This window comes from Bacillus cereus group sp. MYBK95-2, assembly GCF_051915225.1.
Taxonomy (GTDB): domain Bacteria; phylum Bacillota; class Bacilli; order Bacillales; family Bacillaceae_G; genus Bacillus_A; species Bacillus_A cereus.
The window spans coordinates 461,372-561,008 of the sequence record NZ_JBQAEH010000004.1 but is presented as its reverse complement, the minus strand read 5'-3'; the positions used below and the strand labels follow the sequence as shown (position 1 = coordinate 561,008).

Here is a 99,637-nt window from a genome sequence, read left to right as displayed (position 1 = left end):
AACTGTTATCGCATATAACAACACTGTTATTAAAATATGCTGATCCTCTAATAAAACTTTATCTGGTTCTCCACCTTTATCTTCCATGTGAACTAAATATAAATAACGAAAGATCCCGTAAATTACAAATGGGATTGTCCACATTAAATAGATACTTTTCCCTGCATTAAAAGTAAAGATAGCATAAGTTACAATAGTTGCCGATGTAACAATTGTACTTAATTGGTCTAACAAAGCAGGGGAATAACTTTCTAATACTTTTCTATGAGAACCTTTATTATTCTGTAACAATACTAATTCATGTCTTCTTTTATTAATAGCCAAGAATAGTGACAGTAATAATGTACATAATAAAAACCACGGTGTAAATGGCACTTGAATAACTAATCCACCGGCCAATGCTCGTAAAACAAATCCAGATGCAATAATTAAAATATCAATGATTACAACGTGCTTTAAACGAATTGAATACGCTACATTTAAAATAAAATAGGTTGCTAATACTAAGCACAATAACGGATTTAGTATATATGAAACTACTAAAGACGCTACTAAAATAACACAACCTGCCGTAATAGCAAAGTACGGATTTAATGCCCCCGATGCCATCGGTCGATATCGCTTAACAGGGTGCTGTCGATCTGCCTCGATATCCATAAAATCATTTAAAATATAGACACAGCCAGATATTGCACAAAATAGCGCAAAACAAATTGCAGCTTGTGCCACCATAATTAAAGATACTTGTTTTATTGAAAAGACTAACGCTGCAAATACAAGCAAGTTTTTAGTCCATTGTTTCGGGCGTAACTGTTTAAAAAACAATACAACTATATTTTGTTGAGATAAAGTTCCTTCCCTCATAATAATAAGAGTGCTTCTATTTTGTCACTCTCTTCTTTCCCTCCCTATTCAATTGTAATTTCCTTCTAATACAGGAAAAATTATAACACATAAATTAAACATTGAAAATCAGTTATTAAATACCAATAATAAAGGGCTCTCCTCTATATTAATGTTTCTAAAAAAATACAGAAGGAAGCCCTATCAACTATATATTCTATTTCAAATATTGACCCCGAAACACCTGCATCGTTTCGTCTTGATTTAACATCGTTAATTCTTCTTCTGAAAACTTACCGTTTCCAACTTTCACTACATACACATTTACTTTTTTCTTACCCCATTGGCTATAAACATCTTTCACCGTATCATAGTACAAATCAAGACGGTTTCCTTTTATTGCACCGCCCTTATCTGCTACTACACCATACCCATAACCTGGTACGAATAAAATTGTTCCAATTGGGAATACGCGTAAGTCCGCAGCGATTGTGGAATATAAATCCCTTTTCGCCTTAACACCTGAATATGTAATACCATACTCCGGATGTCCCGGCCTCTTACCAGTTGACTCAATTCCCGACGTATAACCTGTTGCCGTCATTTCAATTGAACGATATTTAGACCAGTCGTTTGCCTGCTCTAAAGCATTTATCACTTCTTTACTCGGAGCAACATTTCTCTTAACTTCTGCTGCATGTACTTCTTTTGCACTCGTTCCCTCATACTTCTTTACAATCTCTAATAAAGAAACTCCTGTGAAAGCATTCCATGTTACGCATAATGCAATTGCAAGTAAACAAGTCATCATAATGCGAATACAATATCGTTTTAACATTTTTATATTCCACACTCCTTCATCGTTAATCATTCCCTATACCATGAAGGAATATGCAAAAAAATAATCTCCAACTTAATTGGAGATTAAAACATTTGATATCCGCTTTTCCGAAGTTTCTTGATTACGACTCCTGCTAAAGCAGCCCCTACTAATCCAGTAGATAGAATAAATACGTCTGCTTGTCCTAAGTGCGATACACTTGTCCCAAATGAAGAAAATGTTTCTTTCGGTTTTGAAAAATAATCCCACATACTCGCTTTATTAATAATAAGCATACAAACAATCGGATACACAATAACCATCACCCAAGTAGCTCGCAAAATCATGTTGAGTAAAAATCCAATTCCAAAGAACAAAATAAAAAATAACATCATTGAAATAAGTAGTACCGGTATACTCACTCTTTCTCCCTCTCCTTCGCATGCGCCGTAAATACGTGATAGGCTGTATAACCAAATTGCTCTCCTGGATTTAATGTTTTATCCATTTCAAGATGTAATTCTGATTTTCTTTCTAACAAATACTTAATAAGCACAGACGTATTTGGATCGTCCGCAATCGTATCTGGATGTAGAAACGCCACTTCAGACAATTCTTTCTCCTGTATAATAATATTTTCTCCTTCAGGCTCCAAAAGGAAAATAATCATATTATCACTAATCTCATTACGAATAACACCCGATCGAACACCAATGATCCCCTTCACATGAGCGACAATGCCTGTCTCTTCTAATACTTCGCGTTTCACAGCTTCATCAACCGTCTCACCTTCATTTACAAAACCAGCCGGTAAAGACCATTTCCCTTTTAATCCACTGTATTTTTTCTTAACGAATAGCCACCTGCCATCTTTTGTAGCTACTAGGCCACTAACAGCTAGCCATACCTTCCCTCGTTTCTCCATGATGTAATAACCTCCTCTTTCAGAACGGACAGAATATTCTTTCTTTTTATATTATACTATATTTTTAATATGAAAAAAGCAGAAACAGCTCTTAGCCGTTTCTGCTTTTTCTACTATATATTAAAAGAACTTTAATTTACCTTTTTTAAGAACTAATAAAGGTCCACCTAATAAGAATAGGTAACGGTTATCGATTACTTTCTTCATGAAGGAAGCTTTCCAACCTGTTAACTTTTTACCCATAACAACGCCCATTGCATCGTCATGACCTAAAGAACATACAGATCCTTTATTATCAAATGCGAATTTTTTCATTTCACCTTTACCGCGAACTAATACAGTTAAGTTGTGTGCAATATTGTAACCTTGTTGAATTGCGATTTGTGCTGTTGGTGGGTATGGACGGTTAATTTCTTCATTAATGATTAACGCTGCGTCACCAACCATGAATACATCTTCGTATCCTGGAGCATGCATGTACTCATCAACTTTTACACGTCCGCGCATTGCTTCAAATCCAGACTCTTCCACAATACCGTTACCACGAACACCTGCAGCCCAAACTACTGTTTCAGACTTAATTAATTCAGTGTCATCGCCATTCGCAACGATAATACCTTCTTCAGTTGCTTCTTTAATTGCTGTACCGATGCGGAATTCTACACCTTTTTTCTCAAGTTGTTTTACAGCGTATTCTACTAACGCTGGATCGAAACCTGGAAGTGCTGTTGGAGCAGCTTCTACACAGATGATACGTGCTTTTTCACGTGGTACATTGTACTCTTTGCAAAGTTCAGGAACACGGTTTGCAAGCTCACCTACGTACTCGATACCAGTAAATCCAGCACCACCAACAACGATTGTTACTAACTCATCGCGTTGTTCAGTTGCATATTTAGAGAAACTAGCTTCCATATGCTCACGAATTTCACGAGTTGCATTAATGTTAGCGATTGAGAATGCATGCTCTTTTAATCCTGTAATTCCGAATGTTTCTGATTCGAAACCAAGACCAATTACTAAGTAGTCATACTCTAACTCGCCGTCTTTTAAGATAATGCGTTTTTCAGCAGCTTTAATTTCTACTACTGTGTCTTGTACAAAGTTCACTTTATTTGTATCAATAACGTCTTGAATATCTAGACAGATTTTTTCATCTTGTAATGTACCAGCTGCGCTCTCGTGTAACCAAGTCGCTTGGTAGTGATAGCTGTTGTTGTTTACTAGCGTAATTTCAGCTTCATTTACAGATAATGCTTTTTGCAGACGAACAGTCGTAATCATCCCGCCATAACCTGCACCTAAAACTACGATTTTTGGAGTCTTCACCAAATCACAACCCTTTTCTTTATATAATAGTAATGAGAAATAATACCAAGTACTAAAAACTCTATTTGTCAAGAATGTGGAATTTATCACATTCTATATCATAACAAAACGCAGTCAAAAAATCGTACGAATTTTGTCATAGAAATTTAACATAATACTTCCCTATATTAGTCGGTTTTATTCCAGAATTCAAGCGTCTGGAGAATTATCAATATTTTAAAATAACATAGCGTTTTCAAGGGTTTTTTAGACTTTTTTTCATGTATTTTCCTTTCTGTATATTTTATACAATAAAAAAGAACCTATGCGAAAACTTACACACAATTCAGTCGTTTTCAGAAGTATTATGAACTCAAATATGCTATCATTTATTTGAAAGTGTCATCATTTGCAGGATTTTCGTGTACATATGAACAATATATGAAATCAATATCAAAATTCCATCTATAGGGGGAATGAAAGTGGCAGAAAATCAAAAAGTTTACGACATAACAATTATTGGTGGTGGTCCAACAGGGCTGTTCACAGCATTTTATGGCGGTATGAGACAAGCAAGTGTAAAAATCATTGAAAGCTTACCTCAACTTGGAGGACAATTATCCGCACTCTACCCTGAAAAATACATTTATGATGTAGCTGGATTCCCAAAAGTGCGCGCACAAGAATTAGTTGATAACTTAAAAGAGCAAATGAAGAAATTTGACCCAACCGTTTGTTTAGAAGAAGCTGTCGATACGCTTGAGAAACAAGCTGACGGTATATTTAAACTTGTTACGAATAAACAAACTCACTATTCTAAATCAGTTATTATTACTGCTGGCAATGGTGCTTTCCAACCACGCCGCTTAGAATTAGAAGGTACAGCAAAGTATGAAAAGAAAAACTTACATTATTTCGTTGATGATATGAATAAATTTGCCGGTAAGCGCGTCGTAGTATTTGGCGGCGGCGATTCAGCTGTTGATTGGACAATGATGTTAGAACCGATCGCTGAAAAAGTTACAATCGTTCATCGCCGCGATAAATTCCGTGCGCATGAACATAGCGTCGAAAACTTAATGAATTCTCGTGCAGAAGTAAGTACACCGTATGTTCCAGTTGAACTCATTGGTGATGACAAAATTGAACAAGTCGTTCTTCAGCACGTAAAAACTGAAGAAAAAGTTATCATCGATGTTGATGACGTAATTATAAACTATGGCTTCGTTTCTTCTCTTGGCCCAATTAAAAACTGGGGCTTAGATATACAAAAAAACAGCATCCTTGTAAATTCAAAAATGGAAACAAATATTCCTGGCATTTACGCTGCTGGTGACATTTGTACATATGAAGGAAAAGTAAAACTCATTGCTTGCGGCTTCGGTGAAGCACCAACAGCAGTAAACAATGCAAAAGCTTACTTCGATCCAAATGCAAAACTTCAACCAATGCATAGCTCAAGCATGTTTTAATATGTAAAAATAAAAGCTCCTTCCATACGTGGAAGGAGCTTTTATTTTATATACCACGAAAGCACACTGAATTCGATAAACTATCGAACTCAGTGTGCTTTTCGTCTAAAAAAATTATTGTTTTCTTCTTCTACCTAATACGAATAATACTCCGCCAACTAAGAATGAAATTCCAGCACCAACTGACATCATCCATGGAGACGCTGCCCCTGTTTTCGGTAATTCTCTTTCTGTTTTTACTTGCGGCTCTTTAATTAATTTTTCCAATCTTACTTCCGGTTTCACTTCTGGCTCCTTCGGTTCTTTCGGATCTTCCGGTTTCACTTCTGGCTCCTTCGGCTCTTTCGGATCTTCTGGTTTCACTTCTGGCTCCTTCGGTTCTTTCGGATCCTCCGGTTTCACTTCTGGCTCCTTCGGCTCTTTCGGATCTTCTGGTTTCACTTCTGGCTCCTTCGGTTCTTTCGGATCCTCCGGTTTCACTTCTGGTTCCTTCGGCTCTTTCGGATCTTCTGGTTTCACTTCTGGCTCCTTCGGCTCTTTCGGATCTTCTGGTTTCACTTCTGGCTCCTTCGGTTCTTTCGGATCTTCCGGTTTCACTTCTGGTTCCTTCGGTTCTTTCGGATCCTCCGGTTTCACTTCTGGCTCCTTCGGTTCTTTCGGATCTTCCGGTTTCACTTCTGGCTCCTTCGGCTCTTTCGGATCTTTCGGATCTTCTGGTATCTTAAAATCTCCTTTTGTTTTCGGTAAAATTGTAACTGTAGGCTCAAGTGGCGGATTTATTTTATCGTCCACTACTGCTTTATTTGTTATCCCTTTACTCGGCGCTTCTTTTACCTTCGCTTTAAAAATAATACTACGTTCTTTCGTATCTGTAATTTCTAGATACTTGGCGATTACTTTTCCAAACTCCATTTTTAACTCTATTGGATTTGGCTCAGCCCCTTCAAATCTAATACTACCTTGCACGTATTCTAAACCGGCTGGAATTTCATCTTCTATTGTAACTACATCTAGTTTTCCGTTTTCCACCGTATTTTTGAAGCTAATTCGGTATTCTACTTCTTCTCCTAGCTTTGGCTCTTTATTACTTACTGTCTTCGCTGCTGTTAACTTACCATCTTTATATTCTGGCTTTATTTTCGCTGTCGGTTCTATAACTGGATGTTTCGGATCATCCACTTCAATAATCGCTTTATTTGTTATTTCTCCTCCAACTTTTGCTGTTTCTTTTACCTTTACTTTAAAGATGACACTTCTTTCTTTCGTATCCGTAATTTCTGGATACTTCACTGTTACTTTTCCATTCTCTACTTTAAGTTCTGTAGGCACAGGCTTATCACCTACGGCCTCCAGACTATCTTTCACATACTCTAAACCAGACGGAATTTCATCTTCAATCTTTACATCAACTAACTTCCCGCCATCTACTGTGCCGTTAAAAGTAATTCGATATTCAATTTCTTCCCCTAGCTTTGGTTCATGATTACTTACTTCTTTCCTTGCCTCTAGTTTCCCATCTTTATATTGCGGTGTGATTGGTATAAGTGACTCAACTGGCGGCGTCGTCGGATTATTATCATCAACAATCGCCTTGTTTACAATCTCTTTTCCTACTTGTACCGTCTCTTGTACTCTCACTTTAAAGATGATACTTCTTTTTTTCGTATCCGTAATTTCTGGATACTTTGCTGTTACTTTTCCATTCTCTACTTTAAGTTCCACCGGATATGGTTCCGGCCCATCAGACTTTATACTATCTTGTACGTATTCTAAACCGGCTGGAATTTCATCTTCTACCTTTACCTCAGTTAGTTTTCCGTTCTCTACCGTATTTTCAAAGCTAATTCGATATTCTACTTCTTCTCCTAACTTTGGTTCATGATTACTTACTGTTTTTTCTGCTTGTAATGCACCATCTTTATATTGAGGCTGAATAGAGATATTCGGTTGCTCTGGTGGATTTATTGTATCTTCCACAATCGCCTTGTTCACAATCTCTTCGCCTACTTTAGCTTTTTCTTTCACTTTCACTTTAAAGACGATACTTCTTTCTTTCATATCCGTAATTTCTGGATATTCCGCAAGGACGATTCCGTTTTTCACTTTCACATACAACGGTTTCGGATTCTCTCCCTCGGCTCTTTCACTACCTTCTACAAACTCTAAGCCAGTTGGTAATTCATCCTTAATCTTCACCTTCGCTACTTTTCCATGCTCTACTACGTTACGGAAAGTAATTCGATACTCTACTTCTTCTCCTAATTTTGGAGCTGGATTATTTACTGTTTTCTCAGCTTTTAGTTTTCCGTCCTTATACTCCGGCGTAATAATCGCTTCTGGTTTTTGCGGCGGATTCTTCGGATTGTCATCATCCACAATTGCCGTATTCACGATTTTCTTACCGACTTTTGCTACTTCCGTTACTTTCACTTTAAAGATAATACTACGCTCAGCTGTATCAGTAATATTTTCATACTTCGCTGTAATTTTCCCAGCTTCTTCTTTTAACTCTACTGGCGCTGGCTCATTACCTTCTGATTTTAAACTATCCTTCACATACTCTAAACCAGTTGGTAATTGATCCTCAATTTTCACTTCTGCTAGTTTTCCGTTTTCTACCGTATTTTTAAAACTAATTCGGTACTCTACTTCTTCTCCTAGCTTTGGATCTTTTTTATTTACCTTTTTATCAGCTTTAACTTTACCGTCTTTATGCTGCGGGGTAATTTCTACTTCTGGTCGCTCTGGTGGATTTGTTGTATCATCAACAATTGCTTTATTTACAATTGCTTTGTCCACTTCAACAGAATCTTTCACCTTCACTTTAAAGATAATGCTTCTTTCTTTCATGTCAGTGATATTTTCATACTTCGCACTAACCTTACCAGCTTCTTCTTTCAACTCTACTGGTGCTGGCTTATCACCTTCTGCTTTTAGACTATCTTTCACATACTCTAAACCAGACGGAATTTCATCCTCAATTTTCACCTCTGCCAGTTTTCCATCTTTCACCGTATTATTAAATGAAATTCGGTATTCGATTTCTTCCCCTAGCTTCGGTTTATGATTATTCACCTTTTTATGAGTAGCAATTTTACCGTCTTTATATTGCGGTGTAATTTTTGCTGTCGGATCAATTACTGGATGGTTCGGATCATCAACATGGATAATCGCTTTATTTGTGATGTCTTTACCTATTGCAACTGAATCTTTCACCTTCACTTTAAAGACGATACTTCTTTCTTTCGTATCCATAATCTCTGAATACTTTGCCATTACCTTACCATTTTCTACTTTCAACTCCACTGGTTTTGGCTCTTCACCTTCAGCCTTTTCGCTTCCTTCTACAAACTCTAATCCAGCTGGAATTTCATCTTCTATTTTTACCTCTGCTAGTTTTCCATCTTTCACCGTATTATTAAAAATAATTCGATATTCGATTTCCTCACCTAACTTCGGTTCATGATTACTTACTTCTTTTCTTGCCTCAATTTTCCCATCTTTATATTGTGGTGTAATCGGTACATAAGGCTCTTCTGGCAGATTCTTTGTATCATCTATAATTGCCTCATTTACGATTTCTTCTCCCACTTTTACGCTTTCTTTTACCTTCGCTTTAAAGACAATACTTCTTTCCTCTGTATCTGTAATTTCTGGATACTTTGCCATTACCTTATTATTTTTCACCTGTAGCTCTACTGGTTTCGGTTTAGAACCTTCTGCTGTGATGCTGCCTTCTACATACTCTAAACCATTTGGTAATGTATCCTTTATATTTACCTCTACTAGTTTTCCGTTTTCTACCGTGTTTTTAAAACTAATTCGGTATTCTACTTCTTCTCCTAGTTTCGGTTTATGATTATTTGCTACTTTCTGCGCAGCAATTTTACCATCTTTATATTGCGGAGTAATTTCCACACGAGGCTCTTCTGGCTCATTTTTTGTATCTACTACGATTGCTTTATTAACAATCTCCTTGCCTATTTCTGCCTCTTCTTTTACTTTCACTTTAAAAATAATACTTCTTTCTTTTGTATCCGCAATTTCTAGATACTTTGCCATTACCTTGCCGTTTTCAAATTTCAATTCTACCGGACTTGGTTTAGAACCTTCTGCTTGTAAACTGTTCTCCACGTACTCTAATCCAGCTGGAATTTCATCTTCTACTGTAACCTCTACTAGTTTTCCGTTTTCTACCGTGTTTTTAAAACTAATTCGGTATTCTACTTCTTCTCCTAATTTCGGTTTTTTATTGTTTACAAATTTCTCTGCTTTAAGCTTACCGTCTTTATATTCTGGCGTAATTGTTACTTCTGAAGTTGTTGGATCTTTTGTATCATCAACAACTACTTTATTGACAATGCCTTCACCAACCTTAAATTCTTCTTTTACTTTCGCTTTAAAGACGATACTTCTTTCTTCTGTATCCATAATTTCTGGATATTTTGCGATTACTTTTCCATCTTTCACTTTCAGTTCTACCGGATCTGGCTTAGAACCTTCTGCTCGTAAACTATCTTTCACATACTCTAATCCATTTGGTAAATCATCTTTTATTGTCACCTCTGCTAGCTTTCCGTTTTCTACCGTATTTTTAAAGCTAATTCGGTATTCCACTTCTTCTCCTAACTTCGGTGTTTCATTATTTACCGTTTTCTTCGCTTCCACTTTTCCGTCTTTATGCTGTGGAGTAATTTCTGCCGTCGGTGTTTCTGGCTCATTTTTCGTATCATCAATAATTGCTTTATTGACGATTTTTTTACCGACTTTCACTTCATCTTTTACTTTCACTTTAAAAGTGATACTTCTTTCTTCTGTATCCGTAATCTCTGGATACTTCGCCATTACCTTACCATTTTCAAATTTCAATTCTACTGGATCCGGCTTAGAACCTTCTGCTTTCACACTGTTTTCTACGTACTCTAAACCTTCTGGTAAAGTATCTTCTATTTTCACCTCTGCTAGTTTTCCGTCTTCTACCGTGTTTTTAAAACTAATTCGGTATTCTACTTCTTCTCCTAACTTCGGCGTTTCATTATTTACCGTCTTCTTCGCTTTCACTTTTCCGTCTTTATGTTGCGGAATAATTTCTGCTGTCGGTGTTTCTGGCGGATGTTTTGTATCGCTCACAATCGCTTCATTAACAATTGAATCGCTCACTTTACCTTTTACTTTCACTTTAAAGGTAATACTTCTCTCTTTTGTATCTGTAATCTCAGGATACTTTGCCATTACCTTACCGTTTTCAAATTTCAATTCCATTGGATCTGGCTTAGAACCTTCTACTTTTACACTATCTTTCACATACTCTAATCCATTTGGTAAACCATCTTCTATCTTTACCTCTGTTAGCTTTCCATGTTCTACCGTATTTTTAAAGCTGATTCGGTATTCCACTTCTTCTCCTAACTTCGGCGTTTCATTATTTACCATCTTTTTCGCTTCAAGTTTTCCATCTTTATACTGAGGAATAATTTCCGCAGTCGGATTAACTGGCTTATTTTGCGAATCATCAATAGTTGCTTTATTAATGATTTTTTTACCGACTGTTACTCCTTCTTTTACTTTCACTTTAAAAACGATACTTCTTTCTTCTGTATCCATAATTTCTGGATATTTTGCCATTACCTTACCGTTTTCAAATTTCAGCTCTACTGAATCTGTTCCGACACCTTCTGCTTTCAAACTATTTTCTACATACTCTAAACCTTCTGGTAAAGTATCCTCTATTATCACGTCTGTTAGCTTTCCGTACTTAACCGTGTTTTTCATACTAATTCGGTATTCTACTTCTTCTCCTAACTTCGGTGTTTCATTATTTACGCTTTTCTTCGCTTTAATTTTTCCATCTTTGTGTAATGGTGTGATTTTTGCTTCTGGTTCTTTCGGATGTTTCATATCATCCACAATTGCCTTATTGATGATTTCCTTACCTACTTCCGCTTCTTCCTTCACCTTTACCTTAAAGACAATACTTCTTTCTTTCATATCCGTAATATTTTCGTATTCAGCAATGACTTTTCCATCTTTCACACTTAACTTTAATGGAGCTGGTTTATCACCTTCAGCCTTTTCACTGCCTTTTACATACTCTAAACCGTTAGGAATTGTATCCTCTATTATTACCTTTTCTAGTTTTCCGTTTTCTACCGTGTTCTTAAAGCTAATTCGGTATTCTACTTCTTCTCCTAGTTTTGGTGATGGATTATCTACTGTCTTCTTCGAATCAATTATTCCATCCTTATGTTGCGGAGTAATTCTTTCCTCCGGCTCAATCGGTGGATTTTTCGTATCATCAACAATTGCTTTATTGACAATCTCTTTATCTACTTTTGCTTCTTCCTTCACCTTTACTTTAAAGACGATACTTCTTTCTTTCATATCCATAATATCGATATACTTAGCTTTGACTATCCCATTTTCAACAGCTAATTCTACTGGTCCAGGTGCTTCTCCTTCGGCCTTGATGCTATTTTCTACATATTCAAGACCTTTTGGAATTGTATCTTCCACTCGCACCTCTTCAAGTTTTCCGTTCTCAACCGTATTATGAAAACTAATGCGGTACTCGATTTCTTCGCCTAACTTTGGCTTCTTATTATTAACTACCTTTGTAGCAGCAATTTCACCTTTTTTACTTTGCGGTGTAATAACAACCTTTGATTCAACAGGCTCATTTTTCGGATCTTTTGCAATTGCTTTATTTACGATTGCCTCCCCTACTTTTGCCGAATCTTTTACTTTCACTTTAAAAACAATACTTCTTTTTTCTGTATCCGTAATTTCTGGATACTTTGCCATTACTTTGCCGTCTTCCACTTTTAGTTCTACTGGCTCTGGTTTTATACCTTCAGCTTTCAAACTATCTTTCACGTATTCAACACCTTTAGGTAGTGTATCTTCTACTAGCACCTTTTCTAGTTTTCCGTTTTCTACCGTATTATAAAATGTAATTCGGTATTCCACTTCTTCTCCTAGTTTTGGTGTTTGATTCGTTACGCTTTTTTCAACATCCACTTTACCGTATTTATAATCCGGCGTAATCTTTTCTTCTGGATGCTCAGTTTGTCCATTCGGCTCACTCACAACCGCTTTATTAACAATTGTTTCTCCGGCTTTTGCCTCTTCTTTTACTTTCACTTTAAAGGCAATGCTTCGCTCTTTTGTATCCATAATCTCTGGATATTTGGCGATTACCTTACCATTTTCTACTTTTAACTCTACTGGATTTGGTTCAGCACCTTCAGCTCGCTCACTGCCTTGAACAAATTCTAAGTTAGCTGGAATTTCATCTTCTATTGTAACTGCATCTAGTTTTCCGTTTTCCACCGTATTTTGGAAGCTAATTTGATATTCAACTTCTTCTCCTAGCTTCGGCTTTTTATTTGTTGCTTTTTTCTTTGCAGCAATTTTACCGGCCTTATGCTGTGGTGTAATCTTCTCTTCTAGATTCTTTGGTGGATTTGTTTTATCACTAACGGTTGCTTTATTAACAATTTCTTCACCAATTTTTGCAGTTTCTTTTACTTTTGTTTTAAAGACGATACTTCTTTCTTCCATATCCATAATTTCTGGATACTTTGCAATTACTTTTCCATTTTCAAACTTCAGCTCTACTGGCTCTGGTTTTGCACCTTCTGCTTTCAAACTATCTTTCACGTATTCAAGATTGCTTGGTAATTCATCTTCAATGGTCAATACATCTAGACGTCCATCTTTTGTCTTATTTTTAAATGTAATACGATACTCTACCTCGTCACCTAGCTTCGGTGTTTTATTAGATGCTATTTTTTTAGCTTCTATTTCTCCAGGGATCTCTTTTGGAGTCGTAACCGTAATATCTGCATCATCTGCAGTTTCATAATTTACCTCGCTACTATCTTGTCCCTTTACAACAACGATATTTTTTACTGTTGTATCTGATTGTACAGAAGCTTTCACTTTTACTTTGAATGTAATAACAGCACTTTCACCAGGCTTTAAAACACCGCCGTCTTTAGCATTTGCACCTTCACCAATACGGAAATCAATTTGATTATTTACAAACTCCGCTTCATCATCGCTTGCATTATCTGTTTTATTTCCTTTATTACTTCCAGACACATATTGAATAGATCCCGGAACATACTCTAAACGATCATCTAATTTATCAAAACCTTTTACATTAGATACAGGGGCTTGGTTATTTTTCGTATCATTTTTCACTTCAATTTGATACGTAAACTCTTCACCAGCTTTAACGTCCTTAATTTCTTTCCCAGCACTATCTAACGCCTTTTTATCAACTTGTAAGTTTGGCGCATTATGTTCTGTAACAAATGTAGCGTTATTTAATACGTAAATATCACCAGTAGCACCATTTGCTTTAAATTGCATTTTACCTTCTTTTAAATCATTTTTCACTTTAGCAGGTCCTTCAAGATGATACGTATGAATATCAGTACTAAATGAATTTGTCCAATCCGGATTATATCCTGGATATTTTTTCGTAACAAACTCGTTAGTACCATCCACTTGCACTTCTGTCATAGATGAATCATTAACATCATTTTTTTTACCGTTAATGTTTTCTAAATCTTTATAACCGAATCCAAAATCATACTGCCCAAAATCATAGGCATATATATCATTTTCAGCAGGATCTCCTTGTGACGAGAAATAACTAAATTTCGCCTTAAAAGCCCCTTCTTTTGGCGTGTTTATTTTATTAATACCAATAGTTGTCCAGGCTGCACTTTTTTGAGCAACTAACCCTTCCCAAATCTTCATATCTTTTACGGTTTCTTTATGGTTTTCATACACTAATATAAGATTCCAGTTGCCCCAGTAGTAACCACTGCCTTTTTCAAATTTAATTTGTGGCACATTCGCAACTGTCACCGTTTGAGAAATACCTTGCTTTGCAATTACATTTGTTACGTCAGCATATGCAACATAACCGGCACCAGCACCCGAGTAATTTGAAATATACGGTAAATAATCCGCTTTTCGTATACTATCAGCACTTACTTCAGCGTATCCTTTATTCCCCATTTTCATTTTAACGGGCTCTCTTACATCTGCATCGCTAACTCTATACTCTTTAGATGGATAAGTTGGCGTTCCCATAGCTGCTGTCCAAAATAAATACGCCTTTTTCACTTTACTTCCAGCAGGAATGTTAGGAAAAGCTCCTGTTGACGAATTAAAAGTACTATCATCGTTATCAACGTCCACAGTCATTTTATTCGTCTTATACCCCAGACTTTGTCTGCCATAATGATCGGTCGTCAAACCAAGTGTTACATTACCAGTCTGTACTAAATTACCAGCAGTAATTGTAGAATACAGTGGATCTCCAAATCCTTGCTTATCCCCTGTTTGCATTTGAACCTTCGAAGCATTCTCTGATGCAGCTTGTACTTTTGCATCGCTCTGATTTTCCGCTTCTTTTTCTAGTTTCTCAGCTTCGGTTACTGGTTGTTTTGGTGGTTCTGTTTTTGATGTAGGGTTATTTTTATCTTCTACAGATACTTTTAGCTTTTCATCAACTTTTTTAATTGTATTATTAGCTGATGGGCCAACTTCTTTCTTACTACTGTCAGCCTCCTCATCGGCATTAGCTGCTACCTTTTCTTCAGAAGGGATTCCCTCAACATCTACAGACATGTTCCCTATTTGTAGTTGATCCTTTTGCACACTAATTTTTTGCTTATACTCATTATTAAAATGTTGTGCACGACGAGCTTTTATTAACACAGTCATTTTTTCATGTGATTTTAAATCTTTAATTTTAAGATTAGAAGAAAGAACCTTTCCTCCCTTATCTTTTTCCTCTACATAGAAATCCGCTACCTTATTTTCAGGTAACTTCTCTCCGTTTACTTTCACAGATTGCGAAGGGAACGTAATTTCATTTTCATTATTTTGTTTAAGCACCAATTCTTGAATTGGTGTAGCTCCCGTATTTTCAATCGTATATTGAAATACGTGCTCCCTCTCTGCTACTTCTCCCTTATATATTTCAGCATTTACTTGCTCTGCCTTAATTTTCACATCATTTCCTTGTAGCTCATCCCAGCTTTTTTTATTTATCTCTGTAGCAAAAGCACTGGGTGAAGGCAATATGATGGATAGGAGAAGTGTGATCATCGTTACGACATTAAAACACTTCAATACTTGCTTCATATTTTCTACCTTTCTCCTTTCTATATACTTGCTATCCGTCTACTTAATTTCGTAGCCGTATACATAGCAATATATATCCACTCGCAACAATCCGACCTACGAAAATGTATCGTTGAAATCCCAATGTCAACAATATAAATCTCATAGAATATTACTATTTTAATTTATCAAAAATAGCATATATATATCGGACACTTATACAAACCTTCACCATTTTTTAACATAGTAAAAAATGCCCTATTGTATAGGTTTATATAACAGTTTAAGGATACATAAAAAGCTTAACATATCTCTTAATCTATTCATACATACAATAGAAATTTTACCATTTTTAGTCATTTCAGTTTGTTATTTATGATTAAAATTTTCAAAAAACAATAACCGTTACATGTAAAAATATGTTATATTATCAAGGAACATACGTTCTTATTTTAAAGGAGGAATTTGTAATGATAAACGAACCCATTATCGTAAAAAAAGAAGCTTTCCAAGCAATCGGCGTTTCGATTACGACGACTAACGAAATAGAGGCATCTACTGAAGGAAAAATTCCCGAGCTCTGGAACCGATACTTTCAAGAACAAATGATGCATCACATCCCAAATCAAAAAACGAAAGAAACATTCGCATTCTACTCCAACTATGAATCAGATGAAACTGGTACATATACATTTACAATCGGTACGACCGTTTCTTCATTAGAAGACGTTCCTGAAAATATGACAACTTTAACAATACCTGCTGCTACATATGCGGTATTTACAACGAGAAAGGGACCAGTTGCTGAAGTCGTTTGCGAAGCTTGGGAATATATTTGGCAATGGTCGAAAGAAAATAAACGTGCCTTCACAACAGACTTCGAGCTTTACGACGAAAGAGCATTAGATCCAAATCATGCACAATTGGATATTTATATTGCGTTAGCCTAAAAAAAGATGCCCATTCGGCATCTTTTTTTGTCGTTAAATAGCTACTGGGCAAATTCATTATTATTGTCTACAATGAGAAAGTGCAGTATAGAAATATTAGAAACTGTATAAAGTGAAACTATAATCAGTGGGGGCATCTCCCATTAAGTATTAGCCCTCACCAATCGGGCGTTTACTGGTTTTTTAGTTTAAATTTGTCACATAGAAAGGAAGCAATATGGAGGAACTACAACAAAATAAAACTGCTTTAGAAGGAAGCGGAAAACCGTTATTAAAAAATACGAATTTCCTTTTTCTTTGGGCAGCTACTCTTTTTTCAAGCTTTGCTTTAGCCTTTTTTACTTTTTCACAAACGTGGTACATAGCAAAAACATTAAACCTTGAAGCTTCACTCGGTGTTGTTTTCGTAGCTCTTAGTGTTCCAAGGCTTATTTTTATGATTATCGGCGGCGCTGTAGCTGATAAATTCCCGAAAAAAAACATTATGTTTTACTCCAATATTATTCGAGCGATTCTTGTCGCAACCATTCTCACATGGTTTATCGTTGGTGATGTAACACTATATACATTTGCTTTATTCGCTTTATTCTTTGGACTTGCTGATGCTTTTTTCTGGTCAGCAGATGGATCTATCTTACCTGAATTGGTAGAAAAAAGCCGGTTAACACAAGCGAATTCACTTACACAAATGACGAACCAAGCATCGGTCATCTTAGGCCCTGTACTTGGCGGAATTCTGATCAAATTTACAAACTACGAGACAATATTTTCTATTACAATTTTATTACTGATTGTCGCAGCCATACTCGTTCAAAAAATACAATTTACGATGCCAGAACTAAAAGATACAGATAAAGGTATGTTCACTTCCATTAAAGACGGAATCTTATATGTAAAGGAATCGCCATTCCTTTCAACTTTCCTTCTTTGTAGCGCCTTTTTAAATTTATTTTTAATTGGTCCGATGCAAGTCGGTTTCCCGCTTTTCGTTAAAAATGTTCTGCACGGTGACTCGCTCCATTTCAGTTACTTAGAAGCATCTGTAGGCGGCGGAATGGCAATAGGCGCTGTCATTGTCGGTTTAAAAAATATTAATCGTAGACGCGGACTATTTTGCATTATCATGATGCTACTGTCTGGTGTATTCTTCTTATCCATCAACTTTAGCACCGTACTTTGGCAAGCATTATTAGCCGGCATGTTTTACGGTATTACAATCGCAATGGCTATCGTTCCGCTTATGGCGATGATTCAATCGACAGTAAAAGAGGAAATGATGGGACGCGTAATGAGCTTACTTATGCTATCATCAATGGGCTTTATCCCGCTCTCTTATGCATTCACATCAATCGCACTTGCAATGGGAATTCCAATCGTAACCGTTATGAAAAGCGGTGCAATTGCTGTTATCGTCTTCGTACTATTTGTAGCGATTCGTGTTCCAGTTGTAAGAAAGTTCGACTAGCTACTTGGAGTCATGTATTATACGCATGGCTCCTTTTTAAATGGATCAAATAACGCTATCCCCTTACTTCTTCTCACAGCTGCTCCCCATTCTAATCCAACCTCTAAAAATAAATCTCGCACTGTACTATATAAAAGTGCCTTCACATTTTTACGGATTTCCCCATATTTATAAGCTCTCACAACACTCTTCACTCGCCAAATGAAATTTCCATACACTTCTTCATCAGCTAATATCTGCTCTAGTAAAACACCTTGCTCTAGTAACCCGCTCTTTTTATACGCAAGCTCGACCTTACTCCAAAATATATTAATTTTCTTCGGATTACTCGTCATCGGTACCAGTGCGTATATAAAAGGCTTCGGTATATCATGACGGCAATACGTCTCATCAAGCTCGTACGTTATTTTTCTTTTCTCTTTTATTTGTGGAATGTTTTTAGAAAGAGTTGTTTCCCTTTCGCTTTTTTGCTCCTTTCCGCTACAGCCAGCTGTATAATCCTCACTTTCACATGCGGACATTTTCATACGGTCATCCATGCGGTCAATTGCAGATATAAGAAAAATATATAAGTTCGCACTATACCCACCGCGCTTATGTCTTTCTTTTGTTGCAACACGCTTTATAATTCCTAGTTCCTCTAACTTTGCAATTGAACGGCGTACTGTACGAATACTCTTTCCAACATTCTTCGCAATCGTCTCCATTAACGGACAGGCGACTCCTACTGTTTTTTGTTTCTCATTCACCGCATACTTTCCTAAAAAATGAATAATGGTAGCATCCGTTTTATTCAATTGAAATCGATAGCACTTCAAAACTTGTTTTTGATATGTATTAAACTCTTCTTTACTTCGAAATTCACTGTATGGTTTCATTAAATTATATAAGCTTCCCATTTATATCACCTCATTTATAAGTAAGAGGCAGGAAGAGAATTTGGCGTGGAATTTAATATTTTTTTAATGGAGATGAAAATATGATCGTAATTAGCGCTTGTTTAGGTGGTATAGCTTGTCGATATGACGGAAATGACAATCTCGTTTCAAAAATAGAGGAGCTACTACAAAAAGAAGATACAGTCCTCATTTGTCCTGAAGTATTAGGAGGACTGCCAACACCTCGTCCTTCTGCTGAAATTATTGGCGGGAATGGCGACGACGTTTTGGACGGAAAAGCGAAAGTGATGACAAAAGATGGTGAAGATGTCACAGAAGCTTTCGTAAATGGTGCTTATAAAGCATTAGAACAAATTAAAAATTTACACCCAGAATATATTATTTTAAAGGAACGTAGTCCATCTTGTGGCAGTTCTACGATTTACACTGGTGAATTTAATGGCAATAAGCAAACTGGTTACGGGGTAACTACTGCTTTATTTAAAAGACACGGATTTAAAGTCATTTCAGAAGAAGAATTTGAAAGCAAAAAAAGGAATTGACCCTGTTCGTCAATTCCTTTTCTATCTGTCTTATTTCACGCCTAATTTTTCTTTCACTTTCGCTGGAAGCTCGTCTTTCTTTACTTCTTCCCAAGCTGATACACCTTTTTTATCTGAGTGATATACGCGTAGGAATGCTTCTTTACGAAGATTTTTTTGAGCTGTAAATTCTAATTCTTTCTCTTTACCGTCTTTATCAAAGCCAGTCAACTTATATTCATAATCTTTAAATTTTTGACCATTATCAGCTTTACTATGAACTTCTTTTCCATCTACTGTAATTTGAACGTAGTACTCATCTTTACCCATACGGTTTAAATCACAACCAACTAACAAGCTTGCGAATACAACTAAAATACTAAATAGTGCAATGTATCTTTTCATTTCCTTCACCTCATATGTTTTTTCTTATATTCTTATCTTAAAGCCCAGAGCTTAAAGAAGAAATTCAAAAACATGACATGAACATTACACTTTTGTAAGATAATAATTATTTCTTCACTTTAGAAATTGTCATTCCATCACCAATTGGAACGAGTACAGATTGTAAATGCGGGTGGTTTGCTATCATTTCATTAAACTTCTTCATAACTTCTGTATAACGTTTTTGTTTCACACTCTCATCAGCTACACTACCGCCAATAACGTCTTTCACGCCAATTTCGCCACTTATCACGTAATTTCCTTATACCGTTTATTACGCCTTCTATTATGCATTCCATTATAATATTTATTACAAGGTATCTTATACATCTAAAAATAGAACCTATAACATACTTCAATACAAATTCAAAAACATCTTCCAGCATATATCCCCCTCTTTCTATCCTTCCATTATAACTAGAAAAAGAGAACTTAAAGCTCAAATAAATGATAAAGAAATTAGAAGTCAATAGATGAAAAAGGATTTCTAAATGATGAATTGAATATATATTTATTGTTCTCTAACTTTTGAACGAAAGTTTTTTACATATGTTTCATTCTGTCCTAATTTAAAGTTTTCGAGAGGAGAAATGATATGAACCCTATTTTATTAGATGTTCCGTTACAAATAGAAACAGACAGACTCATTCTTCGAGCACCACTTCAAGCTGGTGAAGGGGATATAGTACAACAAGCTATTAAAGATTCCATTAATGAATTAAAGCAATGGTTGTCTTTATTTCAGTCCATTCCTACTGTTGAAGAAACGGAAATTCTTCTGAGAAATGCACATATAGATTTTTTGAAAAGAGAAAGCTTTCGCTATCTTATCTATCATAAAGAGACGAATGATTTTGTTGGAACAGCTAGCCTTCATCGAATTGATTGGAAGGTTTCTAAATGTGAAATTGGATACTGGATTAACACGCAATTTAGTGGCAGTGGATATATGACAGAAACAGTAAGTGCGTTAACAAACCTTGGATTTCAGTTATTCAAATTTAGAAGGATTGAAATACGATGTGAATGTAATAACACGAAAAGTCGTGCACTCCCTGAAAAACTAGGCTTTGAACTTGAAGGGATATTACGTAATGAAGATTTTTCAGCTGACGGCAAACAACTAACTGATACTTGCATCTATGCAAAAATAAAGTGAAATATTGATTAGCCTTGGTAATCGGGCTTTTACGGCAAAAGAAAAGACCTCCTTAACGATTTTATTCCATCGCTAAAAAGGTCTTTTTCTATTTCGGCTAAAACCTTAGCACTCTTCTGGCGTACCAGCATTCGTCGCTGTACGGAAAGATGATCCACATCCGCATGATGCGATTGCGTTTGGATTGTCGATTGTGAATCCGCCACCAAGCATAGATTGTTTATAATCAATTTTTACTCCTTTAACAATTGGAGCACTTTCTGTATCGATAACAAATTCAACACCGAAAAACTCAAGAACTGTGTCGTCTTCTTTTGGTTCTACTTCAAATCCTAAGCCGTAAGAAAGGCCAGTACATCCGCCGCCATGTACAGCAAGGCGCACGTACTTCTCTCCATCTTCAGCATCTTTTAACATATCTTTAATTTGAAAAGCTGCTTGTTCTGTTACTTCAATCATGAAATACACCATCCTTTCTGTTCTCATTCTATTATACATCTTTACGCTTCTATCTTGTACTCATACACTCCGCGGCAAATTACTTCCGCAGGTCCTTTCATTAACACGTTTCCTTCTTCTGTCCACGCAATCATTAAATCGCCACCAGCTAAATGAACGGTAATTTCTTTACCACGTTCCATCTTCCCATTCAAAATAGCAGCTACAACGGCAGCGCATGCCCCTGTTCCGCAAGCTTGCGTTACACCTGAACCACGTTCCCAAACGCGGAAATTCATTTCTTCATCGTTTAAAATCTCGATAAATTCAACATTCACTCGCTCTGGGAACATTTCATGTGTCTCAAGAACTGGACCAAGTGTTGTAAGAGGTGCCTTCTCTACATCCTCAACAAAAATAACCGCGTGCGGGTTCCCCATTGAAACAGCCGTAAATGCATAACGATGATTATTATATAAGAAGTTTTCACGAATAAATGGTGTTTCACCTTCACCGAGCATCGGTATTTCTGCACGTGTTAGACGCGGTGCTCCCATATCGATTTTCGCTAATGTCACGAAACCATCTTCTACTGTTACTTCAGCCGTTACAATGCCAGCTAACGTTTCAATTGTGAAAACTGTTTCCTCTACTAGTTTATGCTCATACGCATATTTCGCTACGCAGCGCAAACCATTACCACAGCTCTTTCCTTCTGATCCATCATTATTAAACATACGCATTTTCACCGGAGCTATATCAGACGGACAAATTAAAATCATTCCGTCTGCTCCAATACCAGTATTAATATTTGAAACCTTTTCCGCCACAAGAGCTAAATCTTCTTCAGGAATTTGCTCTTCAAACATATTTACATATATATAACTATTGCCAAGACCATGCATTTTTGTAAAAGAAAATTGGCTCATTTGTATTCACTCCAAAAATAATTTGTTATTTTAAGTATAGAATGCATGCTTTTAGAACACAATATGAATGTCCCCCGTTTCTCATATTTGACAACGCTTGGCGATGAGCCACTCTTACACACATTGTGTAAGAAAAAAGCCCTTCTAAAAAGGGCCTTTTTTTATTTATCTATAGTATTAAACTACCCTCCAAAATAACGTTTTATCTAAAATAAAATGAAAAAGGCGTTGCTCATTCGCAACACCTTAAAACATTGGATTTTCATCCAAATACTCATATACATTATTAACAAGCTCTTCTACTGTTGCACCTTGTACAACTTCACCATTTACAAGTGCAAACGGTCCTTCAAAACAAATACCACAATACCCTAGACAACCATACTCCATTACATCTAAATTCGGATCTTTTTCTAATTTTTCTAGAGCTGCTTGTGAACCACTTGCAAGGTTACCTACACAAAATTCAATTAATGGTTTAATCAAAATTCTCCCCCCTGTACTACAAAACAAATTACCTTCTGACTTCATCTATAAGAAGAAAACTAAGCTGTCTCTTGTTGTTTTCGTTATACATCCTAAACTATTTAGTTACTTCACTATTTCACTTCAAAGTAGATGATTTTATTTTATATAACATGCTACTTGCAATGAAATAGTAACTAAAAAGGCAAAACAGTTTACTTTACTTTTCTTCTTATTGTACAACAGAGTATTCATTCATGCATTGTTATTTGTTCACAAATTCGATATAATTTGATTGAGTAAAGTCAAAATATTTTATTAATATAAAATTTTATGATTAGGGGATATTTCAACAGAAAAGGGGTAATCCATCATGAAACACCTCGTAATACTAGGTGGCGGCTACGGTGGAATGAGAATTCTACAAAGGCTACTTCCAAGCAACCAACTTCCAGATGATGTACAAGTGACATTAATCGACAAAGTACCATATCATTGCTTCAAAACTGAATATTATGCATTAGTTGCGGGTACTATTTCAGAAACGCATATTCGTATACCGTTTCCTGAGCACCCACGCCTCAATATTCAATACGGCACAATAACAAATATTGACCTCGAAGAAAAAGCGGTTCATCTCGATGGCGGCGAAGCAATCCAATATGATGATTTAATTATCGGACTTGGCTGTGAAGATAAATATCATAACGTTCCTGGGGCGAAGGAATATACACATAGTCTACAATCAATTGAACAAACACGTAAAACATATGAACAATTAAATAGTCTAGAACCAAATGCAACAGTAGCTGTCGTTGGTGCTGGCTTAAGTGGTGTGGAAGTTGCAAGTGAACTTCGCGAAAGCCGTTCTGATTTAAAAATCTATTTATTTGATCGAAAAGATAGAATTTTATTCCCGTATCCAGAGAAATTAAGTAGATACGTAGAAGAATGGTTCGTAAAACATAAAGTTAATATTATAAGAAACTCTAACATTACAAAAGTGGAACCAAATATTGTGTATAACCACGATGAACCACTTGAATGTGATGCAATCGTCTGGACAGCTGGTATTCAAGCAAATGAAGTTGTTCGAAACCTTCCAGTTGAACAAGATGGTAGCGGACGGGTTGTCTTAACGAAATATCACAATATTCCAAACAACGAGCACGTTTACGTTGTAGGAGATTGCGCAGCACTTCCACATGCACCATCTGCCCAACTTGCTGAAGGTCAAGGAGAACAAATTGTCCAAATATTATTAAAACGTTGGAATAATGAACCACTCCCTGATGAACTACCTGTTATTAAATTAAAAGGTGTTCTAGGATCTCTTGGTAAGAAGCATGGATTCGGTTTACTCGCAAATCAACCGTTAATGGGACGTGTACCAAGATTATTAAAATCCGGCCTTCTTTGGATGTACAAATATCATAAAGGTTAATACTTTACAGGCTGTCTACTATGTAGGCAGCTTCTTTGCATCAGTTTTTAAAAATTATCAGACACATCTTTCTCAATATGTATAATGATTTATTTTTCATTTTTATATTAAAAACTATTGATAAACAGTGTATGCTATTTGTAAGTTGTTTTATTATTTCCTTGAAGACCGAATTCATTCGGTCTTATTTTTTATGTTATAAATACTTTTGTAGGAGGCATTACATTCCACTTATGAACTTATCGAAACTAAACAATCGAATAGAAGCGAAAAAGAAAGAGTTAATCTATCTCGTTGAACGATACGGATTCACTCATGATAAAGTGATTTCTTTCAGCCAAGAATTAGATCGTTTACTTAACTTATTAATAAAACTCAAGACGAAGAAAAAACGTTGTTCGTTATAACCATTTCCCCCTCTTTTTTGATACGATATAACTAGAATCAGAAAGGAGCGATTTATGTTTATATTAAAAGAGGTTATATATAAAGATATACTACACATTCCTTATTTACAGATTCAAAAAGAAAAGATCACTTGCATTATCGGTGAAAGCGGAAGCGGAAAAAGCACATTGCTTCGCATGTTAAACGATTTACAATCTCCAACATCCGGCACAATTGAATATAACGGAAAGTTAATTTCTGATTATCCGCCTATTCAATTACGTCGTGACGTAGTTATGCTTGGGCAAACTCCACCTCTTTTTGATGGAACCGTTAAAGAAAATCTATTAATGGGACTTCGTCTTTCTGAAAAACCATTTCCAAATGATGATGCCCTGCGGAGCGCACTACAAACCGTTAGCTTAGACAAGCAATTAGAAGATAGCGCCTCCTCATTATCCGGCGGTGAAAAACAAAGACTTGCCTTTGCACGTATCGTACTTATGGATCCGCCTGTCTATTTATTAGATGAACCAACTTCAGCATTAGACAGTGATACAGAACGCCGCGTTATGAAACAATTTACTGAACTAGCACGAAAAAAGAAAAAAACAATTATCTTCATCACACACTCACAACAACTTCCAGAAGAAATTGCAGACGACATTATTGAGATTAGTAAAGCAAACGGTGCAACTAGAAAGGAAGTGCTCTCTGTTGAAGGGCGTTATTGAACTCCAAATTTGGCAACTTGCAGCTGCCTATATTTTTATTCTTATTTTAATTGGACTTGTAAAATTAAAAGGAATACCTCGCGAAAAACAAATCGCGCTCGCAACATTCCGTATGACCATTCAGCTCGTACTTGTTGCATATGTCCTTACATACGTATTTGAAAACAGTAATCCATTTTATACAATTGCTCTCATTACTTCTATTACTACCTTTGCAATTTTTAATATTTATAAACGAGTTAACATCCCGATGTCTAAAGAATTAAAACGAGTAGCCGCCCTTTCCATGGTCGCCGGATCAATTGGGCCACTTCTACTATTTATCTTCGTTATTATCGGTCATGACCCTTGGTATGCTCCGCAATATATCGTCCCTATTACAGGAATGTTAGTTGGGAATGCCATGACTGGTGTTTCTCTCGGCGCAAATACGTTCTTAAACAATATGAAGTCGCAAAGAGGTCAAATTGAAGGTGCACTTATGCTCGGAGCAACACCGAAAGAAGCTGCTGCTCCGCTCATTCGAGACGCTTTTGATTCTGCTATTTTACCAACAATTAATTCTATGGTCGGAATGGGGATTATAAGCTTACCAGGCATGATGACTGGTCAAATATTATCCGGTGTATCACCATTCACAGCCATTCAATATCAAATCGCTATCATACTCGGTATTTCAGGAAGTACTGCCTTTGCTGTCATTATCTTTTTACAGCTTGGATATAAAACGTTCTTTAATAAGCGATGTCAGTTGAAAGAAATTGACTATGGTGCACGGTGAATCGTGCGTAGTTCACGATGAATGAAATTATATTAACGATTTTTTCAATATATCTATCATAACTTGCAATATATCAACGATTTTTCAAATATATCTATCATAACTCAGAATATATCAACGATTTTGTACGAAATATCGATTTACCGACAAAAAGTGACATAATAAAAAGAGGAGGCTATTCGCCTCCTCTTTTTATTGTCTTACGCCTTCTTAACGAACTGTGATTTTAACTTCATAGCTCCGAAACCGTCGATTTTGCAATCGATATCATGATCGCCATCAACTAGACGGATACTCTTTACTTTCGTACCGATCTTCACAACTGAAGAAGTTCCTTTTACTTTTAAATCTTTAATAACAGTAACTGCATCGCCGTCTTGAAGAACGTTTCCGTTCGCATCTTTTACAACTTTCGCACCATCATTATTTTCAGCTTCTGCTTCTTGGCCCCACTCATGAGCACATTCTGGACATACGAAAAGAACGCCATCCTCATACGTATATTCTGAATTACATTTTGGACAATTTGGTAAAGTAGCCATAAATTCATTTCCTCCGTTCATTATTTATACGTAAAAATCAAAATTGATGTTTACATCTCGATAAATAAAATTTGTATAGCATTTCTTTATAGTGCCATAGTCTCACGTTATTGACAAGCCTACCTCAAATTCTCATTTTTTATTGTATTTTACAAAATTTCAATTCGTATGCCGTTTTTCTATTTGCTCTTCTACTAATTTTAAAAATCTTCGTTGTGCATTTTTATTTTTTACGAGCAATCGAACTCTTAACTTACTTTGTAAATATGAGCGAACTTTGTAGTTCGTAATAAATAACTTTCAATACTTCTCGTCTTCATATATCATTCGAAACCATTCATACTGCTGCAAGTAAAGTATGTTAGCATCAATCTTTTTCGTGTGTAAACCCGTACTTAAACTAATAGATCCTATTAGAGCTTCTATTAATGCTGAAATCATTTCTCTCCCCCTAATAAATAAAAGAAGAACCTTCACAAGATTCTTCTTTTCAAAATGAACGAGTTCCCTCTAGAAACCCCAATTATTTTCTTCAATATAAATTTGATATTCTTCTACTTCTTCTTCACTTAACTTCTTATTATTTTCATATACCTCTTGCCACTCGAAATAATCTTCATCGAAATAAACAGCAAATTTAATTTTCACGTTTTTCTTCTCTGTATAATCATAACCAGTAAACTCTACTACATCATAATCTTTTTCTTTCTTCACAAACTTCCAGGTTGGATTATCAGTCATAATCTCTAAAGTAACCCCTTCACCAGTTGAACGAACAACGTTTTTAATATTCGGCTCAGTTGGTAAAAGAGAAAGTCCGAGCATAGCTCCGCCAAACACAATCCCGACTATAACTTGTAAACCAATCATACCAGCTACACTAGCGCCACCCTTAGATTGTAAGAAATACGCCTTCTCATGATCAGACGCATCTTCCCCCTTACGAAAAACACGAACAGCATGCTTATAATATAAACGGTTTCCTTGCCATCCAGTAAATATCATCATTCCTAATTGAAGAGCTAAACTAAATGTTACATAAATCCCATCTGGAATATCTATAAAAGGGGGTATAACTATACTAGGTATAGCCAATAACGCAAATATAATAAATAACTTATACATTTTACGATAAGCTAACCAAAAAGTTGGGAAGAAAAAGGCTACCCAATTCCATGTATTTCCTTGCGCAGGATTTTCTACTTTACCCCACTTAAAATCATAATAAGCTGTATTTTTTTGAACAACTTTATGTAATTCTTGCTGAGAAATTGTTTCTTGTAAAACAGTGTCCTTCACGTACATCATCCTTTTCTTATTTCTATATACATTTATTGTATATGGACAAAATGAAGGAATCTAACAAAAAGTACACATATTTCATAAAATTGAACGGAAATCGAATATATTCCGACAATTATCCGTTTCTTATTTCATTTTACTTTTAAATATATTAAAATAATCATGTATCATATATTTAATACACTAAGTTAATTATTTTATATATTCACTAAAAAGGATGCATCAAAATCATTTTTATACATCTTTTTTAGTGAATATATACTACTACTTTAAAACAAACATCTCGACTTAAGAAAACTCACAAATTAGCCTTCTACTATTTCAAACATATTTCCACTTACACAACTAATGAATAGTCCATTATTACCTTCCTCAATTGATACAATAAAATCTATTACAACAACATTTTTAGGAAGTTTAATTATATTTTTTACTTCGCCACATTCAGCATCAAGTATTATCAATTCTAAATTTGAAGTTGCAATGTAAATTTCTCCATCTTTATATAACAGAACCTCTGTAATATCATGTAGAGTAGTATTGTTCCAAAGCACTTTACCTGTTTGAATATTAATACCACAAATTCTGCCTTCTCCTAAGGACAATACCATCATCTCTCCGATAAGAAATGGAGGCAATTCAATTTCAAAAGACATATTTACTTCATATAACTTTTGACCGCTCTTATGATCATAACATTGTATTTGTCTACTTACCCCTTCATATCCATACTCAGTTCTTGTTAATAGTATTTTTGCTTCCTTTGATTCAATGCAAGAGTACCATACCTCATCAAAAGCTTTTTCAAAAATTAAGTTACAGCCTTCTTTTCCATATTCCCACTTTTGTAATACCTCCATTGCTACACATATAAAATGTTCATTAGTTAAAGTAACTGGTTCATTTGGATTACAATCTTCCATCATTTGTTTCCATCGTGTAGAAGCATCTAATAATTGAATGGCAATTGCAACATTACTATATGCATCAACTTCCCCATCTTCATCAAAAGGATTCCCTGCTAATACATAGTAATCTGTGCCAAGATGGCACTGCAATTTTTCTCCTCCGACTCGAACATTCTTTTCCCATACTTTTACTCCACTTTCAAGCTCTAATAAAACATTGTAGCCTTCTTGTGTAATAACTAGTAAACGTGGTAACTCTTCTCCCGTAGTTTTTACATCTTGTATAATATGCCCTTCTATTTCTAAATCCCATAGAAGCTCCCCACAACTTGATGAAATAGCGTACAATTTCGCCATACTTTCTCCAAATCTATTTGCATGCCAAATAATTACGACACCATTCACAGTAATGCAATTACAATCTTCTACTATTGGAATACGGCACTGCCAAATCTCTTCTTTCGTTTCACTATCGAGTTTACGAATTCTGTGGTTATTTTCCTCTACATAAAAGATACTCTTCTTATCATGAGATAGTACTGGAGTAAATATCGGTTCAACCTCTCTCCCTTTTAAATACTTCCATTTTAATTCATACTTGTCACTTGTAGAATGATAAGTTCGATACATAATTTCGTCATTTCCATTTACAAGTTTAGGAACAAATGGATCAATTTCTAACATTCTATGGTAAGCATCTTTGATTCGAAAAGAATCAAATCCACTCATGTAAATCTGCCCTATCTCCTTTTTAAGAAACGAAAAAAGTACTCGTAAAAATTGCTCGCTATCAACACTAGCTAATTTCTTGCCTCTCTGATTAATAATGAGAAATTCCCCATCTTTCTTCTTAAATTCCATCTTTTTTTCATATTCATTTAAGAAAATTGTAGCGTCATCATATTTAAAAACCTCGATACAAGCATCAAACAGCTGACAAATCGGTCCTATTATGTCTGTTTTTTCTTGAAACACAATTCTCTCATCTATACTAAGTACTATTTCTCCAGCATTTTCTGTCGGCAGTTTATTTAGTTCGATTTGAAACTTTTTCATTATTTTCTCCCTCTTAATCACGTTGGAATACTATGTTTCTTTCCCCCACATTCCCCTTCACTTTCTCAATAATATCTTCTATACGTTCCGCTATACATTCCAGCTCCCATTCTCCCTCACCGTGCATAGCTGTATAAACTGGACAATTCTCATCATTACTATCTACAAAAATCGGGTCTCCAAGATATGAATCTATCCCTATTACAATCCATCCTTCTTTCCAATCTCCTTCTTCATTCCCGACTAAGCTTTGTCCTTCTTCATCAAAACTATAACCAAGTTGCCCTTCTTCTATTTCTTCACTATTAAACAATTCTATCGTCATAGGTTCAGATTCATACTCTAGCTCAATTTCATTATCCTCAGCACGATCTACATGTGCTAAAAGTTGTTTAATTTTATTATGGTTAATCATGATATCTTCTCCATTCTATCTTTTAAAAATCTAATTTTATTCATAATGAGCTGCCGCAAGTAACATTTGAGCAATAAACTTCCATGAAATATTTTCTGGAAACTTCTCTCCTTGATTTATATAAACCGATTCACAAGAACCTAACCAACTATTTAATGCCTCTAAATAAGTCTCTACCTCTACATTCTCCCATTCATCTTTATTCACTTTAAAATCCTTTTGGAGGTATACAAGAAATTTTAATAAATCTTCTTTAGAATTTACGTGATCGAGGTATTCATACACATCCATACTCCGTCCCTCCCTCTATTGCGTGTTATCTAAACTAACTATAATATATGACATAAGATTCTTAAAACTATTATTTGAGGTGACCGAATATGAAGAGTACAATTTGGGCAGACGATGACTATTTAAAACTAGCACCCATTAACGATGAACTAATCAAAAAAGCAGAAGAAGTACTGAACGTAAAGCTTCCAGAATCATATATAACTCTTCTAAAAGAACAAAATGGGGGAACTCTTCGTCTCGATGTTCACCCTACTTCAAAGCCAAATTCTTGGGCAGACGATCACGTTAATGTATCTGGTTTATATGGTATTTCTTTTAATGAAAATGAATCTAGTATTTTAGAGAGCCGCTATTTAATTCGAGAATGGGAAATGCCTGAGAATATCGTACTTTTATCTGGTGATGGACATACATGGATTGCATTAGACTATCGAAATGTAGCTGAAAATCCTCCAGTTATATTTATCGATAATGAGTTTGAGGAAATTATTGAATTAGCACCTAACTTTGAAAGTTTCTTACAAAACTTAACTACTTATGAATATGACGAAGAATAAGCCTGGCTCTAAAAAGGAGCAAGATTTTATTACAAATTTACACGCCACTTTAAAACCACTCGGCTTTAAGAAAAAAAGACATACATTTTTCAAAGCTGAAAACGGATTTTATAAGCTCATTAACATACAAAAAAGCCAGTTTGGAGATGATTTTTATATAAATATAGGAGTTCACCCTATCGGTCTCCCGCAGCTTATTACGAACCAATTACAAATAAAAGAAAACATTTCAATATTCGCTTGCATTCTACAAACAAGAATAGAGCCTATACATATCAAACAGAACCAGCTATTGCACAATGTTTCACATGAAACTATCAACATTCCGAATTACCTTTCTACTATTTTCGACTGGTTTCAAACGTGGGCATCTTATGAAAATTTAGTGGAAATAAATATACATTCCATTACTCCGGTACTAGCTGTCGTTCCAATATTAGAAGAAAAAGCGTTTCTACTTCTTACCTGTTTTTCTTTCTACAAATTAAAACAGTACGAACAAGCTAATCGCTACTTACAGCAATATTTACATTGCACCGTGCATCTGAATACCGAGGAAAAAGAGCCCATATTCTTTCACGAAGTTGATATGTATATGAAAAAACTAGTAGAAAGTACAATGTAATTTCACATTGTACTTTCTACTAGTGCTTTATATTCCTCTTGTAACTTTTTAAATCGGAAACATGTTATCCCCCTACAACTCCCAAGTAATATTCATTTCTTCAAATGAATCCTTACTAACTTCCAATCCTTCGCTATCTTCCGTTCCAATCATTGCTACTTCTTCTTTAGACAACTTAATTTCCTCATTTGGACTTTGGATTTTTTTCTTATACACGAGTTGTAAAAGCTCTATTTGTTCCTCTGTCAGTTCATACTCTTCTTCCAGTCTTTCCATTGCTGATTCTGTATCAAGTAATGGAATTTCTAATAAGAATCCGCCGTGCTCTTCCATCTCTTCAAATGAATCAATTGAATACGCACCGCTATCCTCAATCCAAAATGCAGTTGTAATAAAAGGAACTGTTTCACCTTCTACTTCTTCTAATACATATTGAAGTGCTTCTTCTTTCGCAATATCTATTACTTCCGAAGGTGCCCCTTCAAAATAATTTTTCGCATCAATCCACTCATCAATTCTCTCACTATTCACATCTTGAAGACATACAATCGTGTAATTCGGATGAAACGTAATTGTCCCTTGTCCGCCTTGGCTATCTTGCATACTATAGTTAAATCCATCCCATGAACTTTCATGTGAGAAATCTGGACAATGCGCTACATTAATTGCATGGGCAATCGACTTTAAAACGCATCCTTTCCATAATTGTTCTCTATCTATATGTAATTTATATTTACTCATCATCTTCCCCCATGCGCATATTTTTTTCTATTATCTTTCCTCTACACAATACTTGTAAATACTTTTCTATCTACTACAAAATAAAAAAGACAATACACCCCACTGTATTGTCCATTTTCTTCCCTACCATTTCTCTCTACACGTCTCAATTAAATGCAGTAAGTACCTCTTCGTCATATCTGCCCTTCTCCACCTTGAGAGCATTCTCTTTTCTTTTGGATTGTGCCGTATTCTCGCTACTTCTTTTAATAAGAGCTCCCATTCTTCCGTTGAACGTTCTGACAAGTATTGCAATCCTCTATCTTTTGAAACGATTGTTTTATAATCTAGTGTATATAAAATGCGTCCCATCGTAACGACAGCTGATTCTACCCACTCTTCTATAAAAAATAAATATGGCTTCTTCGCCTTTTCACTCCAGTACTGTTCTACGTTGTATTTCATCGTATTTACTACATCATTCCATTGTATTTGCAGCGGAAGATCTTCTGCTTCTTTTCCTGTAACTGTAATGCCTTGATTTTTCAACGTCCACCATGTGACCGCATTAATGTCCCAATGACCAACATTAGCTTTACCATCTGCACAATACACGTACTCGTTCATTTCATCATTGTATTTCCCTAAGTCAGCAAGCGGAATATACATACCGTCCATTCTTTTACCTAGCGTATTGTCACTAAGTTTCTTATGTAGTTCCACAAGCTGCTGTTTTTCAGCTTCATTCACGGAATCATTTATCACTGTAACAAAATCAACATCGCTCGTTTCCTTATGAAATGCACCTAGTGCGATGGATCCGTAAATATATACCCCGACTATTTTTTCATCCAAAAAAATTTCTTTTAATTCTACTGTGTACCGCTCCATTAACTGTTGTACTTCCGTTGGTAACGCATGCTTCACTCCATTTTTCATATCTATCCCTCCAATAAAAAAGCCTTTGCAAATTTGCAAAGACTTCTTGTTTTATAAATATTTCTCGATTTCTTCATAAACATCCTTCAAACGAGGATTTCCTTCTCCAACAATTTCTCCATTTACAAGAACGACCGGATAAAATAAATCTTCTTCCACTACGCGCTCAGCGAATGCTTTTTTATCCGCATCTTCTTGTTCTTCTTGGAAATCAATATACTCGAAATTAAATTTATTTTCTTGTCCTTCATATTTACGACCAATTGCCGCTTGTAACCATTCAAACGTTTCTGTTGAAGATGGCATTCCGACGCAGCTCGCACAAATTACTTTCGTCCCATACACTTGCACATTAACCATTTCTTCTCCCCCACTTCTTGTCCCAACAGTATATTCAGATGTCTTATTACATAAGCACATCATTTTACAAACTTATTCCATACCCCTATACTGAAAAAACACGATACAATATTTCGACAATAAAACAAGAAGAGAAAAAATAGATTTTCCCCTCTATCTTGATTATAATAAAACTGATGAAAGGAGTCGATAAAAATGGAAAACCCACATATGCAAGAACAAGTATTAGAAGTATTAGATAAATTACGTCCATTCTTACTTCGCGATGGCGGAGACGTTGAATTAGTAGACATTGAAGAAGGTATCGTAAAACTACGCCTTATGGGTGCATGCGGAAGCTGCCCAAGTTCTACAATCACACTAAAAGCTGGTATCGAGCGCGCGTTACTTGAAGAAGTACCAGGCGTTATCGAAGTAGAACAAGTATTTTAATTAAAAGCGGAAGCGGCTCGTTCAGAACAGGAGGTCATTGGAGCTCCTGACGAAGAGGCGCTTTTTGCCTCACAGGAAGGCGCGAAATGGCCGACTGTTCTAGCCGCTGGAGCTAGATATTAATCTAAAAGCAGAAGCGGCTCGTTCAAAGTCACTTGCTAAAAGGAGACCAAATTTGGTCTCCTTTTTTTATTCAAATCACATTTATCCGTTAACATCATAAAACAAAATTGGAAATCCCTCTCAAAAAATGCGATAATTAATACTATATAGTGAATCGTTCACACATATACAGTAAAAAAACATAGGGGGACGACAGATGCCAAAAATGGGGAACACTTTTGTAACAATTCAAGAACTAGAAAAGAAAAAAGAGTATTTATTAGGCCTTTCATCCGTTATACCAACATGGAATACAAGCTATCAATTTTTATTTAAAGAAATCCAGCAAGAATTATTGGGTAAAGTAAATGAAAAGCTCGAAAGGCATCAATTCGTTTTAAATATATGTACAGATCAACAGGTAGGGGCATAATGTATTACATAAAATTGTGGTATATAAAAAAGAGACCTCACTCGGTCTCTTTTTTATATTTTTAAGATAACCAATCTAATTTTCTAATCCCAAGCTTATCTACTGGTAAACGAAGTGAGCCATAAAAGTGCTTCATAAATTGCTCTGAGCGGTTTACATCGTGTAAAATGGCTTCTAAGCGATCTCTATATATGCTTTTTTGTTCTTCGTTTCCAGTTTGATAATATCGTTCGACCGTTTCAAAATAGTGAAGCGGGAACAGGAGCCTTGCAAATAATAAACGCCAACCAAATGAGGACAGCGAGTAATTCCGTTCATAATCTGTAACAAATTGAACGATTGTTTGATCCCAGTCTTTCTTTTTTTCAATCATCATATAGCGAATCCATTCTGCTATATCTCGAGTTGGGTGATCATACACCCAATCAAAAGGAAGTTTGAGACGCTTCGTTTGATGCCATAATAAAGGTGTGAATCGTTCTTGGCAAATTGTCGCTGCATCCGTTAGTTGCGGCGTATCATCCATTTCTGTATCAACAACATATTGAATGGCATTTTCTGCAACTCCTAAGTAATACGGGAAGGATTCAATAAACAATTGATCGAATACGTCTGTAGGGTGGTTCATCACTTGTGATTGCCAAAACTTTTCTAACTGATCGAGTCTCTTTTCCCATAACGCTTTCCATTCACCAATGCGGCTTAATTGCTCGATTTCTTCTGGAAAGAATGCACCTCGTTTATGGAATATAGAAAGTTCACTTCCTAATGACGTAGCATGTCGTTCTAACGCTCGCATACCTTTTAATAAGCAGTAATTTTGTTCTTCTATCTCACTTACATAGTAGCCGTGTATAGTTGGAACGAAAGTCGCTACAGTTATATCCCCTTGCTGGTTCATATAGTCACTGAGCTTTTTCATCTCTACAAGTACTTCTTCCTCCATTTCTCCAATTGGAACAAGTACATAAATTTTGTTGCGAATCCAAAAGCTTTTATAGGGGCCAAGGGGGATTAATTCTTTAACATGCATGTGATAATGCTCATAAATATGCTGAATCATCGCAGTCGCCACCTATGGTTTTTCTTTATATATATGAGCTTGTGCTCGCCTTTCATTCCTATGCACATGATAAAGCAACGAAACGTATACAAATACTAAAAAGAAAAAAAGGTGATAAACATGAAAGAATCAAATCAACTACAAGAAAGAGCATTACAACTATTACAAGAACGTGGTGTAACAATTGACGATATTGCTGAACTTGTTCATTTTCTTCAAAAAAAATATCATCCAAATTTAGAGATGTCAGAATGCCGTTACAATGTAGAACGTGTACTATCAAAACGTGAAGTACAAAACGCACTGATTACTGGTATCGAGCTTGATGTCCTTGCTGAAAAGGGAATGCTAAGTGAACCGTTACAAGATATTGTAAAACGTGATGAAGGCTTATACGGAATTGATGAAGTTATCGCACTTTCTATCGTAAACGTGTACGGCTCTATCGGTTTCACGAACTTTGGATATATTGATAAATTAAAACCTGGTATTTTAGAATACTTAAATGATAAATCAACTGGAAAGGTGCATACATTCCTTGATGATATCGTTGGCGGAATCGCTGCCGCAGCTTCAAGCCGTTTAGCGCACCGAGCTGAGCACTCAGAATAATAATGTTTTCTAGGCCGTCAGTTTCATACTGACGGCCTTTCGTATTCCATAAGCATAAATTCTCTTCCGCGACTCAAAAAAATAGTCCCTTGTTTAAATCCGATATTTTTATATAACGTAATCGCTCTTGTATTAAATGTTGCTACGCTTAATCGAAACATTTTTGCATTAAACTCTTTCGTGGCAAACGCTATTCCAGCTTGGAAGAATTCTTTCCCTATTCCCTTCCCAGTTAACGCCGGCTTCATGCCAAGTCCGATATCAATCACATCTTCTCCACCATATAAATTAGCATCTCTTCCACCTGGCACTTGTGCATTTGCTCCAAAACAAAAATAGCCGATGAACTCTCCTTGATCGTCACAACAGCCATAATACGTTCCATCTAATAGCTCTTCTATTACTTCTTTCTCGCCTGAAAAACTATATAAACTATAAGGTTCCTCGTACGTCCACGTATTTATCTCCATCGCTTCTTCTTTTGTTAACACATGTATATCCAACCTTCTCACTCCTTATCAAATTTCTATATATTTACTCATTCATTTTTCACATTAAATTTCCCTCTAATTGCAATATGCAGAATTACATACGCACAGCTATTAAACAGATGGTACAATTTATTTGAATCGCTGTTGCTACACTTCTTGATTAGAGAAAAGGCGTTAACACGGAAATTAGCGTCTTATCAACCTCAAGCAATTGGCACATTTTGTCATCTTAAAAGACACTCGAACGAGTGTCTTTTTTTCTATATCCAACAAGGACTTACTCATTTCAAAGTATAAATACATAAAATAATGTAAATCATGACACGCATGAATCACTTTCTAAAAGTTATAAAGTAGATTCAAAATAAAAAAGCACTCTTAACTAGAGTGCTTTTTACTTTCAAACAAGGAGGCTACATATATGGATAGTACTCTCGTATTTAACTTTGGCATTGGTATTGTTATCATTTTATTCGTCTTCTTTGTACTTTGTATGAGCGGGGTATAAAAAGGCGATTTTCGAGCGTCTTTTTATACATACATATGTATTACTTGACTTCTATAAAAGTAGTAACCATAATAGTTACAGAAATACAAATAGCTATTCACATATCCACAAATAGGAGGAAGAAAAATGAAACATGTAATCGTTTATGCACACCCGAATACAGAAAGCTTCAACCATGCGATTTTAGAAACGGTAAAAAGTGAATTAGAAGGAAAAGGTCACGAAGTACGCGTTCGCGATCTATACGAATTAAACTCTAATCCAGTATTAGGCGCTTCCGATTTCATCTCATTTTCTCAAGGAAATACACCAGAAGATATTAAAGAAGAACAAGAATATATCTCTTGGGCTGACAGCATTACATTCATTTATCCAGTGTGGTGGGCGGGACTTCCTGCTATTTTAAAAGGATACGTTGACCGTGTATTTAGCCATGGATTTGCTTATGCTTACGGTGAAAACGGCATTGAAAAGTTATTAAGCGGTAAAAAAGGATTGTTATTATCTACAATGGGCAATACGAAAGAGGCATACACAGCAGGCGGCATGTTTGATGCAATGAAGAAAACAGCGGATGTTGGTATTTTTGAATTCACAGGTATTGAAACACTTGAGCATACATTCTATACAAGTGTCCCTTCTGTGGATAATGATGTGCGTAAACAATATCTTGAAGAAGTAAAAGACGTTGTGAATCGTGCATTCTAATAAAAAAACTCCGGCTTTAACAACCGGAGTTTTTTTATTTCATCATTAATTTCGGAATATATCTTTGAAGAATGCTTTCTAATTCATTCATATCTTCCTGTCTAATAAGTAAATTCACATTGTCATTCATTTTTTCTCGCCCGCGATATAAAAATATATTTTCTTTTGGATTTTCCCATGTTGATGTTTTATAGCCTTTCAATTCTTCATATGAATAAAAGTTTAATCCATCTATTACACCTTTTTCATATATTTGTACACTTTTAATAAGATGTATAGCTATTAAAGTCATAAAACAACTTGCTACAGCATGAATACCTAGCTGAATAAAAAACTGTTCAACTGTATCAATATCGCCACTTACGTACTGAGCATATATATACATACATTGTCCAATGAAATATGCTGGTCCAAGTAATGCAATCCAACGTCTTTTCACCCGAGGATACATTGCAATAAGTTTTCCTGCGCTTTTTTTCATTTCATTTATTTTATATATTTTCCATAGAACAAAGAACAAAACGCATAATGTAAAAACAAGCATAATACATGACATCCAGTACATTCTTATTCCTCCCTTATATCAATACATTTAAATTTTACATTCCGTATACCTATAGTACATATGCAATTATGCATAAAAAATGCAGGTAACCTCTTCCGGCTACCTGCATTTCATTACATCTTCTCAATCCACTCCGTCAAGTTATGCACAACTTGCGTCGGTTGAACTTCGTATTCTGTTAACTTCTCCACAGTTGTGACTCCAGTGTGGACAAGAAGCGTATGCATACCAGCATTTATTCCTGCTAAAATGTCTGTATCGTAGTTATCCCCAACCATTAATGCTTCATTCTTTTCTATGCCAAGCACTTTCAAAGCTTGTTCCATAATGATTGATTCTGGTTTTCCTATAAAGATTGGATCCACACCTGTTGATACTGCTACAACTGATGTTAAGGAACCATTACCTGGTAATAATCCTCGCTCAGTTGGGATGGCAATATCCCCATTTGTAGAAATAAACGTTGCGCCATTACGCACAGCAAGACACGCTTTTGCTAATTTTTCATATGTGATGTCACGATCTAAACCCACAACAACGAAATCAGGATTTTCATCCACAAGTTCAAATCCTTTTTCCACAAGTGCATCGTGTAAGCCTTCTTCACCAATCATATATACAGTTGCGTCTTGTTTACGTTCATAAATGAAGTTCGCAGTCGCCATACTCGTTGTGAATACTTGCTCTGCTTTCGCTGGAATATCGAAACGAACAAGCTTTTCTGCTACCTGTTCCGGTTTGCGAGTTGAGTTATTCGTAACGAATAAATATGGAATGCCGCGCTCTCCTAATGCTTTTACGAAGTCGCTTGCTTCTTCAATTTGTTCTTCTCCGCGATACATCGTACCGTCTAAGTCAATTAAGTAACCTTTATACATCGATTATGTCTCTCCTTCTATGCTAACGTTCTCACCTTATCATACCACTCTTATATTACCCGCTTTTCCAAAAGAAAAAAACGCTTTACCTTAAAGCGCCCCATAACGTTCATTTTTTCTCTTTTATTTGGTAAGAACAACTACAATCGCCCTCGCACATATTTGCTAGCGTTTTCACTTCTGCGTTCGTAAATAAACGCTTATACATTTCTTTTTCATCTTCACACACTTGCGGGAATCTCTCGGCAATTTCCTTTAACGGACAGTTTTGTTTTTCAATTACGAAAGATTTCTCTCCATCTCTCTTTATTTGAACCATATAACCATTTTTCTCTTGCATAGCTGCTATCTCTTGCACTTTATATGCTAAATTCTTTTGATTACTCACTCTCTTTTGTAACTGTTCTTCCATTCGCTTCGTTCTCTCTTTTAAAACATAACGAAGTATTTTTTCATCGCCCATTCGAGCTAAATCTTCTAGCATATCAATCGCAAATTGCTTATACTCTTTCGGGAATGTATCTTCTCCCTTTTCGCTTAATCCATACAAATAAGTTGGTCTTCCGACATGTTGCCTTACCATCTTAGAATAAATGAGTCCGTCTTTCTCAAGATTACTTAAATGTCTTCGAATCGCCATTTCTGTAATCTCTAAAACGTCAGCTAGTTCCGCTACCGTGTGCTCTCCCTTTACTTTCAACAATTGTACAATCTCGTCTTTCGTAGTACGTGCTTCCCCCATACTTCACCCTTCTCCCTTTTCTTTCTCACATACAATATAAGATCCCCAAAAGGCATTCTCTGGGGATCTTATAAGCATAATTATTCTGGTACAAATGCAGATACAGGTCCTAATTCCTTTTCTAAATAACTGCGAATATTTGCTGGGTATTTCTCTACCACTGCAATATGTTTTTGAATCGTCTTATATAATTCATCATGATTCATTTGAATATAATCTTGCGTAAGCATTTTTCGAAGAAGGATAATTTCTTTCATCCCTTGTCCATCTTCTTCACTTATCACTCGCTCGTCCATTAAAATATCAATAATATCTTCATAGCTTCCTGGATCACGCATAATAAATCCATCAATCATCGCATTTCCTACATCTAATACACAATCAATAATAAGATGGGCTATGCGCTCTAATGCGTAAAATTCAAACTCGGTTTCATATATCTTTTTCTCTTGAAATGTACTTGTTGCTCGTTCTAAACATACTAGCATTTGTTCTATTTTCTTTCTGTCTACAAAATACATGAATGTCACCTACCTGGAAATTAAAGCATTTACATTTTAATTGTAACGCTTTCTTCTGAAAAAATCGACAATTTTTCGAATTCACCTTTTCTCCGTTATTTGTTATAGTTATATTTGTATGATTTTTGAAATTGGAGGAATGGAATCTTGGAACGTGAACTCGCACTAGAAATTGTCCGTGTAACAGAAGCAGCAGCCTTAGCATCCGCACAGTGGATGGGCCGCGGAAAGAAAAATGAAGCAGATGATGCAGCAACTACAGCAATGCGTGATATGTTCGATTCAGTAAACATGGCAGGTACAGTTGTAATTGGTGAAGGAGAACTTGATGAAGCACCGATGTTGTATATTGGTGAAGAACTAGGAACAGGTAACGGTCCAGAAGTAGACATCGCCGTTGATCCATTAGAAGGTACAAACATCGTTGCAAAAGGTCTTGCAAATGCAATGGCAGTTATTGCAATCGCAGACAAAGGGAACCTTCTTCATGCTCCTGATATGTACATGGAAAAAATCGCGGTTGGTCCAAAAGCAGCTGGTAAAATTAGCTTAGATGATCCAATTGAAAAAACAATTGAAATTGTAGCAGAAGCTAACAATAAAAAGATTCGCGATCTAACAGTTATCGTTCAAGAACGTGAACGTCATCAAGATATTATTGACCGTGTTCGTGCAAAAGGTGCACGCGTAAAATTATTTGGTGACGGTGATGTTGGTGCGTCAATCGCAACAGCACTACCTGGAACGGGTATCGACTTATTCGTAGGTATTGGCGGAGCTCCAGAAGGTGTTATTTCTGCAGCAGCATTAAAGTGCCTTGAAGGTGAAATGCAAGCTCGCTTAGTTCCAATGAACGAAGAAGAAGAAGCTCGTTGTCGTGAAATGGGATTAGAAGATCCTCGTCAACTTCTTATGTTAGATGACTTAGTATCTGGGGATGATGCAATCTTCTCAGCAACTGGTGTATCTGCTGGTGAGTTATTAGACGGTGTTAAATTCCTTGGCGGAGATTTAGCTGAAACATACTCTATCGTAATGCGTTACAAAACAAGAACAGTACGATTCATTAAAACGCATCACCATTTAGATCATAAACCACACTTAAACTTAGATATTTAATAAAGGAGCCATGTGTATGGAAGAACGTTTCTTTCTGTACGACGATACTGTCGCTACAAAAACTCGTTTCGTTAGCTTTATGGGAGAAAATGAGCGTCACGATTTAGCGCTATTATACTCCGATCGTCATTACGGTAAAACAATTGTCCTTGATATGCAACGCAATAAATTTGCAATCATCGGTGCTGACGATTTAAACGAACCAGGCTACTTAGAGCATGCATTTTCTATGACTGAAGAAATTGCAGAAGAACTACGCTCATTTTTATTTGAACTTATATAATTTATCGTATGCACCAGCTATTTTAGCTGGTGTTTTTTCATCATGAGTATTTAGAATTTTCAATCTTTTGTGTTATAATTAAGAATAAATCTATTTGGATAGAAAGGACGTTATCTACGTATGCCAACAACTACTTTGTAATGGACCAGCAATTGGATAGCATTACTCTCAAAAAAGCACCGTGCTTTTTCAAGGGAGTAGTCTGCCCATTCCCATTACAAAGGAGCGTATTGCATCTGTAGTATGATGTTTACGGAGGTTCCTCTTTGGGGACCTCCTTTTATTCTTGTCTTTTTCTCATGCCTTCATACTACAAGACATCCAAATAGCTGTATTACGTTCCTTTACCACTACTATAAGAGGTGAAGGAAAATGCAGAAAGTACAACTTTCTTGGAGTTTATATGAAAACGAGCAAAACACAATCGAAAAATATTGTAAAAATTGCAGACGTACTACCCTATTTACCGACACAAATATTCGTAGGCATAACGCCAACGGAAAAAACATATACCGCTTTGCCATTTATAAATGTCCGAAAGACCATACGTGGAATCAAAAACTTCGTATTTATAAAGCATTTACTGATCACGTTGAAACAGTCGATATGACGCAGCAGGATCAGCCAGAAACAACTACTACCATTTCCATTACGCAACATCAAGAAAGCGGCATAACCGAAATCACGATCGTATTAGATATTGTTTTCGGTTCCCACCGCATCGATAAAGCCTTATCCACATATATTTCCGACTGGAGCCGTACACGCATTGTGGATAAAATTAAAAATGGGGATATTCAATTAAACGGACAACAAATGAAGCCAAATACAATACTTTCTGAAGGCGATCATATCTCGATTTGTTTGTAAGCAAAAATATGCAAAAAATCCTCTTACAATTGTAAGAGGATTTTTTTATTTCTTCACTTTTCGTAATACAAAATGTGCGCAACCGAAGTTACAGTACTCGTATAAATACTCCGTTAACGTACTAATTTTCGTATCATATGTCGCACGTTGGTTACTATCATCAAAGAATCCGCGCAATCTAAGTTGCTCATATCCCCAGTCCCCAACGATGTAATCATATTTATTTAAAATTTCTGCATAGCGCTCTTTAAATGCTTCTTCACTAAAACCGTCACGAAAGTTTTTAATTACTTCGTACTGAACATTATTAATGCTCACCGTAGCATGAATCTCTTGCTTTTGCTCCATCATTAACTTCCTCTCTAAGCATTCTTCTTTTTATCGTATCACAAAGCATAACAACCAACAATTTCAAATAAAAAAAATTGCAAATTAGTACATGCTATGGAGAAGGAGGTGATACATCGTGAAAAAACAAATTTTACTTTCCCTTCTCACTCTTTCCTTATTTGCAGGCTGCCAATCAGCGAACAAAGCTGAAATGGAACGTGAAGAAGGAAGCCGTGTTCTTGTTTCCAATAAAAACGACATGTATCATACGGAAAATACAAATACAAGACTCACAAGAGTCGGTTATTCTTCTAAACAAAAGCATGAAGTATCTAACAAACAAGTAGGGGCCATTAATCGCGAGAAGGTCGCTGAAATGATTACAAGCATGACAGTCAAACTTCCTGACGTTACAAACGCTGCTACACTCGTTACTGATGATGAAGTGTTCGTTGTATACCGTGCAAACACAACGGATCCAAAACTCGTAGCGGATCAAGTATATAGAGCTGCTTTGTCCATCGTTCCTCGCTATTATAAAGCATATGTATCAACAGACCAAAAGTTGATTTCTCAAATTCAAGGGCTTCAATCTGGCGCATTAAATGATACAGAATATACACAAAGCCTCGATATGTTAAAACGAGAAATGAGTAAAAATCCTCATTTGAACAATACGGGAGATCAGACTTTGAATGATATGATTAAAAAGTAAAACAGGTGGAGAAAATCTCCACCTGTTTTACTTTTTATTTTTTATTACGATCCGCATAAACCTCCATCGCATCACACATAAACTGCGCTAATCCCTCACCAAACTTATCGATATTTTTCGTAAAGCGCTCATCAGCGACGTACATTTGACCGAGTCCTTTAAAAGCATCTAACGAATATTCACCGAAGTTTTGCAAGTAATCGTACCATACTTTAATAGCTGCCTGCGCTTCTTTAGAATCTGGTGCATCGTGTCTAAGCGTTGCTAAATTTCTATAAATAGCATTAAACTCCTCTTGGTTCTCTTTTGACATACCTTTTGCATATTCGTTCGCTTTATCTACAGCTGCGTCTCCCCATTTTTCACGTGCTTCTTCTTCATATGGGTTATGGCTGAAATCGAATCCTTCAAATTTCTCTTTATTCGTCATTTCAATCTCTCCTTTTGTATGCTGAATTGTTTTATCAATCGTCGCAATCACCTTATCTAATCTGGCACGCTTTTCAAGAAGCATCTTCTTATGAAGCTGTAGTGCCTCTTCGCGATCAAATGATGGACTCATGATAATCTCTTTAATTTTCTTCAAAGGGAAGCCAAGCTCTTTAAAAAACAAAATTTGCTGCAATGTCTCTAAATTTTCATTGGAATACAGACGATATCCAGACTCTGTCGTCTCGTCTGGGGTTAACAACCCAATTTCATCGTAATGATGCAGTGTGCGCACACTAATTCCAACTAAATCAGCTACTTCTTTTACTCTCATTGTCATTTGTATCTCCCCCTTAGTACATACGATAAAGTATGACGCAACGTTAGAGTCAATAAGTAAATTCATTTTCTTTCTAAAAGTTTCATCTCTCCCCTATTTCATGCATAATAGATATGTACATATATTAGAAAGCGGTGAAAGTATGGTTTCAAATACTGTAATTGCCAGCATCATTTTTCAACTCATTGTCTCGATTCTGGTCCCAATTATCGTACTCGTTTATTTCCGTAAAAAATATAATATGAATTGGAAAGTGGTCGGCGTTGGTGTTCTTATCTTTATCGGATTCACCCAAATTCTTGAAACACCATTCCACCTATTTATGCGCGGTAATCCAACAATCGCTCCATTTTTAGAAAATCCGTTTGTCTTCGCAATTTATGGCGGATTGACTGCTGGTATTTTTGAAGAATTAGGACGCTTCGTTGCCTTCTTCTTCTTACTAAAAAAATATCTAGAATATAAAGATGGCTTCGCTTATGGAATTGGTCACGGCGGAATTGAATCTATTTTAATTGGCGGTTTTTCTGCATTACAAGCATTAATCTTTGCTAATTCTATTAACGATGGTAGCTTCGCTCGACTGATTGAACAAAAACCCGAGCTTAGCATTTTACAGGACATGTTAATTCAGCAACCTGCCTACTTATACTTCCTTGGTAGCTTAGAAAGAATTATGGCACTCGTGCTTCAAATCGCCTTTACAATGCTTGTTTTATACGCAGTCAAACAGAAGAAATATATCTTCCTAGTATACGCTATACTATTCCACGCATTTGTAGACTTTTTCGCGGCACTTTACCAAACAAAAACAATCAACATCTTCGTTGCCGAAGGAATTACACTTCTGTGTACAATTGGCGCTGTCGTTCTTATTCGCAAAATGAAAGAGAAATTAATGAGTGTACCGGAGTAAAAAATAAACCACCAAAATTGGTGGTTTATTTTTTATATGGATGATAACTTTTGCCCTCTTGCAGCTCCCTCTTTGTTTCTGCATCTATAACGATATATTTATGAAACTCTCCTACTTCATTTTGAATAAAAGAAGCGAAAAAGTATACTTGGCGATCAGAGTGAACAAAAAAATCTTGAAGTACCACTCTACCTCGACAACCGACAGCTGTTTTTTGTAGGAAAGAAAATTCTTCATCAGGCACTTCTTTAAATAAGATTTTTTTCCGAACACTATATGCTGCATTTTTGTATTCTTTATAGATCTTCTTATCTAACTGTTTATAAAAAACATCCTCACTCACAAATGACTTATTTCGATTGCTTGGATAATTTAGTTTTTGATTCGACTCTGCATAAGTTGTGGACAAGTGTATAAAAAAACAAAGACTAAATACAATACATATCATTTTATTCATGATTGCACCTCAAATGTTCATTATCCACATTACTTTTCCACATATTTAAATCAATATACTGTTTCCAATAAAAAGGAATTATTTCTACATTTGTCGAAGTATATAGCGTCAACTTGAAAGATGGGGATGAATTATGAAGAAAATTATTGTAATACGACATTGTTCAGCAATTGGGCAAAAACGTGATGATGAATTAACGACCGATGGAAAAGACCAAGCAAACACCCTTGCTACATTCCTCTTAGAAAATCATCTACAAATCGATCATATTATTTCAAGCCCATTTGTCCGAGCTATCGATTCCATTCGGCCCTATGCGCTCCAAGCTAACTTATCTATCCAAGAAGATGAACGATTAACTGAACGCATATTGAGCAACATTCCAATGGATGATTGGATGCAAAAACTAGAATCTACTTTTACAAATATAGATATTGCCTTTTCAGGCGGAGAGTCAACAAAACAAGCAACAGACCGGGCCCTATCGCTTATTCAAGACGTTTTACAATTAAACCATACGACAACACTACTTGTTACACATGGCAATTTACTTACGCTCATTTTAAAGCATTTTGATCATACGATTGGCTTTAATGAATGGAGAACTTTAACGAATCCTGATATTTACGAAATTACAATCGACGAACAATGTATCATAAAACGCTTATGGGAAGCATCGTCCAAGTAATATCCCTTTCCAAAACATTCAGTTGACGCCACGAGAAGAGACTGTTCTAACAATAGAAAGGGGTATCATTTCATATGTACGAAGACGTACTTGCTTTACTACATAAAACAAATGTTTCTTATGAAAAATTCGAACACGAACCAGTACTCGATTATGAGACCGATCGGATCGTACGCGAGAGACTTGGCTTACAAGGCACTCCAAGTAAAAGCTTATTTTTAAAATCAAAGTCTGGAGATTATTACGTATTTTTTACGTTAGAGGGCACAAGGCTCAACCGGGGCGAGATGAAAAAACTATCAGGAGAACGCTTATCTCTCTGTTCTCCTGATGAACTGCGAGACAAAACTGGTTGTACGCCGGGATGTGTGGCTCCTTTCGGGTATTCACACGATGTAACAATTATTGTGGATAACGCTATTTATACGTACGATAAAATTTTAATTACACCTGGTGTTCCTGAATTTACAATTGAATTATCCACAGAAGAATTAAAAAAGATTTTATTAACATGTCCAAATACCGTTTTAGAGTACAAACAAAAAGAGAGCTAATCATTAGCTCTCTTTTTTTCATTATTTAGCTTCTGCTGTTTTTTCTTTTGCAGAACGTACTTGCTCGTCCGCATGGTAAGAAGAACGCACAAGTGGGCCAGCTTCACAGTGGCTAAATCCTTTGCTAAGTGCAATTTCTTTAAGCTCTGCAAATTCTGCTGGTGGGTAATATTTAAGAACTGGTAAATGCTTCTTAGATGGTTGTAGGTATTGCCCAAGAGTTAAAATATCCACATTGTTTGCACGTAAGTCATCCATTGCTTCAATTAAATCTTCTCTCGTTTCACCTAAGCCCACCATAATGCTCGATTTAGTTGGAATATCAGGCTGCATTTCTTTCGCTCGACGTAAAAACTCTAATGAACGTTCATATTTTGCTCTAGCGCGAACTCGGTCAGATAATCGACGTACTGTTTCAATGTTATGGTTTAAAATATCTGGTTTTGCATCCATTAACATTTTTAAGTTTTCTTCTACTCCACCCATATCAGATGGTAATACTTCGATAGACGTGAATGGGTTTTTACGACGTACTGCGCGTACTGTTTCAGCAAAAACAGCTGCTCCCCCGTCCTTTAAATCATCACGTGCAACCGCTGTTATAACAACGTGCTTTAAGCCCATTTGTACTACTGAATCTGCTACGCGTTCTGGTTCTTGTAAATCAAGCTCAGTTGGTAAGCCTGTTTTAACCGCACAAAAACGACAAGCACGTGTACAAACCGCACCTAAAATCATAAATGTTGCTGTTTTTCTTACAGCCCAGCATTCATGAATATTCGGACATTTTGCCTCTTCACAAACGGTATGAAGATTCTTAGAACGCATCATTTTCTTTAAGCCTGTATAGTTTTCATTCGTATTTAACTTAATTTTCAACCATTCGGGCTTGCGCTTATATTCTGTTTGTTTTGTCATGGTTATCAACTCCGCACAATATGAAATAGTTTACCGTGTTCGCTTCTTTCAATGTAACATATCTATTCTAACGTATGAAAGCGATTTGCTCAAATGAAGATTCTAAGATTTTTTCCAATCGTTCCCTATAATGAAATACTCCGTATATCCCACACTAAAAAGAGTGATGTTGTGAAAGGAGTCTATTTCATGCTTCGAAAAATTTCTCTTTTGCTTTCTATTTGTTTTCTTCTCCACCAAAACATCGCTTACGGTGAAGATAATCAGCAAAGCATATACGAAAAGCGCATGGCACTATATAAAGAAACCGAGCAGTCTTCAGGCATTCCATGGTATTACTTAGCTGCAATGGATCAATATGAAAGAAATATACGGAGCGTAAGAAAAGATATTCCGAAAAAACCAGATGCCATCATTTCCCTTTATTTCAAACCAGAAATATGGGCTGGACCTATTAATAGTAACGATACTCTCCCCCATACAATTTCTCTATTTGGCGGAATAGGTTTAGATGGTGACAAAGATGGATTTGCAAATGCAAATAGCGACCGTGATCTTCTGCATACCGCAGCGACTATTTTAAGGAAACAAGGAACGTCAGAAGACCGTATTAAGATTATGCTCTGGGAATATTATAGACGTGCAAAAACAGTTGATTTAATTAGCGAATATGCCCAAATTTATAAACATTATGGCCGTATTAATTTAGAGGGAAATGCTTTTCCTCTTCCGATCCGTAGTGACCATAGCTACCGTAGTACTTTCGGCGCTGGAAGAAGTTTTGGCGGCAGAAGGATTCATGAAGGAACAGATATTTTCGCCGGATATGGCGTGCCAGTAAGATCGACTTGCTATGGCATTATTGAAACGAAAGGTTGGAACCGCCTTGGTGGATGGCGCATTGGTATTCGCGACCTTCATAACAATTACCATTATTACGCTCATTTAGGCGGGTTCTCAAAAGAAATACAGCTTGGACAAATTGTTGAGCCAGGGAAAGTAATCGGATTTGTTGGTAGCACTGGTTATGGACCTCCTGGTACAGCCGGAAAATTTCCGCCCCACTTACATTTTGGCATGTATAAAGACAATGGCTATACAGAATGGGCCTTCGATCCATACATGCATTTAAGCCTTTGGGAACGCAAAGAACGAGCAAATACAAAACGATAACCGTAGCTGCATTGCTACGGTTATTTTTTATCCATTAAAAGCCTGGCTGATCCGGGTTTCACTTTATTTACAACTAACTATCTGTTTTCTTTTTATCAGGTACAGCAACACTTCCACTTCCATAATACGTAGGCACTTCCCCTTGAACGATACGCGTCGCAATCGGAACATTTTGTTTCACCGTTATCTCTTTCGTATGAAATGGAATAATTACTTGCAATGTTACTTCCATTTCCATAACAATTTGAATTGCTGTAGTATTAATCCCATGCGGCTCAATTTTTTGTTTAATATCTGTATTCACATGCCCAATTGGCGTGAAATGAATCGGAATATCTGGTCCTATATTACCAAGAAGCGCATTATCAGTTACACGCCCAAAAGGAACTGCCATAGTCGCCCCGTTTTTTTCAGAAATACCTAGCTCCTTCAACTTCCCTTGTTCTACTTGCTGCAAATATTTTTCTATGTACGTGGTCGTTGACGTTACGATTTCATTTACTTGCTTTGTATTTAAATTAATTGTAGATACTTTTCCGTTTTTATCATTCTGTACTTTCATTAATGAATCTACATCGAATCCTTCATTAATTCGATCCTTTACTGCCTTCGTCATAATTGCCGTCGCCATTTTATGCGTCTCTACTTCCCCATATTTAATTAAGGTCGGCTGAATATTATTATTCACAATCCACAACCCTTGCGTAAGTAATATAATAAAAAGAATAAACGACATAAGCAGTATATACCGAAAGGCAATAGGTCCCCTTCGAAACCGCGAGTTTTTCGAGCGAAATATACTCATAAAAAAACCTCCTTCTTATATCATTTCTATGCAAGAAGGAGGGACGATATATGCTTATCTCATTTTTAATAATGCTTCTTTTCCAATCGTTCCTGCTGGAATGCCTAATGCTTCAGCTCCAGTCGTTACCGATTCTAGCGGCGCTTCAAGAAGTTGTTCAATCGTTCTTACACCAACCGCACGGCCAGCAATAATTCCTCGATCACCTAACTTCTCATTTAAAAGACCTACATCTAATGCACCACACATAATATATCCTTTATCGCTCATTACAGCTAGCAAATTTGTCTTTGGAAGTTTCACGCTAACCGCAATAAACGTATAATTATCAATTATAATTGGCTCCACATTAACCATAGTTCACACTCCTCTCTTTCTTATCTGTATGACAAGAGAAAAATGAGTGTTACAAGTTAACTAGCCTATAGTTTAACGGAAGATTTATAAGTTATTAACATATCTGTTAACACATCTCTAAGTAGTTCTGGCATATAATATTGTTTGTCAGAAAGTGTGGATAGCTCTGGGTATAAGTAGCCAAATGTAAACATATCAATTGTTCCTACTGTATATATACGATCTAATTCCAGCGATTCCCCGTTAATTAATACATCTTCGAGTAAAATTTTATTCCCAGGAATCGTATCTGGAATTACTTCTACACCCGCGTAAATCATTTTCCCCATCACTTTCCCACGAAATCCGAATCCTTTCACCTCAAGATTCTCCATATTCGGCTTACGTGCTTTCAAAATAACTTCTCTTAATATCTTTCCTGGAACTTTCAAAGCACACGGATTAATTGGATGTGGACAAATTCTGTGAATATCTCCGCGCGTTACGACACCCTCTTCTAACCCTTCAAGAAGTACACCAGCATTCACCATGCCAATTTCTGCACCGCACCATGTTTTCAGCGCACTTGCTAACATATGAGAAAACGGCGTCTCATGAAACCAATCAACCTGTAATGACTCTTTTAAATGAACGACAGGCTCTGCCATTATATGCTTACTTTCTTCCTGCAGTATTTCAATTGTGGATAACGGCTCGCTATAAGCACCTAACCGTTCCGTCTTAATCGCTCTACCGTCCTTTTTCAACAGCTTCTTCGTCTCTTTATCCACAGTAAGCTGCACGTGCCCAACGTAACGTCCCCACTTTTCACAGCAACAAAGTAAAGTATTATTCATTAGAACACCACGCTCAAATAAATGATGCGTATGTGCCCCTAAAATAACATCTATATCATAATGCTCTGCCATATACTCATCCATACTTTTTCCAAGGTGAGAAAGGACAACTGTTATATGAGCCTCATCTCTCACTTCTTCTAAAATAGACTCTAAATGGATAAGCGGATCTTCAATATGCCAATCGAGCATTTGATAAAACTCTGGATACGCAACAGTTAACCCGATAAAAGCAATCGTAATCCCATCTGTCGTTGTATGTAATTTATAAGGCTTTGCCCATGATGGACGTACACCTTCTTTTTCAAATAAATTTGCGACAAGTACTTCAAATCCAGCATCATCATAGAGCCGATTTAAATGCTTTTTCGCTAACGTAATTCCTTCATTATTTCCGATCGTTACATAATCATATAACGCCTCATTTAAAAGCTTCGTATTCCCAAGCCCATTTGTCGCTTCCGAAATACTATGAAAACGATCCACATGATCGCCGATATCAATCGTCAAAACCGTCTCTCCCGCTTCCTGTCTTCGCTTTTTCTCCCCTAGAACAAACCGAGAAATTTGCGGCCAATTTTCAAAATGACTATGTATATCGTTTGTATGATAAAGGTGGATGATTGTTTCTTTATTTGTATTCAGAGAAAAAACCTCCTCTCAGTTCCTTACTGCCATTTACGCTATGCGCACACAATAATCCTGTAAATACTTTTCGTCTTTTCTTGCTATTTTACATTGTACTCGCATTGTGAGAAAAAGCAAAAGATTGTCCTTTTTATATGAGAAACTTTTGCTAATGCAGGAAATAATTCCAGATAGTGGAGGGAGGGGTGGATTTGTCAAAAAGTTTAATAGAGAATTCAGTGGGTGGTTGTTCAAGTGGATTTGTCAGTATCTTTGTCTTAAACCTAGTCGTTCTCTGTTCTTATAAAATATTTGGGGTATGTGAGGATTTTCTTTTGTCTTATCTTGTCGACAGATCGATATTCCTTGTCAAAACGTTGATATATTGAAATAATCGTTGATATATTCCCGTTTATGATCGATATATTTGAAAAATCGTTGATATATTTAGCTGAACACCCACCCGGGTATCCTCTCCCAAGCCAAGACAAATCCGCAAAACAAAAAAGCGCCCTGCACAGCAGGACGCTTTCTTCATACATATATTATCCAGTTCCAGCGGCTAGAATGTTCGGTGGCTTCACTTCTTCCTATGAGGCAAAAAGCGCCTCTACGTCAGAAGCTCCATCCCCCTCACATTCTGAACGAGCCGCTTCCACTTTAAATATGTCCAGCTTCGCCTCCTAGACCCTCATGTCTAAGAACCTTCCGCACGAGAAGATAAAAAGCATCTTCTGTGCGAAAGAACCTTAGCCAACGGGTCTGAACAGTCGGCTCCGCATTTCTATTTAACCAATAGAACCTTCCATCTCAAACTTGATTAGGCGGTTCATTTCAACTGCGTATTCCATTGGAAGTTCTCGAGTGAATGGCTCGATGAAGCCCATTACGATCATTTCTGTAGCTTCTTGCTCAGAAATACCGCGGCTCATTAGATAGAATAATTGTTCTTCTGATACTTTCGATACTTTCGCTTCGTGCTCAAGTGAAACGTAATCGTTTTTGATTTCGTTGTAAGGAATTGTATCAGATGTAGATTGGTTATCCATGATTAACGTGTCACACTCGATGTTAGAGCGAGAGTTTTTCGCTTTTGGTCCGAAGTGTACGATACCACGGTAAGTTACTTTACCACCATGCTTCGCAATCGATTTAGAAACGATTGTTGAAGACGTGTTTGGTGCTAAGTGAATCATTTTCGCACCAGCATCTTGGTGTTGGCCTTTACCAGCAATCGCGATAGATAATGTTAAACCACGTGCGCCTTCGCCTTTTAAGATAACTGCTGGGTATTTCATCGTTAATTTAGATCCGATGTTACCGTCAATCCATTCCATCGTTGCGTTTTCTTCACAAACCGCACGTTTTGTAACTAGGTTGTATACGTTGTTCGCCCAGTTTTGGATTGTTGTATAACGGCAATATGCATCTTTCTTAATGATGATTTCTACTACCGCACTGTGAAGTGAGTTAGTCGTGTAAACAGGTGCTGTACAACCTTCTACGTAGTGTACGTGTGCGCCTTCGTCTACGATGATAAGCGTACGCTCGAATTGTCCCATATTTTCAGAGTTAATACGGAAATACGCTTGAAGTGGTGTATCAACTTTAACACCTTTTGGAACGTAGATGAATGATCCACCAGACCAAACTGCAGAGTTTAATGCAGAGAATTTGTTGTCTGTTGGTGGGATTACTTTTCCGAAATGCTCACGGAAAATATCTTCGTTCTCTTTTAATGCGCTATCTGTATCTTTGAAGACGATTCCTAGAGCTTCTAGGTCTTCTTTCATGTTGTGGTATACAACTTCAGATTCGTACTGTGCAGATACACCAGCTAAATATTTTTGCTCAGCTTCTGGAATACCTAATTTATCAAATGTTGCTTTAATTTCATCAGGTACTTCATCCCAAGACTTCTCAGATTTCTCAGATGGTTTTACGTAGTACGTAATTTCATCGAAATCTAAGTCGTTTAAATCGCCGCCCCATTGTGGCATTGGCATTTCGTAGAACTTATCCAGTGATTTTAAACGGAAGTCTAACATCCACTGTGGTTCTTCTTTCATACGTGAAATTTCTTCAACGATCTCTTTTGTTAAACCGCGTCCAGCACGGAAAATCGAAACGTCTTTGTCTTTGAAACCATATTTATAATCGCCGATATCTGGCAGTTGCTTCGCCATGTTGGTGTGTCCCTCCTTAGATAACCTCGTTTTTAGGAACCTTTAACATTACTTATCTTCGTTTAAGCCCTTTTCTAACGCTTTCCACGCTAATGTTGCACATTTAATACGTGCAGGGAACTTGCATACGCCTTGTAATGCTTCAATATCTCCTAAATCGATGCTGTCATCGTACTCTTTTCCTAGCATCATGTCAGAGAAAATTTTCGAAAGCTGAAGTGCTTCTTCAATTTTCTTACCTTTTACTGCTTGTGTCATCATTGAAGCTGAAGACATTGAGATTGAACATCCTTCACCTTCAAACTTCGCCTCTTGCACAATACCTTCTTCTACTTTCATCGTAAGTTGAATACGATCGCCGCAAGTTGGATTGTTCAAGTTAACGGTAACACTATCTTCTAACACGCCATGGTTACGAGGATTTTTGTAATGATCCATAATAACTTGACGATATAACGTATCTAAATTATTAAATGACATTTGTGAAATACTCCTTTGTCTTGATTAGCGATTCAACAAATGTATCAATTTCTTCTTTTGTATTATATAAATAGAAGCTCGCACGTGCTGTTGAAGAAGCTTTTAGCCACTTCATAAGCGGTTGTGCACAGTGATGTCCTGCACGAACTGCAATGCCTTCTACATCTAATACAGTCGCTACATCGTGAGGATGTACGTCTTCAATATTAAATGTAACAAGACCAGCGCGATGCTTTGGACCATAAATTGTAACGCCATCTACTTCTGATAGTCTTTCTAAAGCGTATTGCGCTAATTCATGCTCATGCTTTTCAATATTATCAAGACCGATTTCTTCTAGGAAATCAATTGCTGCACCAAGTCCGATTGCATTACCGATAATCGGTGTACCTGCTTCAAACTTCCACGGAAGCTCTTTCCACGTAGATTCTTGTAAATCTACGAAATCAATCATTTCACCGCCAAATTCAATTGGCTCCATATTGTTCAGCAATTCTTTTTTACCATATAATACGCCGATACCTGTAGGTCCGCACATCTTATGAGCAGATAATGCGTAGAAATCACAGTTTAAATCTTGTACATCCACTTTCATGTGAGGTGTACTTTGTGCACCATCAACGACCATAATTGCGCCATTTTCGTGTGCGATTGCTCCGATTTCTTTTACAGGGTTAATCGTTCCAAGTACGTTTGATACTTGCATAATAGAAACGATTTTTGTATTCGGTGTAACTGTTTGACGAACATCTTCTAAAGAAATTGTACCGTCTGGTTGAAGCGGAAGATATTTTAAAGTTGCACCAGTTTTCTTCGCAACTTGTTGCCACGGAATGATATTACTATGGTGCTCCATGTAAGAAATAACGATTTCATCGCTCTCTTTTACATTTTCAAGACCATAGCTAGCTGCTACTGTATTTAATGCAGTTGTCGTTCCGCGTGTGAAAATAATCTCTTCCATTGATTTCGCGTTAATAAACTTGCGAACTTTCTCACGTGCACCTTCATACGCGTCGGTAGCTTTCGTACCGAGCGTATGAACACCGCGATGCACGTTAGAATTATATTCTTTATAGTAACGTTCTAACGTTTCAATGACTTGAATTGGTTTTTGAGAAGTTGCTGCACTATCGAAATAAACAAGTTGTTTGCCGTTCACTTTTTGATCAAGAATTGGAAACTGTTTGCGTATTTCATGAATATTCATTAGCGAACTTTCCTTTCAATTACCTCAACAAGCTGTGCCTTTACTCCTTCAATTGGAAGCTCATTAACTACAGGTGCTAAGAATCCATGGATGACTAAACGTTCTGCTTCGCGTTTTGGAATACCACGGCTCATCAAGTAGTATAGTTGGACTGGATCTACGCGACCTACTGAAGCTGCGTGACCTGCCATTACATCATCTTCGTCGATTAAAAGAATTGGGTTTGCATCACCGCGTGCTTTTTCATCTAACATAAGAACGCGAGAAGATTGTTGTGCATTTGATTTAGATGCACCGTGTTCAATCTTACCAATTCCGTTAAAGATAGATGTTGCACTATCTTTTTGTACACCGTGTTTTAAAATCCAACCTTCAGAGTGTTTACCGAAGTGAACAACTTTAGTTGTAAAGTTTTGTGTTTGGTTACCACGGCCAATTGTTACTGTTTTCGTATCAGCATATGAACCGTCGCCCATTAAGTTGGTAACATTCTCTGAAATTGTGTTTCCGTCATTCATAAGGCCTAGAGCCCAATCAATACGGCCGTCGCGTCCTACAACGCCGCGGCGGTTAACGTAAGTTGTTACGTCTTTTGCTAATAGATCAACCGCACCGAATTTCACTTGTGCGCCTTGTTCCACGATTACTTCTGCTACGATATTTGCAATACCTTTAGCATTTTCATTTGCAACGTAGTTTTCTACATAAGTTGCAGTACTGTTCGCATCAGCTACGAATAATACGTGGTTATATACGTTAGCTTCTTCGCCGTCTACTAAGAATACAGCTTGAAGTGGAGTTTCAAGAACAACGTTTTTCGGAACATATACGAATGCACCGCCGTTGATTAATGCAGCATGAAGTGCAGTTAGACGATGCTCGTCTACTTTCACGCCGTCTTTCATTAAGTACTTTTGTACTAGTTCAGCGTGCTCAGTTGCTGCTGTTACGATGTCTGTAAAAATAACACCTTTTTCTTTTGCTTCGTCTGCTAAAGAAACGAATGCAGTTGTACCAGTACGTTGCACTAATACGCTGTTATTTTCATCGATTAAGTTTTTCACTGCCTCTGGAAGTTCAGTTAAAGAACTTACAGGCTCTTGCTTAGCAGCGTCGCCTTTTCCGATAAAGTCCCATTTGTCAATTTTCGTTTTATCAGGCGTTGGCATTGGAAGTTCAGTTGCTTGTGCAAGAGCTTGTAAGCGGAACTCAGTCAACCAAGCTGCTTCGTTTACTTCGCTTGCGCGTTGACGGATTGTTTCTTGATCGAAAGGTAATGTACCGATTGTCATGTTTATGCTCCTCTCTTACGCTTCTTGCTCTGTTGTTTCGTCTTCAATACCTAATTCTTTTTTAATCCAGTCGTAACCTTCAGCTTCTAGACGTTGTGCAAGCTCAGGGCCACCAGATTTAACGATACGACCGTTCATCATAACGTGAACGAAGTCTGGAGTGATGTAGTTTAATAAACGTTGGTAATGCGTAATCATTAGGCAACCGAACTCTTCGCCGCGCATTTCGTTAATACCTTTAGATACAACTTTTAATGCATCGATATCAAGACCTGAGTCGATTTCATCTAAGATTGCGATTTTTGGCTCAATCATCATTAATTGAAGAATTTCGTTACGTTTTTTCTCTCCACCAGAGAAACCTTCGTTTAAGTAACGTTGTGCCATTTCTGGATCCATTTCTAGGAATTCCATGTTTTTATCTAATGTACGGATAAATTTCATAAGAGAAATTTCATCGCCTTCTTCACGACGTGCGTTAATTGCAGAACGTAAGAAGTCAGCGTTTGTTACTCCGCTAATTTCACTTGGATATTGCATTGCTAGGAATAGACCCGCTTGTGCGCGCTCGTCTACTTCCATTTCTAATACATCTTCACCGTCGATGATGATGCTACCTTCTGTTACTTCATACTTTGGGTGACCCATAATTGCAGAAGATAAAGTTGATTTACCTGTTCCGTTAGGTCCCATAATTGCGTGGATTTCTCCACCTTTTACTTCAAGGTTTACACCCTTTAAAATTTCTTTGCCATCAATTGATACGTGTAAGTCTTTAACCGTTAATGTAGAACCAGCCATCTCAATACCTCCATTAATCCTATATATACATTTTAAAAATTCCTAAAACGTTCATATTCTCATTTTATTCTCATTCTAATTTTATATCAAATAAAATGATATCGCAAACGACGAAAAAAAGTAACCGTTTTTTCACAAATGTATATAAGTATTTCCTTCACATCTTTCTATGATACACCTTTCTTCTTATTTATATAAAGAAAAAAGGACTGGTAATTTTCCAGCCCTTTCCTTATATTTATTCACTTACCGGAAGTACAGCACCTTTATATTCTTTATTAATAAAATCTTGAATTTCTTTTGAATGTAGCACTTCTACTAGCTCTTTAATTTCTTTTTTCTTCTCATCACCTTTACGAACTGCAATGATGTTTGCATACGGAGAGTCTGATCCTTCAATCGCAATTGCATCCTTTGTTGGATTTAATTTTGCATCAATTGCATAGTTTGAATTAATAAATAAAGCATCTCCCTCATTATTTTCATACAATTTCGGTGAAAGTCCAGGTTCAACATCTGTTTTAAATTTTAAGTTTTTCGGGTTTTCTACAACATCTTTTACTGTTGCTTTAACAACATCTACTCCGTCTTTTAATTTAATAACGCCTCCTTTTTGTAACAGTGCTAGCATGCGGCCACGCTCCGCTACGTTATTACTCATAATCACTGTCCCGCCATCTGGTAAGTCTTTTAAGCTTTTATATTTCTTAGAATAAATACCCATTGGCTCTAAATGGATTTTTCCTGCGTTTACAATTTTATATCCCTTTTCTTGAATTTCTTTATCTAAGTAAGGAATATGCTGGAAGTAGTTCGCATCAATTTCTTTATCCGCTAAAGCCTTATTCGGCAACACATAATCTTGGAATTTTTTAATTTCTAATTTAATACCCTTTTTCTCTAAAATCGGCTGTGCCTTTTCTAAAATAACAGCGTGTGGCACGTTAGAAGCTCCCACAACAAGCTTATTCTCCTCTTTTCCTCCGCAAGCAGCTAATGTAAATACAGACAACGCTGTAACAATTGACAGTAGAACCTTTTTCATATGCTTTCCCCTTCTCCCCAATAGTTATGTAGTTATAAAAAGAGCCGGCATACACCAGCCCTTTTCAGCAATTATTCTTTTACAGGAACAACCGCCCCTTTATATTCTTTATTAATGAAGTCTTCAATTTCTTTAGAATGCAATACTTCTACAAGAGCTTTAATCTCTTTCTTATCTTTATCGCCTTTACGAACAGCTACTATGTTTGCGTATGGTGAATCATTTCCTTCAATTGCAATTGCATCTTTTTCCGGATTTAACTTTGCATCAATTGCATAGTTAGAGTTAATTAAAACAGCGTCGCCTTCTTTATTGTTATACACTTGTGGCAATAAACCAGGCTCGATATCCGTTTTGAATTTTAGATTTTTCGGATTATCTGCAATATCTTTTGGAGTTGCTTTAACTGGATCTATTCCGTCTTTAATTTTTAAAATACCTTCTTTTTGTAAAATTGCTAAACCACGTCCATGGTCAGCAACTGAATTACTCATAATAATTGTCGCTCCGTCCGGAAGCTCTTTTAAGCTCTTATACTTTTGAGAGTACACACCAATTGGTTCTAAATGAATTTTTCCTGCTACTTCAAAGTCATATTTTTTATCTTTAATTTCTTTTTCTAAATACGGAATGTGCTGGAAGTAGTTTGCATCTAAATCCTTATCCGCTAACGATTTATTTGGTAATACGTAGTCTTGGAATTTTTTAATTTCTAACTCAATTCCTTTTTTCTCAAGTAACGGTTTTGCCTTTTCTAAAATAACAGCGTGCGGTACGTTAGAAGCACCCACAACAAGTTTCTTTTCATCTTTATCTTTCCCGCCACAAGCAGCTAATCCAAAAATTGAAGTTGAAATAAGTGTCGTAAGTAACAATTTTTTCATTTGAAGCATCCTCCCGTTTTTCATTATCGTTTATCTATTCGAGTCGTTAAACTATCACCAATCCACTGAATTAAAAATACAACTAGTAATACACAAATTGTCGCAACGATTGTTACATCGTTATTCCCTCTTTGGAATCCTTCTAAGTAAGCAAGTGTTCCAAGGCCACCAGCACCAACAACTCCTGCCATTGCTGTATAGCCTACTAAAGCAATTGTCGTAACCGTAATACCAGATACTAATGCTGGTAACGATTCTGGAATTAACACTTTCAAAATAATTGTGCTTGTTTTTGCTCCCATTGCTTTTGAAGCTTCAATTACACCTTTATCAATTTCGCGAAGTGCGATTTCAACCATTCTCGCGTAGAATGGTGCTGCTCCAATAATTAAAGCCGGCAAAGCTGCACTTGCTCCAAGAATTGTTCCAAGAAGAATCTTTGTGAATGGGATTAATAAAATAATTAAAATGATGAATGGTATAGAACGGAATATATTTACGAATGCTCCAATCACCGTATTAATTGATTTGTTTTCCCATAAATTATCTTTTGCTGTCATGAAGAGTAACAATCCTAAAATGAGTCCTAAAACAAATGTCGCAAGAGCTGCGATTGCCGTCATATATAACGTTTCACCAGTTGCTTCTAACATTTGATTCCAATCAACATTTGCAAGTAACTTATCCATGTGCAATCACCTCCAGCTCTACTTGATCTTGATGAATTCCTTCTATTGCTTGCTGAATCGCTGTTTCTTCACCATTTAAATGAACAACTAAACTACCGTAAGAACCGTTATTCGTTTGTGCGATATTTCCTTGCAAAATGCTAACTTCTATATCACTACGTTGCATCAATCGTTGAAGCACTGGTCTTTCTACAGCCTCACCGATAAACTGCAAACGAATTACTTTTCCATCTGGATATTTTTCAATTAAATTTTCAATCGTTTCATTTGTATCTTCAGAATCTGTTAACTGCTGTACAAATCGTTTCGTAATATCTTGCTTCGGATTACGGAATACATCAAGTACTGGACCTGTTTCTACAATCTTTCCTTTCTCCATTACCGCAACACGATTACAAATCTTTCGAATTACGTGCATCTCATGTGTAATGAGTACAATTGTTAAACCAAGGCGCTTATTAATGTCTAATAGTAAATCCAAAATTTGATCTGTCGTTTCCGGATCAAGAGCTGACGTTGCTTCGTCACATAAAAGCACTTGTGGATTATTAGCTAATGCTCTTGCAATCCCGACGCGTTGCTTTTGTCCCCCGCTCAGCTGAGATGGGTACGCGTCTCCTCTTCCTTCTAATCCAACAAGATGAATTAATTCATCAACACGTTTTCTTCTCTTCGCTTTATCAACACCTGCAATTTCAAGTGGAAACTCTATATTTTCACGTACAGTTCGTGACCAAAGTAAGTTGAAGTGCTGAAAAATCATTCCGATTTCTTGCCTTGCCTTACGAAGTTCGCTTCCTGTAATTGCTGAAATGACACGATTTGCAATTGTAATTTGGCCAGAAGTTGGTTTCTCCAACTGATTGAACAATCTAATTAAAGAACTTTTTCCAGCGCCACTATATCCGATAACACCAAATATTTCACCTTTATCTATTTTTAAATTGGCATTATCTACAGCAGTGACATCACCGCTTTTTGCTTTATATATTTTCTTTACATTCTCTAATAGAATCATGGTGTATCACCCCTTTTTTAAATAAAAAGCGCAAGCGGCTCGTTTAGAACAAGAGGGCGTTTGAATCCCTGACGTAGAGGCGCTTTTTGCCTCATAGGAAGGGATGAAACGACCGACTGTTCTAGCCGCTGGAGCTAGATTTCATAAAGATTTTAGGTCGACTCCGCAATTTTTTATTTTTAATGCGTGTAGTCCACTGTTATCATTACTTTTATTATTTGAATGTCCTCCACATTCAAACAATAAAAAAACCTTTCTGCTTTAGAGAAGCAGAAAGGTTTTTATGCGTATATAACAACATTATCCCTCTCTCTCATCTCTCAAAGCATTTGCTTTGCAGGAATTGGCACCATTTCAACATAAGTTGACGGTTGCCGGGCTTCACAGGGCACAGTCCCTCCACCTCTCTTGATAAGAGAAATCAGATTCAATTTTCGTCTGATTTAAAATTTATGAAATTGTCTATATTTTATGACTTGAATTGTATCAATATACACTCACCATGTCAACAGAAATTTTCGCAAAAAATGAAACTTCAGAATTTTAAGCACCTACTGACATCGGTTTACATATATGAAACATCGATTCCACTAATAACATCGTTCGGTACGTTCCCGAATATTGTACACGTCCATCATTCATTAGCATTTGCAATCGTACATTTCCATTCACCAATTGTTCTATATCCTTTTCATCTAAGCAAATGATTTGTTCCGTTCCTCTTTCCTCATGTACCAACTCTATATAATCTCTTGAAATTTGTAACGAACAACTTTCATCTCCAAAGCGAAAATTAACAGTTTTTTCTTCTTGTCTTAAAAGCGGTTCTAAATGATATTGACCATTAGCGTAATTTACAAATGATTGAAGCAAAGAATATAATCTCACCCTAAATCACATCCTTCATATCACTTTCTATTACATACCATTCCCTCTCACTAAAGAGCAATCCTGTTATTTTCGCTCGACAAATACTGTATCCATCCTGCATCTCGACATATTTCCCAAGAAATATGTCGAGGCGGCAAAATTTTTGCCGCCTACTTTAATTCCGTATATAAATATTCAACCGAATGAAATGCGTATATCTTCTTCATCAGTGTCCCATTTTCAAAAACAAGTAAACAAGGTACACTTTCAATCCCATACTCTTTTGCTAAATGCGGAGCATAATTTAAATCTAACATCCCAATTTTCAAATCTTCAATTGTCATCTCAACCACTGTTAACATCTTTTTTGCTAATTGGCATGTTCCACACATTGGAGTATATACATATAATACTGTTTTTTCTTCGTTCTCTATTAGGGCTGTAGCTTCGGCTCCTGTCCAATCAATCACTTCTATCATTCCTTACCGTAAATATTCTGTATAAACGTCAATGTCGGCTCCCCATAATACATTTGCTAAGTGTGTAGATGGCGCAGTTGCCACTTCTCGGTACGAGCGATCAATATAGATATGCTCGGCTTGCGGGAATTCTTTTCGAAATTGTTTCCTTAACTTTTCTCCAGCATCATCAGCATCCACTAGCACATACACTTCCTTATCAAAAAATTGATCAACGAGCTCATCCATTTTCGACAAACCAATTGTACCATTTGTACAAACAATTTCCACCGGTTCACGAATAATAGATTCAATCTTTCTTCTATCTGATGTACCTTCTACAATAATGACTTTTTCTACATAAATCATATGTCATCACCCGATCACCATATACTATACAACCTTGAACTTAGTATATAGTATATTCGTTATTTTCATGTTGTTTCCTGTTTATTTTTGCAAAAGAAAAGCGCAAGCGGCTCGTTTAGATTGTGAGGGGGGATGGAGCTTCTGACGTAAAGGCGCTTTTGGCCTTGTAGGAAGAAGCGAAGCCACCGAACAATCTAGCCGCTAGAGCTGGATCATAAAGAAAAGCGGAACCGACTGTTTAGCCCTGTTGGCTAAGGTTCTTTCGCACAGAAGACGCTTTTTGTCTTCTCGTGCGGAAGGTTCTTAGACATGAAGGGCTAGGAGGTGGAGCTGGACAATGAAAAGCGCAAGCGGCTCTTTCAGATTTTGAAGACTTATGAAACCTTACCACAAAACAGTTTTTCTCATAATAGCTTATTTATTTACATATAACTTGAATTTCATTATTTCACAAAAAATAAAAAAGGACAGCACAAAGGCTGTCCTTTAGTCGACTATAATTAGTCTTGGTTTGTCATTTCTTCATATTTTTCTGCAGTTAATAACTTCTCAACTTGGCTTGCATCAGAAAGTTCAACTTTAACCATCCATGCACCCTCGTATGGAGATTCGTTAACAAGTTCTGGTTGGTCACTTAATTCTTCGTTTACTGCTACAACTTTACCGCTTACAGGTGCGTATAACTCAGAAACTGTTTTAACAGATTCTACGCTTCCGAATGGCTCGTTAGCTTCGATTGTTGCACCTACTTCAGGAAGTTCAACGAATACGATATCGCCTAGCTCACCTTGTGCAAAGTGAGTGATACCGATAACAACTTCATTACCTTCAGTTTTTACCCATTCGTGTTCTTCAGAGTAACGTAAATTATTTGGAATGCTCATGACTGTACCTCCAGTGAATGTATTAATTATGTAAAAATACCTTATTGGTACTTTTTCCACACACTTTCAAACTGCTCTTCGTTAAAACCAAGTGTTACATTCGTTCCATCTGTTACAATTGGACGTTTAATCAACATGCCATCAGATGCTAAAAGCTCATACATTTCGTCTTCGCTTGCATCTTTCAACTTATCTTTTAGACCAAGTTCACGGTAACGCATTCCACTTGTATTAAAGAATTTTTTTAATGGTAATTCACTTTTTTCATGTAAATTACGTAAATCTTCTTTTGATGGTGGATTTTCAACAATATGAATCATCTCATATGCTACATCGTTTGCCTCAAACCATTTCTTTGCCTTTTGACATGTGCCACACTTTGGATATGAATAAAATGTTACTGTCATAAATTCACCTACTTTTTTACTAACCTTTACCTTTATCATATAGAAAACGTTTTATTATTTCAAACCATTATTCGCTAAACTTTTACTTATTTCGTGATAATTTTTAATAATCCTGCGAATTTTTCTTATTTTTCCGCCATTTGTTAAGAAAAAAATAAATATATAAATTTTTTAGATTCTGCACCAAACATATATCTTAAACAAGCGTTTGATTAATTCTCCATTTTCTTTCTTAACCTTTGAACTACAGGAGTTTCTTTCTACCGAACATACAGCTTAAACAAACGTTTGATTAATTCTCTATTTTTCTTTGTTAACCCTTGAGTTACATCGGTTTCTTCCTACCGAACATACAGCTTAAACAAACGTTTGATTAAAAAAATAAGAAGCCTCTTTTGCAGGCTCCTTCATTATCTATTTAAATAATCTGCAATTGTTTGAAATACGACGATATACATATTATGAATACTTTCTTCTGTATTTCCACCATTCGATAAACCAACTGCCCATTGTTGTCCTTCACCACTTCCGATATTCGCAAACCCTTGCGTATACATAGCATTTACATCTTTTCGGGCACTGTTATACTCTATCCCTTTTGTAATAAAAATCGAATATGATTTATCTTGTAAACCGATAAAAAACACTGGTTTCTTTAGTGATGAAAATACATTTTTATATTGCTCTGTTGAGGCTTCTTGAAAGTGATCTTTCATTATTAGAAAACCATCTACTTCCTTAGATTTCTTTTCCAGTTCCTCTAACTTCATTTCCTCAAACTTTATATTCCTAAACGTATCTTTCGGTTTTTCTCCAACAACTCCAATTACGAGTGCTCTTCCGTTATATTCTAATTTCTCTCCTTCTTTATCCTTTGCACACCCAGCACCGACTAGGCATATCAATATAAAAAATAAGAAATACGATAAACGCTTCATTTAGCACCCTCCCCTTCTTTTTAGTCAAGTGACAAAAACGTAAGGTTAATTCAAGAAAATGTAAGTAAAATCGATAGCCCAATTCACGTTTCTATATTATAATCAATTGAATTTACTTACATTACTAAACATAGGAGATCAACATGAAGAAATTTAAACTTTCATCTTTTCTTCCGTTAAGTTATATACTTCTACTCGTGCTCGTAAGTCCCCTTTACGACGTATTAAATAAATCGACTGTTCACGCAGTAGACGTTACAACTGTAGTAGATGATTGGATTCCATTTGTAAAAGCATTTATTATTCCTTATTTACTTTGGTTTCCATACTTATACGGCGCACTTATTTATTACTGTTTTGCTGACCGAAAGCAATATTATGTTACTTTAAGTAGTGTTATTTTTGGAAAGCTTGCTTGTTTTTCTATTTATTATTTTTGGCAAACAACTGTACCACGTCCGACTGTCGTTGGAACAGATGTATTTTCTGAACTAGTTCGCTATATTTATAGTATCGACCAGCCAGTAAACTGTTTCCCTAGCATTCACGTTCTTACTACATTTGTAATTATGTTAGCTGCCTTTAAGCGTAGAGAACAGCATGTTTTTGAATATTACATCCTTACTTTCTTCGGTACACTTATTATTTTATCAACGCTATTTACGAAGCAGCACGCCTTTGTAGATGCCGTTTCTGGAATGACGCTTGCAAGCATACTTTACTTCGGCGTTCAGCTCTTATTGGCCAAAGAACCAATAAGAGTTCCAGTAAAACAAAATCATAGAATGTAGCATGACAAAAAAGCAGACTGTGGCTTCAGTCTGCTTTTATCTATTATTAAGGAGATTTTCAATTTAAGATTGCGGTACAGTCATATCACCAGAATGAATACGACCTGCTTTTTTAAGAGCAATGTAAAGTATATAAGAAACAGCTACTGGAATGACGATATAAGTAATTACCATCGCCGGGAGAACTTCCCATCCTTGGCTGGAAATTAAATTAATTGGTGCGATAAGAGAACTTAATCCAAGACCTGCAATTTCCTTTCCTGCTTCCAGTTGGAAAATTAATGCTGATACTGGACCGACTATAGCACTGGCGACGACAGTTGGGACGAGAATCATTGGATTTTTAGTGATATTTGGCAATTGTACTTTCGGAGTACAAAGTGCTTGAGCTAATATGCCACCTAAATTGTTTTCTTTTGCTGAGATGACAGAGAATCCGATAAACTGAGCAACGCATCCAGCAAGAGCAGCACCACCTGCAACACCGTCTAAGCTAAGTGCAATTGCTAACGCAGCTGATGAAGCTGGAGAGATAAGTAATAGTCCCCAAACTACTGCAATGACGATAGAAGCGATGAATGGGCTACCAGCTGAGCTATCTTTAATAAACGCTCCAACTGCATTTAAAACAGGAGTAATATTATGAGATAACCAAATGCCTACTAAACCAGAACCTAATATGGCCGCAAATGGAACGAGCATCATATCTAACGCAGTTTTTCCACTTAAACGTTTACCAATATATACAGCTAAAGTTGCTGTTAATAATGCACCGATTGGCTCACCTGTTTTAATAATTAGACCAGCTTCAGTAATCGAAATGGATCCGGCACCAATCGCTCCGGCTACCATCGCCGAGAAGATTACAAGACCGTTTGCACCGAGCATAAAAGCAATTCCAGCACCAATTGCCGGTGCCATTAGTGATTTTGCAACAACTCCGATTGTAATAAGTAATGGTATATCAACAATTCTTCCTATATTTTCGATCAGTAAACCAATTCCGAGGGATACGAAAATACCTTGTGCGATTCCAGCAGATGCTTTAAATACACGAGACATTATATATTCCTTCATTTGTTTCACCTTCTCCTATAAGTTAGTAACCAATTGTTTTCATATAATCACGTAAAATATCGTTTGATTTTGCGAATCGAGATTCTTCATCCTCTGTTAAATTGAGTTCTACAACTTCTCTTATACCGTCTCTAGTAATAATAGCTGGTACTCCTGTACAAATATCGTATTCACCGTACTCACCATCTAAAATGGCTGATACAGCAATGACACGGTGATCATCGTTAAAGATTGAACTCGCAATATACGCTAGAGAGTTTCCGATTCCGTAATAAGTAGTTCCTTTACGTTTATAAATTTCCCAGCCAGCTTTTGCAGTTTTCTCAACAATTTCATCTAAATCTATTTCACCAAATCGTTCTTTTTGTTCTTCTAAAATTTGCAGAATTGGCTTTCCACCAACAGTTACATGAGACCAAGCAACCATTTGAGAATCACCATGTTCTCCTAATGAATACCCATGAATACTACGAGGATCTACATGTAGCATTTCAGATAAAATTGTTCTTAGGCGAGAAGAATCTAATGATGTTCCTGTACCGATTACGCGATTTCTAGGTAATCCAGATAATTTCCAAACTTGATATGTAATAATATCAACTGGGTTCGATGCAAGTAAGAAAATACCATCAAATCCACTTTCCATTACGCCACCAACAACACTTTCCATAATCTTCGCACTCGCTCCTAAAGTATCTAAGCGACTTTGCCCTGGTTTTGGTGCTGGTCCTGCTGTAATAATGACAATGTCCATATCTTTGCAGTCTTCATAGCTTCCTGCATATACTTTTGTTCTTGTATTTGTAAAGTTAATGCAATGTGATAAATCCATTGCTTCCCCAACTGCACGTTCATGATTTATATCAATTAATAATAGCTCTTCGCAAATCCCTTGATTTACAATGGAATACGCACAACTTGATCCAACTAATCCAGTACCGATAATTGCAATTTTTCTTGTATGTCTTTTCATAGCAATCTCTCCTAAGTGATCATATAATCTATTTCTTTTGTTCTTTACATTCTTAATTATAGAGGTTCCCACGATAGAAACCATGGATACTTTGTGAAATGTTGAACAAAGTTTTTGTCCTTTTTGTGAATTGTCATATTCCATTTTCGTCATATTTGTTACAACTGGAAAAATATTTATTATGTATTTATTGACATATACAAAAAGAAAACGAGCGAATAAATTCGCTCGTTTTCTTTTTCCTGTTATTCCGCACTTAATTGACTTTTTAATTGCTGTACAATCATTGGATTAGCAGGTGCTGCCGGTTTGTAATAACTCTTTTGCTTTGCGTACTCATACATATTACGTTGGCGCGCCTCGTCTTGATTACGAATTTGAATTAACGTTTGATGTAACTGTTCATTATCAGACTGAGCAATATAATTTGCATAGCTTGTTAAACTTGCATTTAATCCTGCTAAATAATCATTTACCATATCTTTTTCATTCATTTTCCGCTTCCTCCTATCCTAGGAAAGTCATTAATTGCTGTTTCGTATTTCGTGCATCTTGCGCATCTTTTTGTAGCATTTGTTTCAGTTGTGGATCTGTACACGTCTGTGCATACTGCTCCAACTTGTTAATAATTGTTGCGTGTCCACCAATTAAATGACGTAAGTTTTCTACTTCAAGCTCTGTTAAGTTTTGCATATAACATACCCGCCTTTCTTTGTTCATTCATCATTAGTATTTGGTTCTTTTTGGATTGTATTCATCAACTTTTCCCACATATAAAAAAAATAAAAGATGAATAGCTAAGCCATTCATCTTTTATACTGGTTATGTATTTATTTTTATAGAGATACAATCATACTTATACTCACAAGTAAGTTCCATATAATGTGTAAAATAATACTAGGTATAATAGATTGCGTCTTTTTGTATAACATAGCAAATACAATCCCCATAATCATTGCCGTAACCGGAAAACCACCATGAAGAATCCCAAAGATGAAGGAAGAAATAATGATACCAACTAGAAAACTATATTTCTTTTCAAAAAATCGATACAAAATACCTCTATATAAAATTTCTTCTTTAATTGGTGTAATTATAGCAACACTTAACACATATATAATACTTTGTAGACTATTTTGAAGTCCTAAGCTCCCTAATTGATCTCGCTGCTGCCCTGCACTTTCAAAGCTAAACAACTCTAACATTACATACTGAGTTAATGCAATGATGATAAAACCTATTAATAAATACAAGTATGTTTTCCCATTTTTTAAAACAGATACATCCCATATGTTCTTAATAAAATGAAGCACTGGTTTATAAGCAAATAAAACAATAGTAACAACAGCTGCATCAAATAGAAGTAAATAATATCCCTCTAAATTAGCACGTAATACCTCTTCTCCAAAAATTCCAAGAGCTAAAGCAAGGAATAATCCCCCTAAGAGTGAGAACCCTAGAATGCTTGCAATCGTTACAACTAGATTTTTATATGTTATGTTATCTACTTCTCTTTCTGCATTATACGCGTCTAATACTGTTTTTCTCATACTATTCCTCCATTTTTTTCATTACCTTAACAAAAATCCTTTAATACAAATATATAGATAATATAACAATTTTTTCAAAAAGAATAATATGCAATTTTACATATTATGAAAACTTTATATTTTATAGTTTTAGGAATAGAATTGCTATGCAATAATTATTATATGAAATTTTAAAAAATACTTCCTATCCACTATAACCCTCGCATCATATAAAACTTATTAGTTAAAGGAGCAATGAACATGAAAACACATGACTTCCTTACAGAAATCCAGAAGGGCTCTGAGCCTAGTCCATATCAAGATCCTATTGCTTTTATTTTCGTTTGCCTTTCCGTAGTCATATACACATTTTTCAAACCTGTAAAATAATATCATGTAATGAGAAAAAGCCTACCGCTCTTTTCGAATCATATGCACTAAAAAACCTTAGAATCACTTCTAAGGTTTTTGTTTGCCTCGCTTCTTATTCACGTAACCCTTTAATAAACGTTTCCAACAATACATGTAAACTTATATCTAAATCTAACGGCAAACCAAATCCGCCCTGTTGTTCAATCGAAGCAAATCCATGACAAATACTTCTGAATCCGCGTGTCGCATGAAGTGCATTCTCTCCTTCTAAGCCATACTGTTGTAAAACCTGAAGACAAAGCTTTACAATTCCGTCACCTGCTTTTCTTACTTCTTCATCTCGTAAAAAAGTTGCTTCATATAGTCCAGGATGTTTTCGGACAAATGCTACATACGCTTCTCCTAAAGCATGAATTGCTTCATCCATCCGTTTATCCTCAGCAGCTTCTTCCAGTCTGTTATGCAGCTTTTTGATTCCGTAAATGCCAAGATTTTTCCGTACATCTTGTAACCCTTTTACATGATTATATAGTGAGGGCGAACGTACCCCTAACGTTTGCGCTAATGAAGCTAACGTTACTTCTTGTACTCCATTTGCATCTGCAATTTCTGCTGCTGTTTCTACAATTTTTTGTAATGTAAGTCCGATTCTCGGTGACATCAATTAACCCTCTTTTCTACTTTCTATATTCCGCTTCGCTTCTTTAATAGCAAGCTCTATGAAAGCCAATGGATCGTTTATCATTTTTCCATGTCCTGCCGCAAGCAAGGAAGGCTCATATTCTCTTAACTTCTCTGCACTTTGTAATGATATTTCTTTGCTCCACGTTGCCATCGCCGGAAACGGAAACCAAAATTTCATTTGTCCTGAAACAGCCATACCTCCTCTTGTTTGGAATGCATCTCCGACAATAAGAGCTTTATTTCTTACATCAAGAAACGACATGGAGCCTGGCGTATGTCCCGGTGTCATAATCGCAAGAAGCGATCCAACTCGGTCGCCATCTTCTAATAAAATATCAGGTACCGTTTTTAATTTTTTAGGTACACCGCCTTTTATCGGTATATTCGGTTCATCCTTTTGTAACGTCATATCTCCTTCTAACAGCTTTCCGTCCCGCTTAGAAATATAGACTGGAACATGAGGAAGTACTTCCTTTAATGCATCTAATGCACCGATGTGATCATCATGCGCATGTGTTAATACAATCTTAGTAATTGGTTTTCCTATTTTCTCAGCCACCTGTAAAATACCTTTTGCGCTATATGGCAAAGCCGCGTCAATTAAAGTTAAACCATCATCTTCCTCTACAAAGTAACAATTTACAGGAAACGCTCTTGGCAAAAATGACAATTGATATACCGTTTTTTCATGTATCATCCTCATAGTCCCATCTCCCTTTTCACAAAAACTAATACCATTAGTTTTATTATACTAATGGTATTAGTTTTATGTCACTAAAAAAATTTTTTTCAAAAAAAAGAACAGTAGCCGTATAAACGACTACTGTTCTTTAAAGATATTAAACTGTGTAACGCTCATCTTCTAAAATTTTCGCAGCGATTTCACGTTTCTTCGGAATTACGTTAAGTGGTGTGTGGCGAGTTAATTTACGTAATGATGATAACATCATGCGCAGCATGTCGCCGTTTTCAACTGCGATAAGTGTTTCTTTCGCATCTGCTTCGATTTCGTTAAATGCTTCTTGGCAGAATACTTCAGTGTATAACACTTTTTGTTTATTCTTTTCAAGACCAGTTGTTTTGATCGCTTTTTCTGTACGAAGAACAGCTGATTCCATTGCGTATAGATTGCTTACGATGTCAGCGATATTCACAAGAATTTCTTGCTCTTTATCTAATGCTTTACCGTATTTTTGAGCCGCTAATCCAGCTACCATTAAGCCGATTTTCTTTGCATTAGTTACTAAATACTTTTGAAGTGCTAATGGCTCATCGCCTACTTCTTCTGGCATCATCATCATTAACTCTTCTTGTAATTTTTGTGCTTTTTGAAGAAGTGGTAATTCACCTTTCATCGCTTTACGTAAGAACGTACCTGGTACGATTAGGCGGTTAATTTCGTTCGTTCCTTCGAAAATACGGTTAATACGAGAATCACGGTACATTCTTTCAATCTCGTACTCTGCCATAAATCCGTAACCACCGTGAATTTGAACACCTTCATCTACTGTATAGTCTAATACTTCAGAACCGAATACTTTGTTTAAAGAGCACTCGATTGCATATTCAGCGATAGAAGCTGCTACTGCTTTACCGTCTTTTACTTCTTCTTCAGATAATGTGCTCATGCGGCTTTCGAATAAACCTACTGTACGATATACAGAGCTTTCAGCTGCATATGTTTTTGCTGCCATATTCGCAAGTTTCTCTTGAATTAATGGGAAGCGAGCGATTGGTTGTTTGAACTGTTGACGTTGGTTTGCATATTGTGCTGAAATTTCTACTGCACGTTTCGCAGATCCAACTGTACCAACACCTAATTTATAACGACCGATATTTAAAATGTTGAATGCGATAATATGACCTTTACCGATTTCACCAAGTAAGTTTTCTTTCGGTACTAACGCATCTTCTAAAATTAACGTACGAGTTGAAGAACATTTAATACCCATTTTCTTTTCTTCTGGGCTTGTAGATACGCCAGCGTAGTCTTTCTCTACGATAAACGCTGAGAAGTGCTCTCCATCGATTTTTGCATATACAACGAATACGTCAGCGAATGCAGAGTTTGTAATCCACTGTTTTTCACCATTTAATACGTAATGTGTACCTTCTGCATTTAAACGTGCAGTTGTTTTTGCACCTAATGCGTCAGATCCTGAACCTGGCTCTGTTAATGCGTATGCAGCTAATTTTTCACCAGTTGCAAGTAATGGTAAATACTTTTTCTTTTGCTCTTCGTTACCGAATAATACGATTGGTAAAGATCCGATACCTACGTGAGCACCGTGAGTAATTGCAAAGCCACCAGCGCGAGAGAATTTCTCTGCGATTAACGCTGAGCTTACTTTATCAAGACCAATTCCGCCGTACTCTTCTGGTACGTCAGCGCCTAATAAACCAAGTTCCCCAGCTTCTTTTAAAAGACGAACTGAACGATCAAATTCATGTTGCTCTAAATATTCAAGCTCTGGAAGAACTTCATTTACGATAAAGTCCTCTGTCGTTTTTGCAATCATTTTATGCTCAGATGAAAAATCTTCTGGCGTAAACACTTGATCAATCGTAATCTCATCTACTAAAAAGCTACCGCCTTTAACCGCATTTCCTACTGTTTTTTCCATGAAAATTTCCTCCTTCATATTTTCATGAGCCGCTTCTCTCTTTTTGAAAGAAGCTGGCTCTCCCTTTTTTTATAAACCTTTGTTGCTTCCATTCTTTGCATTGGCAGCGTCTCGTTCTGAGCGAACCGCTTCCACTTTTTTTATAATCCAGTTCCAGTGGCTAAAACAGTCGGTCGTTTCCCCCCTTCCTTTGAGGCAAAAAGCGCCTCTTCGTCAGGGCTTCCAACGCCCTCCTGTTCTAAACGAGCCACCTGCACTTTTTTATAATCCAGTTCCAGCGGCTAGAATGTTCGGTGGCTTCGCTTCTTCCTGCGAGGCAGAGAACGCCTCTACGTCTGAAGCTCCATCCCCCTCACATTCTGAACGAGCCGCTTCCACTTTTTATAGTAATTCAAATACTCCCGCTGCTCCCATTCCGCCGCCGATACACATTGTTACGATACCGAATTGTTCGTTGCGGCGTTTCATTTCGTGAATAAGAGATAGTGTTAGTTTTGCCCCTGTACAGCCAAGTGGATGTCCAAGTGCGATTGCACCACCGTTTACGTTTACTTTTTCTTCATCTAAACCAAGTTCACGAATAACTTGAATTGATTGAGAAGCGAATGCTTCATTTAGTTCAAATAAGCCAATATCAGATAGCTCTAAGCCAGCTAGTTTTAGCGCTTTTGGAATTGCAGCGATTGGGCCGATTCCCATTACTTCTGGTGGTACGCCAGCTACTGCAAATGAACGGAATTTCGCAAGTGGCTTCATGCCATCGCTCACTGCTTTTTCGCGATCCATTAATAGTACAGATGCTGCACCGTCACTCATTTGTGAAGAATTACCAGCTGTTACAGAACCGCGAACGTTAAATGCTGGACGTAATTTCCCTAAAATGTCTAGCGTCGTCTCTGCTCTTACACCTTCGTCTTGTGCGAAAGTGATTGTTTCTTCTTGCAGTTTATTGTTTGATCCAACCGAGCGTAACGTCACATCTACAGGTACTGTTTCATCAGCAAAGTTTCCTGCAGCTAATGCTTTCGCAGCACGTTGATGACTTCTTACTGCAAATGCATCTTGCTCTTCACGAGAAATTCCATATTTCACAGCAACTTGCTCTGCTGTATGTCCCATACCCATATAATATTCTGGAGCCGCTTCTACAAGGCGACTATTCGGACGAACAACGTGTCCCATCATTGGAACTAAACTCATTGATTCTGCTCCGCCTGATAATACAGCTTCAGAGTGACCAAGCATAATACGCTCTGCTCCGTAAGCGATACTTTGTAAACCTGAAGAACAGTAACGGTTAATCGTAATAGCTGGAACATCGTAAGAAAGTCCTGCTAATCCGCCGATATTACGAGCCATATTTAAACCTTGCTCTGCTTCTGGCATCGCACAACCGAAAATTAAATCATCGATTGGTCCTTCATAATTCGCACGCTTTAACGTTTCCTTTACTACTAACGCCCCTAGATCGTCAGGACGAACTGTTTTTAATGAACCCCTCTTTGCCTTTCCAATTGGTGTTCTTGCTCCCGCAACAATGACAGCTTCTCTCATGAACGATATCTCCCCTCGTTATTAGTTACGTAATGGCTTTCCTTTTACAAGCATGTGCTGCATTCTTGCTTGTGATTTCATCTCACTTACTAAGCTAATAAATGCTTCACGTTCTACATCTAATAAATATTGCTCATCAACTTCTGTTCCGTACGGTACTTTTCCGCCCGCAATGACATATGCAAGTTTCTTCGCAATGTGAAGGTCATACTCTGAAATGTAACCAGATAAATGCATTGCTTCTGCACCAAGTGCAAGAGTTGCATATCCTGTTTCCCCAACAACTGGTATCTTTTTGCGGATTGGCGCTTTGTAACCAGCTTCATATAAAGCAAGTGCTTTCTGTTTCGCATCGTATAGTAAGTGATCACCATTCACACTAATACCATCTTTATCACCTAAGAAGTTATGAGAAACTGCTTCTTGTCCTGAAGTTGAAACTTTCGCCATTGCGACTGTTTCGAACACTTTATTTGCAACTTTTTGCAGATCAAACTCTACACCGTTTGCCATTTTGTTTAAGTGTTTAATGTATAGCTCTTTATTACCGCCTCCGCCAGGGATTAAGCCAACACCAACTTCTACTAAGCCCATATACGTTTCACTAGAAGCTTGAATGCTCGCTGCTGGTAAGCAAACTTCTGTACCTCCGCCAAGCGTCATACCATATGGTGCTGCTACAACTGGCTTAGAAGAGTACTTAATTTTCGTCATTGCATCTTGGAAGTTTTTCACAACTAACTCAATTTCAAAGTAGTTGTCGTCTTGTGCTTCCATTAAGATCATTGCTAGGTTCGCACCAACGCAGAAGTTCTTCGATTGGTTACCGATAACAAGACCTTTATAATTCTTTTCTACTTCATCAACAGCGTAGTTAATCATTTGCGTAATATCCATACCGATTGCATTGCTCTTCGAATGGAACTCTAAGCAAAGGATGCCGTCGCCTAAATCAATTAAGCTCGCTCCGCTATTTTTCTTTAATACACCATTTTTCGCTTTTAATTGCTTAAGAGAAATTGCTTTTTTATTACGCTCGATTAGCTTATATTCGCCATTATCGTAATAGTAGCTATCGCCGTTATCATGTTTATAGAAAGTAGTGAAACCTTTCTCTAACATTTCTTTCACCCAAGTAGGAACAACTACGCCGTTTTCTTCCATCTTTTGAACAGATTTTTCAACGCCGATTGCATCCCACACTTCAAATGGCCCTTGCTCCCATCCAAAGCCCCACTTCATCGCTTGGTCAATTGCAACGATATCGTCAGCAATTTCTTTATGAAGTTTTGCAGAGTATAAAAGAGTTGGTGTAATGATGTTCCATAATAACTCTCCTGCACGGTCTTTTGCGTATACAAGCGCTTTCAATTTATTCGCTAAACCTTTTTCTTGTTTACTTAACTCTACGGATGCAGCTTTTAATTTTTTACGCGCTTCGTATTCCATCGTTTCAGGATTTAATTCTAAAATTTCTTTTCCTTGTTTTAAGAAGAAGCCTTGACCCGTTTTACTTCCAAGCCATTTTTTCTCCAGCATGTCATGCATGAAAGCTGGTACTTTAAATACATCACGCTCTTCTTCTTGCACATTTTCATATACGTTATTTGCAACATGTACGAATGTATCTAAACCGACAACATCTAATGTGCGGAACGTTGCGCTCTTCGGACGACCAATAAGTGGGCCTGTTACAGAATCAACTTCCCCAATGCTATAGCCGCGTTTTACCATCTCTTGAAGAGTAACAAGTAAACCGTACGTACCGATGCGGTTTCCAATAAAGTTTGGTGTATCTTTTGCGATAACAACGCCTTTTCCAAGAACGTCTTCGCCAAATAGTTTCATGAAGCTTAATACTTGTGGATCTGTTTCTTTCGTCGGTATTACCTCTAGAAGTTTTAAATATCGTGGTGGGTTAAAAAAGTGTGTGCCTAAGAAGTGTTTCTGGAAGTCGTCTGAACGACCTTCTGCCATTTTTTCAACTGAAATACCTGACGTATTCGAGCTTACGATAGAACCCGGTTTACGAACCGCATCTACTTTTTCAAATAGTTTCTTTTTAATATCTAAGTTTTCAACTACTACTTCAATAATCCAATCTACATCAGCTAGACGCTCAAGGTCATCTTCTAAGTTACCTGCTTCAATCAGTGCTAAATTTCCTTTCACTGTCAGAGGAGCTGGTTTTTGCTTTAATAGTTTTTGCACAGCCGTATTACTAAAACGATTTCTCACACTTTTATGTTCTAATGTAAGTCCCTTCGCTTCTTCTTCTTTCGTAAGCGCAGGTGGTACAATATCAAGCAATAATGTCGGAATACCAATATTAGCTAAGTGTGCCGCAATTCCCGAACCCATTACGCCTGAACCTAGAACAGCAGCCTTTTTAATTTGGAACATCCAATTCTCCCCCTATTCTTGAATGAATGCTCATTCAATTTTTCGACATAAGTCGCAATCAATGAGTGAGCCTCTACTAATAAATATATGATACTGTTTAAATTTTCGCAATATATTTATTGATAAAATTTTCTGAAATAAATATTTTTCTTTTACTTGGCTATGCTATACATGTGTATTTTCTTTGTTTAAATGCACTTTTCCTTTTTATAATCTGACGAAACTGGAGGAATATATATGGCAAAACTTAAGAAGAACCCTTCAAAGGCTGGAATTAGTGCAGCTAGTGTAACTGGAAACGCAGGTCCGCATAACCACGGTGTTGAAAAAGGACGCCAAGGTAATAACCAACAATATAAAAAGCATAATATGGGCGAAAAATAACGCTATATTTTTGGGCAGAGAACGTGGCATAATGATTAATGGCTGCTTTTTCTGCCCAATTTATTTGTAACAAATGAGGGAATTATAATGAAACGAACAATAGTTATGATTGTAATGATTGCCACACTATTTACAGGGATGATTTTCTTCTCTTATGCACAAAGGCAACAAGCTGTAAGAGCTGATCAACCTAATATTACTGGGCAATATGGAGTTACAATCGATGCAGACACAGGTGAAGTTTTGTATGGAAAACGCGAAGACGAACGCTCTTATCCGGCTAGTATAGCCAAAATGATGACAACCCTTCTTTTACTAGAGAATGTAAAAGAGGATGAAGAAATTACAGTTACAGAAAACGCAATTAAAACAGAAAGTCAAAGTAAGAAAATTAAACTTCGTGCTGGGGAAAAGTTAAAACGTGATGAGGCATTAAAACTGATGCTTATCATTAGTGCAGATCCAATAGCTGAATCCATCGCAGAACATATTGCAGGATCAAAAAATGAATTTGTGAAAATGATGAATACTAGAGCGAAGGAACTCGGTACAAAGCATGCGACTTTCAAGAACGCAAGTGGTGCTGATGCACTTGGAAATAAAGTATCGCCATATGACATTGCTATTATTACGAAAGAAGCATTAAAGTATCCAGTTGTTTTAGAATATATGAATTCAACACGTACAACTCTACATACTTCAGAACGCTCTCCAAACATCGCAAACTACGGACGAGAAGAACTATATGACGATCCATATGCGATTGGAAGTAAAAGCGGTCTATCAGCACTCGGAAAATATACAGTCGTAACAGTGGATGAAAAAGACGGTAAACGCGTCATTAACGTCGTATTATCTTCTACTCGCGCGCAACTATATCCTGATACGAAGAAAATGGCACATTATGCATTTCAGCAATTAAAATAACCAAGGAGTATTTTCTCCTTGGTTATTTTTTAACCATACCTTTTAATACGAACGCAACGTTTGCTGGACGCTCTGCTAGACGGCGCATGAAATATCCATACCAATCGTTTCCATAAGGTACGTAAACACGCATTTTGTAACCTTCTTTTACTAGCTCAAGTTGACGCTCATTACGAATACCATATAACATTTGGAATTCAAATTGATCCCTTGGAATATTATGTTCTTCAGCAAGTTTTTTTGTATATTCAATAATCGCTTCGTCATGTGAAGCAATTGCAGTATAATTTCCATTTAATAAGTGCATTTTAATAATCTTTTTATAATTGTCATCTACATCTTTCTTGTCCGGGAACGCCACTTCTTCAGGTTCTTTATAAGCTCCTTTTACAAGACGTAAATTAGGTTTATAAGCATTTAAATCCTCAATATCTTTTTCTGTACGATATAGGTAAGCTTGAATAACAGTACCAATATTATCGTACTCAGATTTTAACTGTTTAAAGATATCAATTGTTTTACCACAGCGTGTATAGTCTTCCATATCAATTGTAACGAACACACCATTTTCTTTTGCAGCTTCTAAAATACGGCGCATATTGTTCATTACGATTTCATCAGAGATATCTAATCCCATAGAAGTCATCTTTAAAGAAAGCTGCGAATCAAGACCTTCTCTTCCAATTGCACGGATCGCTTCAATCGATTGGTTAGCCATTTCATTTGCTTCCGCTTCATTATCAACGAATTCACCTAAATAATCGATTGTTACACAAAGACCTTGCTTATTTAATTGTTGAATGGCAGCTGTCGCTAATTCAATCGTCTCCCCTGCGACGAAGCGACCTGCACCAAAGCGTAAACCGTACTTTTTAGCCAGTTTTGTTAGCGCTTTATTTTTAGATAAGAAAAGAAACGAATTTCGCATTAATTGTTCCATGTAATTCACCCCTATGACTGTAATTTATCTGTTTTTTACCCCTCTTCAAAATTATATCATTGTTTAAAATTATTGGATACAAATAATTATTTAGATAATTTATAAAATACTATAAAAACATTTAAAAACCTATATTTCTGCTTATAAATATACCTGAAATATTTTTCGACATTTAGAAAAATGGAGTTTAATAGGTATAAAATAGGCATGTCGAAAATATTCGACATGCCTATAAAATCCTTTATATTCCATGTGAATTATATAAGGATATTAATACAGAAAACTTGCGATTATATTTACCTCAAGTTTTTTTATTGCTCATTTCGCTTCTCTTCATTCAGCCTTTTAATATCTGTAATTAACTGTACCATCTCTTCTTTCGCATCTGGATAAGTTTCATTCCAATGCTTTACTAAAGCTGGCATCGTCTTAGCTATGTAAGAATACAGTGCCCACTTCTGTACCTGTTCTTTTCTCTCTTCATTGCTCTCTCCAAGTAACAGCTCAGTATATTTCTCCAGTAAACCATCAAACTGCTCGTTAAACTTTTCACTCATTTTATTTACCTCCTATATGAAAAAAGCAGCGAAGATCGCTGCTTTTTCTTATAATTTTGATCGAACAGAGTTTAATTTTTTCTCCATTGTGCTTACTTTATCACGACGATCATCAATACGAATAGTTGTTGCAACACGCTGTGCACCTTTCGTATATGGAACTTCATGCATTTGTTGTATTACTTCTAGAATGACAGGAAGATCTCCTTCAATAATTGTATTCATCGGTGTTAATTGATACTTCACGCGATCCGCATTTTTCTCTAGCACCTTTTGTACTTCTGCTACATATTCACTAACACTTGGATTACCTGTTCCTACTGGAATAATCGATACATCAACAATTGCCATAGTAGTCTTCCTCCTATAATCGTTTCTTATATATCCATTGTCTATTTTACCGAAATCCTCATCATTTTACTAATATGTTACTCTTCCACTTTAAACTGCTCGACTAATCTTTCTAAATCTCCCATATGTTCTGTCAAACTTTCCATCGTGTGAGCTACCTTTTCTAAATGATTCACCTGTGATTCCGTTGCAGCATGTACCTCTTCAGAAACAGCTGCACTTTCTTGACTCGTACCAGCAATTGTATGCATTACCGCTGTAATTTCCCCTTGCTCATAACCTATGTTATGTACCTCTTCTACAATTTTTTCAACTGAAGTACTAATCGTATTTACAACTGACATAATTGTACGGAACTCCATTTCCGCCTCTGTCGTCACTTTATTTTGCACATCTGCAATGTCTTTCAATTTACTTACAACTTCTACAACCCTTTTTACTTCTAATTGTACATCACCAATCATCATTGTAATTTCTCCGGTTGCCTCTTTTGATTGTTCCGCTAATTTCCGAACCTCTTCAGCAACAACCGCAAATCCCTTACCTTGCTCACCTGCACGGGCAGCTTCAATCGATGCATTTAAAGCAAGTAAATTTGTTTGATCCGAAATACCTTTTATAAGCTCAACAACATTTTGAATCGATCCAACTCTTTGTTCTAACTTATCCGATGCTTCTTCTGTATGAACAACAATCGAAGATGATTGTCCCCTCGTACGGATTAAATTCCTCATTGTATTTAATCCTTGCTTAGATGCCTCTTCCGCTTTGCCAGCCACTCCTTTTATTTCACCAACGGAGCTATTCATTTGTTCTACTGACTCCGCCATATTCTCGAGCTGAGCTGAAACTTCATCCACACTATTCGCAAGAGTAGAAGCTCCTCCGCTCACATCATCCATCGCTCCTGAAACTTCTCTACTAGCCGCTACTGTTTCGTTCGTTAAATAATGTAAACTATTCGTTGATTGTTGCACCGTTGATACGCTGTTTTTAATTTTACTTACCATTTCATTCATTTGTTCAACCATATCATTAAAGTGCTTAGTCAACTCTCCAACTTCATCTTTACTTGTCACTTTCATTCGCAGCGTTAAATCGCCTTCTGCTACTTTTTGCACGTGATTCTTTAATAGTTGCAGTGGTCTTGCTAATCTTCTTGAGAACAAGTAGGAAGCTACAATTCCAACTAATAAACTAATACATGCCATTATAATAACTGTATTTCTCGTACTATTTAATAGCCCATCGATCGTTTCTTTCGGATAAAAGATTCCTATTGTCCATTTCATCGTATCAAATGATTGACTGTAAACAACTACATCTTCACCTTTTATTGTAGTGACCGCATATTTTGTTACCTCTTTATTTAAGCTCTTTATAAGTGGTTCTTTAGAAACATCTTTTCCTATCTTTTCTGGATAAACAAGAGCCATATTTTTATCATTTATAATAAACATTTCTCCGTCATTATTGTATTGAATATTGTGAAGCAACTTCTGAATCGTCCCAAGCGATACATCCATCGCAACAACGCCTAATACAGACCCATCTTGAGCTGTAATTGCTTTAGAAACACCTACACTTAACTTGCCTGTTGCAATTTCATAAGAAGGTTGTCCCCAATGGACCTTTTTTACATCAGCCTCTGAATCTTTATACCATGGTCTTGTCGTTGGATCATATCCTTCTGGCACTTGCCCACCTTCAGCAAGATTGGCACTTAATGTTTTTTTATCTTTCGTACCAATATATAAATCTAAAATACCAGGATGATTCTTTTTATACTCCGCAAACTCTTTCGTTAAAAACGCTTCCTCTTCTGGAGTAACCCCACCTTGAAGTATATTACGAATCATCTCACTGTTCGCGTAATACCCCATATCTTCATCCGTTCTTTGAACAAATGTCGTAAGTTGCTCTGTCACAAGATCCATCGCATTTTGAGAATACTCGTCTAAGGAACGCACTTCCTTTTCTTTCTGTAATTGATACACAGCTGTACCCAATATTACGAACATCATAGAAATAAGAACTGAAAACACTACCGCAATTTTTAAACGTAAACTTCTTAACATCTTCCCCCCAGCATCCCGATACGATAAACTTAACTAAATCTATACAATTCAATCAAATTTACACGAGTTAGTGCTTCATCGTGTTCTCGCAACCCCGAAGGGACGAGGGGTATAACACTCCACACGAGGCAGTATCGTTACCTCCTATTATCAAGCATTTATTTTACCCACCTTGATAAATTTGTCGCAGCATTTACATCCCTATCGTGATAGCTATTGCATGAAACACAACACCACTCACGTATTTTTAAACTCCACTGTCCTTCTGGTTGAACTGAATGGTCGTATTTAACTCCGCAACATGAACAAATCTTGCTTGAAGCGAACCATTTATCAGCTTTTACATACGCAATGCCATGTTTCTCGCACTTGTATGATAAACATTGAAAGAAGAAGTTTAATTTTTGAAAGGAAAATGCTTTCGATAGTTTTTTGTTTTTTAACAGGTTTGAGATAGATAAGTCTTCCACAACAATCCTCATTGGTTTGGTTTTCACCAATTTAGCTGTTGCTTGATGGATATGGTTATTTCGAATATTCGTAATTTTCCTAGATAACCGCAGGTGCTCCGCTTTCGCTTTTTCATATCCGACAGATTGAATTTTTACACCTTTTTTAAATCTCCTAGACATATCTCTTTGTGCTGACCTTTTCCTTTTCAAAAGTTTTTTAACCTTAGCATCTTTGTTTATATTTCGTTCTTTCATACCATTAGAAGCTACAAAAAGCTCTTTTAATCCAACATCCACACCAATCGACTCGTTCGTTAGTTCTTGTAATTCAAAGTCTTCTTGGAATCCTACACTAATCCACCAGTGACGACCATCAAAGGTAACTCTTGGATTGGATGGTTTTTTGTTTCTTGGTAGTTGTTGGCTTGTTTTCACTTCTCCAATGGACTGAATATGAACCAATTTCTTTCCTATAACCAGTCTTTCATAATTGGCATAAAATCCTTGGATTAAATCTTTTTTGGATTTATAAGAAGTGTGAGAACCATTTTTGTACTTTTTGAACGAATTTTTTCTCGCCGTATCAAAATCTTTTGAAGCCTGTTTAGGAACTTGTGCATTAATGTCTTGTAACCACTCATATCTTTTTCGCTTCTTGATCTTTGTAAATCGTTTCTGTAAAGCTAACTGTGAAACAGATTTTCCAAATAGCTTATAATATCTATCACTCATTCTTTTACAATAGTTATAAGCGAATCTTGCAGCACCAGCATGGTTTCTAAGCACTTTTTCTTGTTCAGGCGTTGGAATCAGTCTAACTTTCTTCGCCAATATCATCAGAATGTAACTCCTTTAATGAAAGATTTGTTCTTCTGAATCGTAGCGTGTTCCACCAGTATTCTCGTAAGACTACTCGGATGCAAACCTGTTAATTCTGATACTTGACTAACTCGTGAAAATTTCATTATTATTCTCACCTCATTGAACCTAACATAGCACGTACGTTCGGAATTTTCAATAAAGTTTGATAGATTCAATTAAATGTATCTTGTTCAACTAAGGGCGCAATTCCTTAGCCAGTTCTCTTATGAACTTCTCATGTTTTCACATGAGCGCAGACTATATGTTTATCTACTTAAAGATAGAGGATTTTTCCACCACCATAGGCTTGTGATGTACTCTCGTCAGTTATACGAGATAGTCGTTGAACGTTCATCTTATCCATTTTGACTTAGATGATTCGAGGCGGAAGACCCATTGTTCTAGTGTTTAGGATTTAACCTTGCACCATCTGATTGATTTTTTCTGCTTTCGCAACATTCACGCTCACCATTTCTGGCCACGTTGTAGTTCAATCAGCTTTAGGGATTGCCCGCAGTTAACCCTCACTACTAGCCAATCACTTGACTAGCAGGGCTTACTGATATATTTAATTAACTTTGGTTATAATTGGTTAAATAAATCGTAACAGTTAATTACCCTTCTCGTTGTAATGTAATTATATTAATCACTATATTAAGTATAATAGATAAAATTAAAAAATTGAAATTAATTCTCACCTTAATACAATTAGAAAACGGACTACCACTTGTGCAAAAACAAATAGTTCATTATCCTTAAAATATAATCTCATTCGTTCGGAGGGAACTATGTTACAAAAATTCGGTTTCTCACAATATGAAAGCCAGGCTTATGAAGTTGTCGTATCAAGCAATGAACCATTAGATGCTACAACAATTGTGAAGCATTCAGGTGTTCCAAAAGCAAAAATATATGAAGTGCTAGCACGCCTAATCGATAAAGGAATGGTAATGGATTCTGTTTCAGAAAAGAAAAAATTGTATACAGCATTACCACTAAAGCTAGCAATTGAAAAATTAACGACAGAATTCCAATCAAATATTAAAGAACTGGAAACAAATATATCAAAAAAATCATTTACAGATGACCGTGTGTGGAGCTTAAAGATGCAATCTTCTATTCGAGTTCAAAGTAAAGAACTCATTGAAAGTGCACAAGAATCAATCCGTATTTCAGCTTGGAATGATACTCTTTTAGAATATCTGCCTTTACTAGAACAAAAAGCAAAACAAGGTGTTCAAATTGAATCCCTTATTGTTGGAGAAGTAGAAACAGACTTAGAAAACATGCATTTTCTAATCCCAGCTGAAGAACCTAATGCATTAGAGCGCTACTTGCTACTTATCGTTGACGATCGTGAAATTTTATTTGCTGGCGTAGAACAAGAGTCATGGCAAGCGATGAAAACAATGTCACAACCTTTCGTAAAGTTCTTTACAGAATTTTTCTATCACGACGTTGCACTTGCAAAGATCACCCAGAAGCACCACAATCTCTTTATGGAAGATGAGGAAATTAAGAGTTTGTTGATGAAATTGAGGTACTAATTAAATAATAAAAAGGAGTCTAATTTTTCACTTAGACTCCTTTTCGTTTTGTTCCTTTATCTCTATCAACAGCTCAATGATTTTTTCATTTTGCTCTACTTGCTTCTCTGAATTTTGATAGATGCAACGAATCCAGCCTAATACAAAAACAGCTACAACTATCGGTAATAGTGTAAGTATTATACCGAATATCGAGAAATTAAACACCATTTTCCCATCACCTCGCTATATACCAATTCTCCATATTCTTACTAAAACATGCAATTTTTTACAAATAAAAAAAGAACCTATCAAACGATAGATTCTTCTTTTACGAACTGGGTAGAGCGTCCTCTCGTAATCGAGAAAATCGCGCAAAGCAGTGCTAATATAATAAAGCCACCGCCTACCCAAGCATTATACATAACAGATGATTTTTCAATAACAACTCCGCCTACTGTTGAACCGAGTGCAATTCCTAAATGAAGCGCAGAGTTATTTAAACCTTGCTGAATACCAGCTGATTCCGGTGCAATTTCAATTAAATAATTTTGCTGTGCTGGTGAAATCGCCCAGCTCAGCATACTCCAAAGTCCCATCATAATGATGAAGAGCGGGAATGAGAATGTCATTAATGGCAGTATGAAGATTGCACATGCAAATACGATAATAATCGAGATAATACTTTTCTTCGATCCCCATTTATCAGCAAGCCATCCACCGAACCCGCCGCCAATTACTGCTGCGATTCCGAAAATAAAGTAAAACACACTTATCCAGTTTGCTTCAACATGCATGACATCTTTTAAAAACGGTGTTAAATATGCATACAATGTTAAATGCCCCGTTAAAAACAAAAATGATGTTAACTGTGCACTTACAATTTTTTTATCTTTTAAAGTAGCAAGTTGTTCTTTTATTGATAATACCGATGTCGGTGGTACTTTCGTTAAGAACAATGAAATACAAGCTATTGCCATAACTGTTAACACAGAAATTAATACAAATGGTGCACGCCATCCGTATGCATTTCCGAGTACAAGACCGAGCGGTACTCCAAGTACAAGTGATCCACTAATTCCCATAAAAATGATTCCAATTGCACGCGCACGAAAATGCGGTTCTACTACACTAGACGCAAGTGTTACCGATAGTGCAATAATTAATGAACCACTCGCCGCACAAATAACCCTTGAGAACATTAGCATTCCGTAATTCACACTAAATGCGGAAATAATATTTCCGATTAAGAAAATCGATAATGCTCCAACATACAATGTTTTTCTTTCAAACTTCCCTGTCACAGCTAATAAAACTGGACCTGACAAAGCAAATACTACCGAAAATATTGTTATAAGCTGACCAGCTGCGCTAATAGATACTCCTAAATCATTGGCAACTAAATCGAGCGTTCCTCCTATAATTAACTCAACCGTTCCGACTACGAAAGCCGCGATAGCTAAAATATAAACACGAAAATTCAAGTCTTTCCCCACGCTTTCTATTTTGGTTACTACGATTATAGTAACCAAAATAGAAAATGGACGCAAGTATAATTTTTTTACAGTAAAAAAGGTAGGCGTATTATACGCCTACCCTTCCATCATTCTGTTTCTTTCTTCTTATTTAAATACCAATACACCGGAAGTCCCGTAAAGACAATTCCAATGGATAAGAAACAACTTACCGGATCATTGATAATTGCACTACCAATTACAAAGAGCGAACCTAAAATCGCTACGATTGGTACGATTGGGAATAACGGCACACTATATGCACGCTCTTTATTCTTATTACGTTTTCTTAAAATGAAGACACCAATAAACGTCATTACGTAGAAAATATAAATAATGAATACGGAAATCTCAGATAGCTTATTTGGATCACTAATAATCATTAAAATAATTCCTAAAATGATTTCAACAGTAATCGCATTTGCTGGTGTTTTAAATCTCGGACTTTCCTTTGCAATAAACTTAGAAAATGGAAGTTGTCCACGCTCTGCCATAGACATTGGGATACGTGGGAACGTTAAAATCTTTCCATTTAAACAGCCGAAAATGGAAACGATAATACCGATACTAATAATTTTTCCGCCATATTCTCCAAGTAACATACCCGCAGCTGTCGCTGTTGCATTTTCTCCAAGGTCTACAATTTTCGCTGCTGGTAATACATTTAATAACGCCAAGTTAATTAATACGTAAGCAGCCGTTACGATTAAAATCCCTACTGTCATTGCTTTCGGTAATAACTTTGTTGGATTCTTCATTTCTCCACCAATCGAAGCAAGTAAAATCCAGCCGTCATAAGCAAATAACGTTGCTAAAATTGCCATACCGATACTTTGATTTTCCGATATCGGCACAACTACGTTAAAGATATCGCTATTCCCTTTCCAGAAACCTAGCACAACAATTAACACAATCGGAATCATCTTCCCAATTGTCGTGATTGTTTGAACGATACCTCCGTATTTTGTTCCCATACTATTTACAACGCCAAGGAACACAACCGTTCCAATTGCGATTGGTAAATTCCACACTTTATCTAAATAGAAAAAATTAATCATTAAAGAACTAAAGTATAAACCTAATGTTCCGATAATAGCAGGTCCATAAACAATTGTTTGCATCCAACCTGATAAATATCCCCAAAAACTTCCGTAAATCTCCTCTAAATACGTATACAACCCACCATTTTTCGGGATTTGCGCTCCAATTTCAGCTACTGTTAAACCACTTGCTAGCGTCAACAGACCACCAATTACCCAAGCAAGAATGGCCATATTAGAACTCCCCGAGTAATCTAATACGCTCCCTGGTTTCATAAACACACCAGATCCAATAATCGTTCCTACTACGATAGAAAGTGCTACTGTTAAACCAATTTTGTTCTTCTCATCATGATGCATGCTGCGTATCCTCCTTCCAATCCTAGTGTGATGCAAAAATGAAATAAAAAAACACTCCTCCCTAAAAAAGGGACGAGTGTTGTATTCGTGGTTCCACCCTTGTTTCAATTCGTAAAGTAACACACTTCACCAATTTCTCAAGTCTAAATAACGGTTTTTGCCGGCAAGCAATTACTAGATGCTCGTTCACTGCTGCAGTTCAGAGGTGGTAATCCATTTTTCCGTATTAGGAAGCTCACAGCCAAAGGCTTCCCTCTCTGAAAATCGTAAAAAATTGATCATGTCCTCATCATCACTTCTTGATGTCGAATTTTGTAGTTATTGTTCATTATATTGAATTGTTAGAAAAAATCAATATATTTTTTTATATAACATAGGAAATATTTCTCTTCTTATATTATAACAGAACATACAAAACTTCTCTAATTCCCTAAAAATGGTATAATCCATTTAGGAGGTGTACTAATAATGATTGCTGTCTTTTGTATCATTGCTACGTTTCTCTCTATTCTATTCGCTATCATGCATCGGCACAAGTATCCTGGTTATAGCATTTTAGCGGTAGCTATTATACCAGCTGTTTCCTTCTACGTATTGGGTAAATATCAATATACGGAAGTGTTTATCGGTTTTGCAATCTTCTACTGCATCTTCGGATACATACTAACAATGAAAAGAATTTTATTGAATCATTAAAAGGGACCGATTTCTGCTGACAGAAATCGGTCCTCGCACGTACCTTCCGGTTGCCCACACGAAAGATACATAAATCAATTATTTATCTTCTTTTTTCATAAAAAACTTATGGTGCGGTAAATCAACATTCAATGCCTCTAATTGTTTCTTTTCGTTGTCTAAAATCGCTTTTGCTTTTGTTTTTGTTGCTTCATCTAATCCAGCAAAGATGTCTTCATGCTTCTCTTTCTCTGGAAGTTTCACACCTAATTTTGTTAATTCTTCTTTTGCTTGCTCATGCGTTAATTTTCCGGATTTCTTTTGCTCTAAAATTGACTTCGCTTTCTCTTTTGTCTGTTCATCTAAGTTAGCAAACATGTCTCCATGTTTACCTTTCTCCGGCATTTTCACGCCTAGCTTTGTTAATTCCTCTTTTGCTTGCTCATGCGTTAATTTTCCAGATTTCTCTTGCTCTAAAATGGACTTCGCTTTTTCTTTCGCCTGTTCATCTAATCCCGCAAACATTTCTTTGTGCTTACCCTTTTCCGGGAACTTCACGCCTAATTTTGTTAATTCTTCTTTTGCCTGTTCTCGTGTTAATTTACCAGACTTCTCTTGCTCTAAAATGGACTTCGCTTTTTCTTTCGCCTGTTCATCTAATCCTGCAAACATGTCTTTACGCTTCTCTTTCTCTGGAAGCTTTACACCTAGTTCCTCTAACTGTTTCTTTGTATCGTCCATAATTGTTTTTACTTTTTGTTTTGTAGCGTCATCCAAATCCTTTTTCGCCGTTTTTGCAGGCTGATCCACTGCTGGAGTATTCGTTGCCGCGAATGCCGGAATGCCGACTCCTCCAATGATTCCGAATGATAAAGCACCTGCAATCGCTAAATAACCAACTGTTTTCTTCTTCATAGGAAATTTCCTCCTTCATATTTCTAATGCATGTACACTTTCGTATACAATGCCTATAGTAATGTCGGTTTCTTAACATTTCCTTAACGATTTAACAAAAAAACACCGCTCGTAATGAGCGGTGTTTCTCTATGCTTTTTGTAATTGTAACTCTTCACGTTCCATTATTTTTCTTAATACAATTGTTTGTGTCATTGTAAATAAGTTACCTGTTATCCAGTACAACACAAGTCCTGATGGCGCCGCAAACCCCATAAATAGAATCATTGCCGGCATCATAATTTGCTGCATCTTTAGCATCTGTACTTGTTCTCCAGGTGTAATATTCGATTGGAAAACTTTCATCTGAATAAATGTCGTTAACGCTGCAATAATCGGTAATATATGATATGGATCTGCATGTCCTAGGTTCACCCATAAAAACGAAGATGTGCGAATCTCTTCAGTTCTGCTAATCGCATAATACAAAGCAGAGAAAATCGGCATTTGTATTAATAATGGCCAGCAACCAGCAAGTGGATTCCAACCGCCTGATTTCATTAGTTCTGACATTTCTTTTTGATACTGCTTTTGTTTTTCAAGGTCTTTGCTTACATCACCGTACTTTTTCTTTAGCTTCTGCAATTCAGGTTGCATTTTCTTCATTTTCGCTTGGCTGCGATATTGCGAAACAGCTAATGGAATCATTGCTGAACGAATAACGAGCGTCATAATAATGATAGCAATCCCAAAGCTAGCTCCAGGTATATGATGAGCAACAAATTGAATCATAAACGAGATTGGATATACAAAATAATGATCCCAAATTCCCGTACTATGTGCATCAATTGGGGCTGCATTACTGCAACCAGATAAAACAAAAACAAATAATAATGATAAACTAACGAGCACAGCTCGGTATGATTTTAACATGTTCATTCCTCCAATGTTTCGTAATTATTTAGCGAAACATTGGTGTATACGGACCGACCTCGTCATTCTCTTCACTTGATTCTTGTCTGCGTACAGAACGAATCATTCCATATTTATAAAAAATAGAAAATAGCGGTACATTTCCCGCACTATCTTCACATGTATCAACTAACGCAAAAGCTCTTTGTCTACCGCTTGATGCTTGTTGACGCACAAAGCGAGAAACATTAGCAAGGAAGAAAACTTCTAATAAACAAAGTGCCGTCGTTACAAACGATATATATAGAATTGCATCCTGCAATAAAAATTCCATCGCTTCACATCCTTAATAAGGTCATTTTAGCACATCGGGCAAATATTCTCTATTTCCTTTTATTTTCAAAAAAAGTATTTTGCATATTTTCTCAAGAAAACAATAATTAAGAAACGTTGTATTCGCTTTCTTTAGCATATTCACACACATCAATGAATAGGCTTGATTTATTAGAAATTTATAAAATTTTTGCATTATAATAAAACTATTGCCAGTTTTTGAAAAAACCTTTATTCTCTTCTTGTAATCAAAAATGAATATGGAGATGAAACATACTATGGGTCAACTAGGAGACGCCGATTACGTTCCCGACACCGCCTTTTTATCCTTCCCAGCAGCTAAAACATTTCACTTAGAATTTATGATACAGTTGGTTGTTATTTTTATAGCTTCTATTTTGTATGCAATTTCTATGAATATGTTTTTTATCCCGCATAATATGATTAGCGGTGGATTCGCTGGTGTAGGGATGATTATCGGTTATTTAATGCACTACAATATCGGTGCACTTATCTTTTTACTAAACATTCCTCTTCTTATTTTAAGTCACTTTTACTTAGGCAAGAAGACAACCTTTTTAACAGCTTACTTTGTAGCTGTGTCATCGTTAGCGATGAACATTATCCCGGTACACCAAGTTTCAGACGATATTTTACTTTCTTCTGTATTCGGTGGTGTTATCTGCGGAGCAGCTTCAGGAATTATATTCCGATTTGCTTCTTCAACAGGTGGTTTTGATGTTGTTGGATTGATTGTAGCGAAATATCGAGATGTTTCAATTGGAGCAATCATATTTGTATTCAACTTAATCTTACTTGTAGCAGCAGGTTTTATTTTCGGATGGGATATTACACTTTATACGTTAATTAGTCGATTTGTAGTCAGCAAAGTTATCGACGCTGTGCATACGAAACATATTAAATTAACGATAATGACTATTACAGAAAAAGGCGAGGAAATAAAAAGCGCACTACTACATCACGGCATACGCGGGGTGACAATGGTAGACGCTGTCGGCGGCTATACAAACCATAAGAAAAAAATGATTTACACTGTCGTGACTCGCTATGAGTTAGGCGAAATGAAACGTATTATCCGTCAAGTGGATAACAAAGCATTTATGAACATTACTGAAACAGTTGAAATTGTCGGCCGTTTCAAACGCATATAAAAAGGTTAATAAATTAAAGGGCATAACATATTAGTCATATATAATATGTTATGCCCTTTGTTATTCAACTAACGTACCTTTTAGCATAATAAAATCACTAAGTTTATTACTACAAATCGGAGGATAGCATTCCATATACAATACTGTCTGTCCATTCATCTTTATTCCAAAAATCTTGTATGAAATGGGCTTCCTTTCTCATGCCTATTCGTTCACACAATTTTTGTGAAGCTGTATTACGTGCATCAAGATTAGCCTGTATACGATGTACATTGAATTCATTAAATAATTTCAATACCAAACTACTTACTGCTTCTGTCGCCAAACCTCTCCTAGCTACTTCATTTGAAAAACTATAACCAATCTCAACAGTGTCTTTCATATTTGTGTACCATACGGATAAATCACCAACTACTTTAGTTTTGTATATAACTGCCAAACTTAATATTGTTTCTTTAGTAAGTACATTATTTGCTAACTTCTTATTAAATCTTTTCTGCATGTCTTCATGAGTCCACTTATTATGTAATAGGAACTTACATGTATCATCACTATTATAAATAGCAAATACATCCTGTAAATCAGTACTCTTAAAAGGTCTAATTATTAATCTTTCTGTTGTGAAATCCAAGTTAGCTCTCCTCCCTTACATTCATGCTATAAAACATTTTTTATAGTATTTAAGCCTCATTCTTAGATCTCACCTTGATTACATATTTCATCATAATAAATTAAAATCCTTCTTCCACTAAACTGCACCGTTAATGGTATTTCCTTGCGCTTTTTATTTTTTACACTTATTACAAAATCAGATAATTCTATTATTATGTCTATAAATGTGTTATAATGAAAGCAGACTCACAAAAAAAGAGTATATAGACTTGGAAGTTTCTCTTATTTTACAAGCAAAAAGAAACGAGCAGTCGGGTATATTTCAGACACCATACACGTAACGGTTTAAACAACCGATCATCTTAGTTACTCTTCAATGATCTTTTTATAAAAAGATACGTACAATTAAAACTCACTTCAATATACTATACCTACCTTTTTGACTTCCAAATCATCTTATTACATAAGGAGATGAACATATGAATCAATATATACGATATACAATAGCTGTCCTGTTTGCTATTATCGGCGGAACAATCTGCTTCTGGACAAACACTCAGCTTGGAGAGAATATCATCTTTAATGGAATCGAAACACTTGTAAGCGCTTCAATTTTAGGCGGATACATTTACTTCCTCTTTAATCCAGAAGAAAATGCTCAAAAAACAATGTTATTAACAATGATCGGAATCGTTGGTGGATGTATTTCCTACTCAATGACAAACTATACATTACCACTTCAATTAAGCTCAGCTTTCTTCCACGGTCTATGGACTTGGTTCATTGCATTCTGCTTAGCAGACGTATTCAACCTATTACAAGACAATGAAGAAGATAGCGGTCGCCAAATTGAAAGTAACTCTTAAGCTGGAAGATACTCTTCCAGCTTTTTCATGTTGGTTTGCATACCCCGCATCACGATAAAAAGAAGTTGCCCTCACGGCAACTTCTTTTCCATATACCCCACTTCGTATTCACTAAAATATATCAACGATTTTTCAAATATATCGATCGTTTCTCCACTTATATCAACGATTTTTTCATTATATCGACGCTTCGACACAAGATATCGATTTACCGACAACTTTCGACACTCAAAACGCACAACATACCCTATCCACCAAGCAATTTACTGCCGAACTCTACGATTAAAAAGATAATTAATAAGATCGCGAGTATCTTTAATGCTACATATGCCACTTTAAAAACAGCATAAATGAGCAAGACGATTAAAATAATCGTTAAAATTTCCATCTAGAATTCCTCCAAGCTTTGCTCTTCTTATCTCATTTTACTCGTCCTAGGCTGTTTATGGAACGGCATAAGATGACATAGAAAAAAGAGGATACCTCACCCATCGTAAGATACCCTCTCTTTCAGCTGCTCAAACCATTCTCTTTCTAATTGTAAATATCCCATCTCACTCTTCTCGGCGCTCTTTAATTCTTGATCGGCTTTCTTCATATAAGTACGGGACGCTTCCATATTACCCTCTACATATCTAATAATTCCTTGTGTACGGTAATATCCACTTAGGTCCATTTTTGTAATAGCCTTTGCATGTTCCTTTGCTTCTTGCAAAGAAAGACTATCCATCTGATAAAGGGCTTTATATACAAGGTACCAACTATGAAAACTACTAACGAAAAACTTATTTTCTTTCGTTACAGGTAGTTGAACAATTCGTTCTATATACGGTATCGCTCTTTCCATTCCCTCTTGATCTGCACGAGCAAAAAAGACGAGCATAAGTCTACTCATTATCTCTCTTATCCCTTTATTCTCTTTTATTTTCTCCTCACTCAATTCTACTAACCTTTCATCCCAATCTTTCGGTCTTTTATAACTAAATAACTCACTCGATATTTGAATCTCATATAAGTGATTTCTAGCTCTTTCATCATCTTTAATTAAAATAAGAAATTGCATCCCATCACTCATAAGCATTCCTTTTATCGGCACAATTGTAACCGCAAAGATTGCAAAATGGAAAAAGGAAAAATATAAAAGATATTGATAATAACTCACCATATATATGTAACCGGAAGTAATACCAAATAGTAAACTCGTAATCGGTCCACCTAAAGTGAGCCACGCCCACTTTTTCGAAAGATTCGGTGTCTCTATAGAAGGTGGTACTAGTGTTGCAACGCCTCCAAAGTACGCCCACAATTTATTTTCTCGAATGCGTAATTTTCCCTTTTCTTTTTGAATAGTAATGGGTCCTACTGTCATAAATTTAAATGTCAAACCACCTATTACACCAAATACTACATGTCCTAGCTCATGAATGGCTAACACTAACAATGAAATTCCAACTATTGCCCATAAGTTCAAAATTACTTCTAATTTCCCAGTTCGGATTACTCCGTATAAAATGGACAGAATTAGCGCCACTGTCATTGAGCCAGCTGGCCTTCTTAAAATATCCACCTTTTTCTCCCCTTAATAAATCATTTTTCTTTGCATTTCGTACATGAACTTCCCGAGATGCAATATCCAAATAAATGAGATTAAGCCAATTAATACAAAATCGATATCACTAGCAGCTGTATATATAACGGCAGCCCACCATACATATGCCAATATTGTATTCGTAAATTCATACGCTTTATATCCAGCCTCATGCACAATGTGCTTTAATCCTTCATCTGCGTTTTTCGTCCACATTTTCATAGATTCCATATACGTTACACCTTGTTCAGGATATAGCTTATTATAACGATTTTTTGTTATAAGTCCGATAATTACTACAGTAGTTAAACAAACAATAGAAGCTACTAAATTCCACACCACAAATGAAACATTTGTATCCTGCAACAGTGCACGTCTACATGTAATAACTGCATATACAAACCATGCCTGCGTAACTATATCGCCTACACGTAAATATATACTTATAATGCCTAATTTTCTGCCTTGTACGCTCTCTTCTTCATCGCGTGCCTCTGCTAACATACGTGTATTCTTCCAAGTATAGTACATCATTAAGATTCCAAAAATAGTACATATACCTATAAATGTATTGGATGATAATTTTCTCGGTTCATCCGAGAGTAAATTTAAAGCTATATAAGACGTTAAAAAGCCACCCATCATACTTAATGCTATTTTCCCCACAGAATCAAATTGTTTTTTTCGTTTACTCTTCATCGTCCTCTTCCCCCTCTACTAACGTAAATATTTCCTCCACCGGTACATTGAAAATTTGTGCGATTTTTAACGACAATACGATAGATGGTGCATAATCCCCGCGCTCAATTAAACTAATCGTTTGCCGTGATGATCCAATCGCTTTCCCTAAATCCCCTTGTGATAAACGATGCTTTGCTCGCAATTCCCTCACTCGATTTTGAAGCTTCATGTCTTCCCTCTTTTTCATTTATTTAATTAAAATTGTAAATAATATCCTTATCTTTGTCAATTATAATTGTCATTACGACTATAATAATTGACAAGATACTTATTTCTTATCCTGTATCAAATTCCTATAAAGAATGTAAAATGTGCATTAAACATAGTCTTAAAAATAAAAAAGTCAGTGCTTTTGCACTGACTTCCTAAATTATGACATAGAATGGATTTCATATTAACTTGCGTTTTGTAGTAATACTCGTTTTAACTGCTTACGGAAACGAATACCTAACGTAACCGCTACAATCACAATAACTCCAAAAATGATTTTACCGATATGACCTTCTAGCACTCCAAAGATATCATGTAAGTTTCCACCTAACCAGTAACCACCGATTAAGAAGAATGATACCCAAAATAGAGCACCTGAATAAATTGTAATGGCAAAACGACGGAATGGTAAATTAATAATTCCTGCAAAGTATCCTGTGAAATGACGTACACCAGGAATAAAGAAACCAATAAAAATTAAGAAGTACCCATACTTATCAAACCACATTCTCGTTAAGTCAATTTTTCTTTGCGTTAAAAATACGTATTTCCCATACTTTTGAATGAAAGGCATACCTAATTTATTTCCTAAAAAGTATTGAATCGTCATTCCTACACTTGTCCCAATAAAGGATAGAATAATTAAAATCGGTAAACTTAAATCACCCTTATGTGCTAAAAATCCCGCATATGCTAACGTTGGCTCTCCCGGAAACGGAAGTGCAATATATTCTAACAGCAAGCCGACAAGTACAACATAGTACCCGTATTGCTGAAATAATTCATGAATCCATTCCATGTCATCTCTCCTTTCAATCACGTACAACTTCTTACTATTATTGTATAAAAAAATTGTCGAAATAACTATCACAATAGCTTACATTTTTATTACATTTTTGTAAGGGTCACACTAGTGATTTTCGTTCTTTATTAAATAGTAAAAATCATTTTTCAAGTCGAAATAGCGAAAAGGCGCATTAATAACATGCAGATTTTATCCATTTTTTAGCACTAAAAACCTCTCTTATTTTGTTCTCAATAAAAAACCATCACAAACTCATACTAACTTCATATTAGCTTCATATATGTATTGTAAGATTATATCGGAATTTGTTGAAAAATTTAACCAATATATGACTAAGCATTAATTTGAATAAATATAAGTCGTTTTTCGAAATTGAAAAAAGGGTGAATACGAAATGGAAGCATATAAAATGCACGATTTTATTAATACAAATGTTGAATCTCATCAAAATGAAACCGTTTTTAATTTACAAATATGTGAAACAAGTGAATTTGACGTAAGTTTAACAAAATCTACAACACTATCTTTTATCGTTTCAAAAAAGAATATTAAAATTGTCACGAAAAAATGGATTAATTCAAATCAAGAAAGCATGATTGGCAAAAGCTACATCATTCCAACAAAAGCTTTTCATTATTTCTTACCAATCATCTCTGAAAATGAAGATGAGCTAAATATTCAAGTTCAAAGTTTTGGACTACGTGGTGAGCTTTTATTAAATGAAAGATTACTTATTGATAACAACAACAAACACAACAGCAAAATCACTACATTCTTTGAAACATTAGATGAAAATGTAAATAAAGCATTACGAGGATTACAACTTCATTGTATGTAAGACTCTTACGATAGTAAAAGGAGAATAACAATGAAAAAATTATTATTAAGCGCACTATTATCATTAGGATTTTTAACTCTTCCATTCTCTAGCGCAGAGGCAGCTACAACGAAAGATCAATTAATCGTAGACACTCAGTTAAATAAAATGGATTATTATCAGGATGGAAAATTTATAAAAAGTTTTACTGTCGCTACTGGAAAAGCTGCAACACCTACACCTAAAGGCACTTTTCAAATCGTAAATAAAATTAAAAATCGCCCTTATTATACAGGCAAAATTAAAGGCGGCGATCCACGTAATCCACTTGGTGACCGTTGGCTCGGATTAAATATGGCAGGAACTTACGGAACAACTTATGCGATTCACGGAACTAACAATAATCAAGCAATCGGCAAATGGACAACACTTGGTTGTATTCGTATGTATAACAATGATATACACTGGTTATTTGAGCGCGTTCAGCAACAAGCTACTGTCACTGTAAAATAGCCTAAAAACAAGATTTATGTGTAGCCAAGAATTTTATGTCTTGGCTTATTTTATTTATTCATTTACAGTAGCAAAACAACTGTATTTACATATATAATAGGAATAGATTTGATTAGCTAATATTTAAACATTGATAAACGTAGATATTAAAATTATACAGTTATAATGTTTTATAAATTTTATAATACATACTATAATAGAACTACTGTAATTCTGAACTATTCAGTAACACTAAACTATTCCCCTTGCTACCTTCATGATTATTTTATAGCGGGGGCTTATTATATGTATAAACAATCTGAGTCACTCGGAAAATGATGAATTCGAATATTGCAGTAAAAAGCGTTATTTAGGAGGTGTTACTATGACGCATATACTGGTGATTGAAGACAACCCAGATATACAAGAACTTATTCGTGAATTTCTAATGGCACAAAACTTTACAGTTGATGTAGTTGGTGCTGGAACAGAAGGTATTCTTCTTTTCCAAAAAAATTCATACGATCTTGTCCTCCTCGATGTAATGTTACCAGATATAGATGGCTATAGTATTTGTAAAATTATGCGAGGACAATCTGATGTACCAATCATTATGTTAACAGGCTTACATAATGAAGAAAGTGAAATTAAAGGATTTGAGTTAGGTATTGA

At 36.2% G+C, this 99,637-nt stretch carries 109 protein-coding genes, 1 pseudogene, 1 riboswitch and 1 other annotated feature (1 of these 112 only partly in view); of the genes and pseudogenes, 33 read left to right on the top strand and 77 right to left on the bottom strand.

Translation table 11 applies throughout. From position 1 onward, the window contains the following. From ACTFN4_RS17400 to ACTFN4_RS17380, 5 genes are all read right to left on the bottom strand, one after another. The coding region (locus ACTFN4_RS17400) for a decaprenyl-phosphate phosphoribosyltransferase (RefSeq protein WP_439962571.1) at positions 1-864 on the bottom strand (864 nt) is incomplete at its 3' end. A 196-nt stretch (positions 865-1,060) separates the two neighbouring features. Continuing rightward, positions 1,061-1,681 carry a 3D domain-containing protein gene (locus ACTFN4_RS17395; RefSeq protein ID WP_002204854.1) on the bottom strand — a complete coding sequence of 207 codons (621 nt, stop codon included), beginning with the start codon at positions 1,679-1,681 and terminating at the stop codon, positions 1,061-1,063. 86 nt (positions 1,682-1,767) lie between these two features. Next, positions 1,768-2,085 carry a YuiB family protein gene (locus tag ACTFN4_RS17390; protein ID WP_000027016.1) on the bottom strand — a complete coding sequence of 106 codons (318 nt, stop codon included), beginning with the start codon at positions 2,083-2,085 and terminating at the stop codon, positions 1,768-1,770. Further along, positions 2,082-2,588 carry an NUDIX hydrolase gene (locus ACTFN4_RS17385; RefSeq protein ID WP_071740905.1) on the bottom strand — a complete coding sequence of 169 codons (507 nt, stop codon included), beginning with the start codon at positions 2,586-2,588 and terminating at the stop codon, positions 2,082-2,084. Before ACTFN4_RS17385 ends, ACTFN4_RS17390 begins: the two co-directional genes overlap by 4 nt. A gap of 120 nt (positions 2,589-2,708) precedes the next feature. Next, entirely contained in the window at positions 2,709-3,917 is a 1,209-nt protein-coding gene (locus ACTFN4_RS17380) for an NAD(P)/FAD-dependent oxidoreductase (RefSeq protein WP_000856612.1), read from the bottom strand. A gap of 461 nt (positions 3,918-4,378) precedes the next feature. On the opposite strand from ACTFN4_RS17380, the gene ACTFN4_RS17375 reads away from it, so the two are divergent. Further along, the gene (locus ACTFN4_RS17375; RefSeq protein ID WP_000829784.1) at positions 4,379-5,368 is read left to right on the top strand and encodes an NAD(P)/FAD-dependent oxidoreductase; all 990 of its coding nucleotides are present in this window, start codon (positions 4,379-4,381) and stop codon (positions 5,366-5,368) included. A 114-nt stretch (positions 5,369-5,482) separates the two neighbouring features. Here ACTFN4_RS17375 and ACTFN4_RS17370 read toward each other — a convergent pair whose 3' ends face one another. Then, positions 5,483-15,535, bottom strand: coding sequence for an isopeptide-forming domain-containing fimbrial protein (locus ACTFN4_RS17370; protein WP_439962570.1), 10,053 nt, complete (start codon positions 15,533-15,535; stop codon positions 5,483-5,485). 449 nt (positions 15,536-15,984) lie between these two features. Here ACTFN4_RS17370 and ACTFN4_RS17365 point away from each other — a divergent pair, with 449 nt between their 5' ends. Next, positions 15,985-16,464: a GyrI-like domain-containing protein gene (locus ACTFN4_RS17365; RefSeq protein ID WP_000606657.1), complete on the top strand. Its 480-nt coding sequence runs from the start codon at positions 15,985-15,987 to the stop codon at positions 16,462-16,464. Between the two features lie 217 nt (positions 16,465-16,681). Beyond that, on the top strand, positions 16,682-17,929 hold the full coding sequence (locus tag ACTFN4_RS17360) for an MFS transporter (RefSeq protein ID WP_439962569.1): 1,248 nt from the start codon (positions 16,682-16,684) through the stop codon (positions 17,927-17,929). Positions 17,930-17,946: 17 nt separating this feature from the next. Here ACTFN4_RS17360 and ACTFN4_RS17355 read toward each other — a convergent pair whose 3' ends face one another. After that, complete coding sequence (locus tag ACTFN4_RS17355; RefSeq protein ID WP_063246397.1) at positions 17,947-18,828, bottom strand: helix-turn-helix domain-containing protein; 882 nt, start codon at positions 18,826-18,828, stop codon at positions 17,947-17,949. 80 nt (positions 18,829-18,908) lie between these two features. On the opposite strand from ACTFN4_RS17355, the gene ACTFN4_RS17350 reads away from it, so the two are divergent. Further along, positions 18,909-19,370, top strand: coding sequence for a DUF523 domain-containing protein (locus ACTFN4_RS17350; RefSeq protein WP_000635489.1), 462 nt, complete (start codon positions 18,909-18,911; stop codon positions 19,368-19,370). A gap of 30 nt (positions 19,371-19,400) precedes the next feature. Here ACTFN4_RS17350 and ACTFN4_RS17345 read toward each other — a convergent pair whose 3' ends face one another. Both ACTFN4_RS17345 and ACTFN4_RS17340 read right to left on the bottom strand, forming a co-directional pair. Beyond that, positions 19,401-19,754 (bottom strand): YxeA family protein, encoded by a 354-nt coding sequence (locus ACTFN4_RS17345; RefSeq protein WP_000833148.1) that lies wholly within the window; start codon positions 19,752-19,754, stop codon positions 19,401-19,403. A 106-nt stretch (positions 19,755-19,860) separates the two neighbouring features. Beyond that, complete coding sequence (locus tag ACTFN4_RS17340) at positions 19,861-20,046, bottom strand: methyltransferase (RefSeq protein ID WP_063246396.1); 186 nt, start codon at positions 20,044-20,046, stop codon at positions 19,861-19,863. Between the two features lie 342 nt (positions 20,047-20,388). Here ACTFN4_RS17340 and ACTFN4_RS17335 point away from each other — a divergent pair, with 342 nt between their 5' ends. Next, complete coding sequence (locus tag ACTFN4_RS17335) at positions 20,389-20,952, top strand: GNAT family N-acetyltransferase (RefSeq protein WP_001068190.1); 564 nt, start codon at positions 20,389-20,391, stop codon at positions 20,950-20,952. Between the two features lie 105 nt (positions 20,953-21,057). Here ACTFN4_RS17335 and ACTFN4_RS17330 read toward each other — a convergent pair whose 3' ends face one another. From ACTFN4_RS17330 to ACTFN4_RS17320, 3 genes are all read right to left on the bottom strand, one after another. Then, the gene (locus ACTFN4_RS17330; RefSeq protein WP_053563443.1) at positions 21,058-21,411 is read right to left on the bottom strand and encodes a HesB/IscA family protein; all 354 of its coding nucleotides are present in this window, start codon (positions 21,409-21,411) and stop codon (positions 21,058-21,060) included. A 41-nt stretch (positions 21,412-21,452) separates the two neighbouring features. Beyond that, positions 21,453-22,319 carry a diaminopimelate epimerase gene (gene dapF, locus ACTFN4_RS17325; RefSeq protein WP_439962567.1) on the bottom strand — a complete coding sequence of 289 codons (867 nt, stop codon included), beginning with the start codon at positions 22,317-22,319 and terminating at the stop codon, positions 21,453-21,455. A gap of 246 nt (positions 22,320-22,565) precedes the next feature. Continuing rightward, positions 22,566-22,805, bottom strand: coding sequence for a YuzB family protein (locus ACTFN4_RS17320; protein WP_000595026.1), 240 nt, complete (start codon positions 22,803-22,805; stop codon positions 22,566-22,568). 352 nt (positions 22,806-23,157) lie between these two features. Between ACTFN4_RS17320 and ACTFN4_RS17315 the strand changes: the two genes are divergently transcribed. From ACTFN4_RS17315 to ACTFN4_RS17300, 4 genes are all read left to right on the top strand, one after another. Continuing rightward, positions 23,158-24,228 (top strand): NAD(P)/FAD-dependent oxidoreductase, encoded by a 1,071-nt coding sequence (locus ACTFN4_RS17315; protein WP_000682065.1) that lies wholly within the window; start codon positions 23,158-23,160, stop codon positions 24,226-24,228. A gap of 233 nt (positions 24,229-24,461) precedes the next feature. Then, complete coding sequence (locus ACTFN4_RS17310) at positions 24,462-24,635, top strand: aspartyl-phosphate phosphatase Spo0E family protein (RefSeq protein ID WP_001054089.1); 174 nt, start codon at positions 24,462-24,464, stop codon at positions 24,633-24,635. Positions 24,636-24,689: 54 nt separating this feature from the next. After that, positions 24,690-25,349 (top strand): ABC transporter ATP-binding protein, encoded by a 660-nt coding sequence (locus ACTFN4_RS17305; protein ID WP_063246395.1) that lies wholly within the window; start codon positions 24,690-24,692, stop codon positions 25,347-25,349. Next, on the top strand, positions 25,333-26,130 hold the full coding sequence (locus ACTFN4_RS17300) for an ABC transporter permease (protein WP_000679254.1): 798 nt from the start codon (positions 25,333-25,335) through the stop codon (positions 26,128-26,130). The genes ACTFN4_RS17305 and ACTFN4_RS17300 overlap by 17 nt, the downstream gene beginning before the upstream one ends. Positions 26,131-26,330: 200 nt before the next feature. On the opposite strand, the gene phnA is transcribed toward ACTFN4_RS17300, so the two are convergent. The 6 genes and pseudogenes from phnA to ACTFN4_RS17270 form a co-directional block, all read right to left on the bottom strand. Beyond that, positions 26,331-26,672 (bottom strand): alkylphosphonate utilization operon protein PhnA, encoded by a 342-nt coding sequence (gene phnA / locus ACTFN4_RS17295; RefSeq protein WP_000212737.1) that lies wholly within the window; start codon positions 26,670-26,672, stop codon positions 26,331-26,333. A 159-nt stretch (positions 26,673-26,831) separates the two neighbouring features. Next, positions 26,832-27,113 (bottom strand): annotated as a pseudogene (locus tag ACTFN4_RS17290) (hypothetical protein). 69 nt (positions 27,114-27,182) lie between these two features. Continuing rightward, the gene (locus ACTFN4_RS17285; RefSeq protein ID WP_142238944.1) at positions 27,183-27,980 is read right to left on the bottom strand and encodes a DUF2628 domain-containing protein; all 798 of its coding nucleotides are present in this window, start codon (positions 27,978-27,980) and stop codon (positions 27,183-27,185) included. 299 nt (positions 27,981-28,279) lie between these two features. Further along, positions 28,280-29,938 carry an outer membrane protein assembly factor BamB family protein gene (locus ACTFN4_RS17280; RefSeq protein ID WP_048538398.1) on the bottom strand — a complete coding sequence of 553 codons (1,659 nt, stop codon included), beginning with the start codon at positions 29,936-29,938 and terminating at the stop codon, positions 28,280-28,282. Positions 29,939-29,951: 13 nt separating this feature from the next. Beyond that, positions 29,952-30,353 (bottom strand): hypothetical protein, encoded by a 402-nt coding sequence (locus ACTFN4_RS17275; protein WP_078187100.1) that lies wholly within the window; start codon positions 30,351-30,353, stop codon positions 29,952-29,954. A gap of 36 nt (positions 30,354-30,389) precedes the next feature. Then, on the bottom strand, positions 30,390-30,644 hold the full coding sequence (locus tag ACTFN4_RS17270; protein ID WP_000383680.1) for a DUF7660 family protein: 255 nt from the start codon (positions 30,642-30,644) through the stop codon (positions 30,390-30,392). 89 nt (positions 30,645-30,733) lie between these two features. Between ACTFN4_RS17270 and ACTFN4_RS17265 the strand changes: the two genes are divergently transcribed. Beyond that, positions 30,734-31,204 carry an SMI1/KNR4 family protein gene (locus tag ACTFN4_RS17265; protein WP_002025033.1) on the top strand — a complete coding sequence of 157 codons (471 nt, stop codon included), beginning with the start codon at positions 30,734-30,736 and terminating at the stop codon, positions 31,202-31,204. Beyond that, the gene (locus ACTFN4_RS17260) at positions 31,191-31,829 is read left to right on the top strand and encodes a DUF4304 domain-containing protein (protein ID WP_006918875.1); all 639 of its coding nucleotides are present in this window, start codon (positions 31,191-31,193) and stop codon (positions 31,827-31,829) included. Before ACTFN4_RS17265 ends, ACTFN4_RS17260 begins: the two co-directional genes overlap by 14 nt. A gap of 72 nt (positions 31,830-31,901) precedes the next feature. Here the strand turns inward: ACTFN4_RS17260 and ACTFN4_RS17255 are convergent, their stop codons facing one another. The 3 genes from ACTFN4_RS17255 to ACTFN4_RS17245 all read right to left on the bottom strand — a co-directional run bounded on the left by ACTFN4_RS17255 (position 31,902) and on the right by ACTFN4_RS17245 (position 33,848). Then, a complete protein-coding gene (locus ACTFN4_RS17255) occupies positions 31,902-32,570 on the bottom strand; it encodes a hypothetical protein (RefSeq protein ID WP_071740908.1) in 669 nt (222 codons plus the stop codon). Positions 32,571-32,693: 123 nt separating this feature from the next. Continuing rightward, complete coding sequence (locus ACTFN4_RS17250) at positions 32,694-33,488, bottom strand: nucleotidyltransferase domain-containing protein (RefSeq protein ID WP_439962566.1); 795 nt, start codon at positions 33,486-33,488, stop codon at positions 32,694-32,696. A 51-nt stretch (positions 33,489-33,539) separates the two neighbouring features. Then, positions 33,540-33,848 carry a YuzD family protein gene (locus ACTFN4_RS17245; RefSeq protein WP_000248588.1) on the bottom strand — a complete coding sequence of 103 codons (309 nt, stop codon included), beginning with the start codon at positions 33,846-33,848 and terminating at the stop codon, positions 33,540-33,542. 195 nt (positions 33,849-34,043) lie between these two features. On the opposite strand from ACTFN4_RS17245, the gene ACTFN4_RS17240 reads away from it, so the two are divergent. Both ACTFN4_RS17240 and ACTFN4_RS17235 read left to right on the top strand, forming a co-directional pair. Continuing rightward, positions 34,044-34,280 carry a NifU family protein gene (locus ACTFN4_RS17240; protein WP_000431159.1) on the top strand — a complete coding sequence of 79 codons (237 nt, stop codon included), beginning with the start codon at positions 34,044-34,046 and terminating at the stop codon, positions 34,278-34,280. Positions 34,281-34,599: 319 nt separating this feature from the next. Beyond that, complete coding sequence (locus tag ACTFN4_RS17235; protein ID WP_001125507.1) at positions 34,600-34,815, top strand: hypothetical protein; 216 nt, start codon at positions 34,600-34,602, stop codon at positions 34,813-34,815. Positions 34,816-34,876: 61 nt separating this feature from the next. Here ACTFN4_RS17235 and yutH read toward each other — a convergent pair whose 3' ends face one another. Next, the gene (gene yutH / locus ACTFN4_RS17230) at positions 34,877-35,878 is read right to left on the bottom strand and encodes a spore coat putative kinase YutH (RefSeq protein WP_000614215.1); all 1,002 of its coding nucleotides are present in this window, start codon (positions 35,876-35,878) and stop codon (positions 34,877-34,879) included. 120 nt (positions 35,879-35,998) lie between these two features. Here yutH and ACTFN4_RS17225 point away from each other — a divergent pair, with 120 nt between their 5' ends. Beyond that, a complete protein-coding gene (locus ACTFN4_RS17225) occupies positions 35,999-36,490 on the top strand; it encodes a phosphatidylglycerophosphatase A family protein (RefSeq protein WP_000665103.1) in 492 nt (163 codons plus the stop codon). Between the two features lie 23 nt (positions 36,491-36,513). Here the strand turns inward: ACTFN4_RS17225 and ACTFN4_RS17220 are convergent, their stop codons facing one another. Continuing rightward, on the bottom strand, positions 36,514-36,993 hold the full coding sequence (locus ACTFN4_RS17220) for a GNAT family N-acetyltransferase (protein ID WP_439962565.1): 480 nt from the start codon (positions 36,991-36,993) through the stop codon (positions 36,514-36,516). 622 nt (positions 36,994-37,615) lie between these two features. On the opposite strand from ACTFN4_RS17220, the gene ACTFN4_RS17215 reads away from it, so the two are divergent. After that, positions 37,616-38,197, top strand: a complete 582-nt coding sequence (locus ACTFN4_RS17215) for an NAD(P)H-dependent oxidoreductase (protein ID WP_439962563.1) — start codon at positions 37,616-37,618, stop codon at positions 38,195-38,197. Positions 38,198-38,231: 34 nt separating this feature from the next. On the opposite strand, the gene ACTFN4_RS17210 is transcribed toward ACTFN4_RS17215, so the two are convergent. From ACTFN4_RS17210 to ACTFN4_RS17195, 4 genes are all read right to left on the bottom strand, one after another. After that, positions 38,232-38,762 (bottom strand): hypothetical protein, encoded by a 531-nt coding sequence (locus tag ACTFN4_RS17210; protein ID WP_000289910.1) that lies wholly within the window; start codon positions 38,760-38,762, stop codon positions 38,232-38,234. A 113-nt stretch (positions 38,763-38,875) separates the two neighbouring features. Further along, a complete protein-coding gene (locus ACTFN4_RS17205) occupies positions 38,876-39,640 on the bottom strand; it encodes a TIGR01457 family HAD-type hydrolase (RefSeq protein ID WP_000276467.1) in 765 nt (254 codons plus the stop codon). Positions 39,641-39,749: 109 nt separating this feature from the next. After that, positions 39,750-40,382, bottom strand: a complete 633-nt coding sequence (locus ACTFN4_RS17200; protein ID WP_000503345.1) for a helix-turn-helix transcriptional regulator — start codon at positions 40,380-40,382, stop codon at positions 39,750-39,752. Positions 40,383-40,462: 80 nt separating this feature from the next. Next, positions 40,463-40,903: a DUF86 domain-containing protein gene (locus tag ACTFN4_RS17195; RefSeq protein WP_000274006.1), complete on the bottom strand. Its 441-nt coding sequence runs from the start codon at positions 40,901-40,903 to the stop codon at positions 40,463-40,465. Positions 40,904-41,050: 147 nt separating this feature from the next. On the opposite strand from ACTFN4_RS17195, the gene glpX reads away from it, so the two are divergent. From glpX to ACTFN4_RS17180, 3 genes are all read left to right on the top strand, one after another. After that, entirely contained in the window at positions 41,051-42,022 is a 972-nt protein-coding gene (gene glpX / locus ACTFN4_RS17190; RefSeq protein ID WP_000439090.1) for a class II fructose-bisphosphatase, read from the top strand. A 16-nt stretch (positions 42,023-42,038) separates the two neighbouring features. Further along, a complete protein-coding gene (locus ACTFN4_RS17185) occupies positions 42,039-42,305 on the top strand; it encodes a DUF3055 domain-containing protein (protein ID WP_000392606.1) in 267 nt (88 codons plus the stop codon). Positions 42,306-42,677: 372 nt separating this feature from the next. Beyond that, positions 42,678-43,175 carry a hypothetical protein gene (locus tag ACTFN4_RS17180; RefSeq protein ID WP_001174567.1) on the top strand — a complete coding sequence of 166 codons (498 nt, stop codon included), beginning with the start codon at positions 42,678-42,680 and terminating at the stop codon, positions 43,173-43,175. Between the two features lie 45 nt (positions 43,176-43,220). On the opposite strand, the gene ACTFN4_RS17175 is transcribed toward ACTFN4_RS17180, so the two are convergent. Beyond that, positions 43,221-43,523, bottom strand: coding sequence for a YutD family protein (locus ACTFN4_RS17175; RefSeq protein ID WP_000435943.1), 303 nt, complete (start codon positions 43,521-43,523; stop codon positions 43,221-43,223). 118 nt (positions 43,524-43,641) lie between these two features. On the opposite strand from ACTFN4_RS17175, the gene ACTFN4_RS17170 reads away from it, so the two are divergent. Further along, on the top strand, positions 43,642-44,220 hold the full coding sequence (locus ACTFN4_RS17170) for a YhcN/YlaJ family sporulation lipoprotein (RefSeq protein WP_000744132.1): 579 nt from the start codon (positions 43,642-43,644) through the stop codon (positions 44,218-44,220). Between the two features lie 34 nt (positions 44,221-44,254). Here ACTFN4_RS17170 and ACTFN4_RS17165 read toward each other — a convergent pair whose 3' ends face one another. After that, positions 44,255-44,989, bottom strand: a complete 735-nt coding sequence (locus ACTFN4_RS17165; RefSeq protein ID WP_000178775.1) for a MerR family transcriptional regulator — start codon at positions 44,987-44,989, stop codon at positions 44,255-44,257. A gap of 100 nt (positions 44,990-45,089) precedes the next feature. Between ACTFN4_RS17165 and ACTFN4_RS17160 the strand changes: the two genes are divergently transcribed. Beyond that, positions 45,090-45,905 (top strand): YhfC family intramembrane metalloprotease, encoded by an 816-nt coding sequence (locus tag ACTFN4_RS17160; protein WP_002204855.1) that lies wholly within the window; start codon positions 45,090-45,092, stop codon positions 45,903-45,905. Positions 45,906-45,930: 25 nt separating this feature from the next. Here the strand turns inward: ACTFN4_RS17160 and ACTFN4_RS17155 are convergent, their stop codons facing one another. Beyond that, positions 45,931-46,362 carry a hypothetical protein gene (locus ACTFN4_RS17155; RefSeq protein WP_025686793.1) on the bottom strand — a complete coding sequence of 144 codons (432 nt, stop codon included), beginning with the start codon at positions 46,360-46,362 and terminating at the stop codon, positions 45,931-45,933. A 133-nt stretch (positions 46,363-46,495) separates the two neighbouring features. Here ACTFN4_RS17155 and ACTFN4_RS17150 point away from each other — a divergent pair, with 133 nt between their 5' ends. Together ACTFN4_RS17150 and ACTFN4_RS17145 are read left to right on the top strand one after the other, a co-directional pair. Next, positions 46,496-47,050: a histidine phosphatase family protein gene (locus ACTFN4_RS17150; protein ID WP_000721022.1), complete on the top strand. Its 555-nt coding sequence runs from the start codon at positions 46,496-46,498 to the stop codon at positions 47,048-47,050. 74 nt (positions 47,051-47,124) lie between these two features. Beyond that, a complete protein-coding gene (locus tag ACTFN4_RS17145; protein ID WP_439962561.1) occupies positions 47,125-47,604 on the top strand; it encodes a YbaK/EbsC family protein in 480 nt (159 codons plus the stop codon). A 21-nt stretch (positions 47,605-47,625) separates the two neighbouring features. On the opposite strand, the gene lipA is transcribed toward ACTFN4_RS17145, so the two are convergent. Then, positions 47,626-48,522 carry a lipoyl synthase gene (gene lipA, locus ACTFN4_RS17140; protein ID WP_000166372.1) on the bottom strand — a complete coding sequence of 299 codons (897 nt, stop codon included), beginning with the start codon at positions 48,520-48,522 and terminating at the stop codon, positions 47,626-47,628. 189 nt (positions 48,523-48,711) lie between these two features. Here lipA and ACTFN4_RS17135 point away from each other — a divergent pair, with 189 nt between their 5' ends. Continuing rightward, positions 48,712-49,695, top strand: coding sequence for a M23 family metallopeptidase (locus ACTFN4_RS17135; protein ID WP_000944665.1), 984 nt, complete (start codon positions 48,712-48,714; stop codon positions 49,693-49,695). 73 nt (positions 49,696-49,768) lie between these two features. Here ACTFN4_RS17135 and yunB read toward each other — a convergent pair whose 3' ends face one another. The 18 genes from yunB to ACTFN4_RS17045 form a co-directional block, all read right to left on the bottom strand. Then, positions 49,769-50,500 carry a sporulation protein YunB gene (gene yunB, locus ACTFN4_RS17130; RefSeq protein ID WP_000021800.1) on the bottom strand — a complete coding sequence of 244 codons (732 nt, stop codon included), beginning with the start codon at positions 50,498-50,500 and terminating at the stop codon, positions 49,769-49,771. Between the two features lie 54 nt (positions 50,501-50,554). Then, positions 50,555-50,857, bottom strand: a complete 303-nt coding sequence (locus tag ACTFN4_RS17125) for a YunC family protein (RefSeq protein WP_000248466.1) — start codon at positions 50,855-50,857, stop codon at positions 50,555-50,557. Positions 50,858-50,922: 65 nt separating this feature from the next. Beyond that, positions 50,923-52,314, bottom strand: coding sequence for a bifunctional metallophosphatase/5'-nucleotidase (locus tag ACTFN4_RS17120; RefSeq protein ID WP_439962576.1), 1,392 nt, complete (start codon positions 52,312-52,314; stop codon positions 50,923-50,925). 794 nt (positions 52,315-53,108) lie between these two features. Beyond that, positions 53,109-54,506: a Fe-S cluster assembly protein SufB gene (sufB, locus tag ACTFN4_RS17115; protein ID WP_001118827.1), complete on the bottom strand. Its 1,398-nt coding sequence runs from the start codon at positions 54,504-54,506 to the stop codon at positions 53,109-53,111. 48 nt (positions 54,507-54,554) lie between these two features. Next, positions 54,555-54,986 carry a Fe-S cluster assembly sulfur transfer protein SufU gene (gene sufU / locus ACTFN4_RS17110; protein ID WP_000009523.1) on the bottom strand — a complete coding sequence of 144 codons (432 nt, stop codon included), beginning with the start codon at positions 54,984-54,986 and terminating at the stop codon, positions 54,555-54,557. Next, a complete protein-coding gene (sufS, locus tag ACTFN4_RS17105; protein ID WP_439962560.1) occupies positions 54,976-56,196 on the bottom strand; it encodes a cysteine desulfurase SufS in 1,221 nt (406 codons plus the stop codon). Before sufS ends, sufU begins: the two co-directional genes overlap by 11 nt. Next, the gene (sufD, locus tag ACTFN4_RS17100; protein WP_000152167.1) at positions 56,196-57,488 is read right to left on the bottom strand and encodes a Fe-S cluster assembly protein SufD; all 1,293 of its coding nucleotides are present in this window, start codon (positions 57,486-57,488) and stop codon (positions 56,196-56,198) included. Before sufD ends, sufS begins: the two co-directional genes overlap by 1 nt. A gap of 15 nt (positions 57,489-57,503) precedes the next feature. After that, on the bottom strand, positions 57,504-58,289 hold the full coding sequence (gene sufC / locus ACTFN4_RS17095; RefSeq protein ID WP_000929160.1) for a Fe-S cluster assembly ATPase SufC: 786 nt from the start codon (positions 58,287-58,289) through the stop codon (positions 57,504-57,506). A 238-nt stretch (positions 58,290-58,527) separates the two neighbouring features. After that, positions 58,528-59,334 carry a methionine ABC transporter substrate-binding lipoprotein MetQ gene (metQ, locus tag ACTFN4_RS17090; RefSeq protein ID WP_000757005.1) on the bottom strand — a complete coding sequence of 269 codons (807 nt, stop codon included), beginning with the start codon at positions 59,332-59,334 and terminating at the stop codon, positions 58,528-58,530. Between the two features lie 71 nt (positions 59,335-59,405). Further along, a complete protein-coding gene (gene metQ / locus ACTFN4_RS17085) occupies positions 59,406-60,218 on the bottom strand; it encodes a methionine ABC transporter substrate-binding lipoprotein MetQ (protein ID WP_439962559.1) in 813 nt (270 codons plus the stop codon). A gap of 23 nt (positions 60,219-60,241) precedes the next feature. After that, the gene (locus ACTFN4_RS17080) at positions 60,242-60,907 is read right to left on the bottom strand and encodes a methionine ABC transporter permease (RefSeq protein WP_000359401.1); all 666 of its coding nucleotides are present in this window, start codon (positions 60,905-60,907) and stop codon (positions 60,242-60,244) included. Beyond that, positions 60,900-61,925: a methionine ABC transporter ATP-binding protein gene (locus ACTFN4_RS17075; RefSeq protein ID WP_078386052.1), complete on the bottom strand. Its 1,026-nt coding sequence runs from the start codon at positions 61,923-61,925 to the stop codon at positions 60,900-60,902. The genes ACTFN4_RS17080 and ACTFN4_RS17075 overlap by 8 nt, the downstream gene beginning before the upstream one ends. 310 nt (positions 61,926-62,235) lie before the next feature. Continuing rightward, a riboswitch (SAM riboswitch) is annotated at positions 62,236-62,343 on the bottom strand. A 125-nt stretch (positions 62,344-62,468) separates the two neighbouring features. Next, positions 62,469-62,813, bottom strand: coding sequence for a hypothetical protein (locus ACTFN4_RS17070; RefSeq protein WP_001242139.1), 345 nt, complete (start codon positions 62,811-62,813; stop codon positions 62,469-62,471). A gap of 152 nt (positions 62,814-62,965) precedes the next feature. Further along, on the bottom strand, positions 62,966-63,274 hold the full coding sequence (locus tag ACTFN4_RS17065) for a thioredoxin family protein (RefSeq protein ID WP_002008881.1): 309 nt from the start codon (positions 63,272-63,274) through the stop codon (positions 62,966-62,968). 3 nt (positions 63,275-63,277) lie between these two features. Further along, positions 63,278-63,622, bottom strand: coding sequence for a toprim domain-containing protein (locus ACTFN4_RS17060; protein ID WP_000640870.1), 345 nt, complete (start codon positions 63,620-63,622; stop codon positions 63,278-63,280). Between the two features lie 500 nt (positions 63,623-64,122). Then, on the bottom strand, positions 64,123-64,506 hold the full coding sequence (gene gcvH, locus ACTFN4_RS17055) for a glycine cleavage system protein GcvH (protein ID WP_439962557.1): 384 nt from the start codon (positions 64,504-64,506) through the stop codon (positions 64,123-64,125). 41 nt (positions 64,507-64,547) lie between these two features. Next, entirely contained in the window at positions 64,548-64,913 is a 366-nt protein-coding gene (locus tag ACTFN4_RS17050) for an arsenate reductase family protein (RefSeq protein ID WP_000218968.1), read from the bottom strand. Positions 64,914-65,323: 410 nt separating this feature from the next. After that, a complete protein-coding gene (locus ACTFN4_RS17045) occupies positions 65,324-65,851 on the bottom strand; it encodes a hypothetical protein (protein WP_000826874.1) in 528 nt (175 codons plus the stop codon). Between the two features lie 143 nt (positions 65,852-65,994). Between ACTFN4_RS17045 and ACTFN4_RS17040 the strand changes: the two genes are divergently transcribed. Further along, positions 65,995-66,642, top strand: coding sequence for a phosphatase PAP2 family protein (locus ACTFN4_RS17040; RefSeq protein ID WP_000713775.1), 648 nt, complete (start codon positions 65,995-65,997; stop codon positions 66,640-66,642). A 63-nt stretch (positions 66,643-66,705) separates the two neighbouring features. Here ACTFN4_RS17040 and ACTFN4_RS17035 read toward each other — a convergent pair whose 3' ends face one another. The 10 genes from ACTFN4_RS17035 to ACTFN4_RS16990 form a co-directional block, all read right to left on the bottom strand. Then, complete coding sequence (locus tag ACTFN4_RS17035; protein WP_000666172.1) at positions 66,706-67,719, bottom strand: PTS transporter subunit IIC; 1,014 nt, start codon at positions 67,717-67,719, stop codon at positions 66,706-66,708. A 22-nt stretch (positions 67,720-67,741) separates the two neighbouring features. After that, the gene (locus tag ACTFN4_RS17030; protein ID WP_000820660.1) at positions 67,742-68,692 is read right to left on the bottom strand and encodes an L-lactate dehydrogenase; all 951 of its coding nucleotides are present in this window, start codon (positions 68,690-68,692) and stop codon (positions 67,742-67,744) included. Positions 68,693-68,937: 245 nt separating this feature from the next. Continuing rightward, complete coding sequence (locus tag ACTFN4_RS17025; protein WP_001002981.1) at positions 68,938-69,186, bottom strand: spore coat protein; 249 nt, start codon at positions 69,184-69,186, stop codon at positions 68,938-68,940. A gap of 13 nt (positions 69,187-69,199) precedes the next feature. Then, positions 69,200-69,385 (bottom strand): hypothetical protein, encoded by a 186-nt coding sequence (locus tag ACTFN4_RS17020; protein ID WP_001180555.1) that lies wholly within the window; start codon positions 69,383-69,385, stop codon positions 69,200-69,202. Between the two features lie 143 nt (positions 69,386-69,528). Then, positions 69,529-70,242 carry a CPBP family intramembrane glutamic endopeptidase gene (locus ACTFN4_RS17015; RefSeq protein WP_001232992.1) on the bottom strand — a complete coding sequence of 238 codons (714 nt, stop codon included), beginning with the start codon at positions 70,240-70,242 and terminating at the stop codon, positions 69,529-69,531. Positions 70,243-70,705: 463 nt separating this feature from the next. After that, a complete protein-coding gene (locus tag ACTFN4_RS17010) occupies positions 70,706-71,254 on the bottom strand; it encodes a TetR/AcrR family transcriptional regulator (RefSeq protein ID WP_000074925.1) in 549 nt (182 codons plus the stop codon). A gap of 3 nt (positions 71,255-71,257) precedes the next feature. Further along, a complete protein-coding gene (locus ACTFN4_RS17005) occupies positions 71,258-71,980 on the bottom strand; it encodes an MBL fold metallo-hydrolase (RefSeq protein WP_086404583.1) in 723 nt (240 codons plus the stop codon). A gap of 136 nt (positions 71,981-72,116) precedes the next feature. Beyond that, complete coding sequence (locus tag ACTFN4_RS17000; protein WP_000416291.1) at positions 72,117-73,901, bottom strand: acyl-CoA dehydrogenase family protein; 1,785 nt, start codon at positions 73,899-73,901, stop codon at positions 72,117-72,119. A gap of 381 nt (positions 73,902-74,282) precedes the next feature. Beyond that, a complete protein-coding gene (locus ACTFN4_RS16995; RefSeq protein ID WP_001206324.1) occupies positions 74,283-75,455 on the bottom strand; it encodes an acetyl-CoA C-acetyltransferase in 1,173 nt (390 codons plus the stop codon). A gap of 21 nt (positions 75,456-75,476) precedes the next feature. Further along, positions 75,477-77,858 carry a 3-hydroxyacyl-CoA dehydrogenase/enoyl-CoA hydratase family protein gene (locus tag ACTFN4_RS16990; RefSeq protein ID WP_000486377.1) on the bottom strand — a complete coding sequence of 794 codons (2,382 nt, stop codon included), beginning with the start codon at positions 77,856-77,858 and terminating at the stop codon, positions 75,477-75,479. Positions 77,859-78,095: 237 nt separating this feature from the next. Between ACTFN4_RS16990 and ACTFN4_RS16985 the strand changes: the two genes are divergently transcribed. Both ACTFN4_RS16985 and ACTFN4_RS16980 read left to right on the top strand, forming a co-directional pair. Then, positions 78,096-78,242, top strand: a complete 147-nt coding sequence (locus ACTFN4_RS16985; protein WP_001096344.1) for a YuzL family protein — start codon at positions 78,096-78,098, stop codon at positions 78,240-78,242. An 87-nt stretch (positions 78,243-78,329) separates the two neighbouring features. Next, complete coding sequence (locus ACTFN4_RS16980; RefSeq protein ID WP_000831463.1) at positions 78,330-79,169, top strand: D-alanyl-D-alanine carboxypeptidase family protein; 840 nt, start codon at positions 78,330-78,332, stop codon at positions 79,167-79,169. A 22-nt stretch (positions 79,170-79,191) separates the two neighbouring features. On the opposite strand, the gene ACTFN4_RS16975 is transcribed toward ACTFN4_RS16980, so the two are convergent. The 6 genes from ACTFN4_RS16975 to ACTFN4_RS16950 form a co-directional block, all read right to left on the bottom strand. After that, positions 79,192-80,109 (bottom strand): proline dehydrogenase family protein, encoded by a 918-nt coding sequence (locus ACTFN4_RS16975; protein ID WP_000436783.1) that lies wholly within the window; start codon positions 80,107-80,109, stop codon positions 79,192-79,194. Between the two features lie 311 nt (positions 80,110-80,420). Beyond that, positions 80,421-80,666: a YusU family protein gene (locus ACTFN4_RS16970; protein ID WP_001290594.1), complete on the bottom strand. Its 246-nt coding sequence runs from the start codon at positions 80,664-80,666 to the stop codon at positions 80,421-80,423. A 48-nt stretch (positions 80,667-80,714) separates the two neighbouring features. Then, positions 80,715-81,017 carry an MTH1187 family thiamine-binding protein gene (locus tag ACTFN4_RS16965; RefSeq protein ID WP_001018860.1) on the bottom strand — a complete coding sequence of 101 codons (303 nt, stop codon included), beginning with the start codon at positions 81,015-81,017 and terminating at the stop codon, positions 80,715-80,717. A 77-nt stretch (positions 81,018-81,094) separates the two neighbouring features. After that, positions 81,095-83,095 (bottom strand): methyl-accepting chemotaxis protein, encoded by a 2,001-nt coding sequence (locus tag ACTFN4_RS16960; protein WP_439962556.1) that lies wholly within the window; start codon positions 83,093-83,095, stop codon positions 81,095-81,097. A 158-nt stretch (positions 83,096-83,253) separates the two neighbouring features. Then, positions 83,254-84,384: an RNA-guided endonuclease InsQ/TnpB family protein gene (locus tag ACTFN4_RS16955; RefSeq protein ID WP_427260153.1), complete on the bottom strand. Its 1,131-nt coding sequence runs from the start codon at positions 84,382-84,384 to the stop codon at positions 83,254-83,256. Continuing rightward, positions 84,384-84,512: a hypothetical protein gene (locus ACTFN4_RS16950; RefSeq protein WP_281976284.1), complete on the bottom strand. Its 129-nt coding sequence runs from the start codon at positions 84,510-84,512 to the stop codon at positions 84,384-84,386. Before ACTFN4_RS16950 ends, ACTFN4_RS16955 begins: the two co-directional genes overlap by 1 nt. Before the next feature lie 684 nt (positions 84,513-85,196). Here ACTFN4_RS16950 and ACTFN4_RS16945 point away from each other — a divergent pair. Next, on the top strand, positions 85,197-85,955 hold the full coding sequence (locus tag ACTFN4_RS16945; RefSeq protein WP_242554964.1) for a TrmB family transcriptional regulator: 759 nt from the start codon (positions 85,197-85,199) through the stop codon (positions 85,953-85,955). Positions 85,956-85,982: 27 nt separating this feature from the next. On the opposite strand, the gene ACTFN4_RS16940 is transcribed toward ACTFN4_RS16945, so the two are convergent. The 3 genes from ACTFN4_RS16940 to ACTFN4_RS16930 all read right to left on the bottom strand — a co-directional run bounded on the left by ACTFN4_RS16940 (position 85,983) and on the right by ACTFN4_RS16930 (position 88,848). After that, positions 85,983-86,165, bottom strand: coding sequence for a hypothetical protein (locus ACTFN4_RS16940; protein ID WP_088322168.1), 183 nt, complete (start codon positions 86,163-86,165; stop codon positions 85,983-85,985). A gap of 80 nt (positions 86,166-86,245) precedes the next feature. Continuing rightward, on the bottom strand, positions 86,246-87,430 hold the full coding sequence (locus ACTFN4_RS16935) for an MFS transporter (protein ID WP_002195889.1): 1,185 nt from the start codon (positions 87,428-87,430) through the stop codon (positions 86,246-86,248). A 107-nt stretch (positions 87,431-87,537) separates the two neighbouring features. Then, positions 87,538-88,848, bottom strand: a complete 1,311-nt coding sequence (locus ACTFN4_RS16930; RefSeq protein ID WP_000546312.1) for an APC family permease — start codon at positions 88,846-88,848, stop codon at positions 87,538-87,540. Positions 88,849-88,913: 65 nt separating this feature from the next. Then, positions 88,914-89,150: a binding site (T-box leader), on the bottom strand. Between the two features lie 166 nt (positions 89,151-89,316). Here ACTFN4_RS16930 and ACTFN4_RS16925 point away from each other — a divergent pair. Further along, on the top strand, positions 89,317-89,544 hold the full coding sequence (locus ACTFN4_RS16925; protein WP_000562231.1) for a hypothetical protein: 228 nt from the start codon (positions 89,317-89,319) through the stop codon (positions 89,542-89,544). A 78-nt stretch (positions 89,545-89,622) separates the two neighbouring features. Here ACTFN4_RS16925 and ACTFN4_RS16920 read toward each other — a convergent pair whose 3' ends face one another. The 3 genes from ACTFN4_RS16920 to ACTFN4_RS16910 all read right to left on the bottom strand — a co-directional run bounded on the left by ACTFN4_RS16920 (position 89,623) and on the right by ACTFN4_RS16910 (position 91,663). Next, positions 89,623-90,438, bottom strand: coding sequence for a hypothetical protein (locus ACTFN4_RS16920; protein ID WP_000730850.1), 816 nt, complete (start codon positions 90,436-90,438; stop codon positions 89,623-89,625). Positions 90,439-90,567: 129 nt separating this feature from the next. Beyond that, positions 90,568-91,350, bottom strand: a complete 783-nt coding sequence (yidC, locus tag ACTFN4_RS16915; RefSeq protein ID WP_000920524.1) for a membrane protein insertase YidC — start codon at positions 91,348-91,350, stop codon at positions 90,568-90,570. 28 nt (positions 91,351-91,378) lie between these two features. Further along, positions 91,379-91,663 (bottom strand): hypothetical protein, encoded by a 285-nt coding sequence (locus ACTFN4_RS16910; protein ID WP_000394930.1) that lies wholly within the window; start codon positions 91,661-91,663, stop codon positions 91,379-91,381. Positions 91,664-91,940: 277 nt separating this feature from the next. Between ACTFN4_RS16910 and ACTFN4_RS16905 the strand changes: the two genes are divergently transcribed. Continuing rightward, complete coding sequence (locus tag ACTFN4_RS16905; RefSeq protein ID WP_000530044.1) at positions 91,941-92,834, top strand: YitT family protein; 894 nt, start codon at positions 91,941-91,943, stop codon at positions 92,832-92,834. A 109-nt stretch (positions 92,835-92,943) separates the two neighbouring features. Here ACTFN4_RS16905 and ACTFN4_RS16900 read toward each other — a convergent pair whose 3' ends face one another. Continuing rightward, positions 92,944-93,465, bottom strand: a complete 522-nt coding sequence (locus ACTFN4_RS16900; RefSeq protein WP_439962555.1) for a GNAT family N-acetyltransferase — start codon at positions 93,463-93,465, stop codon at positions 92,944-92,946. Between the two features lie 460 nt (positions 93,466-93,925). Between ACTFN4_RS16900 and ACTFN4_RS16895 the strand changes: the two genes are divergently transcribed. Next, positions 93,926-94,312, top strand: coding sequence for a DUF3938 domain-containing protein (locus ACTFN4_RS16895; protein ID WP_001077773.1), 387 nt, complete (start codon positions 93,926-93,928; stop codon positions 94,310-94,312). Between the two features lie 247 nt (positions 94,313-94,559). Here ACTFN4_RS16895 and ACTFN4_RS16890 read toward each other — a convergent pair whose 3' ends face one another. From ACTFN4_RS16890 to ACTFN4_RS16870, 5 genes are all read right to left on the bottom strand, one after another. Next, the gene (locus ACTFN4_RS16890; protein ID WP_000404782.1) at positions 94,560-94,700 is read right to left on the bottom strand and encodes a DUF3985 family protein; all 141 of its coding nucleotides are present in this window, start codon (positions 94,698-94,700) and stop codon (positions 94,560-94,562) included. 96 nt (positions 94,701-94,796) lie between these two features. Next, positions 94,797-95,849, bottom strand: coding sequence for a hypothetical protein (locus ACTFN4_RS16885; RefSeq protein ID WP_439962575.1), 1,053 nt, complete (start codon positions 95,847-95,849; stop codon positions 94,797-94,799). Between the two features lie 42 nt (positions 95,850-95,891). Beyond that, complete coding sequence (locus ACTFN4_RS16880) at positions 95,892-96,599, bottom strand: DUF3169 family protein (RefSeq protein ID WP_439962554.1); 708 nt, start codon at positions 96,597-96,599, stop codon at positions 95,892-95,894. Next, positions 96,589-96,810 carry a helix-turn-helix transcriptional regulator gene (locus tag ACTFN4_RS16875; protein WP_000776168.1) on the bottom strand — a complete coding sequence of 74 codons (222 nt, stop codon included), beginning with the start codon at positions 96,808-96,810 and terminating at the stop codon, positions 96,589-96,591. Before ACTFN4_RS16875 ends, ACTFN4_RS16880 begins: the two co-directional genes overlap by 11 nt. 225 nt (positions 96,811-97,035) lie before the next feature. Beyond that, positions 97,036-97,650 carry a DedA family protein gene (locus ACTFN4_RS16870; RefSeq protein WP_000454754.1) on the bottom strand — a complete coding sequence of 205 codons (615 nt, stop codon included), beginning with the start codon at positions 97,648-97,650 and terminating at the stop codon, positions 97,036-97,038. A gap of 400 nt (positions 97,651-98,050) precedes the next feature. Here ACTFN4_RS16870 and ACTFN4_RS16865 point away from each other — a divergent pair, with 400 nt between their 5' ends. From ACTFN4_RS16865 to ACTFN4_RS16855, 3 genes are all read left to right on the top strand, one after another. Beyond that, positions 98,051-98,494: a DUF3978 family protein gene (locus ACTFN4_RS16865; RefSeq protein WP_000388769.1), complete on the top strand. Its 444-nt coding sequence runs from the start codon at positions 98,051-98,053 to the stop codon at positions 98,492-98,494. Positions 98,495-98,524: 30 nt separating this feature from the next. Beyond that, positions 98,525-98,986 carry a L,D-transpeptidase gene (locus ACTFN4_RS16860; protein WP_000735063.1) on the top strand — a complete coding sequence of 154 codons (462 nt, stop codon included), beginning with the start codon at positions 98,525-98,527 and terminating at the stop codon, positions 98,984-98,986. A 364-nt stretch (positions 98,987-99,350) separates the two neighbouring features. Further along, positions 99,351-99,637, top strand: the 5' portion of a protein-coding gene (locus ACTFN4_RS16855; RefSeq protein ID WP_000148833.1) for a response regulator transcription factor. The gene runs 379 nt beyond the window's last position; the window shows 287 of its 666 coding nt (coding positions 1-287); it begins with the start codon at positions 99,351-99,353; its stop codon lies off the right edge, out of view.

What these genes read in the sequence shown, in the direction of transcription:
- ACTFN4_RS17395 (WP_002204854.1), bottom strand. Translation starts at nt 1,681, where the DNA reads ATGTTAAAACGATATTGTATTCGCATTATGATGACTTGTTTACTTGCA.
- ACTFN4_RS17385 (WP_071740905.1), bottom strand. Translation starts at nt 2,588, where the DNA reads ATGGAGAAACGAGGGAAGGTATGGCTAGCTGTTAGTGGCCTAGTAGCT.
- ACTFN4_RS17370 (WP_439962570.1), bottom strand. Translation starts at nt 15,535, where the DNA reads ATGAAGCAAGTATTGAAGTGTTTTAATGTCGTAACGATGATCACACTT.
- ACTFN4_RS17365 (WP_000606657.1), top strand. Translation starts at nt 15,985, where the DNA reads ATGATAAACGAACCCATTATCGTAAAAAAAGAAGCTTTCCAAGCAATC.
- ACTFN4_RS17360 (WP_439962569.1), top strand. Translation starts at nt 16,682, where the DNA reads ATGGAGGAACTACAACAAAATAAAACTGCTTTAGAAGGAAGCGGAAAA.
- ACTFN4_RS17355 (WP_063246397.1), bottom strand. Translation starts at nt 18,828, where the DNA reads ATGGGAAGCTTATATAATTTAATGAAACCATACAGTGAATTTCGAAGT.
- ACTFN4_RS17350 (WP_000635489.1), top strand. Translation starts at nt 18,909, where the DNA reads ATGATCGTAATTAGCGCTTGTTTAGGTGGTATAGCTTGTCGATATGAC.
- ACTFN4_RS17345 (WP_000833148.1), bottom strand. Translation starts at nt 19,754, where the DNA reads ATGAAAAGATACATTGCACTATTTAGTATTTTAGTTGTATTCGCAAGC.
- ACTFN4_RS17335 (WP_001068190.1), top strand. Translation starts at nt 20,389, where the DNA reads ATGAACCCTATTTTATTAGATGTTCCGTTACAAATAGAAACAGACAGA.
- ACTFN4_RS17330 (WP_053563443.1), bottom strand. Translation starts at nt 21,411, where the DNA reads ATGATTGAAGTAACAGAACAAGCAGCTTTTCAAATTAAAGATATGTTA.
- dapF (WP_439962567.1), bottom strand. Translation starts at nt 22,319, where the DNA reads ATGAGCCAATTTTCTTTTACAAAAATGCATGGTCTTGGCAATAGTTAT.
- ACTFN4_RS17315 (WP_000682065.1), top strand. Translation starts at nt 23,158, where the DNA reads ATGAAACACCTCGTAATACTAGGTGGCGGCTACGGTGGAATGAGAATT.
- ACTFN4_RS17310 (WP_001054089.1), top strand. Translation starts at nt 24,462, where the DNA reads ATGAACTTATCGAAACTAAACAATCGAATAGAAGCGAAAAAGAAAGAG.
- ACTFN4_RS17305 (WP_063246395.1), top strand. Translation starts at nt 24,690, where the DNA reads ATGTTTATATTAAAAGAGGTTATATATAAAGATATACTACACATTCCT.
- phnA (WP_000212737.1), bottom strand. Translation starts at nt 26,672, where the DNA reads ATGGCTACTTTACCAAATTGTCCAAAATGTAATTCAGAATATACGTAT.
- ACTFN4_RS17285 (WP_142238944.1), bottom strand. Translation starts at nt 27,980, where the DNA reads ATGATGTACGTGAAGGACACTGTTTTACAAGAAACAATTTCTCAGCAA.
- ACTFN4_RS17280 (WP_048538398.1), bottom strand. Translation starts at nt 29,938, where the DNA reads ATGAAAAAGTTTCAAATCGAACTAAATAAACTGCCGACAGAAAATGCT.
- ACTFN4_RS17275 (WP_078187100.1), bottom strand. Translation starts at nt 30,353, where the DNA reads ATGATTAACCATAATAAAATTAAACAACTTTTAGCACATGTAGATCGT.
- ACTFN4_RS17270 (WP_000383680.1), bottom strand. Translation starts at nt 30,644, where the DNA reads ATGGATGTGTATGAATACCTCGATCACGTAAATTCTAAAGAAGATTTA.
- ACTFN4_RS17265 (WP_002025033.1), top strand. Translation starts at nt 30,734, where the DNA reads ATGAAGAGTACAATTTGGGCAGACGATGACTATTTAAAACTAGCACCC.
- ACTFN4_RS17260 (WP_006918875.1), top strand. Translation starts at nt 31,191, where the DNA reads ATGACGAAGAATAAGCCTGGCTCTAAAAAGGAGCAAGATTTTATTACA.
- ACTFN4_RS17255 (WP_071740908.1), bottom strand. Translation starts at nt 32,570, where the DNA reads ATGAGTAAATATAAATTACATATAGATAGAGAACAATTATGGAAAGGA.
- ACTFN4_RS17250 (WP_439962566.1), bottom strand. Translation starts at nt 33,488, where the DNA reads ATGAAAAATGGAGTGAAGCATGCGTTACCAACGGAAGTACAACAGTTA.
- ACTFN4_RS17245 (WP_000248588.1), bottom strand. Translation starts at nt 33,848, where the DNA reads ATGGTTAATGTGCAAGTGTATGGGACGAAAGTAATTTGTGCGAGCTGC.
- ACTFN4_RS17240 (WP_000431159.1), top strand. Translation starts at nt 34,044, where the DNA reads ATGGAAAACCCACATATGCAAGAACAAGTATTAGAAGTATTAGATAAA.
- ACTFN4_RS17235 (WP_001125507.1), top strand. Translation starts at nt 34,600, where the DNA reads ATGCCAAAAATGGGGAACACTTTTGTAACAATTCAAGAACTAGAAAAG.
- yutH (WP_000614215.1), bottom strand. Translation starts at nt 35,878, where the DNA reads ATGATTCAGCATATTTATGAGCATTATCACATGCATGTTAAAGAATTA.
- ACTFN4_RS17225 (WP_000665103.1), top strand. Translation starts at nt 35,999, where the DNA reads ATGAAAGAATCAAATCAACTACAAGAAAGAGCATTACAACTATTACAA.
- ACTFN4_RS17215 (WP_439962563.1), top strand. Translation starts at nt 37,616, where the DNA reads ATGAAACATGTAATCGTTTATGCACACCCGAATACAGAAAGCTTCAAC.
- ACTFN4_RS17210 (WP_000289910.1), bottom strand. Translation starts at nt 38,762, where the DNA reads ATGTACTGGATGTCATGTATTATGCTTGTTTTTACATTATGCGTTTTG.
- ACTFN4_RS17205 (WP_000276467.1), bottom strand. Translation starts at nt 39,640, where the DNA reads ATGTATAAAGGTTACTTAATTGACTTAGACGGTACGATGTATCGCGGA.
- ACTFN4_RS17200 (WP_000503345.1), bottom strand. Translation starts at nt 40,382, where the DNA reads ATGGGGGAAGCACGTACTACGAAAGACGAGATTGTACAATTGTTGAAA.
- ACTFN4_RS17195 (WP_000274006.1), bottom strand. Translation starts at nt 40,903, where the DNA reads ATGTATTTTGTAGACAGAAAGAAAATAGAACAAATGCTAGTATGTTTA.
- ACTFN4_RS17185 (WP_000392606.1), top strand. Translation starts at nt 42,039, where the DNA reads ATGGAAGAACGTTTCTTTCTGTACGACGATACTGTCGCTACAAAAACT.
- ACTFN4_RS17180 (WP_001174567.1), top strand. Translation starts at nt 42,678, where the DNA reads ATGCAGAAAGTACAACTTTCTTGGAGTTTATATGAAAACGAGCAAAAC.
- ACTFN4_RS17175 (WP_000435943.1), bottom strand. Translation starts at nt 43,523, where the DNA reads ATGGAGCAAAAGCAAGAGATTCATGCTACGGTGAGCATTAATAATGTT.
- ACTFN4_RS17165 (WP_000178775.1), bottom strand. Translation starts at nt 44,989, where the DNA reads ATGACAATGAGAGTAAAAGAAGTAGCTGATTTAGTTGGAATTAGTGTG.
- ACTFN4_RS17160 (WP_002204855.1), top strand. Translation starts at nt 45,090, where the DNA reads ATGCATAATAGATATGTACATATATTAGAAAGCGGTGAAAGTATGGTT.
- ACTFN4_RS17155 (WP_025686793.1), bottom strand. Translation starts at nt 46,362, where the DNA reads ATGAATAAAATGATATGTATTGTATTTAGTCTTTGTTTTTTTATACAC.
- ACTFN4_RS17150 (WP_000721022.1), top strand. Translation starts at nt 46,496, where the DNA reads ATGAAGAAAATTATTGTAATACGACATTGTTCAGCAATTGGGCAAAAA.
- ACTFN4_RS17145 (WP_439962561.1), top strand. Translation starts at nt 47,125, where the DNA reads ATGTACGAAGACGTACTTGCTTTACTACATAAAACAAATGTTTCTTAT.
- lipA (WP_000166372.1), bottom strand. Translation starts at nt 48,522, where the DNA reads ATGACAAAACAAACAGAATATAAGCGCAAGCCCGAATGGTTGAAAATT.
- ACTFN4_RS17135 (WP_000944665.1), top strand. Translation starts at nt 48,712, where the DNA reads ATGCTTCGAAAAATTTCTCTTTTGCTTTCTATTTGTTTTCTTCTCCAC.
- yunB (WP_000021800.1), bottom strand. Translation starts at nt 50,500, where the DNA reads ATGAGTATATTTCGCTCGAAAAACTCGCGGTTTCGAAGGGGACCTATT.
- ACTFN4_RS17125 (WP_000248466.1), bottom strand. Translation starts at nt 50,857, where the DNA reads ATGGTTAATGTGGAGCCAATTATAATTGATAATTATACGTTTATTGCG.
- sufB (WP_001118827.1), bottom strand. Translation starts at nt 54,506, where the DNA reads ATGGCGAAGCAACTGCCAGATATCGGCGATTATAAATATGGTTTCAAA.
- sufU (WP_000009523.1), bottom strand. Translation starts at nt 54,986, where the DNA reads ATGTCATTTAATAATTTAGATACGTTATATCGTCAAGTTATTATGGAT.
- sufS (WP_439962560.1), bottom strand. Translation starts at nt 56,196, where the DNA reads ATGAATATTCATGAAATACGCAAACAGTTTCCAATTCTTGATCAAAAA.
- sufD (WP_000152167.1), bottom strand. Translation starts at nt 57,488, where the DNA reads ATGACAATCGGTACATTACCTTTCGATCAAGAAACAATCCGTCAACGC.
- sufC (WP_000929160.1), bottom strand. Translation starts at nt 58,289, where the DNA reads ATGGCTGGTTCTACATTAACGGTTAAAGACTTACACGTATCAATTGAT.
- metQ (WP_000757005.1), bottom strand. Translation starts at nt 59,334, where the DNA reads ATGAAAAAGGTTCTACTGTCAATTGTTACAGCGTTGTCTGTATTTACA.
- metQ (WP_439962559.1), bottom strand. Translation starts at nt 60,218, where the DNA reads ATGAAAAAATTGTTACTTACGACACTTATTTCAACTTCAATTTTTGGA.
- ACTFN4_RS17080 (WP_000359401.1), bottom strand. Translation starts at nt 60,907, where the DNA reads ATGGATAAGTTACTTGCAAATGTTGATTGGAATCAAATGTTAGAAGCA.
- ACTFN4_RS17075 (WP_078386052.1), bottom strand. Translation starts at nt 61,925, where the DNA reads ATGATTCTATTAGAGAATGTAAAGAAAATATATAAAGCAAAAAGCGGT.
- ACTFN4_RS17065 (WP_002008881.1), bottom strand. Translation starts at nt 63,274, where the DNA reads ATGATAGAAGTGATTGATTGGACAGGAGCCGAAGCTACAGCCCTAATA.
- ACTFN4_RS17060 (WP_000640870.1), bottom strand. Translation starts at nt 63,622, where the DNA reads ATGATTTATGTAGAAAAAGTCATTATTGTAGAAGGTACATCAGATAGA.
- gcvH (WP_439962557.1), bottom strand. Translation starts at nt 64,506, where the DNA reads ATGAGCATTCCAAATAATTTACGTTACTCTGAAGAACACGAATGGGTA.
- ACTFN4_RS17050 (WP_000218968.1), bottom strand. Translation starts at nt 64,913, where the DNA reads ATGACAGTAACATTTTATTCATATCCAAAGTGTGGCACATGTCAAAAG.
- ACTFN4_RS17045 (WP_000826874.1), bottom strand. Translation starts at nt 65,851, where the DNA reads ATGAAGCGTTTATCGTATTTCTTATTTTTTATATTGATATGCCTAGTC.
- ACTFN4_RS17040 (WP_000713775.1), top strand. Translation starts at nt 65,995, where the DNA reads ATGAAGAAATTTAAACTTTCATCTTTTCTTCCGTTAAGTTATATACTT.
- ACTFN4_RS17035 (WP_000666172.1), bottom strand. Translation starts at nt 67,719, where the DNA reads ATGAAGGAATATATAATGTCTCGTGTATTTAAAGCATCTGCTGGAATC.
- ACTFN4_RS17030 (WP_000820660.1), bottom strand. Translation starts at nt 68,692, where the DNA reads ATGAAAAGACATACAAGAAAAATTGCAATTATCGGTACTGGATTAGTT.
- ACTFN4_RS17025 (WP_001002981.1), bottom strand. Translation starts at nt 69,186, where the DNA reads ATGAATGAAAAAGATATGGTAAATGATTATTTAGCAGGATTAAATGCA.
- ACTFN4_RS17020 (WP_001180555.1), bottom strand. Translation starts at nt 69,385, where the DNA reads ATGCAAAACTTAACAGAGCTTGAAGTAGAAAACTTACGTCATTTAATT.
- ACTFN4_RS17015 (WP_001232992.1), bottom strand. Translation starts at nt 70,242, where the DNA reads ATGAGAAAAACAGTATTAGACGCGTATAATGCAGAAAGAGAAGTAGAT.
- ACTFN4_RS17010 (WP_000074925.1), bottom strand. Translation starts at nt 71,254, where the DNA reads ATGTCACCGAGAATCGGACTTACATTACAAAAAATTGTAGAAACAGCA.
- ACTFN4_RS17005 (WP_086404583.1), bottom strand. Translation starts at nt 71,980, where the DNA reads ATGAGGATGATACATGAAAAAACGGTATATCAATTGTCATTTTTGCCA.
- ACTFN4_RS17000 (WP_000416291.1), bottom strand. Translation starts at nt 73,901, where the DNA reads ATGGAAAAAACAGTAGGAAATGCGGTTAAAGGCGGTAGCTTTTTAGTA.
- ACTFN4_RS16995 (WP_001206324.1), bottom strand. Translation starts at nt 75,455, where the DNA reads ATGAGAGAAGCTGTCATTGTTGCGGGAGCAAGAACACCAATTGGAAAG.
- ACTFN4_RS16990 (WP_000486377.1), bottom strand. Translation starts at nt 77,858, where the DNA reads ATGTTCCAAATTAAAAAGGCTGCTGTTCTAGGTTCAGGCGTAATGGGT.
- ACTFN4_RS16985 (WP_001096344.1), top strand. Translation starts at nt 78,096, where the DNA reads ATGGCAAAACTTAAGAAGAACCCTTCAAAGGCTGGAATTAGTGCAGCT.
- ACTFN4_RS16980 (WP_000831463.1), top strand. Translation starts at nt 78,330, where the DNA reads ATGAAACGAACAATAGTTATGATTGTAATGATTGCCACACTATTTACA.
- ACTFN4_RS16975 (WP_000436783.1), bottom strand. Translation starts at nt 80,109, where the DNA reads ATGGAACAATTAATGCGAAATTCGTTTCTTTTCTTATCTAAAAATAAA.
- ACTFN4_RS16970 (WP_001290594.1), bottom strand. Translation starts at nt 80,666, where the DNA reads ATGAGTGAAAAGTTTAACGAGCAGTTTGATGGTTTACTGGAGAAATAT.
- ACTFN4_RS16965 (WP_001018860.1), bottom strand. Translation starts at nt 81,017, where the DNA reads ATGGCAATTGTTGATGTATCGATTATTCCAGTAGGAACAGGTAATCCA.
- ACTFN4_RS16960 (WP_439962556.1), bottom strand. Translation starts at nt 83,095, where the DNA reads ATGTTAAGAAGTTTACGTTTAAAAATTGCGGTAGTGTTTTCAGTTCTT.
- ACTFN4_RS16955 (WP_427260153.1), bottom strand. Translation starts at nt 84,384, where the DNA reads ATGATATTGGCGAAGAAAGTTAGACTGATTCCAACGCCTGAACAAGAA.
- ACTFN4_RS16950 (WP_281976284.1), bottom strand. Translation starts at nt 84,512, where the DNA reads ATGAAATTTTCACGAGTTAGTCAAGTATCAGAATTAACAGGTTTGCAT.
- ACTFN4_RS16945 (WP_242554964.1), top strand. Translation starts at nt 85,197, where the DNA reads ATGTTACAAAAATTCGGTTTCTCACAATATGAAAGCCAGGCTTATGAA.
- ACTFN4_RS16940 (WP_088322168.1), bottom strand. Translation starts at nt 86,165, where the DNA reads ATGGTGTTTAATTTCTCGATATTCGGTATAATACTTACACTATTACCG.
- ACTFN4_RS16930 (WP_000546312.1), bottom strand. Translation starts at nt 88,848, where the DNA reads ATGCATCATGATGAGAAGAACAAAATTGGTTTAACAGTAGCACTTTCT.
- ACTFN4_RS16925 (WP_000562231.1), top strand. Translation starts at nt 89,317, where the DNA reads ATGATTGCTGTCTTTTGTATCATTGCTACGTTTCTCTCTATTCTATTC.
- ACTFN4_RS16920 (WP_000730850.1), bottom strand. Translation starts at nt 90,438, where the DNA reads ATGAAGAAGAAAACAGTTGGTTATTTAGCGATTGCAGGTGCTTTATCA.
- yidC (WP_000920524.1), bottom strand. Translation starts at nt 91,350, where the DNA reads ATGTTAAAATCATACCGAGCTGTGCTCGTTAGTTTATCATTATTATTT.
- ACTFN4_RS16910 (WP_000394930.1), bottom strand. Translation starts at nt 91,663, where the DNA reads ATGGAATTTTTATTGCAGGATGCAATTCTATATATATCGTTTGTAACG.
- ACTFN4_RS16905 (WP_000530044.1), top strand. Translation starts at nt 91,941, where the DNA reads ATGGGTCAACTAGGAGACGCCGATTACGTTCCCGACACCGCCTTTTTA.
- ACTFN4_RS16895 (WP_001077773.1), top strand. Translation starts at nt 93,926, where the DNA reads ATGAATCAATATATACGATATACAATAGCTGTCCTGTTTGCTATTATC.
- ACTFN4_RS16890 (WP_000404782.1), bottom strand. Translation starts at nt 94,700, where the DNA reads ATGGAAATTTTAACGATTATTTTAATCGTCTTGCTCATTTATGCTGTT.
- ACTFN4_RS16885 (WP_439962575.1), bottom strand. Translation starts at nt 95,849, where the DNA reads ATGACAGTGGCGCTAATTCTGTCCATTTTATACGGAGTAATCCGAACT.
- ACTFN4_RS16880 (WP_439962554.1), bottom strand. Translation starts at nt 96,599, where the DNA reads ATGAAGAGTAAACGAAAAAAACAATTTGATTCTGTGGGGAAAATAGCA.
- ACTFN4_RS16875 (WP_000776168.1), bottom strand. Translation starts at nt 96,810, where the DNA reads ATGAAGCTTCAAAATCGAGTGAGGGAATTGCGAGCAAAGCATCGTTTA.
- ACTFN4_RS16870 (WP_000454754.1), bottom strand. Translation starts at nt 97,650, where the DNA reads ATGGAATGGATTCATGAATTATTTCAGCAATACGGGTACTATGTTGTA.
- ACTFN4_RS16865 (WP_000388769.1), top strand. Translation starts at nt 98,051, where the DNA reads ATGGAAGCATATAAAATGCACGATTTTATTAATACAAATGTTGAATCT.
- ACTFN4_RS16860 (WP_000735063.1), top strand. Translation starts at nt 98,525, where the DNA reads ATGAAAAAATTATTATTAAGCGCACTATTATCATTAGGATTTTTAACT.